Genomic DNA, 115,343 nt, shown 5'->3' on the forward strand with positions numbered 1-115,343 from the left:
AACGGGTAAATGGAGGCGCCCACCTCTCTCAAGTCACAGCCTCCAAATTTAGGCTCATCAATCGGCCATGAGTTTTATCCATGTGAGGCAAGTAGGACTGTGAGTAATCGTCCGGACCGGCATGTTCGGTTTCCCGCCAATCCCAATGGCGCACCTCTTGGAAGCCTACTTCGAGCAGAGTAGCCGTAAGACTGGGTTCATCAAATAAAACTTTGTGATAATCGTACTGATCCCGCTGCCCACCGACAAGCAGCCCCATGATATCAATAAGGCCGCGAGGTAGCTTTCCCTGGACATATAATTCGGCACATGCTCGGAAATCTGGCACTGCCAACCTTAGTATGCCACCGGGCTTCCGAAGTACACGATACCACTCCACCAGTACATCTCGATATTCATTTCGACCGAAATGCTCGAGAACGTGACATCCGTAAATCACTTCAATGCTCGAGTTCTCAGCAAAATCCAGCCTCTCCACAGGACCGACGTGATCCACATGTGGATAGGCAAGAGCATCGACGTGCGTCCAACCTGGAAAATATTTTACGCCACAGCCTAGGTGAAGCTTCACCGGCGCCTGTACGTCTGAGTCTACTTTCATGCAGGCGCACCTGTCAAATCAGCATGATTGCGGACAAAATCGGAATAGGCGTCGGCAAGTCCTACCTTGAGGGGAATACGGGCAGTCCAGCCGAGCCCCGCGAGTCGGGACACATCGAGTAATTTACGTGGCGCACCGTCAGGCCGCGAGGAGTCAAACTCGAGGTCTCCAGTAAACCCTACGACGGCGGCAACCGCTCGTGCAAACTCCGCTATGGTAATGTCATGGCCTGTACCAATATTAAGCGGCATTTCGTCTGAGTGGTGATCTAAAACGAATATGGTGCCGTCAGCGAGGTCATCCACGTGGAGGAACTCGCGCATGGGACGGCCCGTGCCCCACACCGTCGACCTCGAATCTTGACGGACTTTAGCTTCATGAAACCGCCGGATCAATGCGGCAGGAACATGGCTATTTTGTGGGTGATAGTTATCGCCTGGGCCATATAAATTAGTCGGCATCACCGAAACGTAATTACGACCGTGGCTGCGGCGGTAGGCTTGAGCTAATTTGATTCCCGCAATTTTGGCAATCGCATACCATTCGTTAGTGGGTTCCAGCGGTCCCGTAAGAAGGTGTTCTTCTCGAATTGGCTGTGGAGCGTCTCGAGGATATATGCATGACGATCCTAGAAAAACCAATCGGTTTACGTCCGCTCTGTGCGCGCCCTCAATCAAATTTGCGGCAATTACCAAGTTATCGTAAATGAATGGCGCCGGCTGAGAGGAGTTGGCGTAAATCCCGCCGACTTTGGCAGCGGCCACGATAACACTGTCTGGCTTCAGCTGTTTCACCTTTGCAAAGGTTGCAGCCTGGCTCGTTAGATCCACGTCGTCCCGGCCCAGGGTCACTACCTCGGTACCGTCACGCTCGAGGCGGCGAACCAGTGCCGCGCCGACCATTCCTTTGTGACCGGCGACAAGCACGCGACCGCGGCTATGTTCGATAGAAAGGTCGCTCATTTCTCGTCCATCGGTAAGCGGCTTTCCTCGGCAATATTTACAAGGTCAGCTGCGACCATTTCCTTCACCAAGGCTTCAAACCCAATTGTGGGTGCCCAACCGAGCAAGTTCCGAGCTTTTGTGCTATCGCCAAGCAGCAAATCGACTTCGGTAGGGCGGAAATAGCGTGCATCAACGCCGACGTGAGCCACACCGGTTCTAGTGCATTGCCCAACCTCGTCCACACCAGATCCGGACCACTCAATCGTCACGCCAATTTCCGCGAAAGATTTCTCGACGAATTGACGCACGCTGTACAGTTCTCCTGTCGCGAGCACAAAATCGTCGGGTTGGTCGTGTTGTAGGATTCGCCACATCCCTTCGACATAGTCACGCGCGTGACCCCAATCTCGCTTTGCATCAAGGTTTCCGAGCCAAAATTTCTTGCGTTTGTCCAGCGCGATTTCTGCGACCGCGCGAGTAATTTTACGTGTTACAAATGTTTCACCCCTAATTGGGCTCTCGTGGTTAAAAAGGATGCCGTTGGACGCATAGATCCCATAAGCTTCACGGTAGTTGACGCAAATCCAGTAACCGTAGAGCTTCGCTACGCCATAGGGCGATCGCGGATAAAACGGGGTCGTCTCGCTTTGCGGGGTCTCTACCACTTTTCCGTAAAGCTCAGAGGTAGATGCTTGATAAAATCGTACGCGGTCCTCCATTCCGAGTATTCGTATAGCCTCCAGCATGCGCAGGGGCCCGATCGCGTCAGCATTCGCTGTGTACTCTGGGGTCTCAAAGCTGACCTGCACGTGGCTTTGGGCTGCCAGGTTGTAAATCTCAGAAGGCTGCGTTTCTTGGAGAATTCGGATGAGGTTCGTACTGTCTGTCATGTCGCCATAGTGCAAGTAAATTGGCGCTCCGTGGTCGCGAGCGTCCATTATCATGCGATCTATACGTGCAGTATTAAATGACGAGGAGCGCCGTTTCACGCCGTGAACCTCATACCCCTTGTCAAGTAATAATTGAGCCAAATAAGCGCCATCCTGCCCCGTTATTCCAGTAATCAAGGCTGTCTTGGTTGCACGACTTCCCGTCATTCAAACCCCCCGCGGCGTCCGTATCATCGTCGATATCATCATGACCGCGACGGACGGACTGAATCAAGCCTTTAGCCTTAAGAGCACTGGACTGGTAGTGGCGAAAGTTAGGAACTATCAATTCCGCCGCTCAGCAGGTTGCCGCCCCAGGCGTTATGAAACTATCCTCTTAGCGCCAATCCTGGGCGGCGAGGCGTCAGGGGGTGCGTCACCCCAGCGCACGCCACCGAGGAGCGCGAAGGTGCTGCCGCAGATGCTGACGTTATCAACCGGCACCGCGGTGCGACGGCGGGAAATGGAGCCAGATCCGGCGCATCTGCGCGTCTGACAACCAGATCAGACCACTCATGGCGACGACCCCTCGCGCCTGCCATCGAATCAACAAGCTCGCGAACCGCAAAGTACTCGACAGGTCCGAAAACGTTGGCGACGTTCCGAGCGCTTTCCAACTGGCCGCGCTTCTCAATCTGGGGAATCGCGGCAATCTTCAGCGACGTGGCCATTGGAAGTGGGTTTTTCCGTCCGCAACGTCCGCGCGGCCACCCATTGCGGCACGTGCCAACTCCCGGGAAGGGAGCGGGCGACTATCGCTGGCAGGAAAGACCAAAGCAGAATGCCGGCGAGGAAGGCGCCGACCACCGCCCACAGTTCTCGCTTGCGCTGGTGATCGGTCAACCGCGCCCGCACGGCAATCCCGTCGATGCGCCCGATCGCCTGGTGCAGGTCGGCACGGGCCTCGTCCCTCTGTCGCTTGTCGTCGGCGCTCCCATCCGCTGAAGCGTCCCGGGTTTTTCGGAGGCTCCTATCTGTAAGAAGGAGCATCTGGTATGAGCAAGATGGGAAACAAATTTTCGCCTGAGGTCCGTGATCGAGCGGTGCGGATGGTTGGCGAGCACCGCGCGGATTACGGCTCGGAATGGGAGGCGATGAGTTCGATTGCCTCGAAGATTGGCTGCGCGGCCGCAGGGCGTTGATGATAAGGTCAGGCTCAAGCTGCTAGAGCGCGAGGTCAAGGAACTACGTCGAGCCAACGAGATCCTGCGCAAGGCGTCGGCATATTTTGCGATGGCGGAGCTCGGCCGCCGCGAGAGATGATGATGGCGTTCATCGAGGTCCGTCGCGCGGCCCTGGGTATCGAGCCGATCTGCCGCGAACTGGCAATGGCCCCGTCCTCCTATCACGAACATCCCACCCGCTGAGGCCGAAGCTAACTACTATGCGGCCATTGAGACCCGCGATATGGTTGCCTGAACCAAACTTCATAGCCTCCAGAAAACCCGGGACGCCTCAATCCGCAGCTTATCGCCAAGTATCAGCGCCGTTTCCCGGGTTTCGATGACAAGGTCCTATCGATGTACGCGCGCGGTATGAGCACCCGCGAGATCACCGGGCACCTGCACGGATCTGTACGGGATCGACGTTTCTCGACCTGAGCAGCACGGTGACCGACGCGGTGCTCGATGCAGTCGCCACCTGGCAGCAGCGGCCGCTGGACCCGGTTTACCCGTTGGTCTTTCTCGACGCGATCCGCGACGAGGACATGGTCCGCAACAAAGCCATCCACATCGCGCCGGGCGCCCGGTCGATGGCGGCAAGTAAGCGCTCGGCTTGTGGATCGAGCAGAACGAGGGCGCCAAATTCTGGCAAGGGTCATGAACGAGCCGCGCAACCGCGGCACCGAGGATATCCTGCTCGCCCCCCGGATCAAGTCCGGGGCAGGCTTGTCGATGGCCTCAAGGGCTTCCCGAGGCGGTCACCGCCAGCTTCCCGGATGCGATCGTGCAGACGTGCATCGTTCATCTGCTCAGGAACAGCATGGATTTCGTGTTCTGGAAGGACCGCAAGAACCTCGCCAGCGCGCTCAGGACGATCTACCGGGCGACTGACGCCGATGCTACCGAGGCGGCGCTGACGGCGTTCGAGGCAGGATATTGGGGCCAGCGCTATCCCGCCATCGGCCAGAGGTGGAGACGCGCCTGGAGCGAGGTTACTCCGCTTTTGGCGTTCCCCGATGCGGTGCGCCGGATCGTCTATACGACGAACGCGATCGAGGCGCTGAACTCGAGGCTCAGGCGCGCTGTTCGGGCCAGAGGCCATTTCCCCCGCGACGAGGCAGCCACCAAGCTGCTCTATCTGATCGTGAACCGATCGGAGAAAGGGTGGAAAATGCCGCCTTGTGCGTGGTCCATGGCCATCGTCGGACGCAATCAGCGGCTTTCCCCAGAGGGGAGGACTAAGTATCTGACACATAAGTCGGAAAATGGTGCTGCCGGTGAGGATTGAACTCACGACCTCAGCCTTACCAAGGATGCGCTCTACCACTGAGCTACGGCAGCACTCGCCGGCTGGTGCCGGGCGGGAGGGGCCTATGTGCTTGGGCGCGGTCGATTGTCAACCCGAACCCGACAGGTCTATCGCATCCTCCCATGAATGATGTCGAAAAACACGCCCGGCGGGCGGCGGCGCTGCGCGAGAATCTGCGGCGGCGCAAAGCGCAGGCGCGGGGCGCCGTGCCCGAGCAGCCAGCCCCCGAGGACCCCACCCGCGAGGCGCCGCCCAAGGCCTAGCCGATCGGCGCGCATTTGGCCTCCAGCCAGGCGCGCTCGGCGGGGTCGAGCTGTGGGCCGACCACTGCCAGCACCTGGGCGTGATAGGCGTCGAGCCATGCGCGTTCGGGCGGGGTCAGCAGTTCCGGCACGATCAGCGTGCGTTCGATCGGCGCGAAGGTGAGCGTTTCGAACGCCAGCATCGGCTGTTCGCCGCCTGGAATCGCGACGGGCACGACCAGCACCAGATTCTCGATCCGGATGCCGAATTCGCCTGCCTTGTAATAGCCGGGCTCGTTCGACAGGAACATGCCCGCGCGCAGCACTTCGAGCGCCTGCCCGCCCGGATAGAAGGGCTGGGCGATCCGCTGCGGCCCTTCATGCACCGCCATATAGGCGCCGACGCCGTGGCCGGTGCCGTGCCCGTAATCGAGCCCGACTTCCCATAAGGGGCGCCGCGCGAAGCCGTCGAGCTGGGCGCCGGTGGTGCCTTCGGGGAAGATCGCGGTGGCGAGCCCGATATGCCCTTTCAGCACGCGGGTGAAGCGGTCGCGCATCTCGTGCGTAGGCGTGCCCACCGGCATCACCCGCGTCACGTCGGTGGTGCCATTGGTATATTGGCCGCCCGAATCGACCAGATAGAGCTGGCCCGGCTCGATGGGCAGGCTCGATTCGGGCGTAACCTTGTAATGCGGGATCGCGCCATTGGGGCCGGTGGCGGAGATGGTGTCGAAGCTGAGATCGCGCAGCGCGCCGGTCGCCTCGCGGAACGCCTGGAGCCGGTCGGCGGCGGACAGCTCGGTCAGGGCGCCCGCGGGGGCGGTCTCCTCGAACCATTTCAGGAAGCGGACCAGCGCCGCGCCGTCGATCGCCTGCGCCTGTTTCTGACCGGCGATTTCGGCGGGGTTCTTGACTGCCTTGGCCAGCACCACCGGATCGCGGACCTGGAGGATCTTCGCGCCGCCTAAATCGAGCGCGTCGAAGATCGCGGCGACCGCGCGCTCGGGATCGGCGGCGACGCGCTTGCCCGACAGCGCGGCGAGCGCGGGGGCGAAGGCGGCGCGATCCTGGACGCGGACGGCGTTGCCGAGATGCTGGCGGACGGCGTCGGTGATCTTTTCGGGTGCGACGAACAGGTCGGCGGTGCCGTCGGCATGGACCATGGCATAAGCGAGCGCGACGGGCGTGTGCGATACGTCGTCGCCGCGGATGTTGAACGCCCAGGCGATCGAATCGAGTGCGGAGAGCACCACGGCATCGGCCTTTCGCTCGGCCAGCCAATCGGCGATGTCGGCGCGCTTGGCGGCGGAGGACTTGCCCGCCAGCGTGTCGTCATGCGGCACCAGCACGGCATCGGAGGGTGCGGGGCGATCGCCCCAGACCGCGTCGATCGGATTGGCCGCCACCGCGACCAGATCGGCGCCGCGCTCGGCCAGCGCCTTGCGCGCTTCGTCGACCCAGGCGCGGGTGTGCAGCCACGGATCATAGCCGATCCGCCCGCCTTCGGGCGCATGCGCGGACAGCCAGTCGGCGACGCTGGTCGCGGGGACGCCGACATACTCCCAGTCGCTGTCCGAAACCTGTTGCCGCACCTGGAGTGTGTAGCGCCCGTCGGTGAAGATCGCGGCCTCCTGCGGCAGCACCACCGCAGTCCCCGCCGATCCCTGGAACCCGGTCAGCCAGCCGAGCCGCTGGGCATAGCCGCCGACATATTCGGACATATGCTCGTCGGTGAGCGGCACGACGAAGCCGTCGAGGCGCTCACGTGCGAGCTGTTCGCGCAGGGCGCGGAGGCGATCGGTGTGGCTGGACATGATCAGGGATTCCCATGGGTCGCGGGGCATCGGCGCGACGCTAAGTTTACGAAGTTTAGGGTATGCACCCGTAAGCGTGCGCGCTCCGGGCAGCGTATGAAGTTCAGACCCCAGGTGCGGGCGGGCGACACGAAGTTTATGAAGTTTAGGGTCCACACGCACGCGCGTGCGCGCTTCGGGGCGCCGCCGCGAGAGCGGGCAGGGAGGCGGGCGAGGCGGCGGGGACTCGGCATGGCTTAGCTGATTGCAGACGAAATCCTACATTGGAAGGGGCGAACGCAGTTATTGAAGGGTGATCGCATAGGGGCGTTGCGAGTGCCGGGCATTGGGTGGGTTTGGCTGCGGTCGGGCTCGATACCCGGCGGGCACGGTCCGCCTCCTTGAGAAAGCTCGGGCGGGAATGACTGCCCCAAAAATCCTCCCCGGAACGGCAGGGCAATCGCATTTGGATGCGTATGCACCCCTATTACCGCCGTCATGCTGAACTTGGTTCAGCATCCATGTATCCACAAGCAACGGCGTAGCGGGTTGAGGGTTGGATGCTGAACCAAGTTCAGCATGACGGGAAGTGGGAAAAGCGTCCCCCGCTCCCTATGCGGTCCCCCTCCCCGAGCTTCGCCCGGGGAGGAATGATCATCGCGCGAAATGCCTCCGGTATCGCGAAACGCCGCGCGCTTCGAAGTCAGGACGATGGCGCGGGGGGCGGACTTGGGGCTATCGTGGCGCAATGCCCTATCCCTTTCCCCGCGATGCGCTGCCCACCCCGGCGCTTGTGATCGATCTGGCGGCGCTCGAGCGCAACATCGCCGCGATGGCGGCGTTTGCGGCGGCGCGCGGCATCAAGCTGCGCCCGCATGCCAAGACGCACAAGAGCGCCGAGATCGCGCTGCGCCAGATCGCGGGCGGCGCCGTGGGGATATGCTGTGCCAAGCTGGGCGAGGCCGAGGCGCTGGTGGATGCGGGGGCGGCGGACATTCATTTGACCTCGCCGGTGGTGCGGCCCGATGCGATCGCCCGGCTGGCCGCGCTCAACCGCCGCATCGCGCTGTCGGTGGTCGTGGACCATCCGGACACTGTCGTGGCGCTCGATGCGGGGGTCGATGCGCCGCTGACCGTGCTGATCGATGTCGATCCGGGGATGCTGCGCACCGGGGTCGCGTCGGCGGAGGCGGCGGTGGCTTTGGCGCGGGCGATTACGGCGTCGGCGCGGCTGAAGCTGGGCGGGGTGCAATTTTACTGCGGGTCGCTCCAGCATGTGCCGGCGCTGGCCGAACGGCGCGCGGCGCTGGCCGAGCGGGCCGAGTATCTGCGCAGTGTGCTGGCGGCGCTGGCGGAGGCGGGATTTGCCGTGTCGCATGTCACCGGCGGCGGCACCGGCAGCTTTGCGATCGATGCCGAATTGGGGGTGCTGACCGAGCTTCAGGTCGGCTCCTATGTCTTCATGGACCGCGAATATCGCGATTGCGAGGCGGCGGGGCCGGGGTTCGAGACGGCGTTGTTCGTCGATGCCACCGTGGTCAGCGTCAATGCGCCGGGCCGCGTGACGATCGACGCGGGGCTGAAGGCATTTGCCGCCGATGCCGGGGTGCCGGTGGTGCTGGCGGGCGCCGAGGGACGGTATGTCTTTACCGGGGACGAGCATGGCGCGGTGATCGGCGCGGTGCCGCCGGGACTGGGCGCGCGCGTCGTGCTGATGCCGCCGCATTGCGACCCTACGGTCAACCTGTACGACCGCTATCATCTGGTGGCGGGGGACGAGGTGATCGGCGCCTGGCCGGTCACAGCGCGGGGCTGCTCGACGTAAGTGATTGTTTGGAAATTCGCGAAAGAGCGAATTTCAGTGCGGCACCGCCCTCCGCACTCTTTCCAACGACGCTTCGCATCGCTGGAACCTTGGAGCGCTCCGCCCGCTCCCCCGCCCGGCCACCCATAGAATACTGCCGTTGGGTGGCCGGGCGGGGGAGCGGGCCGGTGCCGCGAAATGCGCCACGGCGCATTTCCAAACAGCTCTGAGCCCGAAGGGCGACGGAACGGTGCGCAACTGCGGCGAGCGGCGGGCGCATCGACCCTTTTGGAATCAACTAATTGCGGCAATGCGCCGAGAAGGGCCGCGCCTGCATGTTGCGGGCGTGGAGCGTACCCTCGATGCAGTTTTACCTTGCTACGTCCTTCCTGTTTCCAACGAGTTTCCGTGCGCGGCTGTTCGCGCTGTGCTTCGTCGCGACGCATGTGCCGCTGCTTTCCTATATCGTCTGGGGTGCGGCGACCGGGCGGATCGCGGCGGGCGAAGTGATCCTGCTGCTGCTCGCGACCGTCATCGGCGCAGGTATCGCGCTGGCGGGGATGGGGGCGCTGCTCCGCCCGGTCGACGCCGCCGCAGAGGCGCTGCGCACGCTGGAGAGCGGCGGGAAAGTCGCTCCGCTGCCCGTGGCGCGGGGCGACGTCGTCGGCACGCTGCTCAGCGGCGTCAACCGCGCGGCGGGGGCGTCCGAGGCGCGGGCCAGCGCGCTCGACCTGGCGGCGCATGAGGATGTGCTGACCGGGGTGCGCAATCGGCGCGGCTTCCTGGCCGATATCGCCGCGGCGGATGCGGGCGGGCGGGGCGCGATCGTGCTGATCGACCTCGACCATTTCAAGCTGGTCAACGACCGGCTGGGCCATGATGCGGGCGACCGCGTGCTGCGCGGCTTTGCCGAGCGGCTTTCGGGGGAGCTGCGGCGGCGCGACCTGCTGGCGCGCTGGGGCGGCGAGGAGTTTGCGATGCTGTTCTGGGACGTGACCGAGGAAGAGGCGGTGCGCGTGCTGGAGCGCGTCGCGCGGACGCTGATCGGCGACCCGATCGAGCGCATCGAGGGCCGGGCGGTCACGTTTTCGGCGGGGGTCGCGCGCTATCGGCAGGGCGCGCTCGATGCGGCGCTGGGCGAGGCGGACGAGGCGCTGTACCTCGCCAAGCATGGCGGGCGGAACCGCGTGGTCGCGGCGGCGCAGGCGCGGCAGTCGCAATACGCGGGATGACCGGCGCGCGCGGCTCTCGACACGCGGGCGGGCTGGGCTAAGGACATAGCGATGACCGATTTGCCCAATCCCCCCGTCGCCGCGACGCGCCCGCATGCCTTCACCTTCCACGGAGTGACGGTAGAGGACCCCTGGGCGTGGCTGCGCGATCCGGGCTATCCCGATGTGACGGACACGGACGTGCTGGCGTATCTGGCGGAGGAAAACGCCTATTTCGACGCGGTGATGGCGCCGCTGAAGCCGCTGTCGCAGCGGCTGTTCGAAGAGATGCGCGCGCGGATCAAGGAGGATGAGTCGACCGTTCCGCAGCGCGACGGCGACTGGGTGTACTGGACCGATTACGAGACCGGCGGCGAATATCCGCGCTGGTGGCGGCGGCACGTCGATGGCGGCGCGGACCAGCTGATCCTCGACGAGCCGGCGCTGGCCGAGGGCAAGGAATATTTCCGGCTCGGCGCGATTTCGGGGAGCCCCGACGGGCGCTGGCTGGCCTATGCGTTCGACGACAATGGCTCGGAGCGGTTCGAGGTTCGGGTGAAGGACCTGACGAGCGGCGAATTGCTGCCCGATACGATCCCCGGCATGCTCTCCGAAATCGTGTGGACCGCGGATTCGAAGGGGTTCCTGTACGGGCTGGCCAACGACAACTGGCGGACCGACAATGCCCGCTGGCACAGACTGGGCGAGGCCGTAGAGCGCGACGTCGAGATTTTCCGCGAGGCCGATGAGGGCTATCGCGTATCGGTGGGCGAGACTCAGTCGCGCAAGTGGCTGCTGGTATCGACCGGCGACCATAACAGCACCGAAATCTATCTGCTCCCCGCCGACAATCCCGCCGCGCCCTTGGTCTGTGTCGCGCCGCGCAAGGAGGGGCGCGAATATGATGTCGACGAGCATGACGGCGTGCTGTTCCTCCACACCAACGACACCGATCCGCAATTCCGGCTGGTGACTGCGCCGGTCGAAGCGCCGGGCGAATGGACCGAGCGGATCGCGGCGTCCCCGCATTTCTACATGACCGGGGTGACCTGTTTCGCCGATTTCTTCATCGTCGAGGGGCGCGAGGACGGGCTCGATCAGATCGAGCTGCACCGCTACGACCCCGCAGTGCCGCCGGTGCGGCTGACCTTCCCCGAGGCGAGCTATGTCACGGGGCTGGGCGACAATCCCGAATATGCGGTGGCGAAGCTGCGGCTGGGCTATGAGTCGATGGTCACGCCGGGGACGGTGCAGGATTATGACGTCGCGACGGGCGCGCTGGAGACGCTCAAGGTCCAGGAGATACCGAGCGGCTATGACGGCAGCAAATACCGCACCGAGCGGCTGAAGATCGCGGCGCGCGACGGGACGAAGGTGCCGGTGTCGATCGTCTACCCGAAGGATTTCCCGCGCGACGGCAGCGGCAAGCTGTATCTCTATGCGTACGGCGCCTATGGCCATGCGATCCCGCCGGGTTTCTCGACCAGCCGGATGTCGTTCCTCGACCGCGGCATGGCGTTCGCGATCGCGCATATCCGGGGCGGCGACGACCTCGGCCAGCAATGGTATCATGACGGCAAGCTGGAGAAGCGGACCAACAGCTTCACCGATTTCGTCGACGTGGCGAAGGGGCTGATCGCGCAGGGCTATACCCACGCAGGCGGCATCGCGATCGCCGGGCGCTCGGCGGGGGGCGAGCTGATGGGGGCGGTGGTCAACAGCGACCCCGAACTCTGGGGCGCGGTGATCGCCGACGTGCCGTTTGTCGACGTGCTCAACACGATGCTCGACGAGAGCCTGCCGCTCACCCCCGGCGAATGGCCCGAATGGGGCAATCCGATCGAGGATGCGAACGCGTTCGCGCTGATCCGGTCGTACAGCCCCTATGACAATGTGACGGCGCAGGACTATCCGCCCTTGTTCATCAGCGGCGGGCTCAACGATCCGCGCGTGACCTATTGGGAGCCGGCCAAATGGGCGGCGAAGCTGCGCGCGACCAAGACGGATCGCAACGTCCTGCTGCTCAAGACCAATATGGGCGCCGGGCATGGCGGCAAGTCGGGGCGGTGGGAGAGCCTGAAGGAAGCGGCGGAGGAGATGGCGTTCGTGCTGTGGCAGCTGGGGGTGGAGGGGTAGGGGCGACCCCGCGCACCCTCACCCTTCCGGCGCGGCCTCAGTCCCGCGGTTTCGGCAGCCAGGCCAGGTTCAGCCCCTCATAGCGGTTCACATAGTTCGCGGTGTGGACGAGCGCGCGTTCGTCCACGATCGTCACGCGGCCCGCTTCGCGCGCGATCATGCCGTCGTCTTCGAGCTGGCGGAGCATGCGGTTGACATGGACCGCGGTGAGCCCGGTGGCGTCGCCGATCTCTTCCTGCGTCAGCCCCAGCGCAAAGGCATTGGCGATGGTCTTGTCGGTGCCGCGCAGCCGGTTGCGCAGCTCGAGCAGCAAGGCGGCGACGCGTGCCTTGGCGCTGGTGCGTCCGAGCGCCGCAAGCCGATCGGTCAGCGCGACGCGCTCGATCTGGCCATAGACCAGCACCATCGCCGACAGCCGGGGGTGATCGATCATGATCTGCGCCAGCGCGGCGCGATCGAAGGGCGAGACGACGCAGTCGGACAGCGCCGCGAGCGTTTCCGGCGCCTCGCGATAGACTGCGCTCGACACGCCGAGCATGTCGCCGGGGAACAGGAAGCGCAGAATCTGGCGGCTGCCGTCGTCGAGCAGGACATAGCTCATCATCAACCCGCGGCGCAGGATGAACAGCTCGCCGCATTCTTCATTCTCACGCTGCAGCACCGCCCCGCGGCGCACATGCCGCTGGCGTTCCTCCAGTTTTTCGAGCGCCGTCTTCTCCCCCGGAGTCAACGCGATAAGCTCGCTCAATATGTCTGCGAAACAGCTACCCGACACGCAATCGCTTCTCCCCCTATTGCAGTGCAAAGCAGCGCCGACGGACCCGCGCATTAAAGTCGATCAATACTTCGCTCCGACTGGCGCGCTTGCGAACGCCCGCCGAGCGGCTAGAAGCGCGGGCATGGACCGTATAATCATCCGCGGCGGCAAGCGCCTGCTAGGTAGAATCCCGGTATCGGGGGCGAAGAACGCGGCGCTGACGCTGATGCCCTGCGCGCTGCTGACCGACGAGCCGGTGACGCTGCGCAATCTGCCGCGGCTCGCCGATGTCGACAGTTTCGGGCATCTGCTCAACGAGCTGGGCGCGTCGACTGCGATCGAGGGGACGCGGCCGACCGATTTCGGGCGGGTGATGACGATGCGCGCGGGGCATCTGACCTCGACGGTCGCGCCCTATGACATTGTGCGGAAAATGCGCGCGTCGATCCTCGTACTGGGGCCGTTGCTGGGGCGTGCGGGCGAGGCGACGGTGTCGCTGCCCGGCGGCTGCGCGATCGGCAACCGCCCGATCGACCTGCACCTGAAGGCGCTGGAGGCGATCGGCGCCGAGATCGAACTGGCGGCGGGCTATGTCAAGGCGACCGCGCCCGGCGGGCGGCTGGCGGGCGGGCGCTACAGCTTCCCCGTCGTGTCGGTGGGCGCGACCGAGAATGTGCTGATGGCGGCAGTCACCGCGCGCGGAACGACCGTGCTCGACAATGCCGCGCGCGAGCCCGAGATCGTCGACCTGTGCAATCTGCTGGTCGCGATGGGCGCGTCGATCCACGGCATCGGCACCGAGCGGCTGGAGATTGAGGGCCGCGACCGGCTGCACGGCGCGACGTACAGCGTGATGCCCGACCGGATCGAGGCGGGCAGCTATGCCTGTGCCGCGGCGATCACCGGCGGCGATGTCGAGCTGGTCGGCGCTGATGCCGACGACATGCGCGCGACGCTGGACGCGCTGGTCGAGGCGGGGATCACCGTCGAGGAAGGCCGCGATTCGGTTCGTATCATCGCGACCAACGGCATCCAGCCGCTGACGCTGTCGACCGCGCCGTTCCCGGGCTTCGCCACCGACATGCAGGCGCAGTTCATGGCGATGCTGTGCAAGGCCGACGGCGCCAGCGTGCTGACCGAGACGATCTTCGAGAACCGCTATATGCACGTCCCCGAACTGATCCGGATGGGCGCCAATATCGAAGTCCATGGCCGCACCGCCGTGGTGCGCGGCGTCGACAAGATGGTCGGCGCCCCGGTGATGGCGACCGACCTGCGCGCGTCGATGAGCCTGATCCTCGCCGGGCTGGCGGCGGAGGGCGAGACGCAGGTCAACCGGGTGTACCATCTCGACCGCGGCTATGAGCGGCTGGAAGAGAAGTTGCAGGCGGTGGGCGCGGATATCGAGCGGGTTGGCGACGGTTGAGGGCTGTACCGACCGCGGTTTCGCCCCACCCCGTCACCCCGGCCCTGTGCCGGGGCCCAGCTGTGGCTTGGGGAATGCGATGCGGTGATGGGGTGCCGGAGTGGCGCGGTGGGCCCCGGCACAGGGCCGGGGTGACGGTTAAGAGGGATGCCGGGTGCGGGCGCCGCTTGCTATCCTGGGCCCTCCGCTTCGGGGCCCCGGACTACTCCCCACTTCGTCACCCCGGCCTTGTGCCGGGGCCCAGCTGTGGCTCGGGAAATGCGATGCGGCGGCGGGGTGCCGGTGCCGCCCGGTGGGCCCCGGCACAGGGCCGGGGTGACGAAGTGGGGGAACTCTCCCGACCGTCCCTTACCGCACCCCCGCGGCGCTCGCCGAATAGGGCCGTGCCGCGCGTGCCGTGGCCCAGCTTCTGTTCGGGCGCGGCTGCATCGTGAAGCGCAGTTCGCCGCCGGCCACGAGTTCCTCGTGCCGGAGATAGCCGCGGGGCAGCGGGCGGCCGTTGAGCGTGACCTTGCCGACATAGCGATTGGCGTCCGACAGCCCGCTCGCGACGACCGTGAAGCGCTTGCCGTTCGGCAGCGTGAGCACCGCGCGATCGACGAAGGGGCGGCCGATGACATATTGGTTCGATCCCGGCGCGACCGGATAGAAGCCGAGCGCCGTGAAGACGAGCCACGCCGACATCTGGCCGAGATCGTCATTGCCCGACAGGCCGTCGGGGGTCGGCTTGTACTGGCTGCCCACGATCTGCGTCAGCCGTTCCTGCGTCCGCCACGGCTGGCCGGCAAAGCCGTACAGATAGGCGACATGGTGGCTGGGTTCGTTGCCATGGATATATTGGCCGATCAGCCCGGCAATGTCCTCGGCATGGCTATAGTCGAGCTTCGAGTTGTCGAAATCGAACATCGCATCGAGCTTGCGCACCGCCGCCGCGTCGCCGCCGAGCAGGCGGAACATCGCGGCCTGATCGTGCGGCACGAACCACGAATATTGCCAGGCATTGCCCTCGGTATAGTCGCTGCCATAGTTGATCGCGGTCGGATCGAACGGTTCGCGGAAGCTGCCGTCGCTCAGACGCGCGCGGAGGAAGCCGGTCTTCGCATCGAAGCTGTTGCGCCAGTTGCCGGCACGCTTCTCGAAGGTCGCGGCGACGTCCGCCTTGCCCAGTGCGCGCGCCATGCGGGCGATGGTCCAGTCGTCATAGGCATATTCGACGGTCTTGGACGCCGCCTCGGGCTCCTTGTCGATCGGGACATAGCCGAGCCGCATATACCAATCGAGCCCGCCATAGGGGCCATAGCTCGCGCTCTGCACCATCGCCGCCAGCGCGGCGTCTGCATCGAAGCCGCGCACGCCCTTCAGATACGCGTCGGCGATCACCGGGACCGCGTGATAGCCGATCATCGTCCAGGTCTCGCGCCCATGGAACTGCCAGACCGGGAGGATGCCGAACGGGCTCGCCTGCTGGCTGGCGAGCAGCGAGCGGATGAAGTCGGCGTTGCGGCGCTCGGGCTGGACGAGGAGCAGCAGCGGATGTTCGGCGCGGAACGTGTCCCATAGCGAAAAGGTCGAGTGGAAGGTGAAGCCCTCTGCCCGGTGGACCTGATCGTCGGGCCCGCGATAGCGGCCATCGGTGTCGGAGAAGACGCTGGGCGCCATCAGGCTGTGGTAGAGCGCGGTATAGACGCTGGTCCGCATCGGCGCGGGGGCGTCGATCTGGAGCACGCCGAGTGCCGCCTCCCATGCCGCGCGGGTGCGGGCGCGGATCGCGTCGAAATCGCCGGGCTCGCTGTCGAGATTGGCGATCGCGCCGTCCTCATCGACGCTGGAGAGTGCGACCTTCACTTCAAGCGGCCTGTCGAGCAGCCCGAAATCGAGCCGGGCGACGAGCGCGCGCCCGGCAAGCTGGGCGGCATCGTCGCGGCCGCGCGAGGGGCCCTGGAAACCCTTGTACGGGACTTTCTCCTCGGCGTTGAAAAAGCCATGGCCGGTGAGCGGCGCCGAGGGCCGCATCGCGAAGTACAATTTGCGCGCGGGCGCCCAGCCGCGGGTCTCGCGCATGCCGGTGATCGTGCCGTCGGGGCGGATGCGGACCGAGGACCAGAGCGTCTTGCCCGGATAAGTGTACAGCGCGCTGCGCAGGTCGAGCACCAGATGCGCGGGCGCGCCGGGGGTGAAGCGATAGCGCTGGACCCCGATTCGCGTGCCGGCGGTCATTTCGGCGCGGGTCTGGGCGTCGTCGAGCTGGACGGCGTAATAGCCGGGCGAGGCGGTCTCGCTCTGCTTGGCGTAGCGCGAGCGATAGCCCGAGCGCGGCGTCGCGGGGTCGCCGGGCTCCAGCGGGACGACATCGCCGCGCACCGGCATCACCAGGAAATCGCCGAGGTCCGAATGCCCCGCGCCCGAGAAATGGGTCATCGAGAAGCCCTGGATCGTCGGGTCCTCATAGCGATAGCCCGCCGCGTGCGGGTAGCAGGCGCGGATCTCGCAGCGGGTGTCGGTATCGGGGCTGAGCTGGACCATCCCGAACGGCGCGACCGCGCCCGGAAAGCTATGGCCCTCGCCGCCGGTGCCGATGAAGGGATCGACGCTGGCATAGCCGCTGGGCGGCGCGGTTTGCGCGACGAGCGGCCCCGTGGCGAGCGAGAATGCGGCGAGCGCGGATAATGTCCGGCGAAAAGAGGCGATCATCGCCCACAGCTTAGCGCAGTTTCGCAGCAGTAGAAGCGCCCGCTTCACGATGCCGGATTCGTCCTGATCCAGGTTAGGGGCGGGGCGCGCGTCGGAACAATCGCTTATTTCGGAGGGTTTTGGGGGCCAGCAGGAGTGATACCGACATGGCTAGCCGCCCACACGATTTCGCGCAGGTCGCGGAATCGCAATTTCTGACAGACAGTTTCCAGCGCGGATTGGCGCATTGGAATCGCGAGCGGCTGGAACCCGGATTCCCCAGCAACGACTGGCAGCGCCGGTTCGAGCGCGACGTCAAGATGCAGCGGCTGGAAGGCGGGTTCCTCGAGGAACTGCGCGCCGAGGTGATCGACGAGGCCGCATCGGTGCCGACCGATGTCGAGGGCTTTATCGAGTGGTTCGAGGCACTTAAGGCTGTAGGGCCGGGGCAGGGCGATCCGCTGTTCCCCTGGCTCGCCGAGGATGCCGATCGGGACGAGCTTCGATGGTTCTTCGAACAGGAGGCCGCGGGCGAGGCGGGGTTCGACGACCTGGTCGCGATGACGCAGGTCAAGCTGCCGGTGCGGCCCAAGCTGGAACTGGCGCGCAATTACTGGGACGAAATGGGGCATGGCACCGAAAAGGGCATGCACGGCCCGATGCTCGACGGGCTGGTCGAGACGCTGGCGGTCGAGCCGGTGATCGAGAACACGGTGTGGGAAAGCCTGTGCCTCGCCAATGCGATGACCGCGATGGCGACCAGCCGGCGCTATGCGTGGCATTCGGTGGGGGCGCTGGGCGCGATCGAACTGACTGCGCCGGGGCGCTCGGCGCTGGTCGCCGAGGGGCTGAAGCGCGTCGGGCTGACGCCGAAGGAGGCGCGCTACTTCACGCTGCACGCGGTGCTCGACGTCAAGCATAGCGAGGACTGGAACCGCGAGGCGATCCGCCCCGCCGTCGAGGAAGACCCGGCACGCGCGACGGCGATGGCCGAGGGCGCGCTGATCCGGCTGCGCTGCGGGGCGCGGTGCTTCGAGGCGTATCGCGCGCGGTTGTGGGGATAGCCGACAGGGCGGCGGCGGGCTAGGCTTGGCACATGCTGATCTTCGCGCTGCTCGCCCTTGTTCCTCCCATTCCCGACGACATGCCGATCCCGGTATATGTCGGCGGGCGTGTGACCGCCGACCTGGAGTTCGGCTGGCCCGGCGTTTACTTCGAGGGGCGGTTCCGCGGCAGCGACGTGACCGTCGAGGTCGAAAGCGAGAATGACAGTTTCCGGCTTCTGATCGACGGGACCGAACGCGCGACGCTGCGCGGCGGCGCGGTGCGGTTCACGGTGCGGGATTTGCCCGCCGCCGAGCATGTCGTCCGGCTGGAGAAGCTGACCGAGAGCCAGTCGGGCAAGGCGCGGTTTCGGGGCTTTTTCACGCGGACCGGCCAGCCTGTCCGGGTACGGCCCCGCGCGCGGCAGATCGAAGTCATCGGCGACAGCCACAGCGTTGGCTATGGCGACCTGTCTCCCACGCGCGCCTGCAATGGCGCGCAGGTGCATGACACCACCGATACGCAGGCCGCGTTCGGCCCGTTGCTCGCGAAGCGGCTGGACGCCGATTACCGGGTGATTGCCTATTCGGGCTATGGTGTCGTGCGCAACTATGCCGGGCGCAAGCCGGGCGAGAACCTGCCCTTTCTCTATCCGCGCGCGATCCCCGCCGACGCGGCGCCTGCCGCCGTCGATCCGGCATGGCGTCCGCAGTTGATCGTCATCAACCTGGGGACCAATGATTTCTCGACTTCGCTGCACGCCGGCGAGGCCTGGGCCGACGATGCGGCGCTGCGCGCGGACTGGCGCGCACGCTATGTCGATTTCGTCCGCGCGCTGAAGGTGCGCCAGCCGGGCGCGCGGTTCGTGCTGATGGGCGCGGCCAATTTCATCGCGGACACCCGCGCCGTGGGTGCCGCGACCGGTGCGACCGTGGTGGAAGTGCCCACGCTCGAACTGACCGGGTGCAACTACCACCCCTCGCTCAAGGACCAGCAGGTCATGGCCGGGGTTGTCGAGGCGGCGGCGGGAACGCTGGACTGAACCGCGGGTACGCGCTTAGACCGCCTTCAGCGCCTCCTCGAAATCGGCGATCAGGTCGTCGGCATCCTCGACGCCGATCGAGATGCGGACCAGGTTATCGGTGATGCCCAGCGCCTGCTTGCGCGCCTCCGGCACCGACAGATGGGTCATCCCCGCAGGGTGCGACGCCAGCGTCTCGGTGCCGCCCAGCGAGACGGCGAGCTTGGCGATCCTGAGCGCGTCGAGGAAGGCGAACGCCTCTGTCTCGCCGCCCTTGAGATAGAGCGAGAAAGTCGATCCCGCGCCGGTGCAGTGGCGGCGATAGATATCGGCCTGGCGCGCATCCTCGCCGCGTTCGAGGAAGCCGAGATAGCCGACATGCTGCACCTTTGGGTGCGCAGCAAGGAATTCGCAGACCTTCGCCGCATTCTCGCCGGCGCGGCTCATCCGCAGTTCCAGCGTCTCGAGGCTGCGGAGCAGCATCCAGGCGGTGTTGGGGTCGCAGATCGTGCCGATCGTGTTGCGCATCAGCCGGATGGTGTTGATATGCGCCTTGGTGCCGAGCACGCCGCCCGCGACGAGATCGGAATGGCCGCCGGCATATTTGGTGAGGCTGTACACCACGATATCGGCGCCCTGCTTGAGCGGCTGTGCCCAGAGCGGGCCCAGGAACGTGTTGTCGATCGCGATCGGCGGCTTGTTCTCCCCGGTGAAGATCGCGTCGCGGCTGGCGGCGACCGCCTCGACATCGACCAGCGCGTTGGTCGGGTTGGCGGGGCTTTCGAGATAGATCAGCGCGACATGGCCGGTGGCGGCCTTGGTCAGCACCGCGTCGATTTCCGCGCGCGTCGCGCCCGCCGGGAAATCGAGCCAGTTGACCCCGAACCGGCCGAGGATGCGCGCGACCAGCGTCTCGGTCGCGGCATAGAGGGGGCCCGAATGGACGATCGTGTCGCCGGGCTTGACCATCGACAGGAACAGCGTCGCGATCGCCGACATGCCGCTGGAAAAGGCGAGCGCGTCCTCGGCCTCTTCCCACACCGCCAGCCGATCCTCCAATATCTCCTGGTTCGGGCCGTTGAAGCGCGAATAGACGAGGCCCTCGGCGCCGCCGGGGCGCTTGCCGGTGACGCCTTCGAAATGGCGCTTGCCCGCCGCGGCATTGGGGAAGACGAAGGTCGAGGTGAGGAAGATCGGCGGTTTCAGCGATCCTTCGGACAGCACCGGATCATAGCCGTGGCCCATCATCATCGTGCTGGGCCGCAGCTTGCGCCCGCCGATGCTCTCGACATTGGCCCGGGGGCGGCGGCGCGGGGTGGCGCCGGTCAGGTCGGCTTCGGTTTCGTCGGTCATGCGGGCTCTCCGGGATTTTGTGGTTGGTTATTTTTGTAACGATCCAAAAGCCGATTGGCACCCCGCCCGCGCAGGCCCCAGGGTTACCGCCGCGTTACTCATAGTGGCGGATGATTCCTCCCCCGGAAAATTTTTGCAGTTCGGTGTTCGTTCTCTTGCGTTTACGGAAGGTGCCGGAAGTCCGTGCGTCGCGGCAGTTGGCGGTTTGGCGCGTGCCGCGAACCGAGTCATTTTAGCGACGAACCGTTGACCGGCAGGGCCATTTAGCGGGTTGAACCCGGACTCGGTTTGGCACAATCTGTAGTGGTTGCATTGAGGGGCAAGCTCAAGCACTGGTAGGATCATCGCCGCGATACCATATGCGGACGACAGGTTCCCGTGCGTGGCGCCGGCGCGATGGTCACTTTTTGTTCTCGCGCAATGCGGTGCTGATGGTACGATCACAAACCGCCCCCGAGTCGGAATTAAGCGCCCCTTGCATGGGGCTTGTATGAGTCAGAGGGCGAGAGAGTCATGGAATTCAGGGACAGCGAGACCAGCGTGAACGATACCGTCGCCGAAGCCGCCGCAACCGCGCTGAAAAGCGCCACGGAAACCGTCGCCCAGGCTGCAAAGCCGGGCAAGAAGGACCAGGATTCGCGCACCATCAATCCGCGCCCCTATCCGGTCGAGGTCGACCATAGCCGCGACGCGCTGCTCACCGATTTCGGCAAGGAGACGCTGAAGGACCGCTATCTGCTGCCCGGCGAGAATTACCAGGACCTGTTCGTCCGCGTCGCCTCTGCCTATGCCGACGATGCGGGCCATGCGCAGCGGCTGTACGACTATATCTCGCGGCTGTGGTTCATGCCGGCGACGCCCGTGCTGTCGAATGGCGGCACCGGGCGCGGGCTGCCGATTTCGTGCTTCCTCAATTCGGTGCCCGACAGCCTGAACGGCATCGTCGATACCTGGAACGAGAATGTCTGGCTGGCGTCGCGCGGCGGCGGCATCGGCACCTATTGGGGCAATGTCCGCGGCATTGGCGAGCCGGTCGGCCTGAACGGCAAGACCAGCGGGATCATCCCGTTCGTGCGGGTGATGGACAGCCTGACGCTGGCGATCTCGCAGGGGTCGCTGCGCCGGGGCTCGGCGGCCTGCTATCTCGACGTGAGCCATCCGGAGATCGAGGAGTTCCTCGAAATCCGCAAACCCTCGGGCGATTTCAACCGCAAGGCGCTGAACCTGCACCACGGCGTGCTGATCCCCGATGCGTTCATGGAAGCGGTGCGCGACGGTGCCGAATGGGAGCTGAAGAGCCCCAAGGACCAGTCGGTGCGCGGCAAGGTGGACGCGCGCGCGCTGTTCCAGAAGCTGGTCGAGACCCGGCTGGCGACCGGCGAGCCGTACATCGTCTTCGCCGATCATGTGAACAAGGCGATGCCCAAGCATCACCGCGATTTGGGCCTCAAGGTCTCGACGTCGAACCTGTGCGCCGAAATCACACTGCCCACCGGCAAGGACCATCTGGGCAATGAGCGGACCGCGGTGTGCTGCCTCTCGTCGCTCAACCTCGAAACCTGGGACCAGTGGAAGGACGAGAAGGGCTTTGTCGAGGACGTGATGCGTTTCCTCGACAATGTGCTGGACGATTTCATCGCGCGCGCCGAGCCGGGGATGGAACACGCCGCCTATTCCGCTGCGCGCGAGCGTTCGGTGGGCCTGGGGGTGATGGGCTTCCACAGCTTCCTCCAGGCGCGCGGGCTGCCGTTCGAAGGCGCGATGGCGAAGAGCTGGAACCTGCGCATCTTCAAGCATGTGAAGGCGCAGGTCGACCAGGCATCGATGGCGCTTGCGGTCGAGCGGGGCCCGTGCCCCGATGCCGCCGACATGGGCGTGATGGAGCGTTTCAGCTGCAAGATGGCGATCGCGCCGACTGCGTCGATCAGCATCATCTGCGGCGGCACCAGCGCGTGCATCGAGCCGATCCCGGCCAATGTCTACACGCACAAGACGCTGTCGGGCAGCTTCTCGATCCGCAATCCGTATCTGGAAAAGCTGCTGATCGACAAGAGCAAGAATTCGGAAGCGGTGTGGAACACGATCCTTGAACAGGGCGGATCGGTGCAGCATCTCGATTTCCTCACGCCTGAGGAAAAGGATTGCTTCAAGACCAGCTTCGAGATCGACCAGCGCTGGATCCTTGAACTGGCGGGTGACCGCGCGCCGTTCATCGACCAGGCACAGTCGCTCAACCTGTTCATCCCGGCGGACGTCGAGAAATGGGACCTGCTGATGCTCCATTTCCGGGCGTGGGAATTGGGGATCAAGTCGCTCTATTATCTGCGCTCGAAGAGCATCCAGCGCGCGGGCTTTGCCGGCGGGGTGGAAGCCGACAACACGATCGACCTGCGCCAGATCGAAGTGGAGTCGAAGGATTATGACGAATGCCTGGCGTGCCAGTGAGGCGCGCGCGGCATCGTATAGCCTGAGCCATGAAGCCGCCTTCTATGTCGGTTTGGCTAAAGGACCGGCGGGCGAACCCGCCACTGGGCGGGGAAGGTCGAAGCATGAATCAGAATATCGGATGCACGCTCGCCGCGGCGGTTGTCGGCGTCATCGCACTCGTCCTCGCTATGTTCGTCTATCCGCAATATCGGGTCTATTCGCAGCGCCTTTCGGGCGAGGCCGCGCTGGCAGAAGCGCAATCGTCGCGCCAGGTGGCGATCCTCGAAGCACGGGCGAAAAAGGAAAGTGCGATTCAGCTAGCCGAGGCCGAAGTCATTCGCGCACGCGGCGCGGCCCAGGCAAACGCGATTTTGCAGAATAGTCTGGGCGGGCCCGAGGGCTATCTGCGCTATCTGCAAATTCAGGCTCTGGAATCGAGCAAGGCATCGTTGATCTATGTTCCGACCGAGGCAGGGCTCCCGGTGACGGAGTCGCGCCGCCTGAGCGCCGCGCCTGCACAGGAGCCATGATGGCGGAGCTATGCGATCGAGCCCAGCAATCTGTTCCCGCAGAGCGCGTGGGAAGGGTGAGGGGAAATGGGTGCGGCCTGACCAAGCGCCAGTTGCTGCCCGCCGCCACCGTCCAGCGATCGCGTATCCTGCGTCGCGACGCTAGCGTACCGGAGCAGGCACTATGGGCGGCGCTGCGGCGGGCGTTGCCGGCGGCACGGTTCAGGCGCCAGGTGCCATTTGGTTGCTATCATGCCGATTTTTGCTCGCATGGAGCAAAGCTCATCGTCGAAGTGGATGGGGCGACCCACGTGGCACGCCCTGCGCAGGACGAAGCGCGCACGCGCTTCTTGAACGCAGAAGGCTATCGTGTGCTTCGGTTTTGGAACAATGCGGTGATGGAAAATCTGGACGGGGTGGTTGCTGAGATAGCCCGGCATCTGCCCCCTGCATTGCGTGGGAACGTTGCGTGATACGTTCCTCTCACCCTTCCCACTGCCTACGGCGGCGGGCCCCTTCCCTCTCCCACAAGGGGAGAGGGTGCTTGGGTACCTGCGTCCCTCTCCCCTTGTGGGAGAGGGAGGGAGCGCCGAAGGCGCGGAAGGGTGAGGGGGCCGTGCAGCCCTCCTCGCCCTCCGCGTCCGGTTCAGCCCTCGGACTCTTCCTCTTCGAACGTCACCGCCACGTCGGCATTGGCGCTCAGCCGGACCTTGTCGCCTTCGACTTCGGCGACCAGGCCGAGGGGGATATAATGGTGGTGCCCCGCATGGCTGCCCTCGGCGCCTTCGATCTGCGCGCCGCTGTCCTTCTTGGTCAGCTTGATGCGGTGATGCTCGACCTTGTCGACGGTACCGACATGGACGCCGTCGGCGCCGATGATTTCCATATGCTCGCGGACGTTGCTTTCATGGCCCATGGGGTGTCTCCTTTGGTGGGTTCGGATGGCGTAACGCATAGAAGGGCGGAACGGTGCCCGGCATCGGGCATTCCCCGAATGTGCGCCTTACCTATGGCGGCGCGCGTTTTGCCCGCAATCATACCCATGGATGGGAGACCGTCATGAAGCCGTTCCGTACCGCCCTCGCCTTGTCGGCGCTCGCGCTGCTCGCCGCCTGCGCGACGCAGGTGTCGACCAGCGTCCAGCCCGCCGCGCCGGGGTTCCTGTTCGGGCTGTGGCACGGCTTCATCTTTCCGGTGGCGTGGGTGTTCTCGCTCTTCGTGCCGGACATCGCGGTCTATGCGGTGCCCAACAATGGCGGCTGGTATGATTTCGGCTATTTCCTCGGCATCTGCGTGTTCGGCGTCGGCGCCAATCGCGGGGGCCGGGTGACGCGCATCGTCTATCGCGACCGGATCGTGCGCGAGCGGCCGGGCCGGGTGATCGACCACGAATGACGCGCAGCATCGCCTTGATGGCCGGAGTGGCGGGAGTCGCGGGCGCGGCGGGGCTGGTGACGCTGGTGCGTCCGGCGCTGGCGCGGCGCGCGCTCGGGCTGCCCGAGGCGGAGGCGACGCTGTATGCGCTGCGCATCGCGGGGATGATGCTCTTCGCGCTGGGGCTGTTCCTGGGCGGGTTTGCGACGGTGTTCACGCTGGCGACGGGAGGGGCGTGGTGAGCACGCCTGTCTTCCTACTTCTGGCGTTTGTCAGCGGTACAGTCGCCATTGGCCTGCTCTTCCTGCTTTTCAAGCTGCTCGACCCGCTGCTCGATCCTTTTCTCGGAACTGAATCGAGTTTGCAGCGCCTCCAGCGTCGTCGTGATCGGCGGCTGGCGCGCGGGCAGGACCGCTATTTCGAGGAACTGCGCAGCATTGATTCGGCTATCGCCAGCCATCTGGAGATTCAGCAGGCGAGCGGAGAACGCAAATGGCGGCCACGCCCCGCCACTTGGCTCTTGTTGCCCTGGTCTCTCTTCCTCGGTGGGTGGGTGCTTGGCGTTTTCGCACCGATGGCTGGACTGGGGCCGATTCCGTCCTCGGCCACAAATTTCGGCATGAGCTGGCTGATATTGGTCGGAGCTTCGTATCTACTGGAACCGGAACCCACCATCTTTCGGATTGACTGGCAACGCTATCTGACGGGAGCCGCGATGATCGCCGTTGGCGTGGCGGCCATTGCCTCTGACTTCTCTCGTTCGTAATTCTGTCTCGGAGTAACCCCCATGTCCCTTCTCGAAGCCCGCAAGACTTACAAGCCCTTTGAATATCCCTGGGCCTATGAGTTCTGGAAGCGGCAGCAGCAGATCCACTGGATGCCCGAGGAAGTGCCGTTGGGCGAGGATTGCCGCGACTGGGCGCAGAAGCTGTCGGATCATGAGCGTAACCTGCTGACCCAGATCTTCCGCTTCTTCACCCAGGCCGATGTCGAGGTGCAGAATTGCTATCACGAGCAATATGGCCGGGTGTTCAAGCCGACCGAGATCAAGATGATGCTCGCCGCCTTCTCCAACATGGAGACGGTGCATATCGCCGCGTACAGCCATCTGCTCGACACGATCGGGATGCCCGAGAGCGAGTATGGCATGTTCCTCGAATATGCCGAAATGAAGGACAAGCACGACTATCTCGGCACGTTCGGCGTCGACAATGACGAGGACATTGCCAAGACGCTGGCGATGTTCGGCGGCTTTACCGAGGGGCTCCAGCTCTTCGCCAGCTTCGCGATGCTGATGAACTTCCCGCGCTTCAACAAGATGAAGGGAATGGGCCAGATCGTCACCTGGTCGATCCGCGACGAAAGCCTGCACTGCGAGGGCATCATCAAGCTGTTCCACACCTTTGTGAAGGAGCGCGACTGCCTGACCAAGTCGGTGCGCAGCGATATCATGGACATGTGCCAGACGACGGTGCGGCTGGAGGATGCGTTCATCGACCTGGCGTTCGAACAGGGGCCGGTGAACGGCATGACGCCCAAGGAGATCAAGAAATATGTCCGCTACATCGCCGACTGGCGGCTGGGGCAATTGGGGATGAAGCCGATCTACCTGATCGAGGAACACCCGCTGCCCTGGCTGGCGCCGTTGCTCAACGGCGTGGAGCACGCCAATTTCTTCGAACAGCGCGCGACCGAATATTCGAAGGGCGCGACGCGGGGCAATTGGAACGAAGTGTGGGATTCGTTCGACAAGCGGCAAAAGGCGAAGGTCGTGGCCGTGGCGAACGAGGATGCGGGCGATAGCGGGGACATGTTCTCGCGCGCGGGGGTTGCGGCGGAATAGGCCGAGGGGGCCAACCGTCACCCCGGCCTTGTGCCGGGGCCCACGGTGCCGCGGGGGAATTACTCCGCGGCTCCGCCCGAACCGCTTGCCGCAAGCATCCGTGACGATGACCGACGGGCGCCGCCCCTTGGCCGTTCCCTCGGCTGCCCGGTGGGCCCCGGCACAAGGCCGGGGTGACAATTGTGGGTGGCGGCGGCCTCACCACCGTCACCCCGGCCTTGTGCCGGGGCCCACGGTGCCACATCGGAATCCCCCTCGCTGCTTTGCGCGACCGCCCGCCGCAGGCGTCCGTGGCGGTGACCGACGGGCGCCGCCGCTTGGCCGTTTGCTGGCTGCCCGGTGGGCCCCGGCACGAGGCCGGGGTGACAGTTGTGGGTGGCGGCGGCCTCACCACCGTCACCCCGGCCTTGTGCCGGGGCCCACGGTGCCACATCGGAATCCCCCTCGCTGCTTCGCGCGACCGCCCGCCGCAAGCATCCGTGACGATGACCGACGGGCGCCGCCGCTTGGTCGTCCCCCGGCTGCCCGGTGGGCCCCGGCACGAGGCCGGGGTGACAATTGTGGGTGGCGGCGGCCTCACCATCGTCACCCCGGCCTTGTGCCGGGGCCCACGGTGCCACATCGGAATCCCCCCCGCTCTTTGCGCGACCGCCTGCCGCAAGCATGCGTGGCGGTGACCGACGGGCGCCGCCGCTTGGTCGTTCCTTCGGCTGCCCGGTGGGCCCCGGCACGAGGCCGGGGTGACAGTTGTGGGTGGCGGTGGTGGGGGGAAAAGCCGACCTCACCCCAATGGCGGTAACCCAAACCCCACTGCCAGGTCATTCCATTCCGGGTTCTGGCGCTCGATCAGGTTGCGCTTCCAGTCACGGCGATAGCGTTTGAGCTGCTTTTCGCGGTGGATCGCCGCGTCCATCGTCTCGGCGACTTCGAAATAGACCAGCCGGCGGATGCCATATCGGCGCGTATGCCCCGCAAAGGCGCCGTCGCGGTGCTGCATCACCCGCCCGACCAGGTTGGACGTCACCCCGACATAGAGCGTGCCGTTATAGCCGCTCGCAAGGATATAGACACAGGGGGTTCGCTCGATCACGCACCGCAGACTGGCTGCGAGTCCGTCGCGCAGCAACCCGCCGTTCATCCCCCCGCAAGAAACCGTGTCCCCAGCGCAACAGTCCCCGATTTCCGCGCTTTTCTGCACGACCGCAGTGCAACAAACGGACTCCTCGCGCTTTGAACCCCCGCCGACGCCGACTGCCCAGCGTATCCGGGCCTTTGCGGCGTCGGCCAGTTTCAACAGTGCAAAGGTCTTTCCCCAACATGCGTATCCTTCTCGCCGCGGCGCTTGCCGCGAGCCTTCCTGCCGTCGCGCACGCGCAGGACGCCTATCCGGCTGCCGATACCGGCGCCGAAACCACCGCCGCCACCACCAGTGTCGCAACCTCGCCCGACGGCTCGCGCGCCTTTGGCATCGAGCCCTATTTCGGCGTCATGGGCGGCTATGAGCAGTTCGATAACACCCGTCCCGCAGCCGGAATGCCCAGCATCCCCGGCGGTCGCGATTTCGATGGCGGGATCGTCCAGGGCGTGATCGGCGTCAACGTGCCGCTCGGGCCGCTCTTCGTCGGTGCCGAGGGCAATGCGACCAAGGGCTTCAAGGGCGATATCGACTGGGAATATGGCGTCGCCGGCCGTGCGGGCTTCCGCATCGGCGAGAGCGGGCTGATCTACGGCAAGGCCGGCTATCAGTGGGTCAATTTCGACACGCTGGGCAAGGACAGCCGCGATTATCACGACATCACGGCGGGCCTCGGCATCGAAGTCGGCCCCAAGTCGATCGGGCTGGGCGGCATCACGGGCCATTCGGGCGTTCGCCTGCGCCTGGAAGTGAACAGCTTCGGCAAGGACTTCAACAGCTTCCAGCCGATGGCGGGCATCATCGCGCACTTCTGATCCGGTAACGGAACAGCGCGCAACCGGCGGCCCCGACGCAGCGATGCGCCGGGGCCGTCTGGCATTTGCCACGGGGCTGGTGCCCGGAACGGCGTTCGCCTAGCCTATCTTCGGGTTTGATGGAGGGCGGAAATGCGGTTCTGGTTGGCGGCGGCGATACTGGCGAGCGCGGCGGTTCCGGCGGCGGCGCAGGACATTGTGACGCGCGAATTGCCCGGCAGGGGCTTTGCCGTCGAGGAAAAGTCGATCGACGCGCTGCAGGCGATGCTGGCCGCCGGGACGGCCACCAGCGCGGGGCTGGTCGACGCCTATATCGAGCGTATCCGCACGATCGACCGCGCGGGCCCGACGCTCCGCAGCGTCATCGCGGTCACCCCCGACGCGCTGGCGCAGGCGGCGGCGAGCGACAAACGGCGCAAGGCGGGCACGCTGCTGGGGCCGCTCGACGGGGTGCCGGTGCTGATCAAGGACAATATCGAGACGCGCGAATTGCCCACCACGGCGGGCAGCCTGGCGCTCGCCGCCAACGACACCAAGCGCGACGCGCCGGTGGTGGCTTTGCTGCGGGCGCAGGGTGCGGTGATCCTGGGCAAGACCAACCTCAGCGAATGGGCCAATATCCGCTCCAACAATTCGATGAGCGGATGGAGCGCGGTCGGCGGGCTGGTGAAGAACCCCTATGCGCTGGATCGCTCCGCCTGCGGATCGTCGAGCGGGTCGGGCGCGGCGGTCGCGGCGAGCCTGGCGGCGGTGGCGGTGGGGACCGAGACCGATGGATCGGTGGTGTGCCCGGCGTCGATGAACGGGCTGGTCGGGCTGAAACCCACGCTCGGACTGGTCAGCCGCACGCATGTCGTGCCGATCAGCCATAGCCAGGATACGCCGGGGCCGATGGGCCGGAGCGTCAAGGACGTGGCGCTGCTGTTCGCCGCGATGATCGGGAGCGACCCCGCCGACGCCGCAACCAAGGGCGCAGACGGCTATCGCCGCGACTATGCGGCGGGGCTGCGCGGCGATGCGCTGAAGGGCATGCGGGTCGGCTATTGGCGGCCCGAGATGGAGGCGCCGCTGGGCGCCGCGTTCGACAAGGCGCTGGACGTGCTGCGCGGGGCGGGCGCGATTTTGGTCGAAGTGAAGATGCCCGAGCTGAAGGGGCTGGGCGAGGCCGAGAGCGTGGTGCTGTATACCGAGCTGAAGGCCGATCTCGCCGCCTATCTGGCGACCACGCCGGCGGCGGTGACGGTGCGGACGCTGGCCGATGTCATCGCGTTCAACGACGCGCATGCCGATGCCGAAATGCCGTTTTTCGGGCAGGAGACGTTCTTGAAGTCGGAGAAGCTGAAGGGCCTCGATGACCCCGAATATCTGGGCGCGCGGGCCAAATCGCTGCGGCTGGCGGGGGTCGAGGGGATCGATGCGATGCTGAAGACGGGGGATGTCCGGCTGCTCGTCACCCCGACTTATGGCACGCCGTGGCTGAGCGATCCGGCGCATGGCGACCAGTTCACCGGCCCTTCGGCGAGCGAATTGCCCGCGGTATCGGGCTATCCGCATCTGACCGTGCCGATGGGGCTGGTCGAGGGGTTGCCCGCCGGGCTGTCGTTCATCGGGACCGCGTATAGCGACGGGCTGTTGCTGGGGGCGGGCTATGCCTATGAGCAGGCGAGCCATGCCCGCGTCGTGCCGCGCTATCTGCCCAGCGCGCCCGCCGATCTGGGGCCGCGCGCGATCAGGTGAGGCGGCGCGCCACCCGCGCCTGCCACAGCAGCAGCAGCGGCAGTTCGACCAGTTCGATGCCAAGCCCGATGCGGTGGCCGAGCGAGGGCGCGCCGACCAGCGCCAGCGAGAGCAGCCGCGCGAGCCCGCCGACGAACACCATCGCGCCGAGCATCCGCAGCCGCGCGCCGTTGCGCTCGACATTGGGGATGCACGCCGCGAACAGCAGCAGCATGCCCAGGAACAGGCCGGAGACATAGCGGAAATGGCTGTCGAGGTCGGTCGGCACGCTCGGCGGACGGCCCAGGAAATGGGGGCCGCCGACAATACCCTCGATCGCGGCGCTGAGTGGCAGCAGCAGGGTGAGGATCATCGCCGCCTGAAGCAGTCGCTTCTCGGCGACGGGGGTCATTTGCGGCGGTCGAGTTCGAGCAGTTCCTCGCGGACATGGATCGCGCCCAGCGACATCCGCACCTCGACCAGGAAATAGACCAGCCCGGTCATCAGCAACAGCATCGAAACCACGAAGGCGATGGCGACCACCGCCCCGACATGCAGCGCGAACAGGCGCGAGACGAACATCAGCGCAACGACGAAGCAGGTCGACAGCGCGCTGGACACGCACAGGAAGATCGCGGTGTTGATGACCGAGATGCGGCGATCGATCAGGCGCAGTTCCCAGACATGGCGGTCATGCTCCGGTCCGGTCGAGCTGGGGTGAAGCTGTTCGAGCCCGCGTGCCCGATCGACGATTCGCGCCAGCCGCCCGACCATCACGTTCAGGATGGCGCCGATTCCGGCGAGCAGGAACACCGGGGCGATTGCCGTCTGGATCGTGTCCGCGACTGTGGAGAGATAGGGTCCCATTGCCCGCCTTATGAAGGCGATAGGGGTGGGGCGTCAAACGGGTTGGTAACGCCTGTGCGCTAATGGGGACGTCATGACGAAGCCGATGCCGCTCGACGAGTTCACCCGCCTGCCCCCGGCATTGGGCGTCGAGCGCGTCGATGGGCTGGCGGGGGCGATCGACAGCGTCGCCGCACGCGCCGCGCCGTCGCACCGCTTCCTGCGCTATGGCTGGTACGCAGCCGCGCTGCGGGCCTATGGCGGGGCGGCGCGGACGGTGAGCGTGGTGCGCGAGGGGATTGCCGTCGCCGCGATGCCGGTGGTGGCGACCGGGCCGGCGGCGCTGGGGCTGGTGTCGGTGCCCGGCTGCTATTGGCCGTTCCGCAGCTTTCCCGTCGCCGAGGATGCTGGAGTCGAAGTCGCCGACGCGCTGCTCGGGGCGCTGGCGCGGGGCGCACGCGCGCTGCGGATCGGGCCGGTCTATGATGGCGATCCCGGGCTGGAATTGCTCAAGGCGGCGGCGCGGGCGCGGGGATGGGCGGTGCTCGACCGGTTCGTAGCCGATTCGTACCTGCTCGACATGGCGGCGCTGCGGGTGGAGGGGATCTGGCCGCGCAACTCGACGCTGCGCAAGAACCGCTTCCACGAAAAGCATCTGGCGGCGCATGGCGCGCTCGACTGGGGGTTCGTGGAAGGCGCGGGGTGGGACGATGCCGCGTTCGATGCGCTGGCGGCGGTGGAGGAGAGGAGCTGGATCGCGGCGCGGACCGACGGATCGGATGCCAAGTTCACCGCCACCGGTCACGGCGCCTTTTGGCGCGCGGCGGCAGAAGACCCGGTGATCGCCGGGATGCTGTGGGCGGCGGTGCTGCGCGTCGATGGCGTGCCGACCGCCTTCTCGTTCGACCTGAACACGGGCGCGCTCAAATATGCGATCGCCAACAGCTATGACCCGGCGGTGGGCAAGCATTCGCCGGGCAAGCTGCTCTATTACCGCAACCTGATCCGGGCGATCGAGGACGGGATCAGCACCGTTGACTGGGGGGCGGGGGATGGCGGGTATAAGCAGGTGATCGGTGCGGCGCGCGGGCCGGCGATCCGCGACTGGCTGTTCGTGCGGCCCGGTCCCTCTGCCTTCGCCGCAAAAATGCTGCGCAGCATCTGGATGCGCAGCGGGCATCGTCAGGCGGCGCCCGGAACCGAACCGGTACCCCAGGCGATGTCGCCAAGTGAAGATCGCGACCTATAACGTCAATGGAATCAACGGCCGGCTGCCGGTGCTGCTGCGCTGGCTGGAGGAGGCTGCGCCCGATGTCGTGTGCCTCCAGGAACTGAAGGCGCCCGACGAGAAATTCCCCGAAGCCGCGATCCGCGACGCAGGCTATGGCGCGATCTGGCAGGGGCAAAAGAGCTGGAACGGCGTCGCGATCCTGGCGCGCGGGTGCGATCCGGTCGAGACGCGGCGCGGCTTGCCCGGCGACCCGGAGGATGCGCAGAGCCGCTATATCGAGGCGGCGGTCGAAGGGGTGCTGGTCGCGGGGCTGTATCTGCCCAATGGCAATCCGCGGCCGGGCCCGAAATTCGACTATAAGCTGCGCTGGTTCGAGCGGCTGATCGAACATGCGACGGGGTTGTTCGGCACCGATGCGCCGGTGGTGATCGCAGGCGATTACAATGTGATGCCGACCGAACGCGACGTGTACAAGCCCGAACGCTGGACCGACGACGCGCTGTTCGCGCCCGAAGTGCGCGCCGCCTATGCCCGGCTGCTGGCACAGGGATGGACCGACGCGCTGCGCCATCTCCATCCCGACGAGACGATCTATACCTTCTGGGACTATTTCCGGAACGCCTATGCCCGCGACGCCGGGCTGCGGATCGACCATCTGCTGGTCAATCGCCCCGCGGCGAAGCGGCTGCGCGCGGCGGAGGTCGATCGGTCGGTGCGCGGGTGGGAGAAGAGCAGCGACCATGCGCCGGTGTGGATCACGCTCGACTGATTGTCCGCAGGGCGTCTGCCAGCGTATCGACCTCGTCCAACCGAGTCATCAGCGCGGGCGTCACCCGCACGCAGCTCCCCGAGGCGAGCCCGTCGCGGTGGACGGTGAAGATGCGATGCTGGTCGAGCAGCGTGCGGGCCAGCGCCATATTCTCCGCACGCGTGGTGCGCCCGGTCAGCCGGAACGACGTGATCGCACAGTGTAGCCGTGGGTCGGGCGGTGTCAGCACCTGAATCCCCGGCAGGTCGCGCACCCGATCCACCCAGCGATCGCGCAGCAGCCGCAACCGCGCCTCGCGCGCGGCGCCGCCGATCGCCTGCTGGAAGTCGAGCGCGGCGGGGACGGTGAGCTGCGCGGCGAAGTCGACCGTGCCGGTATGGACGCGGGTGTGGATGGCGAGGGGCGCGTCGGCGGGCTCGGCGGGGTCGGGATCGATGTCGGCGACGCGCCCGCGCTTTATGTAGAGCGCGCCGACGCCGAGCGGTGCGCCGAGCCATTTGTGGACGTTGATGCCGATGAAGTCGGCCTCCAGCGCGGGGAGGGTGACGTCGATCTGGCCGACGCCGTGCGCGGCGTCGACGATCGCGTCGATCCCGCGGGCGCGCGCCATCCGCGCAATCTCGGCGACGGGAAGCACCAGCCCGGTGCGGTGGCTGACATGGGTGAGGAGCACCATGCGCAGCCGCGGATTGGCATCGAACGCGGCGGCATAGGCGTCGATCAGCCCCTGATAGGTTGCGGGTTCGGGCAGCGCGATCTTCGCCACGGTGACGCCGCGGCGGCTGGCGAGCGCGGCGACGCAGGCCTGCATGCTGTCATAATCGAGATCGGCCATCAGCACGCCGTCGCCCGGACGCAGCCGGTTATAGCCGAGGATCAACGTCTTCAGCGCTTCGGTGGCGTTGCGGGTAAAGGCGATCTCGTCGACGCCGACGCCCATCGCCGCCGCCAGCCGCGCCCGCGCCGCGGCGATATCGCCGGGCATCGTGCGGCGTGCATAGAAGCTGGTCTCGCGGTTCACGCGATCGAGCTGGGCGCGATACTCGGCGAGCACCGGGCGCGGCATCAGCCCCCAGTTTCCGTGTTCGAGCTGGATGACGTCGCGGGTGACATCATAGTGCGCGGCGACCGCGTCCCAATCGTCCGCGGCGCGCGCGGGGAGCGCGGCCGCGAGCGGGAGCGCGGCGGCGCCGAGCAAGGTCCTGCGGTTCATTTCCATGTGGTTCCCTGGAGTTTGCGCCATCGCAGCGTTGTATGGCGTTAGCAGTGGCGGCGGCGCATGACGCCTGCGTTTCAGTCCCGGCGGTGATTTCTAATTTGCGAACGTGTCGCAATCTCATTAGATCGATGCGCGGCGCGGCTTTCGTCTGCCGTCGCGCAGCGCAAGGGGGTAAGGTTGAAACGCTACGCATCGTCGCTCGCAGGCGACCTCGGGACCCGATGATGGCGGACGCATTTCTTGTCGCCGCGGGCATAAGCGCAATCGGTGGCTGCGTGGCGCTGCGCCGCGCCTGGTCGCTGCCGCGCCGCTCCCCGCAGTGGAACGCTACGGGCTGGGGCCTGTTCGCAGTCGCCGCGGTGCTCGGATGGCTTGGCGCGGGTGCATGGGGGGTGTCGGTCGCCGGACTGTGCGGGATGGGCGCGGCGTTGGTGCTGCTCGCTTATGCCGCCGCGACGGCACCGGCGGTCGACAAGGCCAGGGCGTCGAACCGACGCGTGGGCGCGCTGCCTGCCGCGGGCGAGCCGTGGCGGGTCGGGCGGCGCATCGCGACCTTCGCAATGGTGGTGCTGGTCGCGGCGATCGTCTCGATCGGGCTTGGGCTGGCCGCGCGCGCGATCCTGGGCTGGGCGGGCGCGGGCGAGGCGAACGCGATCACGATGGGCTTTTTCACGATGCCGCTGGCATGGGCGCTGCTCGTCTTCGCGGTGATGCTGGAGGAGCGCCGCGCGCGGCAATGGCGGCTGCTGGCGCTGGCGAGCGTGCCGGGCGTGCTGGCCGTGGCGGGAGGGCTGGCGACGTGACCGCAATTCCCGAAGGCGCGACGGTCAAGCGATCGCTGTCGGCGCATGCCGCAGTCGGGCTGCTGGCCGGGGCGCTGCTCTATATCGTCAGCCTCACCGGAACGATCGCGGTGTTCTTCGAGGAATGGCAGCGCATCGAACAGCGCGGCGCACCCGAAATGACCGCGATCGAGCCCCAGGCGCTCCAGCGCGGGATCGCGGCGGTGCTGGCGAGCGAGGCGGGCAAGCCGCGGACGACGCATCTCTTTGCCCATCTCCCGGTCGAATCGCTGCCGCGCACGACGATTACCACCGATACGCAGGCCGTGCATCTGGATGCGCAGGGCGCGACCGCCGCGCGCGAGGAAGTCGCCTGGTCCGATTTTCTGGTCGAGCTCCATTATCTGCTCAACATTCCCGGCATTGTCGGGCTGGCGCTGGTCGGGATGCTCGGCGTGATGATGCTGATGCTCGCGCTGTCGGGCGTGATCGCGCATCCGCGGATCTTTCGCGACGCCTTCCGGCTGCGCGCGCGCAATCCGAACGGGATCGGGCTGGCCGACTGGCACAACCGGCTGAGCGTATGGACGCTGCCCTTTACCGTGGCGATCGCGCTGACCGGCGCAGTGATCGGGCTGGGGAGTCTTACCGGCTATGCCGTGGCGCAGCTCGATTATGGCGGCGATGTCGAGGCCGTCTATGCTCCCATCTTCGGCGGCGAAGGCAAGCCCGATCCGCGCGCGGCGCCGGTGCCCAATGTCGAAGCGGCGCTGACCTATATGCGGGCGCATCATCCCGGGCTGCGGCTCAGCTATGTGACGCTGCACGACCCGTTGACTGTGGGGCAGCATATCCAGGTCATCGGGACGCCCGAGCGGCGGCTGGTGTTCGGCGAATATTATAATTTCGACGCGCAGGGCCGCTTTGTCGGGACCGCCGGGCTGTCCGACGGCGCGCTGGGCCAGCAGGCGTCGGCATCGACCTATAACCTGCATTTCGGCAATTTCGGCGGGTTGCCGGTCAAGATCGGCTATTTCGTGCTGGGGGCTGCGCTGACCGCGATCTGCGCGACGGGCAGCTATATCTGGCTCGGCAAGCGGCGGCGGCGCGGGATCGACGAGCCGCGGCTGCGCGCGGTGTGGGATGCGGTAGTATGGGGATCGCCCGCGATCCTGGCGGCGACCTTCGTGCTGCGCAAGCTGCTGGGCAATGGCGTGCCGCTGGTCGCGATCTATTGGCTGGGCAGCGTGGCGCTGATCATCGCCGGGGTGGTGGTGTGGACGCCGGGCCGGCTGGCGCGGGCGCTGCAGGCTGCGCTGGCGGTGCTGGTGGTGGCGGGGGCCGGGCTCACGCTGGCGGGGTGAGCCCCGGCCGCGGCGGGGCGGCGTCGCGGCTGGTCTCGCCAATGCCGGGGTTGAATATGTTGCACGGATCGAGCGCAGCATAATGCGCGCGCAGCGCGGGCTTGGCCGGATAGAGGTGCCCGACATTATGCTCGGCGGGATATTCGGCGCCGCGCGCGTCGAGCAGCGCCCACATCGCGTGTTCGAGCGCGACCGGATCGGTGCCCTTGCGGACGATATAGTCCTGGTGGAACACGTGGCACAGGAAATGCCCGTAATAGAGCGCGTGGAGGATCGGCGCCGACAGCGGATCGGGCAGGCGTTCGAACCAGTCGGTGGCGTTGCGGGGCAGCGCGATGTCGAGCGCGACGATGTCCCCGACGGTGTCGCGATGGATCTGGCGATAGCGCACCGCGGCGCCGGCGGCGGCGAAGCGGTGGAGGAATGCCGCGTCGCCCTCTTCGCTTGTGCATTCGAACCAGTCGCCATGGGCCGAGGGAAAGCGCGCCGCCAGCGCCGCGCGCGCCTCGTCCGCGCCTTCCTCCGAAACCCGCAGCATCAGATAATGGGCGAAACGATCGCGATAGTCGCGCAGCCGCGCGGGCAGCGGGTCGGGCAGGCGATCGGCGCCCCATTGCAAGAGGCGGTCGGCAAGATGTTCGCCCAGAAAGGGCAGGCGGGCAGCGAGCGAATCGACCTTCGCCTTGGCGGCATAGAGAAGCGGCAGGCGATCGGTGCCGAGGCGCCGGATCGCGAGATAGGTGTCCTTGCCATAGCGCGCCGCGATGTCGAACGCGTCGCGATGCATATATTCCGCCGCGATCGGAAGCTGGGTGAAGCTGCCCAGGATCGTGCGGCGAAGCTCGGCGAGTTCGGTCGGATCGTTGGTGCCGATATAGAAGACGCGGGTCGCCGCTTCCTTCGGGAAAGTGTCGAGGCGGACGGCGAACACCATCAGCTTGCCCGCGCTGCCCGATGCTTCGAACAGCCGGGCAGGGTCGGCGTTGAAACGGGCGGGCGTTTCGGCGTCGATGGCGCGGACATGCGCGCCATAATGCGGGTCCGACGCGACGCGATCGGGCAGTGCGGCAACGTCGGCGGCGTCGAACGCGCCGCGCTCGAGCCGGTCGAGCATCGCCACCGGATCGTCGCCCAGCGCGATGCCGAGATGATTGACCAGCGACAGCACCCCCTGCGCATCGACGCGGGCATAGAGCGCCAACTCGGTATAGGCCGGGCCGCGGCGGACCAGCGCGCCGCCCGAATTGTTGCAGACCCCGCCCATCACCGACGCGCCGATGCACGACGAGCCGATCACCGAATGCGGCTCGCGCCCCAGCGGCTTGAGCCGTGCCTCCAGCGCATAGAGCGTCGTGCCCGGCAACGCGACGACCTGCGTGCCGTCGCGGACCAGATGGAGCCCCTTGATCCGCAGCGTATTGATCACGACCACGGGCCGGTCATAGGCGCCGTGCGGCGTCGATCCGCCGGTAAGCCCGGTATTCGCTGCCTGTGGGATCACGATCACCCCCGCGGCGACGCATGCCTGGAGCACGCGCCATTGCTCGACCAGCGTCCCCGGCCGCACCACCGCGAGCACGGGGCCGCCGCCGAAGCGATAGCCGGTGCGGTGGCGCAGCGTCGCGCGGTCGCCCGCCAGCACATGGCGGCGCCCGACGATCGCGCGCAGCTCGTCGAGCAGCGCCGCAGTGCTGCGCGTGTCGTGGCGGGGAGCGTGAGGAAGCGTTGGCTGCATCGCGCGGTTCCTGTCCCAATCGGAGCATTTGGGCAAGCGCCGGCGCGCATGGACTTTCGAATTTCTTCGATATATTGCTGTCCGCAAATCCGCAGCCGATCGGCAAGCGGGATCGGGGGAGAGAGACATCGTGACAGCGACGCGCGCCACGCAGCCAGCCGAACGGGGCGGCAGCAAGCCCGAGGATTGGAAGAACACGATCCTCGCCGGGCTGGCCAATTATATCGATTCGGGATCGATCGTCGCCGGGTCGGCGGCGCTGGCGCTGTGGGTCGAGGCCTATCATCTCGACAATACTTTGGTGGGGCTGCTCGGCGCATTCGGGCCGAATGCGATTTCGGCGGGGATCGGCGCGCTGATCGGCGGCCGGCTGTGCGACCTGATCGGGCGCAAGAAGATCTACCAATACGACATGCTGTTCTACGCGTTCGGCATGCTGTGGCTGGTGTTCGCGATGAACGCCTGGATGATCGTGATCGGCTTTTTCCTCGTCGGCCTCGCGGTGGGCGCGGACATTCCCGCCTCCTGGTCGCTGATCCTGGAGATGGCGCCCGACCGCGAGCGGGGCAAGCATAGCGGGGTCGCGCAGGTGCTATGGTATCTGGGGCCGGTCGTCGTGCTGCTGATGTTCCTCGTGCTCACCCCGCTGGGGCTGCTCGGTGCGCGGCTGGTGTTCGCGCATCTGGCGATCCTGGCGGTCGCGCTGACCTTCCTGCGCTCGCGGATGCATGAGTCGGTGCGCTGGCTGGAGGCGCAGGCGAGCGTCGAGCCGGGCGGGCCGGCGCCCGAACGCTCGCGGCTGCGCGATCTGTTCACGCGCCAGCATATCGGGTCGATGGCGTTCCTTGCCGGCATGTACGTGTTCTGGAACCTGTGGGCGGGGACCAACGGCTTCTTCTTTCCCTATATCCTGCGCACTGTGGGGGCGCAGAGCCAGGCGACGGCGGTGGCGATCCAGGCGCTGAGCTTCCTGATCGGGATGCTGTCGATCTGGCTGATCTTCATGCGGCTGGCGGATCGGGTGGACCAGCGGCTGTTGTTCCTCGCCTCGGCAGTGATCCAGGTGGTGGGGATGGCACTGCTGGCACTGTTCCCGCTGACGCTGACGGTCGCGCTGATCCATGTGTTCCTGATGGCGTTCGGCCAGGGTTTCGGCGCGCAATGCTTCTTCCAGCTGTGGAGCGGCGAGATGTTCCCGACGCTGCTGCGCAGCACCGCGCAGGGCGTGATGTTCGCAGTGGTGCGCGTGACGCTGGGCGTCTTCAGCTTCTTCGTGCCCATGCTCACCGCGACCGGGTTCACGACGCTGGCGTGGATCCTCACCGGCTTCCTGGTGATCAGCGGGCTGATCGGGGTGCTCGGCGCGCCGCGCAACGAAGGCAAGTCGCTCGAGGAGATCGACCGCGAGCGCATCGCCAAGGCGTGAGGTGTTGGGGGGAGGGGGCGACGCCCCTCCCTTTTCAGCGCAAGCGGCGCGGGTCGATCACGACGTGGCGGATGCGGGTGCGATCATAGGTGTAGGTGATGTGGACCAGCCCGTCGCGCGTCTGGATCACCGCGGGATAGGCATAGCCGCTGGGTAGCGGCGCCGATTCGAGCGTCAGCACCGGGCGCCACGCCACGCCATCGTCCGACAGCGCGATGTTGAGCGGCCAGCGCGGGCCTTTGCCCGGCTGGTCGGCGCGGTGTGCGCTGTGGTTGTAGACGATCAGCTGGCGCCCGTCGCGGAGGGTAACGGCATCGGTGCCCGAATTGGGATTGGGCAAGTCGATCGCCGCCAGCGGCGACCAGGTGGCGCCATTGTCGCGCGACCAGGTCATCGCCAGCGCACCCTGGCGCGTGCGGGCGATCGCTTCGAGTTGGCCGTCCTTGTGGAACAGGATGCTCGGCTGGATCGCGTCGAGATGGAGCGGCGACGCCACCGGCGCGGTCGCGGTCCAGGTCGCGCCCTTGTCGGTGCTGCGCTCGAAATGGAGCTTCCACACATTGCCGGGATGCTCGGTGCTCGACGGCGAGAGCCAGTCGCCATTGGCGAGGCGCACCGGCTTGTTCTTGATCGGGCCGAATATGCCGTCGGGCAGGCGGCGCGGTGCGCTCCAGCTCCTGCCCTCGTCGGTGGAGCGGATCGTCATGCCCCACCAGGCCGATGGGCTGGGGCCGACCTTGTAGAAAAGCTGGAGCGCGCCGGTGCCGTCCTGGAAGAGGACGGGGTTCCAGCTGGGCAGGCGCGCGCGGCCCGGCTGCGCGCCGCTGGCGACCGATACCGGGCGCTCCCAGCCGTTCGGGCCGCGCCGGGCGAACCAGATTTCGACATCGGGATCGCGCTCGCGCGTGCCGCCGAACCAGGCGGCGGCGAGCGTGCCCGATGCAAGCTCGATGATCGTCGAGGCATGCGCCTGCGGATAGGGCGCGTCGGAATAGATAAACTCGCGGAGCACCTCCGCGTCGGCCTGCGCGAGCGCGGGCGGGGCGGGGACCACCATGCAGGTCGCGCCGAGCAGGGCGAGGATGCGGGTCATGCTTTGCTCTCCTATCGGCGAGTTGCCGCTCGAAAAAAAAAAGGGCGGCGCCGAGACGCCGCCCCAGGGTCTGGCCAAGCGGGCCGGGAACTTAGAATTTCAGGCGAACCCCCGAATAATAGCGGCGCCCGATCGGGTCATAGGTGCCCGCCGCGGTCTCGGTGCCGGTCACGCTGCCGGTCAGGCCGGTGATGACGGGGGGCGGCTGGGTATTCAGGAGGTTGTTGACGCCGGCGAAGAATTCGAAGGCCTTGGCGACGTTGAAGCGGAGCTGCATGTCGGCATAGAACGCGGAATCGACGCGGAAATATTTCCGATCGGGGAGCGACCCGTCCGCGAGCAGGAAGCGCGCGCGATATTGGTCGTCGAGATAGGATGCGCCGATATACTGCCCGTTGAACGTGATTCCGAAGCGTTCGGTGTCGTATCCGATCGATGCGCTGGCGCGATCCTTGGGCGTGTTGATCTCGCCGTCGGAGCGATCGAATGCCGCGCCCTGCAGCGGGGTGCTGCCCTGGCGGAGCAGATGGCTCCAGCTTGCCGCGAAGCTGGCCGTGCCGCCGGCGACCGGCAGGCGATAGGACAGCGTGGTGTCGATCCCCTCCGCCGATGCGCCGCCGCTGTTGATCAGCTGCGAATTGACCAGCTGGATCGAACCCGCGCTGTACGGCCCCGACCCCACCGTGCGCCGCGACACCAGCGCGCAGAAGTCCGGATCATTGTTGAGATAGCATTGCTGGAGAATGAAATCGCGGCTGGTGCGGGCGATCGCGTCGTCGAGCTTGATGTTGTAATAGTCGACCGTAAGCGTGAGGTTGCGCAGCGCATAGATCGACACCGGGTTGATCACCGCGCCCAGCGTCCAGGTCCGCGCCGATTCCTGCTGGATATCCGGATTGCTGACATTGAGCCCGCCGACGCCCTGCAAATCGGACTGGCTGAGCGTGAACACGCCGTTCGCGGCGATGTTCGCAGCGACGCCCGGATCGGCGCGGCAGGTGGTGCTCGTCGTCCCCGTGCTCGTCGCGGTCACTCCGGCGCAGGGATCGTTGACCGACGAGATGCTGATCGCCGGGGCCGCGAACAACTCGCCGATATTGGGCGCGCGGACGGCATGGGCATAGACGCCGCGGAAGCGGATGTCGGGGACCGGCGACCATTCGATGCCCGCATTATAGGCATAGAAGGTGCCCACGGTCGAATAGTCCGACATGCGCGCCGCACCGCGCAGCGTGAGATTGTCGAAGAAGGGCGTGTTGTGGATCAGCGGCACGACGAGTTCGCCGTACAGCTCCTTGACGGTGAAACTCCCCGAGGTGTTGGTCTGCTGGACATAGGCGTTGCGCGCGGCGATCGACAGCGGATCGAACACCTCGCTGCTGGCCTCGCGGCGATGCTCGGCACCCAGCGCGACCTGGACCGCACCCGCGGGCAGATCGAACAGCGAGCCCGACAGATTGGCCGAGGCGACTTCGAGCGTCTGCACCGCGTTGCGCGTCGATGCGACCTGGAGCCAGGCGATCGAGGCGGCGGACGCCTTGCCCGCGCCATAGACGTTCCACGGCACACAGCCCTGCGCGCGCGCCTCGGCGCTGGCGCAGACTGCCTCGGCGGTGTTGCCGTTGGCGTTGACGTCGTAGACGTCCTGGATCACGTCGAGCGCCTGGACCGCGCGATCCTGGTTGATCAGCCCGGTGAGCTGGCTGTCGGCAGTGGTCTTGCCCCAATTATAGGCGACGTCCCAGTTCCAGCTGCTGCCGAGCTTGCCCTCGGCGCCGACGACCATCCGCAGCGTGGTGCGGTCGAAGATCGCGAAGCGCTGGCCGAACTCGCTCAGCCGGCGCGACACCGCGACGTCGCGGAAGCCGTCGCCATTGGTGTCGGTCGCGACATTGTAGAGCGCGGTCGGGACCAGCGGGTTGCGCACGATCTGAGACTGCGCGGCATTGGCCGGATTGGTGACGCGCTGTTCGATATTGAAGCGGCCATTGCCCTGGCGGAAGAGCCCGAGCGAGCCGGTGGGCACCAGCGGCGAGGGTTCGAGCAGCCCCTTCGACGTGGTGTTGGCGTAGCTGCCCTCGGCGAAGATGCCGAAGGCCTCGCTGACCGCGTAATTGGCGCGGGCGGCGAAGTTGCGGCGCTCGATCGGCACCGAGATATTGTCGAACGGCGTCCGATCGAACCCGTCGGTCGCGCCGACAAAGGGGCGGACGGTGCCGGTGCTGTCGACGATGTAATTGCCGGTGCCCGCGTTGAACGTGCTGGCCGGGACGACCGACGACAGATTGCGCTGCGCCTTGAACAGGTTCTGTGCGGCGGTGAGGTTCGCATCGGTGCGGTTGTTGCTGCGCTGGAGCGCGCCGACACTGGTCTGGTCGCTGACGCTGCGCGAACGATCGACCGAGGCGACTGCGCCCTGTTTCGACCAGCCGGCATAGGCGATCACATTGCCGCGGCCATCGGCGAAATTGGTGCCGGTGGTGAGGTTGAGCGAATATTGCTCGTCATCGCCATATTCGGAAATGCCGCTCTGGGCGTTGACCTGGACGCCTTCGAAATTCTTGCGGTAGATGAAATTGACCACCCCGGCGACCGCGTCCGAGCCATAGACTGCGGAGGCGCCGCCGGTGAGGACGTCGACGCGTTCGATGAACGAGGCGGGGATCATCGACAGATCGACCTGTGCCGATCCCGGCACGCCCGCGACGACGCGGCGCCCGTCGATCAGCACCAGCGTGCGATTGGCGCCGAGATTGCGCAGGTTCACCGTCGACAGCCCGGCGCTGACCGCGCCATAGTTCGACGTGTTGCGCGACTGGCCGGGGAGGCCGAAGGCGGGGTTGGTCTGGAGCACTTCCTGGATGTCGACGCGACCGGTGCGCTCGATATCCTGCGCGGTCACGGCCTGGAGCGGCGACGGCGAGGTGAGCGTCGGGCTCTTGATGCGGCTGCCGGTGACGACGATCGAATCGGTGGTCTCGTCGGCCTGGGTCTCCGCTGTGGTGGCGTCGGTTGCAGCTTCGCTGTCCTGCGCCTGCGCGGCGGAGGCGGCGAACATTGCGGCCATGCTCGCGCCGGTGAGCAGCGCGCCGCGCACCAGCCGGGCGACCCGGGCGTGGTGCGACATTTCGAATGCCTTCATTTCTCTCTCCCTTATTCTGTTATGTTATTCGCAACGCCGTGCGCAGGCGGTGGGCGAGGTCTGCCGCTCGCCGCGCCGCGCGCGTACTGCATCGGAGGAGAGAAACGGCACCGGGAGTTTGTCGAGGAAGCGCGATACCTTGCTGCTCCCCCTGGGGCGCATCCGCGCGAGCCCGCGCGGCGCTGCCCGCCTCCATCCATCGCTCTCCTGAGGTGAAGCTGTAAGGCGAATTTTATCGAAACACAAATATTCTCTTTCGAATTGCTTCGATTTTCGCGCAGAGTGGCTTTGCAATTGACAGCTGTCGAAGCGGGTCGTTACCGAGTGAAGCACGCAACGGCGGCAGTCCGGGCGGCGGGAGAGACGATGTGACGAGTGCCGGCGCGTATCGCCCATGCCACGAGGCCCGCGCATGACGCTGCTGCTCGGAATGCTGGCCGCGCTGACTGCTCAGGCGGGCGACGGTCGCGCAATCGACTCGAGCCGCACCCCGCCGCTGACGGTATCGGCGAACGGCCATTATCTGGAGGCGGGCGGCAAGCCCTTCTTCTGGATGGGCGATACCGGCTGGCTGTTGCTCAGCCGATTGGATCGCGACGAGACCGAACGCTATCTCGCGACGCGCGCGCGGCAGGGGTTCAACGTGGTGCAGGTGATGATCCTGCACACCCCGCAAATGGCGAGCCGTACCGGCGCCGCCGCGCTGATCGACGGCGACCCGGCGCGCCCGCGCGTCACCCCCGGCGCCGATCCGCAGCGACCCGGCGAATATGATTATTGGGACCATCTCGACTGGGTGATCGAGCGGGCGCAGGCGCATGGCCTCTATCTCGCGCTGGTCCCCGCCTGGGGATCGCTGGTCGAAGGCAAGCAGCTCAACGAGCGTAGCGCGCCCGCTTATGGCCGTTTCCTGGCCGAGCGGTATCGCGGGCGGCCAAACCTTGTCTGGCTCAACGGCGGCGATACGCGCGCCGACACCAGCACGATCGTCTGGGAAAGCCTGGGGTCGACGATCAAGGCAATCGACCCGCGCCATTTGATGACCTTCCACCCGATCGGGCGCACCGATTCGGCGTGGCAGTTTCACGAGGCGCCCTGGCTCGACTTCAACATGGTGCAATCGGGCCACCGTTCCTATGCGCAGGAAGGGCCGAGCGTGCGCAGCGAGGATAATTGGCGCTATATCGCCGAGGATTGGGCACGGCTGCCGACCAAGCCGGTGATCGACGGCGAGCCTTCGTACGAGAATATCCCCCATGGCCTGCACGAAGCCGACGCACCGCGCTGGCGCGCCGCCGATGCGCGCCGCTATGCCTGGTGGGCGGTGATGGCGGGCGCGTTCGGGCACAGCTATGGCGAGAACAGCGTGATGCAGATGCTCGTGCCGGGGACGTACAAGCCGCGGTTCGAGGCCGACCAGCGCTGGGATGCTGCACTGGAGGCGCCGGGCGCGAACCAGATGCGCCATTTGCGCGCGCTGATCGAAGCGCGACCGATGCTCGAGCGGGTGCCCGATCCGACGCTGATCCTCGACAATGGCGTCCGCTACGATCGCGTGCTGGCAAGCCGCGGGCGCGGCTATGCGTTTGCCTATAGCTATAGCGGGCGCGCGTTCACGATGCGGCTGGGCGCGATTGCGGGACGGCGGGTGGTGGCGCGCTGGTATTCACCGCGCGACGGCAGCGTGGTGGTGATCGGCAGCTTCGCCAATCGCGGCGAAAGGCGCTTCGATCCGCCGGGCGCGGCGGGGCCTGGCCAGGACTGGGTGCTGGTGCTCGACGATGCCGCGGCGCGGTTCGCGGCGATCGGGGCGGGCGGGGAGCGCGCACAATGACGCTGCGTATCGTCGACCTGCGCGCGGAGCATGTCGCGGCGCTGTTCGGCACCGAAGTGCCGCAGCCGCGGCTGTCGTGGCGGATCGAGAGCGAGGATCGCGGATGCGCGCAGGCGGCGTACCGCATCCGCGCCGCACTCGATCCCGACGCGCTGGACGGTGGCACGCTGCTTTGGGACAGCGGCATGGTCGAGAGCGCGGCGAGCCTCGACATACGGTACGGCGGACCCCCGCTGGCGGCGACGGAGCGGCTCTGGTGGTCGGTCGAGATACGCACTGCTGACGGCGCGACGGCGCGGTCGGCGCCCGCATGGATCGAGGCGGGGTTGCTCTCCCCCGAAGACTGGCATGCGGAATGGATCGAGGCGGAGGATTCCGCTGCCGCCGCAGATCGCGCGGCCGGGGTGGCATGGGTGTGGAGCGCGACGGCACTCGACGCGCGACCGCACGGCTTCCGGCTCGATTTCGACGCGCCGGAGGATTTCGACCGCGCCGAGATATTGCTCGCGGGCAAGGACCATTTGCGCGGGGTTTGGGTGAACGGCGAGGCATCGCCGCTCGACTGGCATTTCGGCTGGGACAGCGACTTGCCGTTCTGGGGCACGCTGGCGCCCTATGCAGGGACGGTGCGGGCCGGGCGCAACAGCGTGTGCGCGCTGGTCGAAGCGGATGTCGCGGGCTTCTTCCCGGTCGATGGCGGCGCGTTCGCGGCGCTGATCCGGCTTCACCGGGTCGACGGATCGGTGGAGCGGATCGTCAGCGGGCCGGCGTGGCGAGTCATGCCCGATCCGCCGGAAGCGTGGACCGCGCCGGGGTTCGACGCCGGGGCGTGGCAGAGGCCGGTCGCGAGCGGTGCCAATGTCGATAACGACCCGCGCCCGCCCGAACCGGCGATGCTGCTGCGCACGCGCTTCACGCCGCGCGGCACGGTGACGGCGGCGCGGCTCTATGCCACTGCGCTGGGCGGCTATGACGCGCGGATCAACGGCGCGGCGGTATCGGCGGCGCTGCTTGCGCCCGAGGTGACCGTCGCGCGCGACCATATATTGTACCAGGTCCAGGACGTGACGGCGCTGATCGCGCCGGGCGAGAATGTGCTGGGGGCGATCGTCGCCGATGGCTGGTATGCGAGCGCGTTCGGGTGGCGGATCGAGCGCTATGGCTTCGGCCCGGCGCCGCGCCGGTTCCTGGCGCAGCTGCGGCTCGATTATGCCGAGGGCGGCAGCGAGTGGATCGTGACGGGGCCCGAGTGGCGGATCGCGCCGTCCGAAATCCTGGGCGCCGAGATCTATGACGGCGAAACCATCGATGCCCGCCGCGCGCAGCCGGGATGGGACGCGCCGGGGTTCGACGATTCGGGCTGGGCGGCGGTGACGATGGGGGCGGCGCCCGACACGCGGCTGGTGGCGCAGACTTCGCCGGCGATCGAGCGCATGGGCACGCGGCGTGCGGTGTCGGTCAGCGCGCCGGCGCCGGGGCGGTACGTTTTCGACTTTGGGCAGAATTTCTCCGGATGGGTGCGCATGCGGGTGCGCGGCGCCGCGGGGACCGCGATCACGTTGCGCCATGCCGAGTTGCTGAACCCCGACGGCACCGCCGACCTGGCGAATTTGCGGCTGGCGCGCGCGACCGACCGTTTCGTGCTGGCGGGCACGGGCGAAGAAGTGTTCGAGCCGCGCTTCACCTATCACGGCTTCCGCTATGTCGAAGTCGCGGGCTATCCGGGCGTGCCGACCGCGGACGATATAGAGGGCGTGATCGTCCATAGCGCGTGCCGTGAGACCGGCAGCATGGCCTTTCCCGACGCGCCGCTGCTCCAGCGCATCTGGGAAAATGCGCTGTGGAGCCAGCGATCGAACTTCTTTGCAGTGCCGACCGATTGCCCGCAGCGCGACGAGCGCATGGGATGGTCCGGGGATATCCAGGTGTTCCTCGACGCGGCGGCGTTCAACATGGACGTCGACTCGTTCCTGCGCCGGTTCCTGCTGGAGATGCGCGCGGCGCAGCGGCCCGATGGCGGCTATCCGATCGTCGTGCCGCAGCCGCTGTCGTTCCCCGATGTCGTGACTGCCGGGTGGAGCGAGGCGGGGATCATCCTGCCGTGGCAGCTATGGCAGCGCTATGGCGATACCGCGGTGATCGACGAGAATTGGGCGGCGATGGAGCGATGGATGGCGCATGTCGCGGCGGGCAATCCCGACCATGTCTGGCGCAACGATCGCGGGCTCGACCTGGGCGACTGGCTGTCGGTCGACGCGATCAAGCCCGATGACGAGACGACGCCGCGCATGCTGTGCGCCACCGCCTATTGGGCCTGGACTGCCGCGCTGATGGCGGAGATGGCCGAGGCGACGGGGCGCGACGACGCAGCCCGGCGCTACCGCGCGCTGCGCGGGGCGATCGGCGCGGCGTTCGCCGCCACGTTCGTCGCGCCCGACGGCGTGTGCGGCAATGGCAGCCAGACCAGCCAGGTGCTGTCGCTGTTCATGGGGCTGGTCCCCGACGAGCAGCGCGCCGCCGCCGCGCAGGTGCTGGCCGACGAGATACGCGGGCGCGGGATGCGGCTGTCGACCGGGTTTCTGGGGACGCCCTATCTGCTCGACGTGCTCGCCGATGCGGGGCAGTGGGAGACGGTGAGCGGGCTGCTCCTCCAGACCGGCTATCCGAGCTGGGGCTATATGCCCGAACAGGGCGCGACGACGATGTGGGAGCGCTGGAACGGCGATACCGGCGACCTGTCGATGAACAGCTATAACCATTATGCGTTCGGCGCGGTCGTGGGGTTCTTCTATCGGCGGCTCGCGGGGATCGCTCCGGCGGCGCCGGGCTTTCGCCGAATCGCGGTGCGCCCGGTCTGGCTGCCGGAAGTGGGGCGCGTCTCGGCGCGGTTCGAATCGCCGATGGGGACGATTGTCACTGCGACCGAGGGCGATGCGCAGGGGCTGACGCGGCTGATGCTCACCGTCCCCGCCAACACGCTCGCGATCGTCGAGCTGCCCGCGCGCGACTGGCGCGAGGGCGGCACCCCAATCGCGCTGCACCCCGAAATTCGCGACCTTGTTTCCGCCGATGGCTGCCTCCGGTTCGAAGTCGGGTCGGGCAGCTATGCATTTTCGATCTGAGAGGAAGACGCCGTGGCCACGCTGGGACTGATCCACAATTCGCCGGTGCTCGCGCCGATCTTCACCGAAATCGCCGCGCGGATCATGCCCGATGTTCGCATCCTGCATTTCGTCGACGAGAGCACGATCAAGAACACGATCGCCGCCGGGCGGTTGGAAAAGGCGACGATGCGCCAGGTGATCCGGCTGGTCGGGTCGACCTTCGACGCCGGGTGCGACGTGGCGCTGGTCACCTGCTCGTCGATCGGCGCGGCGGTCGACATGGCGGCGCAGCTCTATGACCAGCCGGTGCTGCGGGTGGATCGCGCCATGGCCGAGAAGGCGGTGGCGACCGGGCGCCGGATCGGGGTGGTCGCGACGCTGTCGACTACGCTTACCCCCACCGCCGAGCTGGTCCGCCGCGTCGCCGCCGAGCAGGGCAAGGACATCGAGATCGTCGAGCATCTGTGCGAAGGCGCGTTCGCCGCAGTGATGGCGGGCGACGGCGCGACGCATGACCGGATCGTCGGCGCGGGGCTTACCGAGGGGATGCGCGGCGTCGACGCGATCGTGCTGGCCCAGGCATCGATGGCGCGGGTGGTGGCATCGCTTCCCCCCGGCGCGGTGACGGCGCCGGTCTTCGCCAGCCCCGAACTCGGCATGCAGCACGCCGCCGACGTGCTGGCCGGCCTCGCCAAGTGAAGAAGCGCCACGGCGTCCTCGCGTTGCTGGGCGTGCTGTCGGTCATTACCTTTGTCGATCGCATGGCGATCGCGGTGACCGGGCCGACGATCCAGAAGGACCTGGGCATCACACCCGACCAATGGGGATGGGTGCTGAGCGCCTATGTGATCGCCTATGCGGTGTTCGAAGTGCCGTCCGGCGCGCTGGGCGATCGCTTCGGCTATCGCAAGGAGCTGACGCGGATCACGGTGTGGTGGTCGGTGTTCACCGCGCTGACTGCGGTGTGCCGCAATTTCTGGCAGCTGACCGCGGCGCGCTTTCTGTTCGGGCTGGGCGCGGCGGGCGCCTATCCCAACATGTCGGGGGTGCTGTATCGCTGGCTGCCGGCGCGGGAGCGCGCGCGGGGGCAGGGCGTGATCTGGGCGGCGAGCCGGTTCGGCGGGGCGCTGGCACCGTTGGTGCTGGTGCCGATGAACCGGCAGCTGGGCTGGCAGGCGGTGTTCGTGATCCTGGGTGTGGTCGGGATGCTCTGGGCGCTGGTCTGGTGGCGCTGCTACCATGACCGCCCGGCGGACCATCCCGGCATCACCGCGGCGGAAGTCGCCGAGATCGGCAGCGACGCGGGCGGCGGCCATGCCGGCACGCCGTGGAAGAAGCTGCTCAGCCTGCCCCAGCTCTGGCTGATCGCGCTCGCTTATTGCTTCTACGCATTCGGGAGCTGGTTCTTCTTCGGCTGGTTCCCGACCTGGCTGGTCAAGGGCGCGGGGTTCAGCGAGGGCGAGATGGGGCTGTACGGATCGATCCCGTTCCTGCTCGGCATCGTCAGCAACCTGGCCGGGGGCGTGCTGTGCGACCGGCTGGCGCAGCGGATCGGCATCCGCAACGCCTATCGCCTGATCACCAGCGTCTGCCTGGTCGGGACGGCGGCGTTGCTGTTCGCGATGAGCCTGGCGACGGGGAAGGTGGCGATCATCGTGCTGGCGGGTGCCGCCTTCGCAGTGATGGACCTGATGCTGCCCGCCGCCTGGGCGATGTGCATGTCGATCGGGGGCCGCTACGGCGGGACGGCGAGCGGGGTGATGAACACCGCGGGCAATCTGGGCGGGTTCGTGTGCACCGTGGTGATCGGTTATGTCATCGCGGGCACGGGCAACTACAATGTGCCGGTGCAGGGCGTCGCGGTGATGGTGCTGATCGCAGCGGGGCTGTTCGCGCTGATCGACTGCACCAAGGGCTTCGACCACAAGGCGGCGCCGGAGGTGGCGGGCTGACATTTTTCCTCTCCCTGTGGGAGAGGTAGCGAAGCTTGGCAGCTTGCTGCCTAGCGTAGCTAGGTGAGGGTGTCCTGCTGTCGAGAAGGTGATCCCCTCACCCAGCTTCGACTAAGGCTCTTCGAGCCTAAGTCTGCGCAACCCTCTCCCGACGGGAGAGGGAGGGATGCCGTTCAGCCGCCGCGGCGCACGGTTTCGAAGAAATCCTCGCCGCCGATCTGTCCGCCCTTGAGTACCAGTTCGAGCCCGTCGACCGCCGGGTCGGCGGCGTGGGCGCGGACCAGCGGGGCGCCGGGTTCGATCGGCGCGGCCCAGCTGAGCGCGTCGATGCCCAGTTCGGCGATGCCGTGGCTCGACGTGTCGCCGCCCGCGAACAACAGCCGGCGAAGCCCGGCGCGGCGGATCGCCGCCGCGGCGATCCGGCCCAATGCCTTGCCGAGCCGGTCGCCCGCCGCGCTGGCGCCGTCGCCGAGCGGGCCCTGCGCCGAATGGAGCACGCAGCGTCCGCCCTGCGCGAGCGCGGCGCAGGCGGCGTCGACCAGCCGCGCCTCCTCGTCGCTTTCACCCCGCAGCAGCGCGGGGACGTCGGCGGCAACTCCGGCATAGCCGCTGGCGGTCGCCCGGGCGATCTGGCGCGCAGTGACCGGGGAGCAGCTCCCGCTCACGACCAGCAGCCGGTCGACTGTGGTGGCGCGGGCGGGCGGGGCGGCGGCGTCGATGATGCTGAGCGTGCGCCAGGCGAGCACCAGCGCGCGGGTGACGCCCGAACTGCCGGCGGCGAAGGCGATACGGTGCGCGAGCAGCACCGCGCCGGTCGCGGCAAGGTCCGCCATCGCCACCCCGTCGAACAGCACCGCGTCGGCGCTGCCCGCAACCTCGCGATAGGCGGCATCGGCTTCGCCCGCCTGGATGCGGTTCAGCGGCACGAGCGCAATATTGGCGTTGGTCTGGTCGGCGAGGTGGCGGATCAGCTCAGCCTCGCGCATCGGCGTGACCGGGTGGTGCGCCATGGTCGGGTGGCGATCGATGCGATAGGTCTGGTCGCCTGCTGCGGCGAAGAGCGTGCCGAACGCGACATAGCGGCGCAAATGCGGTGCGCCGACGACGATCGCAGCGGGGCCGCCGAACGCGGCGCAGCCGATGTCGATGGCGCGGCCGATCGATCCGGTGTGCGGGCTGGAATCGAAGGTCGAGCAGGTCTTGTAATGGACGATCGGCGCTTCGCCGAGCGCCGCGAAGGCGTCCGGCAGATGGCCGTCCATCCATTCGGGCGGGCGGCTGCGGCTGTCGCCGGCGATTCCGATTGCGCGGACCTGTGCAAAGCGCGCGCGCAGGGCGGCGTCGGGCCGGCGGAGGAACAGCACCGCGGGGACGCCGCCTTCGGCCAGTTGTTCGAGGACGTCGGTCGATCCGGTGAAGTCGTCGCCGTAGAAGCTGTAGAGGAGGGGGCGGCGGGTCATGCGGGCTCGCTCCAAGCCGTCCTCCCGGCGGAAGCCGGGATCTCGGGCCGTGTCGCGCCGTCGCCTGAGGTCCCGGCTTTCGCCGGGAGGACGAGGTGGCGTCTCACCCGCCGAACGCCTGCATCGCCGCGCGCAGTTCGGGTGCGTCCTTCGCCGCGTCGGCAAGCGGGACCCCCGCGACGGCGGCATCCCAGGCGAGCCGCAGCGCGCGCACGCCCGCCGCGGGGCCACCCGGATGCGCCATGATCCCGCCGCCCGCCGCGTACATCAGGTCGGTGGTGCCGAGCGCCTGATAGGTCGCTGCGGCCTGCATCACCGATTGCCCCGACGAGAACACCGGCAGGATCTCGCATCCGGGATGCGGGGGCGCGAACATCGGGGTCAGGCATTCGCGCGCCGACGCGATCACGCTGTCGTTGGTTTCGCAGAATTTATTGTCGATGCCGTTGACATGGCTGTGGTCGATCCCGGCGAGCCGCCACAATTTCTGGAATGCGATATAGTGCATGCCGATCGCCGGCGAGCGACCGAGCATGCCCCAGCCATTGCGGTGGCCGTGGATCGGGAGCTGGGCATGCGCGCGCAGCATCCGCATCGCGGGGAGGCCGATCGAGTTCATGCTCGCCATGATGCAGGTGCCGCCCTGTGCCAGCACCTGGTCATGGCGCCACAGCATCTCGTCGATGTCGCCGGTCAGGTTGGCGGCGTACATCACCTTCTTGCCGGTACGGTCGGCATGGTCGCGGATCACCCGCATCACCGCCGCGATGCGCGCGTCGAACGGGCAATGCGGGCCATCGGCCTGAAGCTCGTCGTCCTTGATGAAATCGACCCCCGCCTCGACCAGGACGCGGACCTGTTCGGCGGTCGCCTCGGGAGACAGGCCGACGCTGGGCTTGATGATTGTGCCGAGGATCGGGCGGTCATACACACCCGCCAGCCGGCGGGTGCCCGCCACGCCGAATTGCGGCCCCTGATAGCGATCGAGAAACGCCGGGGGCAGCGTGATGTCGACGAGCTTGAGCCCCGAAAAGGCCTTCAGCTCGGACAAATTGCCCGCGATCGTCGCCAGCACATTGGGCAGCGACGGCCCGAAATTGGCGAGCGGCCAGGACAAAGTGACGCGCGCGGTGCGCCGCCGCCCGTCGCCACCCCCCTTTGGCAGCCCCGATCCGGGCAGCGAGGGGGCGGCGACATCGCCGAGTTCGACCAGTTCCTCGACCCGCGCGGCATGCGCCTCGCGCAATGCGTCGGTCTCACCGGGCACGCGGACGAAGGTGCCGGTCGACTGTTCGCCGGCCATCGTCGCCGCCGCCTGTTCGAGCGGAAAGGCGGTTTCGATATGGTAGGTCGCGGTGACCCGATCGCTGCCCGGCATCATGCGGTCTTGAAATAGGTGGCGGTGCGTTCGGTATCGACCGCGAAATAGGGCACGAAGACGAGGTCGCGCCCTCCCACATCGGTGCGATACGCTTCGGGCTGGCCGGGCATTGGCTGGAGCCCGGCGGGCAGGTTCACCTTCTGGGTCTCGATACCGTCCCACGGATTGATCCCGACATACATCACCGCGCCGCGCATCAGCGCCTGGAGATTCGGGTTCTGGTCGTCGATCGCCAGCCCGCGCAGCGGTTGCGGCAGAGTCAGCTCGACGGTGTCGCCGGCCTTCCAGACGCGCTCGACGGTCGCGAGCTGCCCCGGCGTCGCGGCCCGCGCCTTGCCGTTGATGGCGATGCGCGCGCCCATGCTCCAGGCGGGAATGCGCAGCTTCATTGCGAAGCGGCCATTGCCCGGCTTGCGCACCGTGAGGCGCACCGTGTCGGTGGCGGGATAGTCGGTCTGCTGGACGACCTCGACGGCGCCGCCGGGGCGGTCCCAGGTCACTTCGGACGAGGCGTAGAGATTGACGAGCAGCGCGTTGTCGTCGTGGAAATAGAGGTTGAGGACGTAATCGGCGACGCCCTGGACCAACGTGCCCGAGCAGCACGGCCATTTCTGGTGGTAATAGCGCTTCTCGCCCTTCGACCCGTAATCCGAATAATAGGGATAGCCGCCGTCGCTGTCGGGCGTGCGCGCGGCGAGCATCGTGTTGTACAATGTGCGCTCCAGCCCGTCGCCATAGACCGGGTCGCCGGTGAAGCGGAGCAGGTAGCGCGCGAGCTTCAAGTCGGCAAAGGCGCCGCACGGGGTTTCGAAATGCGCCTTGGAGCTTTGCAGGCTGGCGGCGAGCAGGCCCTTGTGCAGCTCGACGAACTGCTCCTCGGGGCCCCAGCCGCCGCTGGCGAAGCGCTGGGGCTCCATGAACTTCCACGCATTTTCCAGCGCGCGGCGATATTTGGCGTCGCCAAGATGGAGATAGGCCTGCGCGCCCGAACTCAGCGCGATCGTGTGGCTATAGGCGTGCTTGGTCGGCAGCACGTCCTGCCCCGCCGCCAGCGGATCGAACCATTCCTTGTTCAGCAGATAATGGACCGCCATCTGGCGATATTTCTCGTCGCCGGTGATATCGGCGACGTGGAACAGGTTTTCGGGAAGGACATAGGTCTCGTCATAGGGCGGGTCCTTCTTGCCGACGCGATCGCGCGACACCGGCGAGATGAACGGGCGGCATTTCTCGATCACGATCGGCAGCAGCGTCTTGGCCTGCTCGACGCCGCTCAGCCGATAGGCGTCGATCAGCCCGACGACATATTTGTCCATGACATAGGCGGCCCACTGCTCCTGCGCCTTGGGCCCGGCATAGGGATTGGGCGCCTTGACGAACGCCTTGCCGAAGCCGTCGACCAAAGCGGCGACCTTGGCATGCGCGGCCTTGTCGCCGGTCGCGGCGCCGAGCCGGGCGAGACCCGAGATATATTGGCCGATCGTCAGCCCGGGGACGAAGCCGTCGCGGTCGTACCAGCCGCCCATGTCGGGGCCGGGCGCGGGCAGTCCGGCATTCTGGCGAAAAACCTTGAGCACGCGGTCATTGTCGAGCGCCATGTAATGCGCGTGGACCTGGTCGTACTGGCGCTTGATCCGCCCGCTGGTGAGCCGCACCGCGCCATAGGGGAATTCATGGACCGCTTCCGCGCCCGGCAGTGCGGGTGCAGGGGCGGCAGCGGCCTGTGCCGCGAAGGCCATGGGGAGCGCGCTCGCGGTGCCCGCGCATGCTGCGCAATGGAGTAGTCCGCGGCGCGAGAAACCCGCATCGTTCGATCCGTTCATATCCATCCTCACCCTGCCTCGTTCGTCGGGACTGATCCTGCGAACCCTGTTCGACGTCTCTCTATCATGCTGTCGTTTATTTTCGCAACGTGTCAAAAGCGAAGCTGTTCGAAAGTTCGTTAAGTGCGGCTATCAGCGGGCTTGCGGGCGCGCGTGTCGCGATCGCAGCGTCGAGCAGCGCGGAGGCCTGTTGTTGGAACGCCATATAGCCGTCATGCCGCGGGCGCAGCCACGCCGCCTCCAGCGTCGCGCGGGTCGCGGCGTAAAAGTCATGGGTGGCGGCGTTGACCGTGGCGTCGCGCCACGCCGCGTCATGGCCCGGCTGGCCGCCCGCGCTGGCATAGAGCCCGCGCTGGACCTCCGCCGAGGCGACCCATGCGGCAAAGCGCCGCGCCGCGTCGATATGCGCGCCCAGCGCCGAGACGGCGATTCCGGTGCCGCCCAGCGCCGATCCGGCGACTCCCGCCGGCCCGAGCGGGACGAGATCGGCAAAGGCGATCCTGTGTGCGCGGAAGCCGTCGCGCGCGTAATTGGCATAGCCGTAGAGGAAGGGCGCGGTGGCGATCGGCGAATCGCTCGCGGCCATCGCCTCGAACACCGCGATCGGGTCCTGCGTCCGCGCATCGTCGCCGACCAGCGCGGCGAGGGTGAGCAGGCGGGCATAGGCCTCGGCTGCAATTTCGGGATCGAACAGCCGCGCGCCCGTCACGTCGGGGGAGCCGCCGAACTGGCCGCACAGCGTGAACAGCGTCATCAGCGCATGCGGGGGCCGCAACGGACAGGCAAGCTGCCCCGCGCGGCCCAGCGCGAGCACATCGTCCCAGGTCGCGGGCGGCGCAGCGATGCGATCGGGGACATAGGCCAGCACCTGTGCCGCAGCGTCGATCGGCAGCGCCCATTGCCGCCCCGCGAACCGATAGCTTTCAAACGAGCGCCCGACCGACCCCGCTTCGATCCCGGCGAGTGCCGCTGCGTCTTCGAAGGGCGCGAGGCAATTCTGCTGGACGATCTGGCCGACATGGGGGTGATCGATCACGATCAGGTCGAACCGGCGGGCGAGATCGTCGAGCGGATACTGCTCGAAATCCTGGAGCGATCGCGCTTCCCAGGTGATCGCCGCGCCCCCCTGTTCCGCCCATCGCGCGGACGCCGCGACCAACGGGTCGAGCCCGCGCGCATGGTTCCACGTCATCCCCTTCAGCACCGGCACGCCCATCTCTCCCGTTGACATGGTTTGTTAGCGAACATACCGTGCATCCACGAATAAACAAACGCAAATGGGAGCGGATCCTGGGAATGGAATTCAACGAAGGCGCGCCCGCGTCTGTCGCGGCGTCGTTGCCGCTCGACGGGATCGTCGTGCTCGACCTGAGCCAGTTCCTCGCCGGGCCTTCCGCCGCGCTTCGGCTTGCCGATCTGGGCGCCAAGGTGATCAAGGTCGAGCGCCGCGCGGGCGGCGATGCCGGGCGGTCGCTCGAACTGGCGGGGCAGCGCTTCGGCGATGCCAGCACGCTGTTCCACACGATCAACCGCAACAAGGAAAGCTATGCCGCCGACCTCAAGGACCCCGCCGAGCGCGCGCAGGTCGAGGCGCTGGTGCGGGGTGCCGATGTGGTCATCCACAATTTCCGCCCCGGCGTGATGGACCGGCTGGGGCTGGGCTATGCGCGGATCGCCGAGCTGAACCCGCGCATCGTCTATGCCGGCGTCTCGGGCTATGGCGATACGGGCCCATGGCGCGACCGGCCGGGGCAGGACCTGCTCGTCCAGGCGCTGTCGGGGATCACGACGCTGTCGGGGGATCGCGACCAGGCGCCGACCCCTACCGCGCTGGCGATCGTCGACATGAGCGCGGGCGCGCAGCTGGCGATCGGCATCCTGTCGCTGCTCGTCCGGCGCGGGGTGACCGGGCGCGGCGGCAGGGTCGATGTCAGCCTGATCGACACCGCGATCGACCTCCAGTTCGAGCCGCTCACCGTGTTCCTCAACGGTGGTGGCGCGCCCGAGCGCGGCGAAGTGCGCAACGCCAATGTCTATCTGCCCGCGCCCTATGGCATTTACGACACCGCTGATGGGCATATCGCGCTGGCGATGATGCCGATCGATACGCTGGGCACCGTGATCGGCAATGACAGGCTCGCGGCATGGCCGGCGGCGCAATGGCTGGGCGAGCGCGACGCGATCAAGGCCGAGATCGCGGCGCATCTCGCCACCGGGACGAGCGCACACTGGCTGGCGCTGCTCGACGCGGCGGGGCTGTGGGTCGCGCCGGTACTCGACTGGCCCGCGCTGATCGCGGAGCCGGGCTTCCAGGCGCTGGATGCGATTCAGACGATCACGAGCGGAACCGAGACGATGCGGACGACGCGATCGCCGATCCGGATCGACGGGCACCGGCTGGAGGCGCCGCGCGCCGCGCCGATGCTGGGCGAGGCCAATGTGCGGATCGACTCTGAACTGCGCCATGCGGAGGGGCAGCGATGATCGTCGAGCATTATTTCGAAGACTATGTCATCGGGTCGAGCCGCGAGACGTTCGGGCGGACGATCACCGAGACCGACTTCGTCGTCCATGCCGGCCATAGCGGCGATTTCTTCCCGCACCATATGGACGCCGCATGGTGCGCCACCCAGCCGATCGGCCAGCGCATCGCGCACGGGACGCTGGTCTTCACGGTCGGGATCGGGCTGACCGCCTCGACGATCAACCCGCATGCGATGTCGACCGGCTATGACCGGCTGCGCTTCGTCCGCCCGGTGCATATCGGCGACACCATCCGCACGATCACGCGCATCGCCGAGAAGCGCGACCACCCCAAGCGCGCGACGCATGGCGTGGTGGTGGAGACCGTCGACATCCGCAACCAGCGCGACGAGACCGTGCTGGCGTGCGAGCATCTGTATCTCGTCGCGCGGCGCACGCCGCTTTCGGCGGACTGAGCGGTGCGCCGCCGCCCCCTGTTCCGTATCGCGGGCGCCGGGGCGATCCTTGCCATCGGCGCGGCGTCGGTGGCGACGCTGGCGGTGCAGGTGCGCCGCGACGCTGCGGCGCCGGTGGTGGCGGTGCGCGCCGATGCGCCGCGCTATGGGCTGGCGAGCGCCGGGCTGGGCTATCCCTTTGCCGCGGCGGTCGCCAAGGGGTTCGTCGACGCCGCCAATCGCGCGGGTGCGCAGGCGGTGGTGCTCGACGCGCGCGGCGATGTGCAGAAGCAGGCGAACGACGTTCAGGACCTCATCGTCCAGCGGGTCAAGGGACTTGCGGTCATGCCGCTGGATGCCGTCGTGGCGCAGGGCTGGGTGAAACGCGCGGGCGCGGCGGGCGTGCCGATCGCCGCCGTCGCGGCGCAGGTCGGCGATCCGCGCGCGCGGGCGATCGACGACGTCTATCCGGGCCTGGTCGCACTCGCGACGCAGGACGAAGTGACCGCGGGCGAAGCCGCCGGGCGGCTTGCCGCGACGCTGTTGCCGCGGGGGCGGCAGGCGCGGATCGCGATCATCGAGGGCGCGGCGGGCTTCCCCGAAGTCGAGCAGCGCGCGCGCGGCTTTCGCCGGGCGCTCGACGCCGCCGGCGCAGATTATCGCATCGTCGCGTCGCAGCCGGGCAACTGGACCTCGGACAAGGGCGAGGCGGCGTGCCAGAACATCCTGAGCGCGCGCCCCGACATCGACCTGTTCTTCAACGAGGCCGACGACATGCTGATCGGTTGCGCGCGCGCCGTGCGGGCTGCGGGGTCGGACGCGCGGCTGGTCGGGCTGGGCGGGTCGAAGCTCGCCGTGGCCTCGATCAAGGCGGGTGCTGTGGACGGCACGGTGTGTTTCAAGCCCGAGGCACTGGGCGCGCTGGCGTTCGAGGCGCTGCGGGCGCGGGCGGAGGGCGGCGACCCGCGCGAGCGGCGCTTTCTGACCTATCCGTTGCCCGCGGTCACCGCCGCGAGCGTCGGCCAGTGCGAGGGCCAATGGTGATGGCGCTGCTCGAGGCACAGGGCGTCGCGAAACGCTTTCCCAACGGCACCGTTGCGCTGGCGGGCGTCGATATCACGCTGGAGGCGGGGCGTGTCCATGGGCTGATCGGCGCGAACGGCGCGGGCAAATCGACCTTCATCAAGATATTGGCAGGGGTCATGCCGCCCAGCGACGGCGTGATGCTGTGGCGAGGCGAGCCCGCGCGATGGCGCAAGCCGATCGAGGCGCGCCGCGCCGGGATCGCGACGATCCAGCAGCATATCCCGCTGGTCCCGACGCTGTCGGTGCGCGAGAATATCCTGCTCGATCGCGGCGGCATGCTGCGCGAGCGTGCGGGCGATCACGACGCGGTGCGCGCGGTGCTGGCGCGGATCGAGTGCGCGATCGATCCCGAGGCGATGGTCGGCGAGCTGCGCATCGGCGACCGCCAGATGGTGGCGATCGCGCAGGCGCTGGCGAGCGGCGCCGACCTCGTCATCATGGACGAGCCGACGGCATCGCTGGCGGGGCAGGAGCGCGAGGCGGTGTACCGCATCGTCCGCCGGCTGGCGCGCGAGGAGGGGCGGGCCGTGCTGTTCATCTCGCACTTTCTCGACGAGATCGCGGCGCTTACCGACACGCTCACCGTGCTGCGTGACGGGCGCGCGGTGCTGCACGCAGAGACTGCAACGCTGAGCGAGGCCGACATCGCCGCGGCGATTGCGGGCGAACGGCTGAACGCGCTGGAGCGCAGCCCGCGTGCCGTCCCGACGGGGCCGGTGGCGCTGGAAGTGACGCGGCTCGTGACGCCGAGGCTGGCCGAGCCGATCGACCTGACGCTCCGCCGCGGCGAGATCGTCGGGGTCGCGGGGCTGCTTGGGTCGGGGCGGAGCGAATTGCTCCACGCGATCTTCGGATCGGATTCGCATGCGCGGGGCACCGTCGTGCTGGACGGCGCGCCGGTCGGGCGAAGCGCCGGGGAAGCGGTGGCGGCGGGGATGGCGCTGGTCGCCGAGGACCGCGTGGCGCAGGGGCTGGTTCCCGGCTTCGACCTGTGGCGCAATCTCAGCCTGCCGCATGCGGGGGCATCGGGCTGGCTGCTCGACGAGGATGCCGAGCGCGACGCCGCCGAGCACGCGGTCCGGCAGCTTTCGATCAAGACGGCGAGCATTGATGCGCCGGTTACCGAATTGTCCGGGGGCAATGCGCAGAAGGTGACGATCGGGCGCTGGCTCCGACCCGAGACGCGGCTGCTGCTGCTCGACGAGCCCAGCGCGGGGATCGACATCGGCGCACGGACCGAGATCATGCGGCTGATCCGCAGACTCGCCGATGACGGGTTGCCGATCCTGCTCGTCTCGTCGGACTTCGCCGAGCTTCTTGCGCTGGCCGATCGCGTGCTGGTGCTGCGCGATCGCCGCATCGTCGCGGATCGCGCGGCCGGCGACCTCGACGAGGACGCACTCATCCTGCTGGCCGGCGGTTCGCTTGCCAGCGACAACGGGGAAATCGCCGCATGACCGCACGCCCGCTTTGGCGGAACTCGCTGAGCCTGCGCGAGGCCGGCGTCTATTACGCGCTCGCGCTGCTGATGGCGGGGCTGGCGGGGTTCGCCGCCGCGCGCGGGTTGCCGCCCTATCTGTCCGCGGGGAACATGACGAACATCGCCTACCAGGCGTCGCTGGTCGGGATCATGGGCGTGGCGATGACGATCGTGCTGATCACCGGCGCGTTCGACCTTTCGGTGGCGTCGGTGGCGGCGCTGGCGGCGGCGGTGCTGATCGGGCTGGCGCCGTCGATCGGGTTTCCGCTGGCCGCGATTGCGGCGCTGGTGACCGGCGCGGCGATCGGGCTGATCAATGGCGCGATCGTCAACCTGTTGGGAATAAACGCATTTATTGTAACGCTCGGGTCGCTGACGGCGGTGCGCGGGCTCGTCCTCGCGCTCACCGACGGGCGGTCGCTGATGGTCGAGGACCCGCAGGTGCTTGCCCAGCTGCTAGCCTTCGAGAGCGGGCGGGTGGCGGCGTTCTGGCCGATGCTGGGGCTGGCTGTGGCGCTGGTGGCGCTCGGCGCGTGGCAGATCCGGCGCGCCCGCGCCGGGGGGCGCCCGGTGCGCCCGGGCGTGGCGATCGGCGGCGTGGCGATCGCGGCGCTGGCGCTGGCCGCCGGGCCGGGGCTGCTGCTGCCCAATCCGGTGCTGTACCTTGCCGCGATCACGGCGGCGGCTGCGTTCGTGCTGCGCTTCACCGTCACCGGAAGGCGGCTCTACGCCGTCGGCGGCAATGCCGAGGCGGCGCGGCTGTCGGGCATCGACGTGACTGCGTACAAGATCGGCGCGTTCGTCGTGTCGGGCGTGGCAGCGGGGTTTGCCGGCGTGTTGTTCGCCAGCCGGCTGGGCGCGATCAACCCGACTGCGCTCCAGGGCAGCGAGCTGACCGTGATCGCCGCGGCGATCCTGGGCGGCACCTCGCTGTTCGGCGGCGCGGGCAGCGTGGTGAAGACCGTGGTCGGCGCGCTGATCCTGTTCACGCTGACCAACGGGTTCAACATCCTCAATCTCGGCGCCAATTATCAGGGGCTGATCGAGGGGCTGGTGGTGATCGTCGCCGCGGCGATCTACACCGTCGGCGGGCGGAGCGCGGGGCGATGAGCGGGCCGCGACCGCTGGAGGGGCTGTTGGTCCTCGACATGGCGCAGTTCCTGGCGGGGCCGTCCGCGGCGCTCAAGCTGGGCGACCTTGGCGCGCGGGTGATCAAGATCGAGCGCCCCGGATCGGGCGATATCGGGCGCACGCTGTACCTGAGCGACACCCGCGTCGGCGGCGATTCGACGCTGTTCCACGCGATCAACCGCAACAAGCAGAGCTTTGCCGCCGATCTGAAGGACCCCGCCGACCTGGCTGCGGTCCACCGCCTGGCCGCGCAGGCCGATGTCGTGATCCAGAATTTCCGCCCCGGTGTCGCCGATCGACTGGGGATCGGCGCGGCGGCGATGCGCGCGGCGCACCCGCGGCTGATCCACGCAACCATTTCGGGCTATGGCGCCGATGGGCCCTGGGCGCATCTGCCCGGACAGGACCTGCTGGCGCAGGCGGTGTCCGGCGTGATGTGGCTCAACGGGTCGGCAGGCGACGGGCCGGTGCCGTTCGGGCTGTCGATCGCGGACATGCTGGCGGGACATGTGCTGACGCAGGGGATATTGGCGGCGCTGGTGCGGCGGGGGATCACCGGCGGGGGCGCGACGGTCGAGACGAGCCTGTTGGAGGCAATCGTCGATTTCCAGTTCGAAGTGCTCACCACGCATTTGAACGACGCGCTGCGCCCGCCGCAGCGCGCGGCGTTCAACAATGCCCATGCCTATCTCGCCGCGCCCTATGGCGTGTACGCGACCGCGGACGGCCATATCGCGATCGCGATGACGCCGCTCGCGACGCTGGCGCGGCTGCTGGAGCTGCCCGCGCTGGGCCAGTTCGCCGAGGGCTTCACCGAGCGCGACGCGATCAAGCGGATGATCGCAGCGCGGCTCGTCGAGCGTCCGACCGCGCAGTGGCTGGAGATGTTGCGCGTCGAGGACGTGTGGTGCGCGCCGGTGCTCGATTGGGAGGGGCTGCTGGCCGCCGAGGCGTTCCAGCGGCTCGACATGCTCCAGCGCGTCGAGCGCGACGGCGTCGGGCTGACCACGACGCGCAGCCCGCTGCGCATCGACGGCGCGCGGAGCAGCACCGTCGCCGCAGCGCCTGCACCGGGCGCGGACACCGCGGCGATCCGGCGCGAATTCGGGCTGTAGACGGGGCGTAGCGGGGGCCGAACTTTCCATCTTGCCAAGCGCGGCAAAACGCATATGAGTCGTTCGCATATAAAGTAATACTACACATATTAACGGGAGAGAGAGGCATGAAGGCGGAAACGCTATTGCGCGCTAGCGCATGGACTCTGGCGCTGGCGCTTGCGGCGCCGGGCCTGGCACAGGCCCAGGACGCCGCCGCAGTCGACCCAGTCACGGACGGATCGCAGGCCGCCGAGCAGGAAATCGTCGTCACCGGCATCCGCGCCAGCCTCTCCTCCGCCCAGTCGCTCAAGCGTAACGCCGACACGGTGGTCGATTCGATCGTCGCCGAGGACATCGGCAAGCTCCCCGACGTCAATGTTTCCGAAGCGCTCCAGCGCATCACCGGCATCCAGGTGCAGCGCGACGTCGGCGAAGGCGCCGGGCGCGTCCAGATCCGCGGGCTTTCGGGAGTCGAGACCACGATCAACGGGCGCGATGCGTTCACCGGGGTCGACCGCAATTTCAACCTCCAGAACCTGCCCGCCGAGCTGCTGTCGCGGCTCGACGTGTACAAGGCGCCGACCGCGAACCTGGTCGAGGGCGGGATCGGCGGCACGATCGACATCCGCACGCGGCGCCCGTTCGATTTCGACGATTCGATCGTCACCGGAAGCGCCCGCGCGCGCTATGCCGACCTTGCCAAGAAATGGGACCCGATGGTCTCGATGCTGATGAGCGATCGCTGGGACACGCCGATCGGCGAAATCGGCCTGATGGTCGCGGGTGCCTATCAACAGCGTTCGTATCGCCAGGATTACAACATCACCGGCGCGCCGGCGCCGCGCACCGACCTGATCGCCGGGCAGACGGTCAACTCGCCCAATGGCAGCTATCAGGTGCAGGTGCTGGGCCAGCGCCGCCGCGTCGGGCTGAACGGCGCGCTGCAATGGCAGCCTTCGGCCAATCTGATGCTGTACCTTGAAGGGCAATATTCGCGGTTCCGCACCGAGCAGGACCAGAATGGCCTGTTGATCCAGTCGAACCGCAACGCCGCGCAGCCGACGCAGCGCGTGCCCGTCGCGGGGAGCTTCACGACCTTTGCCGGCACCAACGACCTAGCCACCGGATCGTATCTCAACCAGCCCTTCACGCTGCTCGGCGTCTCGCGCGACCTGCTCGACGAGAACCAGACCTATGCGTTCGGCGGCGAATGGCACAATGACGGCGGGCTCAAGGCGTCGTTCGACCTGAGCTATGACAAATCCTATTCGGAGCTCGATTATCGCGAGCTCGACCTCCTCGGCGTCGCGCCGCGCTATAACCAGAACCTGACCACCGAAGTCCCGTCGTACAGCCTGGAGGGGATCGACCTGACCAACCTGGCGAATTTCACCGCCGGGTCGCTCACCCAGAATGTGAACCAGTCCTATGGCAAGCAATATGCCGGGCGGCTGGACCTGACCTACGACCTTCCCGAGGGCTTTTTGTCGCAGATCGCGGGCGGCGTGCGCTATGCCGATCGCTCGGCGATCTTCTATCCGACGCGCTTCTTCCAGTCGCCGGTGCGCAACAGCTCGGCCAATGTCGCCGACTTCATCGTGCGGAATCCTGTAAACGACTTCTTCCAGTCGGGCGCCGACGGCGTGTCGTTCCCGCAGAATTTCCTGGTCGCCAATCCGGATGCGCTGCGCACCAATTTCGATACGATCCGCACCTCGCTCGGCATCACTGCGCTGCCTGCGATCACGCCGCTGGGCATTTTCGACATCACCGAAAAGACGCTCGCGGCCTATGCGATGGCCAAATACCGGTTCGAGATCGGCGGCGTGCCGATCGACGGCAATGTCGGGCTGCGCATGGTCAATTTCCGGGGCACGCTGACCGGCAATACCCCGACCTTCGAAACGGTGACCGATCCCGTTACCGGCGCGGTCAGCCGTCGCCAGACCGGGTTCTCGCCGATCAACGAGACGCCGAAGCGCACCGACTGGCTGCCCAGCTTCAACCTGCGCGCGCGTTTCACCGACGAACTCCAGCTTCGGCTGGGTGCGTCGCGTGTGCTGACGCGGCCGGGCTTCTCGTCGCTGACCCCGTCGCTGACCCTGGTGCCGGCACAGGGCGCCGGATCGGGCGGCAATCCGTTCCTGACGCCGTTCACCGCCGACCAGGTCGACGCCTCGCTCGAATATTATTTCTCGCGCACGGGATCGGTGTCGATCGCCGGATTCTACAAATGGGTGAACGCCTTCACCTCGACCAGCGTCGAGACCAATGTCGATATCGGCGGAATCCTGTACAACATCACCCGCCCGGTAAATAGCGGCAAGGGCTTTGTCCGCGGCTTCGAAGTGGGCGGGCAGACGTTCTTCGACTTCCTGCCCGGTGCGTTGAGCGGGTTCGGCGCGCAGGCGAACTACACCTTCGTCGATTCGGAGACGCCGACGCTGCTGAACGGCGACCCGACGCCGCTGACCAGCCTGTCCAAGCACAGCTACAATGTGTCGGCACTGTACGAGAAATACGGGTTGTCGGCGCGCGTGGCGTATAATTGGCGGTCGAAGTTCCTCGAGGGCATCTTCGCCGGGGCGACCGTCGCCGGCGCCACGGCGATCCCGCCGGGCCCGATCTATCGCAAGGGCTATGGCTGGCTCGACGCGTCGATCAATTACGACGTTTCGCCCGCCTTCACGCTCACGCTGGAGGGCAGCAACCTGCTACGCACGCGGCGCGCGAGCTATTACACCTTCGAGACCCGGTTCAACGACCAGACGATCGACGATCGCCAGTTCATGGCCGGCTTCCGCTTCAAATTCTGAGCTTTCCCTCGCGCGGGGCTCCCCGCGCGGCGCGCGCCCTCCCAAGGCACCCTCTCCGGCCCGGACCCCAGCGTCCGGGCCATTTTTTTCAGGTCGACGGGGGCGAGCGCCGCGCGAAAATAGGTTTGACAGCGTTCATTTGCAAACTTAGCGTGTGTCCATAAACAATATGAACGAAGTGAGGAGAGAATGGCGGCGGCGCTCGGCCCGAGTCACGCGGATGCGATCGGCAGGCCCCTGCGCGGCGTGTCGGCGCAGCGCGGCGCCCGGCGCACCCCCACTCGGCTGGACTTGGCTCCGATGGCTCCTAGTGTCTGCGCCATTGCGCGCCGGGCACGTCGTCCGCGCGCCCCGGAGACTCATTGGATGAACCCCGAAACTGCCCCCGCAGCCGAGGAAAAGCGGCTCAAATATTCGGTTCCCGCGCTCGAAAAGGGGCTCGATATCCTAGAATATCTGTCCGAGCAGGCCGTGCCGATGACGCAGGCGCAGCTCGCGCGCGCATTGCGCCGCCAGCCGGGCGAGCTGTTCCGGATGCTCGCCTGCCTCGAAGGGCGCGGCTATCTCCACCGCGATCCCGCGGCGGGGGGCTATTCGCTTACGCTGCGGCTGTTCGAATTGTCGCGGACGCACAGCCCGCACGAGGCGCTGCTGCGCGCGGCGCGGCCATTGATGCGCGCGCTGGCCGACGATATCCGCGAATCCTGCCACCTGAGCGTCCTGCATCGCGGCGAGCTGGTGGTGCTGGCGCAGGAGGAGAGCCCCGAGCCGTTCCGCCTGTCGATCGAAGTGGGATCGCGCCATTCGCCGATGCGCACGACGTCGGGACGCGTGCTGCTCGCCGCGCTGGATCGCGAGCAGCGCGCCGAGATACTGGGCCGCCAGCGCGAGTGGAAGGCGATGGCGGCGGCCGACAAGAGCGCGTTCGACGCGCGGCTGGAGGCGATCCGCGCGGCGGGGCTGGACCAGTCGCTGGGCGAGCGGTTTGCGGGCAGCGCCGATATCGGCGTGCTGGTGGGCCGACCGAGCACGTCGATCACCGCGGCGCTGACCGTGGCGCGGCTGGTCGAGGCGGGGGGCGAGGACGGGCTGGACCGCGTGCGCGGGGCGCTGCTCCACTGCGCGGCGACGATCTCGCACGATGCCGGCATCGGGGCAGTCGCGGTCGGATGACGGAGAAGCGGCTTCGCATCGCGGTCCGCCGCTTCGATCCGTTCGAGCGGGCGATCGCGCGCCAGTTCGCGGACTTTGCCGCGGTGGCGGGCGTGGATGCCGCGATCGACATCGTGCCGATGGAGCTGAACGCGCTGCATGCCACGCTGTTCACCGAGCGAGGGCTTGGCGATGGCAGCTTCGACATCGCGTTCCTCAACACCGACTGGCTGGCCGAGGCGCAGGCGGGCGGGCTGATCGAGGATCTGGCGCCGTGGCTGGAAAAGGCGCCGATCGCTGATTTTCCGGAGGCGTGGAGCCCGTCGCTTACGGGGTTGCAGCGCTTCTCCGGCGGGTTTTGGGGGATGCCGTACCATGACGGGCCCGAATGCCTGATCTACCGCCGGGACCTGCTCGAACAGGCGGGGCTCGACGTGCCGCAGAGCTGGGAGGCGTTCCATGACGCCGCGCGGGCGCTGGACGATCCGGCGAACGGCGTCAGCGGCACCGTGCTTGCGCTGTTTCCCGACGGGCATAACGGTTTCTACGATTTCTGCATCCACATCTGGTCGCGCGGCGGGGCGCCGTTCGATGCGGCTGGGCGTCCGTGCTTTGTCGGGGCCGAGGCGGAGGCGGCGCTGGATTTTCTCCGCACGCTGGCGCGCGATCGCGGCGCGGTGCCCGTCGATTGCGCCGATCTGGACAGCGTCGCGGCGGGGCTGCGCTTCTGCGAGGGGCGCGTGGCGATGATGGCGAACTGGTTCGGATTCGCGGCGCTGGGCGAGGCGGCGGACAGCCCGGTGCGCGGGCGGATCGATGTCGCGCCGCTGCCCAAGGGAGCGGGCGGCGAGAGCGTCTCGCTCAACGTGTTCTGGGTGCTGGCGATCGGCGCGGGGAGCGCGAACAAGCCGATGGCGTGGGATTTCCTGCGCCACTGCGCGACCGCGGCGATGGACCGGATCACCACCGACGAAGGCGCGATCGGCGTGCGGCGTTCGACCTGGGCCGATCCGGACGTGAACGCGCGCGTGCCCTATGCGCACCGGCTCGACTGGCTGCACGCGCATGCCCGGCATATCCCGGTGCGCCCGGACATTGTCGCGATCAGCGCGATCGTCGACGACATGATCGGCGCGGCGATCGGCAGCGACCGCCCGACACGCGATCTGCTCGCCGAGGCGCAGGCGCGGGCCGAGGCGCTGGCAGGGTGAGCGAGACGCCGCTCCGCCAGCGCTGGGCGATGCCCGCGGCGCCGCGCCCGATCGTGATATTGGGCACCGGCGGGATCGTTCGCGACGCGCATCTTCCCGCCTATCGCAGCGCAGGGTTCGAGGTCGCCGGGCTGTACGACCGCGACGTCGCCCGCGCCGAGGCGCTGGCGGCGGAATGGGGCATTGCGCGGGTGTTCGGATCGGTCGAGGAGGCCGTGGCGTGTGACGCGGTGTTCGACATCGCCGCGCCGCCGACAGCGCATGCCGAGCTGCTGGGCGCATTGCCGCGCGGCGCAGTGGCGCTGATCCAGAAGCCGTTCGGGCGCGACCTGGCGATGGCGACGGCGCTGCGCGACCTGGCGCATGCGCGCGGGCTGACCGTTGCGGTGAATTTCCAGTTGCGGTTCGCGCCGATGATGCTCGCGCTGCGCGACGCGCTGGCGCGTGGGCATTTCGGGACGCTGACCGAGATCGAAGTGCATCTGAACCTCGTCACGCCATGGCATTTGTTCCCGCATCTACGCGCCGATGCGCGGGTCGAGATCCTCAGCCACTCGATCCATTATCTCGACGCGATCCGGGCGCTCGCCGGAAGCCCGGCGGCGGTGTTCGCGCGCTCCTATGGCCATCCGTCGAGCGCGCTTGCGCCGACCCGGACCAGCGCGATCCTCGATTATGGCGACATGCTGCGCGTCACGCTGTCGATCAACCACCATCATGATTTCGGGCGCCGCTTTCAGGACGCCAGCTTTCGCGTCGAGGGGAGCGACGGCGCGGCGATGGTCAAGCTGGGCGTGTTGCTCGACTATCCGACCGGCGAGCCCGACGAATTGTGGCTGGCGCGGCGCGGCGGCGACTGGGCGCAGCTGCCGCTGGCGGGCGGATGGTTTCCCGACGCCTTTGTCGGCCCGATGGCCAATCTCCAGCGCTTCGCCGCGGGCGAGGATGCCGTGCTGGAAACGCATGTCGACGATGCCTGGCGCACGATGGCGCTGGTCGAGGCCTGTTACCAATCGATGGACCTGGCCGGAATGCCGGTCGCTGGGAGCGAATAGATGACGCAATTGAACGGTCGCACGGTGCTGGTCACCGCCGCGGCCCAGGGTATCGGCCGCGCCTCCGCGCTGGCGTTCGCAGCGGCGGGCGCCGACGTCGTTGCAACCGACATCGACGAGGCCCGGCTGGAGGACCTCGCGGGGCTCCCCCGTATCCGGACCGAGCGGCTCAACGTGCTCGACGATGTCGCGGTCGACCGGCTGTTCGACGCGATCGAGGGCGTCGACATCCTCTTCAACTGCGCCGGGGTGGTCCATGACGGCGCGGTTGCCGAGATGACCGACAACGACCTCGATTTCGCGTTCGACCTCAACGTCAAGGCGATGGTCCGCACGATTCGCGCGGCATTGCCGTACATGATCCGTAAGCGCGACGGCGCGATCGTCAACATGGCGTCGGTGGCGTCGAGCGTGAAGGGCGTGCCCAATCGCTGCGCCTATTCGGTGACCAAGGCGGCGGTGGTCGGGCTGACCAAGTCCGTTGCTGCGGATTATGTTGCGCACAATATCCGCTGCAACGCGATCTGCCCCGGCACCGTCGACACCCCCTCGCTCAACCAGCGCATCGCCAAGGCGGGGACGCTGGAGGAAACGCGGGCAGCATTCGTCGCGCGCCAGCCGATCGGGCGGTTCGGATCGCCCGAGGAGATTGCCGACCTGGCCGTCTATCTGGCGGGCGCCGGATATACGACGGGGCAGATCCATGTGATCGACGGCGGATGGACCGCATGAGGCGCGGTCTCTTCGCGATCGCGATCGCACTGGCCGCCGCCGTGACTCCCGCGACCGCGGCGCCGCACCAGGCGCGTTCTGCGCCCACGGTCCAGTCCGAGCGGCTATGGCTGGGTTCGGCCTGGTATCCCGAGCAATGGCCCGAGGAGGCGTGGGAACAGGACCTGATCCTGATGAAGCGCCACGGCGCCAATGTCGTGCGGATCGGCGAATTCGCCTGGGCACGGATGGAGCCCGAGGAGGGGCGCATCGACCTCGACTGGCTGGCGCGGGCCGTGGCGCTGGCGCGCAAGCACGGGTTGAAGGTGGTGTTGTGTACGCCGACCAACACGCCCCCCGCCTGGCTGACCACGCGCTATCCCGACACGCTGCGGATCGACGGTGCGGGGGTGCAGCTGGGCCATGGCGGGCGGCGCCAATTCTCGATCGCCAGCCCGCGCTACCGCGAATTCTCGCGCAAGATCGTTGCGGCGATGGCGGAGCGCTTTGGGCGCGATCCCGATGTGATCGGGTGGCAGATCGACAATGAATATACCGACGAATCCTATGATCCGGCAGCGCGCGCGGCATGGGGCGCGTGGCTGAAGGCGCGGTTCGGGACGCTGGACGCGCTCAACGCCGCATGGACGACGCAATATTGGTCGCAGACCTATAGCGACTGGACGCAGGTGCCGTTCAACGACCGGCCGGGCAATCCCGGCTGGATGCTCGAGCTGAAGCGCTTCATCACTGCGACCTGGGTCGATTTCCAGAAGAACCAGCTCGACGCGATCCGCGCGCGGGCGCGAAACGGGCAGTTCGTCACCACCAATCTGGGCGGGCTGGGCTGGGCGAACCGGTTCGATCGCTACGCCATCAACCGCGACCTCGATATGGCGTCGTGGGACAATTATGTCGGCACCGGCCATCTCGAGCCCTATCGCAACGGTGCCACCCATGACCTGGCCCGCGGATGGAAGCGGCGCAATTTCTGGGTGATGGAGGCGCAGCCGGGGTTCGTGAACTGGGCGGGCGTGTCGAACATCCTCGATCGCGGCGAGACCCGCGCGATGGCGTGGCACATGGTCGGGCACGGCGCCGACGCCGTGCTGTGGTGGCAATGGCGACCGGCGCTCAACGGGCAGGAGCAATATCACGGATCTCTGCTCGGTCCCGACGGCGCGCCCTTGCCCTTTTACGCCGAGGCCGCCGAACTGGGGCGCGATTTCGCCAAGGCATCGCCGGATGTCGCGGGCACCCAGCCGGTGTCGCAGGTCGCGATCCTCCAGGATTATGACAGCCGCTGGGCGATCGATTTCCAGCTGCACCATCGCGATTACGACCAGATTAAGCTGCTGCTCGATTATTATCGCCCGCTCAAGGACCGGCTGGGCGCGGTCGACATCGTCGAGGCGGCGGGGCCGCTGGATGGGTATCGCATCGCCTTTGCGCCGAGCCTGAACCTCATCACCGAGGCGATGGCGACGCGGCTCAGCGCCTGGGTGCGCGGCGGCGGGCACCTGGTCCTCGGTCCGCGATCGGGGATGAAGGACGCGTATAACCGGCTGACCGTGCAGCGCCAGCCGGGGCCGCTGGCCGAGCTGCTGGGCGGGCGCGTCGAGCAATTCTATGCGCTGGACGAACAGGTGCCGGTGACCGACGCGGCGGGCGGCGCGACTGCGCGGATCTGGGCCGAGCAGTTGTCGGTCAAGGCGCCCGATACGCAGGTGCTGATGCGCTATGGCGCCGCCAATGGCTGGCTCGACGGCGAGCCCGCCGCGATCACCCGCGCGGTGGGCGAGGGGCGGATCACTTATCTCGGCACGATGCTCGACGAGGTGGCGATGCGCCGCTTCGTCGAGGGACAGATGCAGGCGGCGGGCGTCGCGATGCTCGATCGGCTGCCCGAAGGCGTCGAGCGGATGACCCGCACCGGCAAGGATCGCGAGATCACGATCCTGGTCAACCACGGCAAGACCCCGCGCACCATCGCGCTGCCGACGCCGCTGCGCGACGTGCTGAAGGGCGGGACCGTAAGCGAGGTCGCGCTGGGCGCCTATGGCGTCGCGGTGCTCGGCACGCGGCGCCGCTGAACCCTGTAATTGGAGAAGGATATGCCGATGCGCCCCTGGATGCGCCTGTCGCTCGTCACCGCAGCGTCGCTGCTCGCCGTTCAAGCGGCATCGGCGCAGACCTACAAGACCGAAGCCGTCGACCGGCAGGTCGCCGCAGTCGAGGCCAAGCTGAAGCGTGGTACGTTGAAGCCCGACTGGGAGTCGCTGGGCGGGTTCCGCGCGCCTGAATGGTTTCGCGACGCCAAGTTCGGCATCTTCATCCATTGGGGCCCCTATGCGGTGCCGGGGTTCGCGAACGAATGGTATTCGCGCAACATGTATGTGCCGGGGAACACGGCCTTCACCTATCACCAGAATGTGTACGGGCCGCAGTCGCGCTTTGGCTACAAGGATTTCATTCCGCAGTTCAAGGCGGAGCGGTTCGATCCCGCGGGGTGGATCGCGCTCTTCAAACAGGCAGGCGCGCGCTATGTGATCCCGGTCGCCGAGCACTGCGACGGCTTTGCGATGTACGCCAGCGGCATGACCGACTGGAACGCGGTCGCGATGGGGCCGAAGCGTGACGTGACCGGCGAGCTGGCCCAGGCGACGCGCGCGGCGGGGCTGCATTTCGGGCTGTCGTCGCACCGCGCCGAACATTATTGGTGGTATAATGCCGGTCGCGGCTATGACAGCGACGTCAACGATCCGCGCTATGCCGGGCTCTATGGCCCCGCCGCGCCGCGCACGCTGCCCGCCGACAGCCCCGACAGCGAACCGCATCCGAGCCATCTGGAGAATTGGCAGCCGCCCGACGACGCCTTTCTGCGCGACTGGCTGGCGCGATCGACCGAGCTGGTCGACAAATATCATCCCGAGCTGATCTATCTCGACTGGTGGACGATGGCGCCGCGCTTCGACCCCTATCTGCGCAAGCTCACCGCCTATTATTACAACGAGGCCAAGGCACGCGGGCAGGGGCCGGCGATCACGTACAAGGGCGAGCATTTCCCCGCCAACGCCGCGTTGCTCGACATCGAGCGCGGCAAGCTCGATTCGATGCGGCTGCTGCCGTGGCAGACCGATACCTCGGTCAGCATCGGCAGCTGGGGCTATGCCCAGAACGACCGCTATCGCACCGCCAAGTCGCTGGTCGGCGACCTGATCGACATCGTGTCGAAGAACGGCAATCTGCTGCTCAATGTCGGCCCGCGCGCCGATGGCACGATTCCGGAAGAGGCGGCGAGCGTGCTGCGCGGAATCGGCGCGTGGCTGGCGGTGAACGGCGAGGCGATTTACGATACGCGGCCATGGAAATATTATGGCGAAGGCACGACCTTTGCCGCCACCGGCGAGAAGTCGGAAAGCGCGAACAAGACGTTCACGTCGTCCGACATCCGCTTCACGACGCGCGGCGAGACGCTGTACGCGATGGGGCTCGATCGCCCGGCGGATGGGCGCGTGCTGATCAAGACGCTGTACGCCGGCACCCCCTATCTGGAGCGCCCGATCGCCTCGATCGAAGTGCTGGGCGGAAGCGCCGTCGCGTGGCAGCAGACCGCCAAGGGGCTGGCGATAACGCTTCCGGCCGCAAACGACGCGGAGCGCATGCCCTATGCGCTCCGCATCCGCTTCGCCCCCGGCGGACGGGCGGTCAGCGCCCGCTGACGCGGGTCACGGTGCGGGTGAGGACCCGCACCGGGCCGAGCAGCCCAGCGGGATCGAGCGTCGCGCCCTCGCCGCCGGGCAGCCAGGGCTGGCCCTTGCGCAGCATCGGGACGACATGGCTGACGCGCGCGTCCTCGGGCTTGCCATGGTCGCCGATCAGCCGGTTGCGCCAGGTGTTGGCGACATCGATCTCGATCGTCACGCGTCCGCCCAGCCCGGCGGGCAGCACGAGTTGGAAGGGCGGGCGCCACGCATAGCCGATCTGGCGCCCGTCGATCCGCACCGTTGCCAGATTGGCCACCGCGCCCAGATCGAGCACCAGCTCGCGGTCGGCGCGGGCGGGGGGCAGGTGGAGCGTGGTCGCATAGGTCGCGACGCCCGAATAGAAGCGCAGTTCGGGCGGCTCCAGCTCGGTCCAGGACCGCAGGCGATCGAGCCGCACCGTGCGGGGTTGCGGCAGCCGCTCGGCGAAGCGCAGCGTCCAGGGGCCGGGCACGGCGATCGGGCTGCCGGTGTCGGCGATCCGATCGATCCCGCGCCCGGTGCGGCGGAAGCGCGCGGCGGGCGTGGCGAGATCGGCGACCGGGCGCCCTGGATAGGTCCCCGCGAACAGCAGGAACGCCGATCCGCCAGGATCGAGCGCGACGGGCACTTGCGTCGCGCCGCCCTCTTCGCGCCATGCGCCCGCCGCCTCAATCGTACCGCGATCGGCGTCCCAGAGCTCGGGCGCCGCGCCGGTGCTGCGGAATTGGCCTACGAAGCGCACCGCATGGTCGGAGGGGTTGAACAGGAAGAACATCGCCCAGCCGGGGCCGCGACGATGGGTCCATTCGATGCGATCGACGCCCTCCGCGACGAATGCGGGCGTGCCGAGCAATGCGGCGAGGTCGGCGGTTTCCGCGATCCGTCCGCTGCCCCACAGATCGGCGACGATCGCCGCCAGCCGCGCGGCGCCCGCGCTGCCGCTCTCGAGCCCGGGAAGCCGGGTGGGGCGCGGGCCGATCACGGTGGCGCCGTCGGCGACGAGCTGCGCAATCCGTTCGGCGAGCGGCAGCGTCATCCGGCCGCCGGGGGGCAGCACCAGCACGCGGTACGATGCGCCGCCCGGAAGCGTGATGCGCCCGTCGCGCACCGTGGCGAGGCGGAGCAGCGCGTCGCGGTTGATCGAATCATAGGCGAAGCCCGCGGGCAGCGCGGGCACCAGCGCCCGCGGCATCAGCGCGCGCGTCGGAATGTCCTCGCCGATGAAATAGGCGATGTCGGCGACGGCGCTCCCGGCCTGGAGCAGCGCCTGGGCGCGGACGACATAATCGCGCCAGCCCTGGGCCGGTTTCCACCAGCTTTGCTGCGCAGCAAAATGCGAGCCGATGCCGTTGAGCGTCATTCCCGGCGCGCGATCGGGCCAGGGTTGCTGCGCCCAGACATGGAGGTGGAGGTGGTTGATCCCCTCGCAGAAAACATGGTCGCCGATCCGCTTGAACAGATAGGGATGCTCGCGCCAGGTCATCAGCCCCTGGGTGAAGGATTCGGCGCCGACGATCTTGTTGCCATAGATGCGCGCGCCGGAGACCGCGTCCTTAATGTCGTTCGGCTTGTCGTTGCGCGGGGTATCGACCCAGAATTCACCCATCGGCTCGTCGACATGGCGCGCATAATCGAGCCCGTCGGCGAGGAAGGTGGGGCTTTGCGGCTCGCCGCTGAACCGGCAGCCGCGGGCATGCGCCATCTCGGCGACGGGGGCGTAGAAATTGTCGCGCGCCAGCTCCGCGATCGTGCGGCGCAGATCGAACAGGAAGCCTTCGCTCGCCTCCATCGACTCGACCGGGACCCCGGCCATCGTCGCCAGCCAGGGCAGCAGGGCATAGCCGCGCATCCGCGCGAAATCGGCAGGGAAGGCAGGCGACCAATTCTGGGTATGCGCTTCCCAGCTGTCGACATGCACGGTCTTCAGCACGCGCCGGCCCACGGGGCCCAGCCGGTCGAGCGCGCGGCCGAACCAGCTTTCGAACTGGAGCCGGGCGGCCTCGGGATTGAAGCGATCGCATTCGAGCCCCTCGCCCAGCCCGGCGGCGGCGTTCTTCTTGCCGGTGGTGGTGCAGCCGAACCGCAGGATGCGCCAGCGCCCCGGCGGCGCGCGCCAGCGCAGGCGACCATCGGCATCCATGGCGTGCGTCAGGTCGACCAAGGCAGCGCGCGGGACGCAGGACGCGGGGGGCAGCACCGCATCGTCGATCCGGCGGCTGCGGCCCCAGGCGGCGCCCGACTTGATCGGGAGATGGTGGATCATGGGCATCGACGACAAATGTAGCCCGGTCAGCCGCAGCGCGGTTTCCTGGCCGAAATCCTGGTTCTCGTCATAGTCGAACGGCCCCTCGGGCCGGTGAACGAAGCGGAAGGCGCGGGCAGTGGTCTCCGGTACGGCGTGGGTCAGTGTGGTCAGGTCGGTCTGCCAGCCATGCCCCGGATAATCGAGCCGTCCGACCGGGCGCCATGTGCTGTCATCGTCGCTCGCCTCGATCCACAGGCTGTTCGCGGCGCGCAGCACGCCGGTTGCAAAGCCGGTCTTTGCCGCAGGGGTGCGGACCGTGACCGAGCGCAGCGTGAACGGGCGGGCGAAGCGATAGTCGATCGACCCGCCCTGTCCGGTGTCGATCAGCACCGCTTCATTGGCGGGATCGGCGAGTGCGGCGGGATTGGCCAGCGGCAGGTCGCTGACGATCGTCGCCGCGCCGCCCGCGCTGCTCGCTTCCCATTCGGGGGCGATGGGCACTGCGACCACCGCGACGTCGCGATGATAGCCAAGCCGGACCTCGCCGGTGGGAAGCGCCACGTCGATGCTGCGTCCGCCATCGACGCGGACCTCGCCCCAGACGAGATGCTGCATCGACAATTCGGGGGTGATCCACGGCCCGCTGGCGGTCGCCCAGCCGTCGCACATGTTCATCGCCAGCTCGACGCCGAGCCGATCCGCCTCGGTCGCGGCGTGTTCGACCATGTCCCACCAGATTGGCGTGAGCGCGTCGGCGGGGGGCGACACCTGCGGAGTCTTGCCGCTCTTGCCGATGCTGAACATCGTCGCGCGCCCGATGCCGCCGTCGCGCATCGCGGTCAGGTCGGCGGTGATCCCCACCTTGGTCACCGCACCGCCCATCCAATACCAATAGGCCGCGAGCTTTGCCGCGTGCGGCGGGTTGCGCCAGCGCTCGGCAAGCTCGGGGACCGCGCTGTCGAGCGTGGGGGACGCGGCGCCGCCTGCGCGCACCTCGACCGGGAGCGCCGCGGACAGCGCCAGGGCGCCGCCGCCCGCCATCAACTCGCGTCGCCCGATACCGGAGTGCCTGATGCCGCTCAAATCCGCTCGCTCCTTGCTTCCGGCTTGCCATGAGCGAGGCCGGTCTTTACCCATATCATATTACTAATCACGGAGAGGTGCGGTGGTCCAGCGAAGCTTTGGTCTCTTTGCGACGATCGCGCTGGCGGCCCTGGCGCTCGCCCCGCCTGCAGCGGCGCAGCGCGAGGCGGCGGAGGCTGCGCTGGCCGCGCCCAAGGTCCCGCTCGCGATCGGCGTGGCCTGGTATCCCGAGCAATGGCCCGAGGCGCGCTGGGCGACCGACCTGGCGTTGATGCAGAAGGCGGGGTTCAACACTGTGCGGCTCGCCGAGTTCGCATGGAGCCGGATGGAGCCCAGCGAAGGCGCGTTCGACTTCGTATGGCTCGACCGCGCAATCGCCGCTGCGCACGCCGCGGGGATGCAGGTGGTGCTGGGCACCCCCACCGCCGCGCCGCCGGCCTGGATGAGCCAGCTTTACCCCGACATCCTGCGCGTCGACGAGAACGGCACGCGCGCCGAACATGGCGGCCGGCGCCATTTCTCGTTCGCGAGCGCGCGCTATCGCGGCTTCGCCACGCGGATCGCGCGCGAGATGGCACGCCGCTATGGCCGCGACGCGCGCGTGATCGGCTGGCAGATCGACAATGAAGTCGGCCCACCTTCGTTCGACGCGGAGGCACAGGTGCTGTGGCACGCATTCCTCAAGCAACGCTACGGCACGATCGACACGCTCAACCGCCGCTGGACCACGCAGTATTGGAGCCAGCATTACGACAATTTCGAACAGGTGCCGCTGCGCGCCGGGGGGCAGCATAATCCGGGGCTGCTGCTCGATTTCAAGCATTTCACGACGGCGACCTGGACCGATTATGTCCAGGCGCAGGCGCGCGCGATCCGCGCCGTGGCGGACCCACGGCAATGGGTGACGACGAACACGATGTTCTGGAACGCCGGGTTCGATCATTATGCGATGCACCGCGACCTCGATCTCGCCTCCTGGGACAATTACATCCCCGATGGCCGCCCCGACTGGCTGGCCAACGGCGCCAACCACGATTTGGTGCGCGGGTATAAGCAGCGTAATTTCTGGCTGATGGAGACGCAGCCGGGGCGCGTCGACTGGGTCCCGGTCAACCGCGCGCTGGACCGCGGCCAGACGCGCGAAATGGCGTGGCAGGCGATCGGGCACGGCGCCGATGCCGTGCTCTACTGGCAATGGCGCTCGGCGCTGAACGGGCAGGAGCAATATCACGGCGCGATGCTGGGCCCCGACGGCACGCCCTTCCCGATCTATGACGAGATCGCGCAGGTTGCCCGCGATGCTGCCGCCGCGGCGCCGGCGCTCGCCGGGACCGCGCCCGTGGGTAGAATCGCGATGCTCTTCTCCTATGACAGCCGCTGGGCGATCGATTTGCAGCGGCACCATCGCGATTTCGATCCGGTGAAGCAGTTCACGGCCTGGTATCGCCCGCTGCGCAGCATCGCGCAGGGCGTGGCGGTCCTCCCGGTCGATGCCGATCTCGCGCGCTATCCGCTGGTCGTCGCGCCGAGCCTGCATGTCGTAACGCAGGCGCAGGCCGATCGGCTTGCCGCCTATGTCCGCGGTGGCGGGCATCTCGTGCTCGGGCCGCGTTCGGGAATGAAGGATGACGCCAATGCGTTGTGGCCGCAGCGCCAGCCGGGGCCGCTCGCCGAGTTGCTCGGCGCGCGGGTCGAGCAATATTATGCGCTCGATGCCGCGGCGCCGCTGACCGGGTCGCTGGGCGCGGGAGAGACTGCGATCTGGGCCGAGACGCTCGTGCCGGAGGCGAAGGATGTCGAGATTCTCGAACGCTATGGCCCCTCGAACGGCTGGCTCGACGGCAAGCCCGCGGCGGTGACGCGGCGGGTGGGCAAGGGGCGGATCACCTATGTCGGCGTCTGGCCGGACGAGGCGATGCTGCGCGGCTTCGCACAGCGGCTGCTCGACGCGGCGGGTGTCGCGCCGGTGGTTCCCGACGCCCCCCCCGCGCTGGAGGTGATGGAGCGCGCGGGGAATGGCCGGCGCGCGCTGGTGCTGATCAACCACGGCGCGACCCCGCTTCGGCCCGCGTTGCCCGCGGGGGCAGTGCCGGTGACGGGCGACCTGCGCGACGGCGTGCTGCCCGCGCATGGCGTCGCGGTGGTCGCGCTGACGCCGGCGCAGGCCGGTATTTCGAACCGGTAGCGCCTGAATTCCTCATTGCTGTCCGTTGGGAGGCGAATGTCATGTCCGCACGCCGAATTGCCGCCCTGCTCCTGCTCGGCCTGCCGGCCTCGCTGGCGATTGCGGGAGCGGCGGCGCCCGATCGCTGGCAGGCGGCATGGGTTGCGCCGCCGATCGGATGGGAGCCCAAGTCGAAGGGCGCCTATCCCGACCCGATCCGCGACCAGACCGTGCGCCAGACGATCCGGGTGGCGGCGCCGGGGACGCGCATCCGCATCCGGCTGACCAACGAACTGGGTTCGGAGCCGCTGCGGATCGGCGCGGCCAGCGTCGCAGTGGAGGGTGGCGGCGCGCCGCTAATGCTGCGGTTTTCTGGCGCGGCGTCGGTCACCCTTCCGGCGGGGGCGCCGGTCTATAGCGATCCGGTGGCGCTGCCGGTGACGCCGGGCACCAGGCTGGTACTCGCGCTCCATTATCCCGACTCGGTTACGCCCGCCGCGCATGCGCAGAAGGTGCGGCTGAGCGAGGGCGACACCACGGCGCGCGATCCGGGGCAGGGGCTGGAAGTGCGCAGCGCCGGGCTCGCCTCGGCGATCGAGGTTGCCGGGGGGCCCGCACGGCGCGTGCTGGTCGCGTTCGGCGATTCGATCACCGAGGGGGCGGGCGCTTCGGATGCGGCGCGGACAAGCTGGCCCGCACAGGCGGGGGCGCTGCTCGCCGCGCGGCGCGATGCGCGCTGCTGGACGGTGGTCAATGCCGGGATCAGCGGCAATCGGCTGTTGTACAATGGGCGCGGCCCCAATGCGCTGGCGCGGTTCGACCGCGACGTGCTGGCGGTGCCCGGCGTCACGCATGTCGTGCTGCTCGAGGGGATCAACGATATCGGGACGAGCAAGACCATCCCCGCCCAGGCCGTGACCGCCGAGCAGGTGATCGCCGCCTATCGCCAGCTGATCGAGCGTGCCCATGCGCGCGGAATCAAGGTGCTCGGCGGTACGCTGCTGCCCTTTGTCGGCGCGGCCTATCAGGATGCGGCGGGCGAGGCGAAGCGCGTCGCGGTCAATCGCTGGATCCGCAGCGCGGGCGCGTTCGACGGGGTGATCGATTTCGAGGCGGTGACGCGCGACCCGGCGCAGCGCGACCGGATGATCGCGGGGTTCGAGATCGGCGACCATCTCCACCCGAACGACGCGGGCTATACCGCGATGGCCGGGGCGGCGGCGCCGGTGATCGCGCGGATCGGCTGCCCCGGCTGATCTACCAGGCGCGCGAGCGGGCGACCGCCAGCCCGCGCACGTCGTTGGGCCATTTCCCGCTGACCGCGCAGTAGAAATGGTAGAGATCGCCTTGGTGGAAAAGCACAGAGGGCTTGTGCGCATAGGTGTCGTCGACCGATCCGGGCGCGCCGGCATCGACCAGAATCTCGGGTGCCTTGGCGAATTCGGTCGGCGAGGTGCCGAGCGCCAGCAAGTCGCGGGCGCGCTTGTCGGTCGACAGCCCGAAATAGAACATTCCCCAGCGACCGCGATGCTCGACGACGACGGGGTCGCTGGCGAAGCGATCGTCCCAGCTGCCGGCGGGGCCGTTGCGCAGCAGCGGGCTGGCGGGGTGGCGAGTCCAGCGGCGCAGGTCGGTCGAGGTCGCGAGCCCGGTCTGCTCCTGCCACGGCGTGCCGCTGGTCTTGGCGTTGTAATAGAGATGATAGGTGTCGCCGACGCGGATCAGATAGGGCTTGTACAGCCCGCCGCGCTCCCATTCGGCGCCGTCCTGCGGCAACAGGATCGGGTCGCCGCGCTCCCAATGGAGCAGGTCGTCGCTCCAGGCGAGCCCGATCACTGCCGGTCCCTCTTCATAGCCCGCGCTGGGATAGGCATGCCACGCGCCGAGATAGCGCCCGCCGACCTTGATCAGCCGCGCCGGACTCTGGAGCGCATTCTCGCGCAGGATCGATGCCATAGCGATATTGTACCGCGTCACCGGCGAGGCCGGATCGCGCTGCAGGATCAGGCGCCGGTTGGTCCAGGTCGTCAGGTCGCGCGATTCGGCGATCCCGGTCTGGTAGCCGATGCCGTCGAACCCGACATAAGTGAGGTAGAAGCGCCCGTTCGCCGAGAATACGAAGGGGCAGTCGACCGACTTCTCGTCAAAGCTGCCTGCGACGCCCGAGGCAGCGAGCACCAGCTTTCCGAATTTATGGGGGGTGCGAAAGGGCGCGACCGGATCATCGGCGGTGGCCAGTGCCATCGGGCCGCTGCTCGCAAGCAGCCCGGTAGCCGCTGCTGCGCCGAGCACCGTGCGGCGATCGATCCCGCTCATGCCACGGCCTCTGCGCGCGCCGCCGAGCCTTCGGTACGCGGCGCGGCGCTGTCGATCACGCCCCACATCGCGGTGGACGCGCCCGCGGCATCCCCCGCGACGATCGCGTCGAGAATCGCGGCGTGCTTCGCCACCGTCCGAGCGTGCAACTCGGCATGCTCGCGCGGCGCGATCGGTGCGAACGAGGCGGCGAGCGCGGTCTCGATCACCGACGCGATCGACCGCATCAGCGCATTGCCCGACGCCGCGCCCACCGCGAGGTGGAAATCGAGGTCGGCCCGCGCGAACTGGATCGCATCCTGGTCGACGATCCGCATCCGATCCAGCGCGGCGCGGATCGCCGCGATCGCGGCCTCGTCGCGCCGTTCGGCGGCGAGCGCCGCGGCGCGCGGCTCGATCAGCCGCCGAATCTCGGCCATGTCGCAGCGAAAGGCGTCGTCGAGCCCGATCGCGACTTTCCAGCTCAGCACTTCGGCGTCGAAGAAATTCCAATGGACCGTTGGCGTCACGCGGGTGCCCACCCGCGCCTTCGCCGCGAGCAAGCCCTTCGCCGCCAGCGTCTTGAGCACTTCGCGCAGCACGGTGCGCGAAATCTGGAACCGGGCGAGCAGGTCCGCCTCGTTCGGCAGGTTGGCGCCCGCGGGGTGCTTCCCCGCCAGTATCTCGATGCCCAGCGCGCGTGCGACCTGATCGTGGCTCGACAGGGCGCGTTCCGACAGCGATCGGAAACTCATCATGCTGGGATCGATCATCGGCGTGCGGCTCCCTCCAGGCGCTCGATCGATCGGTGCCCCAAAAGCCCGCCCGCCTGCAAGGAATATAGTATTATTAATTTGCGCGCGCGGCGCTCAACTCAGGGAAAGACGCCCAGCGCCTCGGCAGCGCGCATCCGCCGCTCGACCAGCCGTGCGGTCAGTCGCGCGAGCGCGCCCTGTGCCTGGTGCCAGGCACCGGCGCCGGGTGCCTCCAGCGCATCCCAGCCGGCGTCGAGAAAGCCGCTGCCCCAGCCCTCGGCCAGCGCGGCCAGCCGCGGATGGTCCGCTTCGGGGATCTGCGCACGCCCGACAATCGCCGAGGGGAAGGGCAGTGCCGTGCGCGGCGAGGCGAATTTGTCGGTGACTCCCGGCACCTCGCGCGGCAGCGGCGCGAACAGCAGTGCGCCTGCGACGCGCGCGACATAGGAGGCGGGCGACAGCCGCGCCCACCACACCGCGGCGAGGCAGCTTTCGCCATTCGCCACGAGCAGCACCGGCTTTTCCGCGCGCCGCACTGCCTCGTCGAGCTTTGCGGCCCACAAATTGCGCTGCGCCGGGGTGTCCGCAGCATAATCGATATGCGCATCGCCGAGCCGGGGCCAGTTGAGCAGCGATTTCCACACGGGCGACTGTGCGTTGCGATCGGAGGTCACCACGATCGAAAACGGATCGCCGGTCGGCAGTGCCAGGGAAGCCATTGCGAGTCTCCAACACAAGTGGCCAGATCCTATTCCCAGTTCGCGACTATGCAATGGCCTTGCGCCGAACCCCGATGCGTTCGCGACGAACGTCGCTTTAGCGGCACGGCGCGCGCCCGGCGGCTTCGCGAACGCGCCGCCGGGCGTGGCGGAAAACGCCTCGACCAGCCCGTCGTCGCTCGCCACCACCCTTACGCGGAGCCCGCTGCCCAGCCGATCGACTCCCGTCGCCCCGGCGAGCAGCCCGCCCTCCAGCAGCGACACCAAATCAGCGGGAATTGAAGCGAAGAAAAGATTGGGCGCGCCAAAGCGCGTCTGGCGGGGGAGCCGAACTGCAGTTCCGCACGGCGGCGCATCCATGCTAGCCCCTGTCCGGTGATCCACCTTCCGACCGCGCCCTGGCTTCACTATGTCGGCGATCTGGCCGCGTGGTGTGCGGCATTCGTGAGCGCGCGCTGGGTGTATCGCCGCCGCCGGACCAGCGTGGAGGCACTCGCCCGCCAGACGGCGCCGAGTTATTTCGTCAGCCTCGCGCTAGGTGCGGCGACGGGTGCATGGCTGCTCGGCTCGCTCAACACGCTGCGCGATGCGCGGCCCGCGCTTTCGCATTCGATCGCCGGCGCGCTGGCGGGTGCGATCGTCGCGGTCGAGCTGTGGAAGTGGATGCGCGGCGTGCGCGGGTCGACCGGCGGGCCGTTCGTCCTTCCGCTGGCGGTGGGGATCGTCGTCGGTCGCTGGGGCTGCCTGTTCGCGGGCCTTGCCGACCAGACCTATGGCGTGCCGACCAGCCTCCCCTGGGGCGTGGATTTCGGCGACGGCATCGCGCGCCACCCGGTCGCGCTCTATGAATCGATCGCGATGGCCGTCTTCCTCGGCCTCTATTGGCGCGCGCTGAACAAGCACCGCGCATGGGCGACGCAGCACGGCTTCCACGCGCTTGTCCTCGTCTACGCCGTACAGCGATTTGCGTGGGAGTTTCTCAAGCCCTATCCCGTGTTGATCGGCCCGTTCAACCTGTTCCACTTCGTCATGATCGGACTTGGCGTCTATGCACTCCTCTGGATCGCTCGCGGACGCACCGGTGCAGTCGCCCCCTGATCGAAAGGCGGCGCCCTATATCTTCCACGGCCAGACCACGAGCCTGTGCGAGGTCTGTCTGGAGCCCGTTCCCGCGAAGGTCATACTCGAGCAGGACTGCGTCTATTATCTGAAGCGTTGCCGCGCGCATGGGGTGCAAAAGACGCTGATCAGCGACGACCTGCCCTATTGGCGTTCGCAAAAGGATTGGCTCAAGCCCGGCGACCGGCCGCTGCGCGCCCAGACGCGGACCGAGGCAGGGTGCCCGTTCGATTGCGGGCTGTGCCCCGACCATGAACAGCATAGCTGCCTCGCGATCGTCGAGATCAACTCGGCGTGCAACCTCGCCTGCCCGGTCTGCTTCGCCGATGCCGAGGACATGCATGGCGCGCATCTGCCGCTCGACGTAATCGAGGGAATGCTCGACGCGCTCGTCGAAAGCGAGGGCGAGCCCGATCTCCTCCAGCTCTCCGGCGGCGAACCGACGCTCCACCCGCGCTTTTTCGAGATACTCGATGCGGTCAAGCGGCGCCCGATCCGCCATGTGATGATCAACACCAACGGCGTCCGCATCGCGCAGGACCCGGCGTTCGTCGCGCGGCTCGCCGAATATGCGCCGGGGCTCGAAGTTTATCTGCAATTCGACAGCCTCGACGACGATGCGCTCGTGAACCTGCGCGGTGCCCGGCTGTCGCGCATCCGTCGCGCGGCGCTGGAGGCTCTGGAGCGGGTGGGGCTGTCGACGACGCTGGTCGCGGTGGTGAAGCGCGGCGTCAACGACGGCGAGATCGCCGCGATCGTCAACCATGCGCTGGAATGGTCGTGCGTGCGCGGCGTGACGTTCCAGCCGGTTCAGGATGCGGGGCGCAACGACGGGTTCGATGCGAAGGCCAACCGGATGCTCCTGACCCAGATTCGCCGCGAAGTGGCGCGGTCGGGGGTGTTCGGGGCGGACGACATGATCCCGCTGCCGTGCAATCCCGACCAGATCTGCATCGGCTATGGCCTGCGCGACGGGGCCAGCGTGACGCCGATCACCTCGCTGCTCCCGCGCGAGCTGATCCTGAGCGGACCGAATACGGTCAGCTATGAGGCCTATCCGGCGCTGCGCGAGGCGATCCTTGGCCTGCTCAGCCTCGCCACGACGCAGTGCAATACCGAGGACAAGCTGGCGGGCGTGCTCTGCTGCCTGCCGCGGGCGCTGGTCCCTGAAACGCTGAGCTATGCCAACAGCTTCCGCGTGGTGATCCAGCAATTCCTCGATCGCTATAATTTCGACCTGGCGACGGTGAAGCGGAGCTGCGTCCACTTCGTGACGCCCGAGGGGCAGATCATTCCGTTCGACACCTATAACAGCTTCTACCGCCCCGGCGCCGAGGGCGCGTCGGTGCTGGCGCGCGCAAGGGGGGATCGATGATACGGCTGTTTGGCGGGCTGTTGCTCGGGGTAGGACTCTCGATCATGACGTGCAGCGGGCTTTGCTCGCTGGTTGTAGTCACCACAGCATTTACCGGGTTGCAGAACCAACCGTATATATTGCTCTATCCGCTGTTCATCGGCGGCATTCCGTTCGCGATCGCCTTCGGAATGTTCAAGCTGGGCCAGGAAATGCTGCGCGCGTCTGACGAAGACGGGTGACCCTGCGGCCTTTTCACGCGGAGGTTCGGCGCCGCTCGTGCCGCAACTCCGCCGGAAGCGTGAATTCGATATTCTCCTCGATACCGTTGAGCTGGGAGATCACGATCGGACGCAGGTGCTCCAGCGCCTCGATGACGCTATCGACGAGTTCATCGGGTGCGGAGGCGCCGGCGGTGATGCCGATCGTGGTGACGCCCCGCACCCATTCCGGGTCGATGCCGTCGCCATCGTCGACCAGATGGCTTGGGATGCCCATTTCCGCGCCGATTTCGCGCAGCCGGTTCGAATTGGAGCTGTTGGCGGCGCCGACGACGATCAGCAGGTCGCTGATCCGGGCAAGATCGCGCACCGCGCCCTGGCGGTTCTGCGTCGCGTAGCAGATCTCGGAGATGTCGGGGCCGGTCACGTCGCTGAACCGGGCGTTGAGCGCCGCGATGATTCCGCGTGTATCGTCGACGCTGAGCGTCGTCTGGGTGACATAGGCGATCGGCGTGTCGCGCGCGATTGGCAGCGCATCGACGGCGGCGGCGGTGGAGACGAGGTGCACGGGCGCATCGATCTGGCCGATCGTCCCTTCGACTTCGGCATGGCCGGCATGGCCGATCAGGACCAGCGTGCGACCCGATCTGGCGTAGCGCCGCCCCTGGATATGGACCTTTGTGACCAACGGGCAGGTGGCATCGATGACGGGCAGTCCGCGCCGGGCAGCTTCCTGCTCGACCGCGCGGGCGACGCCATGCGCGCTGAAAATGGTCAGCGCACCCGCCGGCACTTCGGACAGCTCGTCGACGAACACCGCGCCCTTGCGCCGCAGTTTCTCGACGACGTGGCGATTATGGACGATCTCATGCCGGACATAGACGGGGCCTTGCTCGCGATCGAGCGCGCGCTCCACGATGTCGATCGCGCGGACCACGCCCGCGCAAAAGCCCCGTGGCTTGGCGAGCACGATGTGCAGTCGCGCCGCGCTGTCGCCCGCCTTAGTCGCGATATCCATCGTCGGCATGGCACTCCCTCCGATGGCAATAGTCTGAACGCTAGCCTGCTAAAGTGTCAACGGCATCAGACACTATTTGACGTCAGACCGGGGGAGCGTCATGCAAAGGGCCGGTTCAGGCGGACGATCGCGGTGTTGAGCCAGGACGCAAAGCTGACCCACAGCAGATAGGGCAGGATCAACAGGCTGGCGAATTGCGAGATCGGCCACAGCCCGACGACCAACGCGACCAGCGACGCCCATAGGAATACGACTTCGATCAACGCCCAGTCGGGCCGCCGCGCGCGGAAGAAGAGCGGGCTCCACAGCGCGTGGAACACCGCATTGGTTGCGAACAGGATCACGACGCTGGTGCGCTCGGAATCAGTGCTTGCCGCGTTCCACGCCGTCACCGCCGACCATGCGGCGAGACCGAGGATCAGCGTCCAGGCCGGGCCGAACAGCCAGTTGGGCGGCTGGAGCGAGGGCTTGCGTAGATCGTGATACCAGGGGCCGATCGGCGTCATCAGCCCGCCAAACGCCCCCAGAAAGATCGCCACCCCTGCGGCGACGAGGATCGGTGTCCACATTGCAGTGCATGTCCATCTTGTAGAGTGTCCAGTGCGTGGTACAGCGTGCAGGTGCGCGTGTCGTTCCCCTTTTCCGCGATCGTCGGCCAGGACGATATGAAACTGGCCCTGCTGATCGCCGCCGTCGATTCGCGAATCGGCGGGGTGATGGTGTTCGGCGATCGCGGCACCGGCAAGTCCACCGCAGTGCGCGCGCTCGCCGCGTTGCTGCCCCCGATCCCGGCGGCGCAGGCCGGGTATCAGGACGGATCGCCGCGCAAGGGCAACGTCCCCGTGCCCTTCGTCGACCTGCCGCTCGGCGCGACCGAGGATCGGGTGGTCGGCGCGCTCGATCTTGAACGCGCGCTGGGCGCCGGGATCAAGGCGTTCGAGCCGGGGCTGCTGGCGCGCGCCAATGGCGGGTTCCTCTATATCGACGAAGTCAATCTGCTCGAGGATCATATCGTCGACCTGCTGCTGGACGTCGCGGCGTCGGGGGAGAATGTCGTCGAGCGCGAGGGGCTGAGCGTGCGGCACCCTGCGCGCTTCGTGCTGGTCGGCAGCGGCAACCCCGAGGAAGGCGAATTGCGCCCGCAATTGCTCGACCGGTTCGGGCTGTCGGTCGAGGTGCGGACGCCACAGGAGCTGGGCCAGCGCGTCGAGATATTGAAGCGCTGCGACGCCTTCGAGCGCGCGCCCGAGGCATTTGCCGAGACGTGGCGTCGCGCCGAGCGCAAGACATTGAAGCGGATCGCCGCCGGGCGCGCGGCATTGGCCGGTGTCGGCATATCCGATGCGGTGCTCGGCTTCGCGTCGCGGCTGTGCATGGCGGTCGGCGCGGACGGGCTGCGCGGCGAGCTTACCCTGATGCGCTCGGCGCGCGCGCTGGCGGCGCTGGACGGGGCGGAGGCCGCGACGGTCGATCATATCCGCCGCGTGGCGCCAATGGCGTTGCGGCACCGGCTTCGCCGCAACGTGCTGGACGAGACCGGATCGACGGCACGGATCGAGCGCGCGCTGGAGGAACTGGCGGCGTGACCGGCGCGGGCGAGGATGCGCCCGACGGTTTTCCGGACGCCTTGCTTGCTGCGCGGCTGTGCGCGATCGATCCGGGCCTTGGCGGCATGATCCTGCGCGGCGGCGGCGAGCTGCGCGACGCGGTGATAGCCGAACTGCGCGCGGGCTTGCCCGAGGGGGCGCCGGTGCGGCGAATTCCGGCGCATATCGACGATGAGCGGCTGCTGGGCGGGCTGGACCTCACGCTGACGCTCGCGCGGGGCGCGCCGGTGTCGCGGGTCGGGGTGCTTGCCGAAGCGGATGGCGGGGTTGTCATCGTACCGATGGCCGAGCGGCTGTCCGACGCCAATGCCGGGCGGATTGCGGGGGTGATCGATGCCGGCGAAGTCGTTGCCGAGCGCGATGGCATGGCAATGCGGAGCGAGGCGCGGTTTGTGGTGGTGGCGCTGGACGAGGGCGTGGAGCCGGATGAACGGGCACCGGTGGCGTTGATGGAGCGGGTGGCGTTTTGGATCGAGCTGACGCGATCCTCTCACCCTCACCCTTCCGGCGCTTCGCGCCTCCCTCCCTCTCCCAACGGGAGAGGGAAGGGGCCCGCCGCCGCAGGCGGTGGGAAGGGTGAGGGTGACGCGCTCGGCGGGACCGTACCGAGGGCGCCGCCAGCCGCTCATCCCTCTCCTTATGCCGGGGAGGATATTCTGTCCGCGCTCGTCGCTACGGCTGCGACGCTCGGCATCGACTCCGCGCGGGCGCCGCTGTTTGCGCTGCGGGCGGCGCGCGCCTCGGCGCGGCTCGCCAGGCGCGAGACGATCACCGAGGAAGACGCAGTGCTCGCCGCTCGACTGGTCCTTGCGCCGCGCGCCACCCGGTTGCCGATGCCGGAAGAGGCGCCCCAACCCGAAGCGCCCCCTCCGCCCCCGCCTGAGGGCAACCAGGGCGAAGAGGAACATGCGCCGGGGCCGATCGAGGACGTGGTGCTGGCCGCCGCGCTGGCGGCATTGCCCAAGGACGTGCTCGCGCGGATCGCCGCTGGCGGAAATCGCCGTGCCGCGCCCATACGCGCGCAGGGCGCGGGCGAGCGCCGCAAGTCGCCGGCGCGCGGGCGGCCGATGGGCACGCGGGCGGGGGTGCCGGGCGGCGGGCGGCGGTTGAGCCTGATCGACACGTTGCGGGCGGCCGCGCCCTGGCAGAGCGTGCGCGGACGCGAGGGCCGCATCCTGGTGCGCCGCGACGACCTGCGCATTCGCCGCTTCGAATCGCGCGCCGAGGCGCTGACGATCTTCGCCGTCGATGCCTCGGGATCGTCGGCGCTGGCGCGGCTGGCCGAGGCGAAGGGCGCGGTCGAATTGTTGCTCGCCGAGGCCTATGTGAAGCGCGCGCAGGTTGCGCTGGTGGCGTTTCGCGGGGTCTCGCACGAACTGCTGTTGCCGCCGACGCGCTCGCTGGCGCGCGCTCGCCGGTCGCTCGCCGAACTGCCCGGCGGGGGCGGCACGCCGCTGGCGGCGGGGCTCAATGCCGCACGCGAACTGGCGGAGGCAGCGCGGGCGCGGGGGCGGACGCCGTTCATCGTGGTGCTGACCGATGGCCGCGCCAATATCGCCGCCGATGGCAGCGCCGTGCGCGCCACCGCCGAGGCCGATGCCGAGGCCGCGGCGCGGGCGATCGGCGCCGCGGGGATTGCCGCCGCGTTCGTCGACATTTCGGCGCGGCCCCGGCCCGAGGGAGCAGCACTCGCGGCGGCGATGCGCGCGCGCTATTTGCCGCTGCCGCGCGCCGACGCAGCGGCGATGCACGCCGCCGTGCGTGCGGCCCAGCGCCCGTGAGCGCCGCGCCGCGCTGGGACGTCGAGGGGCGCGACTGGCCCAACCGGTCGCATAGCCGCTTCGTCGCCGTCGGTCGGGTGCGCTGGCATGTGCAGGTGATGGGGGCGGGGCCGGTGCTGCTGCTGCTCCACGGCACGGGTGCGGCAACGCATAGCTGGCGGGCGCTCGCGCCGTTGCTTGCCGAGCATTTCACGATCGTGGCGCCCGATCTGCCCGGCCACGGCTTTACCATCGGGCGCCCCGCCGGGGGGCTGTCGATGCCGGCGATGGCGCGTGCGGTGGGCGACTTGCTGCGCGTGCTCGACGTGACCCCGCGTATCCTGGTCGGCCATTCGGCGGGCGCTGCGATTGCGATCCGGATGGCATTGGACGGTCTGGCCGAGCCGGACGCGATCATCGGCCTGGATGCGGCGCTGCTGCCCTTTCCGGGACTGCGGGCGAAGCTGTTTCCCTCGCTGGCCCGGCTGCTGTTCGTCAATCCGCTCGCGCCGCATTTCTTCGCGCGGCTGGCGCGGACGCAGGGCGAGACGGACCGCTTCCTGCTGCGCAGCACAGGATCGCGGATCGATGCCGAGGGTGTCGGTTTTTACGAGCGGCTGTTCGCCACGCCGGGGCATTGCGCGGGGGCGATCACGATGATGGCCGATTGGGACCTCGATGTGCTCAAGCGCGATCTGCCGCGGCTGCAGACGCGGTTGCTGGCCGTGCATGGCGAGGCGGATGCCGCGATCCCGCTGGCGAGCGCGCGCGAGGCGGTGGCCCTGGTCGCGAACGGGCGCCTGCACGCGCTCGCCGGGCTCGGCCATCTGGCGCATGAGGAGCAACCGGGCGCAGTCGCGGCGATCCTCCGCCAGTTCGTGGAGGCGGGGTGATGGGCGCCTATCTGAGCCTGCTCGACCTGGCGATCGCGGGCGTGCCGGTGGTGCTCTTCTGCATCTGGCAGCTCATCTCGATCAACCGCGAGATCGCGAAGGGCAAGAAGCCGCCTGAAGAGCCCTGAGACCCTACCAGAACGCGCGCGGCATTCGGTAGGGCAGCATCGACTGGACGATCGGCGAGCGGAAACGCCCCAGCGACAGGCTTTCGTGCACCGCCTGCGCATCCTCGCCGAACAAATGCGTCGAGAGTGCCGAGCGGGCATAGAAGGGCGCGTCGATCCAGGTCTTGGTGACGCGCGGGCGATGGCCGGCATCGACTCGCGTCGCGCGGTCGACCAGCCATCCGGTGCGCGGGAGCCGGGCAGCGGTGGGCTGCACGACGTCGTGCCAGCGCCCCTGCCGATCGAACTTCAGCGCAAGGTCGAACGGCGTGCCGTCGCGCCGGCGGCCTTCGTACAGGACTGCGACGTCGTTTTTGAGGTGGGCGCGCGACCAGTGCCAGTCGTTGAACCCGGCCTCCAGCGGCTCGTCGCCGAAGTTCGAATCGAAATAGCCGGCACCACTCCAACGCATCCCGGGATGCGTCATCGCGACCTCGACATGCGCGCGCGGCGCCACCGGGTGCCAGCGATGCCTGCCCTCGGGATCGAGCGTGAAGGCAGTGGTGCCGATCATTTCCGGCGTGACGCGCACCGTGCCGCGGACCTTATAGGGCAAGGGTGCCGAGATTTCGGCGATGTCGATCACCAGCGAGTCGCCGTCCCAGTGCATCCCGCTGGGGCCGACGGCGAAATGGTCGGCGCTGCGGCGCATCCGCTTCGATGGCCGTTCGGTCATCGCCCAGGCCGATCCGCGCGGGCCGTTGAGCGAGACGTTGATCGCGCAGTGATTCTCCGGGTCGCCGCGCCCCGACAGCTTGTAATAGGGCGAGAAGACACTGCCGATAAAGGCGATGATCGTCAGCCCGTGGGCGCCGTCCGCGCTGGTCGCGTCGATATACCACCAGGCATAGCCATTGGCCGCGACATGAACGTCGAAGCGCGGTCCCTGAGCAAGCAATCGACGGCTAATCGGCCGGAAAGCGCCGCCATCGGGACGCCCGCGCCGGGGTGCGTGCTCCCGCCCGCGCAATAGAGCCCAGGGATCCGCGTCCGGCTGCCCTGCCGGCGGAAGGAGGCCGCCCACCCGTGCGAGGCCGGTCCATAAAGGGCTCCACCCGTCGAGGGAAACAGGCGCTCGAAGTCGGTCGGCGTCGTCAGCACCGCTGAACGCCCCAGATCGAGCGAAAGCCCCGCCCGCGAAACGCCGTCCAGCATCCGCATTGTACATGTGTCGATCTCCGCCGGAGTGAAGGGAGTGCAGTCGCCGGTGGCCGGCGCGTTGACGATGATCTGGATGCGCTCGCGGTCGCCGGTGCCGGCGGCGCTGTCGTCGCGGTCCTGCGCGCAGACATAGACGCTGGGCCGGTCGGCCAGATGTCCGCTGGCGAGCGCGTTGAATTCGGCGGGGTAGTCGTCCGAAAAGAAGACGTTGTGGCGCGCCAGCGGGAAGCCGCTGGCGGTCGCGCGCGCGGTCCACACCATCGCGCTGAGCGAGCGCCGCTGCGGCGCGACGGGCGACGTCGCGCGCCGTGCCGCTTCGCCGAACCGCCCTGCGCCGATCGCGGCGGGGTCGGCGTTGCACACCACCGATCCGGCGGCGATCCGCTCGCCATCGTCGAGGATCACCCCCGCCGCGCGGCCGCGCTCGACCAGGATCCTGCGCACCGGCGTACCGTAAAGATAGCGCACGCCCTTGCTGCGCCCGATCGCTTCAAGGGCCTGTGCCAGCCGGTGCATGCCGCCGTCGACCAGCCACACGCCGCTGGCCTCGACATGGGCGATCAGCATCAGCGTGGCGGGGCACAGGAAGGGCGAGGAGCCGCAATAGGTCGCGTAGCGCCCGAATAGTTGCCGGAGCCGGGGGTCGCGGAAATAGCCGCCGAGCGCGCGCCACATCGACCCATAGGCGCGCAGGTTGCAGTAGTCGCCGAAGCCGCGCGCACCCATGCGCCACCCCAGGGTGATCGGATCGGTCTTGGTGTCGCGCAGGAACGGCCCGTCGAGCGCGTCGAACAGTCGCTTCGCCTCCGCCCGGAACGCGCGATAGCCGCGCGCCTCGCGGGCCCCGGCGAAGTCGCCGATCGCGGCCTCGCTCGCCGCCGGGTCGGCGTACAGATCGAGCCGCGCCGCGCCCCAGGCATGGCGCGCGACCGTCGATGCCGGGCGCATCGTCAGGTGGTTTTCGAGCGACTCGCCGCACGCCGCGAAGATCTCCTCGAACAAGGCGCGCATCGTGAAGACCGTCGGCCCGGCGTCGATTGCAACCCCGTCGGCGAGGATCGCCCGCAATTTGCCGCCGGGGCCCGCTGCTGCTTCGACCAGGATCACGTCGCATCCGCGCGCGGCGAGCAGCGCGGCGCTGACCAGCCCGCCTATGCCTGCCCCGATAACGATGACGCGTTCGTTCGGCATCGCGCTCCCTTTCGATTGACGATGCTATCATCTGTCAACACAAGTGGACACATGCTTTTGTCCAACACCAAAAATTTCGGCTGGCGGGGACGCTGGATCGCGTGGCGGAACCGGGTTTTCGCGTCGGAGCGGTTCCAGCGCTTCGCGATGCGCTTCCCCCTGACGCGACCGATTGCGAGGGCGCGGGCGCGGGGGCTGTTCGATCTGGTTGCCGGATTTACCTATTCGCAGATCCTGGCGGCCTGTGTGCAGACTGGGCTGCTCGATCTGCTGGCGCAGGGGCCGCTCGACGCGGCGACGATCTCGGCGCGAATCGACCTGCCTGCCGCCGGGACCGAGCGGCTGTTGCGCGGCGCGGCGGCGCTGGGGCTGGTCGAGCCGCTGGGCAGTGGCTGGGCATTGGGAAGCGATGGCGCCGCGCTGCGGGGCAATCGCGGGATTGCCGAAATGGTGGCGCACCATCATCTGCTTTATGCCGATCTCGCCGATCCGGTGGCGCTGCTCCGGCGCGGCGGGGGTGGCGGGCAGCTGTCGCGGCATTGGCACTATGCCGAGTCGGCGGGGCGCGGCGACGCCGATGCCGTCGCGGCCTATTCGACGCTGATGGCGACGTCGCAGCCGCTGGTCGCGGCGCAGGCGGTCGATTCGTACCGCTTCGATCGCCACCGCCGCCTGCTCGACGTAGGCGGCGGGGAGGGGGCGTTTCTCCAGGCGGTGGCCGAGCGTGTGCCGGGGATCGAGCTGGGGCTGTTCGACCTTCCCGCGGTGGGCGAGCGCGCGCGGGTGCGATTCGACTCGGCGGGTCTGGCGTCGCGCACCCAGGTGTTCGGTGGCGATTTTCTCTGCGACTCGCTGCCGGAGGGATATGACCTGGTCTCGCTGATCCGCGTGCTGCATGATCATGACGACGGCCCCGCGCTCGCGCTGCTGCGCGCTATCCACGCGGCGCTGCCCGCGGGGGGCAGGCTGTTCATCGCAGAGCCGATGGCGCGGACGCCCGGCGCGGAGCCGGTCGGCGATGCCTATTTCGGCTTTTATCTGTTGGCGATGGGGTCGGGGAGACCCCGTAGTTCGGTCGAAATCCGGGCCATGCTTCGCGAGGCCGGGTTCGCCAAATCGCGCGTGCTGGCGACGGCGATGCCGCTGACGACGAGCGCAATCCTCGCGAACCGATAACAAGAGTGTCCAATGTTATTGACAGCTCTAAGTGTCTAGTGAATATTACGTAGGTCAACGGGCTCCGATGCAGAGCCCGCCGCCGCAGGGGGGAGCGTAATGGAGACAGTAGCGGTCATATTGGAGGCGCCGGAACGGCTGACCCTCCGACCGCTCGCGCTCAATCCGATGGCGGCAGGCGACGTCCTGGTCGAGATCGACTGGAGCGGGATTTCCTCAGGGACCGAGAAACTGCTGTGGACCGGCCGGATGCCGAGCTTTCCCGGCATGGGCTATCCGCTGGTGCCGGGATATGAATCGGTCGGGCGCATCGTCGATGCCGGTGCCGAGGCACGCGGGCGGATCGGTGAATGGGTCTTCGTCCCCGGCGCCAATTGCTACGCGCAAGCGCGCGGACTGTTCGGCGGCACCGCGCGCCAGGTCGTGCTGCCGGCGGCGCGGGCGATCCGCATCCGCGAGTCGCTGGGCCGCGACGGCATATTGCTGGCGCTGGCCGCGACGGCGCATCACGCAATCGCGGTCGGCGGCGCGCCCGATCTGGTGATTGGCCATGGCATCCTCGGGCGGCTGATCGCGCGGATCAGCGTGGCGAGTGGCGGCGGCACCCCGACGGTGTGGGAAACCAATCCGGATCGGCGCGATGGTTTCGGCTATCCCGTGATCGATCCCGCAACCGACGAGCGCCGCGACTATCGCGCGATCTGCGACGCGAGCGGCGCTTCGGACATTCTCGACATCGCCTTCTCCCGGATCGGCAAGGGCGGCGAGGTGGTGCTGGCCGGGTTTTACGATCGGCTGTCCTTCGCCTTCCCGCCTGCGTTCATGCGCGAGGCGCGGTTGCGCATCGCCGCCGAATTCACCCCCGCCGACATCGCCGCCACGCTCGCGCTGATCGACGCCGGGGTGCTCGAACTCGACGGGCTGATCAGCCATGCCCGCCCCGCTGCGGAGGCCCCCGAGGCCTATCCGCAAGCCTTTACCGACCCTGGGTGTCTCAAGATGGTCCTCGACTGGAGAACGCTGTGAGCATGTTCGATCCCGAGCCGCTGCGCGAGGAAGCGTCGTTTGAGCCCGATCCGGTCCACACCGGGCCGGTCACCAAGGAAACGCAGATCATCGCGATCTATGGCAAGGGCGGCAGCGGCAAGTCGTTCGCCCTCGCCAATCTCAGCTACATGATGGCGCAACAGGGCAAGCGCGTGCTGCTGATCGGCTGCGATCCCAAGAGCGACACGACCAGCCTGTTGTTCGGCGGCAAATCCACCCCGACGATCATCGAGACCAGCTCAAAGAAGAAGCTCGCGGGCGAAGAGATCGGCATCGAGGACGTCTGCTTCCAGCGCGACGGCGTGTTCGCGATGGAATTGGGCGGGCCGGAGGTTGGCCGCGGCTGCGGTGGGCGCGGGATCATCCATGGCTTTGAGACGCTGGAGAAGCTCGGCTTCCACGAATGGGGCTTCGATTACGTCCTGCTCGACTTCCTGGGCGATGTGGTCTGCGGCGGCTTCGGCCTGCCGATCGCGCGCGACATGTGCCAGAAGGTCATCGTCGTCGCATCGAACGATCTCCAGTCGCTCTATGTCGCCAACAATGTCTGCAAGGCAGTCGAATATTTCCGCAAGATGGGCGGCAATGTCGGCGTCGCGGGGATGATCCTCAACAAGGACGACGGCACCGGCGAGGCTAATGCGTTCGCTGCGGCGGTGGGCATCCCGGTGCTGACGGCGATTCCGGCGAACGAGGACATCCGAAAGAAGTCCGCGAACTACCAGATCATCGGCAAGCCCGGTGGGCAATGGGCGTCGCTGTTCGAGCAACTCGCGGTCAACGTCGCCGAGGCACCGCCGCTCCGGCCCGCCCCGCTCGACCAGGACGGATTGCTCGGGCTGTTCAGCGCCGACGTGACGGGTGCGGATTATTCGCTCAAGCCCGCGACCCAGGCCGATATGCGCGGCGCGGCCTATGTCGCGAAGCCAAGCCTCGAAGTCGTGTACGATGCGGTCTGAGTCCGGCCTTCTTTCTGCTCCCCTCCCTGAAAGGGAGGGGCTGGGGGTGGGTGCGAGCGCAGCGAGCTCCTCCGACCGACCCACCCCCAGCCCCTCCCTTGTCCAGGGAGGGGAGCCAAGAAGTCGCGACCGGATAGACCTCAGCGCGGCAGATGCGGGCGGCTGTGGATCGAAAGACACCCTGCGCGACGCCGCGATCATCGCCGGCAAGTCCGAAATCCTCGATCGCTACGCCGCCGACTATCCCATAGGGCCGCACGATCAGCCGCAATCGATGTGCCCGGCGTTCGGGTCCCTTCGAGTAGGCCTGCGGATGCGGCGCACCGCGAGCGTTCTCTCGGGATCGGCCTGCTGCGTCTATGGCCTCACCTTCACCTCGCATTTCTACGGCGCCAAGCGGAGCGTCGGCTATGTCCCGTTCAGTTCTGAGACGCTCGTCACCGGCAAGCTGTTCGAGGACATCAAGGAAGCGGTCGAGGTGCTCGCCGATCCGGCGCTCTACGACACGATCATCGTCACCAATTTGTGCGTGCCCACCGCGTCGGGCGTGCCGCTGCAATTGCTGCCCGATCAGATCAACGGGGTCCGCGTGATCGGGATCGACGTTCCCGGCTTCGGGGTGCCGACGCATGCCGAGGCGAAGGATGTGCTCGCCGGGGCGATGCTGCACTATGCGCGCAAGGAAGCCGAGCAGGGCCCGGTCGCCGCGCCCAAGACGCGCCCGGACCGCCCGACAGTGACGCTGCTCGGCGAGATGTTTCCGGCCGACCCGCCGGGCATCGGGCTGATGCTCGAGCCGCTGGGGCTGGCGGCGGGGCCGGTCGTCCCGACGCGCGAATGGCGGGAGCTCTATTCGGCGCTCGATTGCGCGGTCGTCGGCGCGATCCATCCCTTCTACACCGCGAGCATCCGCGAGTTCGAGGCGGCGGGGCGCAATGTGGTCGGTTCGGCACCGGTCGGCGCGGACGGCACGGCGGCGTGGCTCGATGCGATCGGCAAGGCGTGTGGCGTCGCGCAGGACAGGATCGATGCGTCGAAGAACCGCTTCATTCCCGCCATCCGGGGGGCGCTCGCGGCAAAGCCGGTGCGCGGGCGGATCACGGTCTCGGGCTATGAAGGCTCGGAGCTTCTGGTCGCGCGGCTGCTGATCGAGAGCGGCGCAGAGGTGCCCTATGTCGGCACCGCCTGCCCGCGCACGATCTGGTCCGATCCCGACCGCGAATGGCTGGAGGCGCATGGCTGCCGCGTGCAGTATCGCGCGAGCCTGGAACAGGACATCGCCGCAGTCGAGGAATTCGGCCCCGACCTTGCGATCGGGACCACGCCGGTCGTCCAGCACGCCAAGCAGAAATCGATTCCCGCGCTCTACTTCACCAACCTCATCTCGGCGCGTCCGCTGATGGGGCCGGCGGGGGCGGGCAGCCTGGCGATGGTGGTCAACGCCGCGCTCGCCAACCAGCACCGCTTCGACAAGATGACCGCGTTCTTCGAAGGCGTCGGTACCGGCGCGACTGCGGGGGTGTGGGAGAACACGCCCGTCGATCGCCCCGAGTTCAAGGCCAAGTACGCCGCCAAGCGGATCGCTGCGGCCAAGGCAGAGGAGCATATCGGCACATGACGCTGATCCTCGATCATGACCGCGCGGGCGGCTATTGGGGCGCCGTCTATGCGTTCACTGCGATCAAGGGATTGCAGGTGATCATCGACGGCCCGGTGGGCTGCGAGAACCTGCCGGTCACCTCGGTGCTCCACTATACCGACGGCCTTCCGCCGCACGAATTGCCGATCGTCGTCACCGGGCTCGGCGAGCAGGAGCTGGGGCGCGACGGCACCGAAGGGGCGATGCGGCGCGCGTGGAAGACGCTCGATCCCGATCTCCCCGCCGTCGTGGTCACCGGATCGATTGCCGAGATGATCGGCGGCGGGGTGACGCCCGAGGGCACCAATATCCAGCGCTTCCTGCCGCGCACGATCGACGAGGATCAATGGCAATCGGGCGACCGCGCGCTGACCTGGCTATGGACTCAGTTCGGGCTCAAAAAGGTTCCGGCGCTGAAGGCCCCGCGCGAGGGCCAGAAGCCCAAGGTCAACATCATCGGGCCGATGTACGGCACTTTCAACATGCCCTCCGACCTCGCCGAAATCCGGCGGCTGATCGAGGGCATCGGCGCCGAAGTCGGGATGGTGTTTCCGCTCGGCAGCCATCTTGCCGACGTCCGCAAGCTCGCCGATGCGCAGGTCAATGTCTGCATGTACCGCGAGTTCGGGCGCGGGCTGTGCGAGGTGCTCGAACGCCCCTACCTCCAGGCTCCGATCGGGCTCGAATCGACTACCCTGTTCCTGCGCAAGCTTGGCGAGCTGACCGGGCTCGATCCCGAGCCGTTCATCGAGCGCGAGAAGCACACCACGATCAAGCCGCTCTGGGATCTGTGGCGTTCGGTGACGCAGGATTTCTTCGGCACCGCCAGCTTCGGCATCGTCGCGACCGACACCTATGCCCGCGGCATCCGCAAGTTCCTTGAGGACGATATGGGGCTGCCCTGCAATTTCGCAGTGTCGCGCTGCGCGGGGGCGAAGTCGGACAACCAGGCCACCAAGGACCTGATCGCGACCAATCCGCCGCTGGTGCTGTTCGGCAGCTTCAACGAGCGGATGTACATGGCGGAGGCCGCCGGTGGTGCAGGCGGGATGCGCGGGGTCTATATCCCGGCGAGCTTCCCGGGCGCGGTCATCCGCCGCCACACTGGCACGCCGTTCATGGGCTATGCTGGCGCGACCTATCTGATCCAGGAAGTGTGCAACGCGCTGTTCGACGCGCTCTTCCACATCCTTCCGCTCGCCGGCCAGCTCGACAAGGCTGAGCCGACCCTGGCGCGGATCGAGCGCGAATTGATGTGGGACGACGCCGCCAAGTCCGAGCTGGACGCCGTTGTCGAGCGCGCACCCGTGCTGGTGCGGATCTCGATGGCCAAGCGCATCCGCGACGCCGCCGAGCGCGCCGCGCGCCGTGCGGGCGAGGCCTCCGTCACCCCGGAGCGCCTGGCGCTCGCGATCACCGAAAGCCGCGAACCATGAGCGCGGCCCACCCTTTCCGCCCGATCGAGCGCGGCATCGCCGCCGGCCCGATCGACGCGGGCACACCGATCCTCGCTGGCGAGAAGCTGCGTGGATGCCGCCTGGGAGCGCTTTCCACGCTCCTGCCCCTGTCGGGAAAAACGGAGACGTAGAAAATGAGCGATCCAAATGAAAGGATGGGACCAGGAACCTACCTGACCCCGGACGAAGCCAAAGAATTCCACAAGCTGTTCATCACAAGCTTCCTGGTCTTCACCGTCATCGCGATCATCGCGCACGTGCTGGTGTGGAACTGGCGCCCCTGGATCGGATGAGCACGACGCGAATTTCGACCAAGTGAGGAGGACCACATCATGTGGAGAATATGGCTGATCTTCGACCCGCGCCGCGCGCTGGTCGCTTTGTTTATCTTCCTGTTCGTGCTGGCACTGCTGATTCACTTCATCCTGCTGAGCACCGATCGGTTCAACTGGCTCGACGGTCCGCACAAGGCGGCTCCGGCAGCGATGGCACCCGCAACGGGGACCTGAGCGATCGACGCCACCGCGCCGGTTCGTGCCGGCGCGGGCGGACGAAGCCGGGCGCAACCCCGGCCTCGTCTGCCGACGACCCCAAAGCAACGATCCCCGACTTGCGTGCGGGGAGCGGAGAGATGTCATGGCGCTGCTGAGCTTCGAGCGAAAATACCGGGTGCGAGGGGGCACGCTGATCGGCGGCGACCTGTTCGATTTCTGGGTGGGTCCCTTTTACGTCGGCTTCTTCGGCGTGACGACCGCGATTACCGCGGCGCTGGGGACCGCGTTGATCTTTTACGCGGCCTCGCTCGGGCCGACCTGGAATCCCTGGCTGATCAGCATCGCGCCGCCCGACATCAGCTATGGCCTGGGCCTCGCGCCGCTGCGCGAAGGCGGGTTCTGGCAGATCATCACGCTCTGCGCGATCGGCGCGTTCGTGTCATGGGCGCTGCGCGAAGTCGAGATCTGCCGAAAGCTCGGGATCGGCTATCACATTCCCTTCGCCTATGGTTTCGCGATATTCGCCTATGTCAGCCTGGTCGTGATCCGGCCCTGGCTGCTGGGGGCCTGGGGCTTTGGCTTCCCCTACGGCATTTTCAGCCATCTCGATTGGGTGTCGAACACCGGCTACCAATATCTCCATTTCCACTACAACCCCGCGCACATGATCGCGGTGAGCTTCTTCTTCGTCACCGGCGGGGCGCTGGCCTTCCATGGCGCGCTCGTGCTGTCGGCGGTCAACCCGCCCAAGGGCGAGGCCGTCAAGTCGCCCGAATATGAGGATGCCTTTTTCCGCGACACCATCGGCTATTCGATCGGCACGCTCGGCATTCACCGCCTCGGGCTGTTCCTCGCGCTGTCGGCCGGGTTCTGGAGCGCGATCTGCATCATCATCTCGGGGCCGCTGTGGACGCGCGGATGGCCCGAATGGTGGACCTGGTGGCTCAACCTGCCGATCTGGTCTTGAGGGGGAGAGTTGCGATGATCCGCTATCAGAACATGTTCACCCAAATTCAGTTGCGCGGGCCGCTGGAGGCTGGACCGCCGCTGCCGGCGGGCAGCTTCGCCCGCGGTGAGCTGAGCACCTATAATTACTGGGCCGGCAAGCTCGGCGCGGCGCAGATCGGCCCGATCTATCTCGGCAAGCTTGGCATCGCCTCGCTGGTCTGCGCCTTTCTCAGCTTTGAGATCATCGGGCTGAACATGTTCGCCTCGGTCAATTGGGATCCGATCCAGTTCGTCCGGCAGCTTCCCTGGCTCGCGCTGGAGCCGCCTGGTCCGCAATATGGGTTCAGCCTGTTCGTGCCGCTGGCCGAGGGCGGATGGTGGAAGATCGCAGGCTTCTTCATGGTCGCCGCGCTGTTGCTGTGGTTCGTGCGCACGCATCGCCGCGCCACGCAGCTCGGGATGGGCACGCATGTCGCCTGGGCGTTCCTGTCGGCGGTGTTCCTGATCGTCACTTTGGGCTTCATCCGGCCGATGCTGATGGGAAGCTGGGCGGAAGCCGTGCCGTTCGGCATCTTCCCCCACCTGGATTGGACCGCGGCCTTTTCGATCCGCTACGGCAACCTCTTTTATAACCCCTTCCACTGCCTCTCGATCGTCTTCCTCTATGGGTCGACCTTGCTGTTCGCGATGCACGGCGCGACGATCCTTGCGGTCGGGCGCTATGGCGGCGAGCGCGAGATCGAGCAGATCACCGACCGCGGCACCGCTGCAGAGCGCGCGGCACTGTTCTGGCGCTGGACGATGGGGTTCAACGCTACGATGGAATCGATCCATCGCTGGGCGTGGTGGTTCGCGGTGCTGACGCCGCTGACCGGCGCGATCGGCATCCTGCTGACCGGCACGGTAGTCGATAACTGGTATCTGTGGGCGGTGCTGCACGGCTATGCGCCAAGCTATCCCAGCACCGGCGTCCTCGATCCTGCCAGCCTGCCGGGAGCGCCGCAATGAGCCGTTCGTTCTTCCCCATCGCAGCCGGATCGATTGCCATGCTTGGCGTGGCGCTGCTCGGCGGCTGCGAGCTAGGCCCCAAACAATCGACGCAAACCGGCTATCGCGGCACCGGGCTGGAGCAGATCGTCGATGTCAGATCGATCGCCAAGGAAAATGCCATACCGGCGCCGCCCTATCCCTTGCCGCCCGACGGCGGGCCGACGGCGGGCGAGAGCTATCAGAATATCAAGGTGCTGGGCGCCGTTGGCAAAGAGCGTTTCGACCATCTGATGGCGGAGATGAACCAGTGGGTGGCGCCCCCCGAACAGGGTTGCAGCTATTGCCACAATCCCGAGAATCTGGCGTCCGACGAGAAATACACCAAGGTCGTCGCGCGGCGCATGTTGCAGATGACGCAGAACATCAATTCGAAATGGGCGAGCCACGTCAAGACGACCGGCGTCACCTGCTTCACCTGCCATCGCGGCAATGCGGTGCCCGAGAACAAATGGGCGCTGGCCGAAGGCACGCCGCATCCGGGATCGGTGCTGGGTTACCGGCATGGCCAGAATACCCCCAATATCAATGTGGGCTTTTCGTCGCTGCCCTATGATCCGTTTGCCGACTATCTGGCCGGCAAGGCCCAGGTCCGCGTCGCGAGCAGCAGCGCCTATCCCTCGCCGCAGCATGTCGTGTCGATCAAGGATGCCGAGAAATCCTACGGCCTGATGATGCATGTCAGTTCGGCGCTGGGCGTCAATTGCACCTATTGCCACAACAGCCAGTCCTTCCGGGCGTGGAACCTCAGCCGGGCACAGCGCGGCACCGCCTATTACGGGATCCGCATGGTCCGCGATGCCAATGAGAATTACATCGAGTCGCTGACGTCGGTGTTCCCGGCCAATCGCAAGGGACCGCAAGGCGATCCGTACAAGGTCAATTGCACGACCTGTCACCAGGGCCTTTCCAAGCCGCTGGGCGGGGTGAGTATGCTGGCCGAGGCTCCGGCGCTCAGCGGCGCGGCGCCCCCTGCGGTCCCCGCGGGCGGTCCGGGAGCCGGGACGGCGGTGCCCGAGGCGTTCGCAAACCCAGCCGCGATGACTGGCAAGAAGTGACTCGCCGCCGCGCCGCCCATGTCGGGGGGCGCGGTCCGGCTTGCGCGGGGATCGCCTGAGTATGACGATCCGCAGCCATTCGTTGCGCGCAGCACTGTCGGAGGAAATGCACGTCCGGCGTCTGCCGCGCTTCGCGACACCGTGCCGACTGTTGCAGTTCGTGACCCTGCTAGGCGAGGGTTCGGCGGAGTTCGCAGGCGAGCATATCGCGATGCTGCTTGCCGCCGGGCGCGCACTGGTGCCGGCATCGGCCCGTTATGCGGTGCTGGAGCTGGAGGGCGTTACCCTGGTCTGGGAGCGGCACACCGAATTCGCGACCTATACCCTGCTCCGGCCCGGGGCGTTCGACACGCCATTCGATCCCGAGTGGTTCGAACCGGTCCAGTCCCATATCTGCGCCGACATGCCGGGCGAGATCGTCCGCGCGACGCAGATCGCGTTCGTCGCCGCCGACGCGCCCGAGCCGACCCCCGCCGATCTCGAGCGCTGGTTCGAGCCCGAGGCGTTGATCGTCTGCGACGTCGCCGGCGGGCTGGCGACGGTGACGTCCGATTTCCGGTTGCAGGACGATGGCTATGGCCGGCTGCTGGTGCGCGATGGGGGGCTGGAGCGCGACGAGCCGGCACAGCTGTTGCTGCGGCTCCAGGAGCTCGGCAATTACCGCAACATGGCCCTGCTCGGCCTGCCGCTCGCGCAGCGGCTGACGCCGGCGGTGACCAGCCTCGAGGCGCGGCTGGCCAGCCTGACGCATGCCGTGTCGGAGCGGACGTCGGAAGACGATCAGCTGCTCGACGAGCTTTCGTTCCTCTCGGCCGAGCTTGCCCGGCTGCTCGCGGAGACCCGCTATCGGATGAGCGCGACGCGCGCCTATGGACAACTCAGCATTGACCGTCTTGCCGGGCTGAAGATCGACGCGGTGCGCGGATACCAGACACTCGCCGATTTTACGGAGCGGCGGCTGACGCCCGCGCTGCGCACCTGCGAATCCTTCTCCGCACGGCTCAACGACCTGTCGCAGCGTGCATCCTGGACCAGCGAGCTGCTGCGCACGCGGATCGATACCGCGCTTGCCAAGCAGAACCGCGATCTGCTGACCTCGATGGACCGCCGAACCCACCTCCAGTTGCGGCTGCAAGAGACAGTCGAGGGGCTCTCGATCGTCGCGATCAGTTACTATCTGGTCGCGCTGGTCAGCTACATCGTCGCCGCATTGCCGGGGACGGACCACCATGTTGCGATGGCGGCGGCGGTGCCGCTGGTGATCGCGGCGGTCGCGCTGATGGTGGGGCGGTTGCGGAAGCGGCTGGCGGAATAGGGCGGGCTCTTCCGCCGGAACGTGCGGCGCCGGGACCGGCGCTCACCAAGCAATCCACTGATCCAATGGCCCCGGCCCTCATCAGGACGATGAGATGCCGGGGAACGGTATCGAACCTAAGCGGCGATCGCCTGGCGGGCGAGTGCGCATTGCGACCAGATTTCGCTGAGCGCAGTCACCAGCCGATCGATGTCGCCATCGGTGTGGACCGGCGACGGGGTGATCCGCAGCCGCTCGGTGCCCATCGGTACCGTGGGATAGTTGATCGGCTGCACGTAGATGCCGTGATTGGCCATCAGCCAGTCGCTGATCATCTTGGCATGGTGCGCGTCGCCGACCATCACCGGGATGATGTGGCTGGGGTTGGGCAAATGGGGGATGCCCAGCGCATCGAGGCGCTGGCGGACGATCGCGACACGGTTCTGGTGGCGGACGCGCTCGATCTGGCTTTGCTTCAGGTGCCGGATCGACGCCGCGGCGCCGGCCGCCACGGCGGGGGGCAGCGCAGTCGAGAAGATGAATCCGCTCGCGAAGCTGCGGACGAAATCGCACAGATTCTTGGACGCGGTGATATAGCCGCCCATCACGCCGAACGCTTTCCCCAGCGTGCCTTCGATCACGTCGATCCGGTCCATCAGCCCTTCACGCTCGGCGACGCCGCCACCGCGCGGGCCGTAGAGGCCGACGGCATGGACTTCGTCGATATAAGTCAATGCTCCGTGCTTCTCGCACACGTCGAGGATCTCGGCGATCGGGGCGATGTCGCCGTCCATCGAATAGACGCTCTCGAACGCGACCAGCTTGGCGCGACCGGGCGCGACCTGCGACAGAAGTTCGTCAAGATGCGCGACATCGTTATGCCGCCAGCGCTTGCACTCGGCGCGGCTGTGGCGAATGCCCTCGATCATCGACGCGTGATTGAGCGCGTCGGACAGCACCACGCAATCGGGCAGCCGTGAGGCCAGCGTCGAAAGCGCTGCCCAGTTCGAGACATAGCCCGAAGTGAAGATCAGCGCCGCTTCCTTGCCGTGCAGATCGGCGAGTTCGGCCTCGAGCAGCACATGCTGATGGTTGGTGCCCGATATGTTGCGCGTGCCGCCCGCGCCCGCGCCGCAGCGATCGAGCGTCTCGTGCATCGCCGCGAGCACCTTGGGATGCTGGCCCATGCCGAGATAGTCGTTCGAGCACCAGACGGTGACATCCTCGACCTGGCCTTCTTCGGTCCAGCGCTTTGCGCGGGGGAATTGGCCCGCCCGGCGCTCGATCTCGGCGAAGACGCGGTAATTGCCCGCCTCGCGCAACCCGTCGAGCTGACCGGCGAACACTGCCTCGTAATCCATTACCCTCTCCCCACACGCTCGATGACGGCCTGTGCCGCCTTGTTGTTGGATGCCCATTGCCACATTTTCGCATCGCGAAGCGGCAAAACCAGAAACAGATGCTCGACCACCCCGAGCACCGCGAGCCCGGCGATCAGCGTCGCGCTCGCAGAGGCGCCGCTGTCCACCGGCGCGCGCTCCGCCACGGTCCAGGCCCAGGCGGCGATGCCGCTGCCGAGCAGGATCGAGAAGGGAAACAGCGGATTGCACCACGCCTTGCGGAAATAGCTTTTCAGATAGGCGAGATGCTCGGGGAACACCTCGTCGCTGAGATTGGGTACGCCCAGATACAGGTTGAACTTGGCCGAGACGCGCAGCACGAACAGCAGCAGGAAGGTCAGCGGTGCGGCCTGGTTGGGCTGGCCCCAGGTGATCGCGAACAGCAGGATCGCGGTCGCCGCGATTGCCAGCTCGTGGTGGATGACGGTGGCGGTCGCCGCCTTGAAGCGCGCCCAGCCGACCGCATTTGGTGGGCATTCGGCGCGGTTTGGCCCGGCGACATGCCCCATCAGGAAGCTCATCTCGTGCCAGCCCCAGATCAGGATCGCCGCGGCAAAGCCGGCATAGGCGCCGCCCGCGCTGGTATCGCCGGCCTTGGCCCAGACCAGCCCGATCGCCGCGATCGCCACCAGCCCGGCCAGGATCAGGCTGGTGCGGAAGGTCTCGCGCGGGCGGCTGTCGAGCCAGACCACCGCGCCGGTGCCGATGAACCACATCAGCAGTGCGAAAAGGAGCGGCGGGATCGTCACCAGGCCGGGACCAGGCGCACCGAGGCGGGGGCGCTGTTACGCTTGACCGGGGTGCAATAGAGCCGTGCGAAATTGGCGACCGCAGCGGCGCTCAGCCCGACGCGCTTGATCCCGCCGACCAGCCCGCCCTGCGCCTTTGCCGCGTCGATAGCGACGGCGATCTTGCGCATCCGCTCCAGCCCGCGCGCGAAACGGGGGCTGTCGGTGTCGAGCACGACCGGGAACACCTGGCGGGTGATCTCCGAGCAGATTGTGAAGACGCGCGAATCATAGTCGGTCGGGTCGATTCCCAGCGCCTTGTGGAAGGCGGGGCGATTGTGATCGCGGACATACATCGTGGTGTAGACCGCGACGAGGAAGAAGCGGATCCACAGCGTGTTGACCCCGGTCAGCAGCTTGGGATCGTTGCGCATCAAAATGGCGAAGGCGTCGCCATGGCGGAACTCATCGTTGCACCACAGTTCGAACCAGTTGAAGATCGGATGGAAGCGCAGCTCGGGATGCCGCGCCAGATGGCGGAAGATCGTGATGTAGCGCGCATAGCCGATCTTCTCGCTGAGATAGGTGGCGTAGAAGATGAATTTGGGGCGGAAATAGGTGTATTTCTTGGTCTTGGTCAGAAAGCCGAGATCGATGCCGATCCCGGCATCCTTGAGCGTATCGTTGATGAAGCCGGCGTGGCGGCTTTCGTCGCGGCTCATCAGCCTGAACAATTGCTTGATGTCGGGGTTCTTCGCGCGCTTGGCGATCTCGGCATAGAGGATGCAGCCCGAGAACTCGGCGGTCAGCGAGCTGACGAGGAAGTCGGTGAATTCCTCGCGCAGGCCATCGGGCAGGCTCTCGATCACGCCGTCGAACGCGGCGGTGCGTTTGAAGTGAAGCCGGTTGGGATCGGCGACCATCTCGGCGATCAGCGCGTCCCACTCGCCGCGCACCGCCGACACGTCGATGCGGTCCATCGCTGCGAAATCGGTGGTGTAGAAGCGGGGGCTGAGCACCGTGTTCTGGCGCGCCAGTGCCATGGCGTCGTCGGACGTGGCGGCTTTGAGGGGCGTGATCGCGTTCATAGGTGGGTCCGATCGCTGAAGCTGACTTCGTAGAGTTCGGTCATCTCGAAATGTCCTGCGAACTTGGTCCATAGCCGCTCGACGGTGCTCGCGCGCTCGACGGTGGCGATGCGATCCTCGACGCGGCGTTCGCCAAAGCCGACGCAGATCGGCGCGCCATGGACGCGGACGCGATCGCCCGGGCCGACTTCATAGTCATTGCCCAGCACCACATTCGCGCGGCAATATTCGTCGCTGAGTTCGACTTCGACGCGGCAGGGCGTTTCGAAGCGGGTTCGGCGCAGCGCGATCATGCCGTGGGGTCCACGGACTTGGCGTTATGGGCGTCGAGCAGCGCCGCGAAGGTCGCGCGGTTGGTCGTGCCGAAGGCGGTGAGTTCGAGCGCGCGGCCGGTGGCACTGTCGACCAGCGAGAGTTCGCCGTCCGCCCACAGCGTCAGCTTGAACGAAGGGCCGTTGCCGATGCCATGCGCACGCCGCTCGCGCGCCAGCCCGCGCATCACGCCGCGAATGAAGCCGGTCTGCTGCCCCGGGACGACGACCGCCGCGATACCGCCGCGCACATCCTCGATCACCACCGCGCCGTCGGCCCGGTCGACGAAGCGAAGGTCGCGCGACTTGACCGGGCGGATCCCGGCCTGCTCGCGCATCAGCACGGGCGATGCTGCGGGCGGAATGTCGGCGATGCGGACGAAGCTTGCCGCCGAAAGCGCGAACGCCACCAGCGCGCCGGCGAGGACCAGCGTCCCGCGCGGCAGCATCTCGCCATGGCTATGGGTGCCGCTCATGCCGCCACCGCCTCGCCAAAGGTCGCGACCGCGGGCCTGGCCATGGCGACCTGGCCGGTGGGGCTGGCCGCCATGCAGGTCCGTGCGATCAGCGCCGCGACTTCAGCCGCGTTCGGGACGGCGCGCAGCATCGGTTGCGGGGCGGCGAGCTTCCAGGGGCGGGCATGGGGCCACAGGGCAAGGTAGCCGAGCTTCTGCTGGCCGATGATGGTGAGCGGCATATCGCCCGATCCGTCGGCGCGCGCAGCGAGATCGACCGCACCGACCAGCCCGAGCGGCAGATTGATGCATTTGGGCAGCGCCATGCCGATGCGCAGCACGATCCGCCGATTGGTGAGCGTGTAGATCGTCGTGCGCGCGGCGCCCCAGGCGAGCAGATGGAGCAGGGCGACGCAGATCGCGCCGAGCAACGCGGTCATCCCTACGCCCGTGAGGTCGCCTGGGGAGCGGATGCCCCGCGCAAACGTGGCGATCATCGCCCACATAGTGAGCAGCGCGAAATAGCCCGCGATCAGCCGCGTGTGGAACGCGGTGCGCGCCAGCGCGCGCCAGTCGGGCGAGCCCTGCCAGAGGATCGTCTCGCCGGCAGGCGGGATTCCGGGCAGGCCGGGGATCGGCTCATTCTCATATTCGGTCACAGCAGCGGCTCCTGCCGGTCGGCGCTGGCGTAGAGATAGCCGCCGCCGAAATAGGCCTGGACCCGCTCTTCCTCATACAGCGTGATCTGATCGGGCGCGGAAAGGCGTGGCACGTCGGCGAACTGTGCGGCAGTGATCGCGTCGATCACCACGCGGTGACCACGCCGGTCGACGCGCGCCATCATCATCGGCGCGAGCAAGGGGCCGGTGGCGACCAGCGGCTCGGTGCCTGCCGCTGGGGCCATGATCGGAACCACGGTCGAGTCGGCTGGCTGTGCAGTCGCCCCGCTCAGCGCGACATCGAGATAGCGGACGAGGCGGTCGGCCTTGTCGATCCACAAAGTCCGCACCGTCCCCGCGATCCGGCCATCGGCGGCGATGATCGGCCAGCCGGTCAGGTCCGAATCCTGCTGCGCGACGTGGAATCCCGGCGCGGTGTCCAGCGGGACGATGCGCGGATGGCCCTCCATGTCGAGGTCGGGCCGCTTGGCGCGCTCCGCCCAGGCTGCCGGACCGATGCCGTCGACCAGCGGGTTGCCGGTCGGGGCATAGGGCGCGCCTACCGAGCGTTCGGTGCGGCGGGCGGCGATATCAACCGGCTCGCGGCCCTGAGTCGGCGCGGTGACGGTGCCATGTCCGAAGGGCAGCAGGAAAGACTTGGTCGATGCCATCGACAGCGGGCCGCCCGGTGCCTGGAGCCGTCCCGAAATCGCATCCTCGAGCGGATAGCCTTCGCGGCGATCCTCGCGTCGCAGGTAGAAGACGAGGCCGATGAAGAACAGGACGAACGCCCAGAAGACGAGGAGCGCGACATCGATGCCTTGAGTGAGCTGGGGGTGCATGGCCGTCCCTTTCAGATCGGAAATTCGCTGAGGCCGAAGCGGCGAGGTGGTAGAATCGGATTGCGGGTGCCGCCGACGAGCGGCCCGAGCGCGACGAGCGTGGCGAGCAACAGCATGATCTCGACGCAATAGACGAAGGTGTAGCCGGTGGCGGGGCCGGCGAGCGTGGGCCCGAGATCCTGCGCAACGGCAGCGGCCGAGACCATGTCGCGCACGAACGCGCCGATCGCGATCGCCAGCCCGGCGCAGGTTGCCTGCACGGCGCCCCAGGCGCCGAGCGCGAGCCCGGTTCGCCCGCCAAGCGCGGTATCGTCTGAAATCGCCATCGCCGCCGTCAGCGTGCCGACCGAGAAGAGCCCGCAGCCAAAGCCGATGAAGATCGCGCCGATCCCGAGCAGGGCGACCGACTGGAGCGGCCCGGCGAACACCACGAACAGGAAGGCGAAGATCCCGGCGACGCCGCCGAATCCGGCCAGCCGGAGCGGGTCGCTATCCTCGCCCAGCCGCCTGGCGGCATGGGCGAATCCGGCGAGCATGCCGAGTGCCCAAAGCGCAGTGAGCGACGTGGTTGCGCCGACGCTCAGCCCGAGGATCTGCCCGGCATAGGGTTCGAGCAACACGTCCTGCATACTGAACGCCGCCGCGCCGAGCCCGACTGCGACGAGCAGCCGCATTGTCCGGGGTCGCGCGGAAAATACCGCCCAAGCCTCTGAGAAACTTGGCTGATATGCGCGGGCGGCGGTGGCCGCGCGGTTGCGGGCTTCCTGTTTCCATAGGGCGACGAGGTTGAGGACCATCGTAAGCAGCGCCGCGCCCTGGACGATCTGGACCAGCTTGGTCGGGGTGAAATCGGCGAGCAGGCGACCGATCACGATCGCGCTGAGCATCATGCCCGCAAGCAGCATCACGTACAGCAACGCGACGACGCGCGGGCGGGCATGATCGGGCGCGAGATCGGTTGCGAGCGCCAGCCCGGCGGTCTGCGTGGTGTGCATCCCCGCGCCGACGAGGAGGAAGCCGAGCGCTGCGCAGACCTGCCCGATCGCCGGCGACCCGATGCCGTCGCCCGACATGACCAGCAGCGCGAAGGGCAGGATGGCGAGCCCGCCAAACTGCATCAGCGTGCCGAACCAGATATAGGGAACCCGCTTCCAGCCGAGCACCGAAATGTGATGATCCGATTTGAACCCGATCAGCGCGCGCAGCGGCGCGAACAGCAGCGGCAAGGCGACCATCGCGGCGACGAGGCTCGACGACATGCCGAGTTCGACGATCATCACTCGGTTGAGCGTGCCGGTGAGCAACACCGCGGCCATTCCGACCGAGACCTGGAACAGCGACAGGCGCAGGATGCGGCTGAGCGGCAGATCCTCGGTCGCGGCATCGGCGAAGGGCAGGAAGCGCGCGCCAAGGCGATTCCAGAACGCGCCGGTCTTGAGGCTCTCGACCGGGCTCGGCGCAGTCCCGCGAACGGGCGCGGGGCGCGGGGCCAGCGAGGCCTTCAAGGCGGCGAGGTAGGTCAGAGCACCACCTCCAGCGCGTGGCTGGTATAGAAGCTCGCCGAGATGCGGCGATCGCGACCGAGGCGCGCCTTGGGGAGCGCGTGGCGGATCAGCGTGCGCAGCAGTGCTTCGCGTACCGGGAGGACCGCGGGGGAACGGTCGCCGCGCGGGAACAGCCGCCCGACGCCGAGCATCGCGCTGAGCATCGGGGTCTGCGGCGTGAAGGTGAAGGCGATCGATCCGGTGGTGGTGTCGGCCAGCGTGCGGAGGACGTCGACGATGTCGAACGCCGGATAATGGATCAGCGAGTCCATCGCCACGACATGATCGAACCGACCGAGCGCGCCGTCGAGCATGTCGCCGACCCGCCAGTCGATGTTCAATCCCGCCGGCGCGCGGGCGCGCGCGATCGCGATCAGGCTGGCGGCGACGTCGATCGCGACGACCTCCGCACCGCGCTGCGCGGCCTCGATCGCCAGCGCGCCGGTGCCGCACCCCGCGTCGAGCAGCCGGAGCCCGGTCATGTCGGCGGGGAGCCAGGACAGCAACGTGTCGCGCATGTCGGTGCGACCCGCGCGGACCTTGGCGCGGATGCCGCTGACCGGCGCGTCCGACGTCAATTGCTCCCACGCCCGCGACGCGGTGCGGTCGAAATAGGTTTCGAGGTCGGTGCGGAAGCGATCGTAGCTCAGCGTCGCCATCATTCGAACCCCAGGAATTCGAAGATGTCGCGGTCCTTCATCGGCTCGGCATCGAGTGCGTCGCAGCCTGCCCACATCGTTGCCGCCAGGCGCTTATACTCGTCGCATGCCGCCGCGACCTCGGGGGTCTGTTCCATCTCGAACAAGGTGCATTTCTTGAGCCGCGAGCGGCGGATGGCGTCGAGATCGGGGAAGTGCGCAAGTGTCTTGAGGCCGGTCGCGGCGTTGAAGCGGTCGATCTCGTCGGTCGCCGCCGAACGGTTGGCGATCACCCCCGCCATCCGCACATCATAGTTCCTGGCCTTGGCCTTGATCGCGGCGACGATGCGATTCATCGCGAAGATGCTGTCGAAGTCGTTGGAGGCGACCACCACCGCGCGTTCGGCATGTTGCAGCGGCGCGGCGAACCCGCCGCACACCACGTCGCCGAGCACGTCGAACAGCACGACATCGGTCTCTTCGAGCAAATGATGCTGCTTGAGGAGCTTGACCGTCTGGCCGACGACATAGCCGCCGCAGCCGGTGCCCGCCGGGGGGCCGCCCGCCTCGACGCACATCACGCCGTTATAGCCCTCGAACATATAATCCTCGGGGCGCAGTTCCTCGGCGTGGAACTGGACGGTTTCGAGGACGTCGATCACCGTCGGCATCAGCTTTTTGGTGAGCGTGAAGGTGCTGTCATGCTTGGGGTCGCAGCCGATCTGGAGCACGCGCTTGCCGAGCAGCGAGAAGGCGGCGGAGAGGTTCGATGAGGTGGTCGATTTGCCGATCCCGCCCTTGCCATAGACGGCGAACACCTTTGCATTGCCGATCCGGTCGTTGGGATCGAGCGCGACCTGGAGGCTGCCTTCGCCATCGAGGCCGATCCGGTCGCGCGCGCGGGTGGGGGGATCCATCAGGGCCATCATCAATTCCTTATGCCGCCACCGCAGTGACGCCTTCGAGGCGGTCTTCGAGTTCGTCGCTGGCGGCATGGAGTGCCGCGAGGGTCGCCGCGTCGGGCGCCCAATAGTGGCGGTCGCTCGCTTCGATCAGGCGATTGGCGACCCGGGCCGAGGCCTTGGGATTGAGCGTCGCGAGCCGTTCGCGCATCTCGGCATCGAGGACATAGGTCTCGCTGATCCGCTGATAGATCCACGGGCTGACTTCGCCGGTGGTCGCCGACCATCCCATCGTGTTGGTGACATGCGCTTCGATATTGCGGACACCTTCGAAGCCGTGCTTGAGCATCCCCTCATACCAGAGCGGATTGAGCATCCGGGTGCGGGTTTCGAGATCGACCTGCTCGGTAAGCGTGCGGACCTTGGTCGCGCCTTGCGTCGAATCGACGATGTAGATCGGCGCGGCGCTGCCCCGGGCGCGGGTTATCGAGCGGCTGATCCCGCCGAGCGCGTCGACATAATGGTCGATATCGGTGACGCCGAGCTCGACCGAATCGAGATTCTGATAGGCGAGGTCGACTCCGGCGAGCGCGGTCTTGAACAATTCGGCCTGGCGCTCGGGGGTGCCGGTGCGGCCATAGGCATAGCCCTTCTGGCGCTCGAACACTTCGGCGATCTCGTCGGGATCGCTCCACGCGCCGTCGTCGATCAGCATGTTGACGTTGGCGCCGTAGGCCCCCTCGGCATTGGAGAAGACGCGCAGCGCCGCGGTTTCCAGGTCGCAGTCATGCTTGGCGGCGTGCGCCAGGCTGTGCTTGCGGACGAAATTCCGCTCCAGCGGCTCATCGGTGCTCGCGGCGAGCCAGGCGGCTTCGGCCAGCATCCGGGTCTGGAGCGGCAGCAGGTCGCGGAAGATTCCCGAGAGCGTGACGACCACGTCGATGCGCGGACGGCCCAGCTCTGCGAGCGGCACCAGCTCGGCACCGGCGAGGCGTCCGAAGTCGTCGAAGCGGGGCCGCGCGCCGATCAGCGCCAGCGCCTGCGCGATCTGCGTGCCTTCCGACTTGAGATTGTCGGTGCCCCACAGCACCATCGCCAGCGTCTCGGGGAACGCGGCGCCCGTGCCGGTATGGCGCGCGATCACGTCCTCGGCCTGGCGCGTGCCTTCGGCGATTGCGAAGGCGCCGGGGATGCGGAACGGGTCGAAACCGTGGAGGTTGCGCCCGGTCGGCAGCACCTTGGGATTGCGCAGCACGTCGCCGCCCGGCGCGGGGCGGACGAAGCCCGGGTCGAGCGCATGGACCAGCGCATCGAGTTCGGTGTTGGCGGTGGGGAGATCGGCATCGGCGCCCGCCGCGATCATCTGCGCGCGGGTTTCTTCGGACAGTGGCGCGCCGAGGACATGGAGGCCATGCGGGATCAGTTCGCGCTCGACTTCGTAGAGATGCGCGGCGAGCGCGCCGATTTCCCATGTTGCGGCCTGCCCGGCAGGACCGCTCTGGGGCGGGTTGAGGTCGAGCCCCTCTGCCGCGTCGCGGATCATCGGCTCCAGGGCAGCCCGCTCGTCTTCGGAGGGGGAGGCGCGCCAGCGTTCCAGCAGCGCCTTGAGGTCGCTCAGCCCCTTGTACAAACCGGCCTCGGCCAGCGGGGGCGTCAGATAGCTGACCAAAGTCGCGCCCGAGCGGCGCTTGGCGATCAGTCCTTCGGACGGATTATTGGCCGCATAGAGATAGATGTTGGGAAGGTCGCCGATCAGCCGCTCGGGCCAGCAATCGCCGCTGAGCCCGGCCTGTTTGCCGGGCATGAACTCCAGCGCGCCATGCGTGCCGAAATGCAGCACCGCGTCGGCCGCGAAATCCTCGCGCAGCCAGCGGTAAAAGGCGCTGAAGGCGTGGGTGGGGGTGAAGCGGCCCTCGAACAGGAGCCGCATCGGATCGCCTTCATAGCCGAAGGCGGGCTGGATGCCGATAAACACGCTGCCGAACTGCGCGCCGAGGACGTGGATGCTGCCGCCGTCGCTCTGCTGCTTGCCGGGGGCGGGACCCCATTGCGCCTCGATCTGCGCGAGGTGCTGCTCGCGGCGGACATGATCGTCGGCGGGAATGCGGGCATGGACATT

At 67.5% G+C, this 115,343-nt stretch carries 98 protein-coding genes, 1 tRNA gene, 2 pseudogenes and 1 other annotated feature (1 of these 102 only partly in view); of the genes and pseudogenes, 62 read left to right on the top strand and 39 right to left on the bottom strand.

Going from position 1 to position 115,343, the window contains the following annotated elements:
• Positions 1 to 28: 28 nt before the first annotated feature.
• From TS85_RS24935 to gmd, 3 genes are read right to left on the bottom strand one after another with little or no spacing between them, the layout of a single operon-like run.
• Positions 29 to 601 carry a class I SAM-dependent methyltransferase gene (locus tag TS85_RS24935; RefSeq protein ID WP_077228756.1) on the bottom strand — a complete coding sequence of 191 codons (573 nt, stop codon included), beginning with the start codon at positions 599 to 601 and terminating at the stop codon, positions 29 to 31.
• Positions 598 to 1,563, bottom strand: coding sequence for a GDP-L-fucose synthase family protein (locus TS85_RS24940; RefSeq protein ID WP_077228757.1), 966 nt, complete (start codon positions 1,561 to 1,563; stop codon positions 598 to 600). The genes TS85_RS24935 and TS85_RS24940 overlap by 4 nt, the downstream gene beginning before the upstream one ends.
• Positions 1,560 to 2,642: a GDP-mannose 4,6-dehydratase gene (gene gmd / locus TS85_RS22540; protein WP_044335261.1), complete on the bottom strand. Its 1,083-nt coding sequence runs from the start codon at positions 2,640 to 2,642 to the stop codon at positions 1,560 to 1,562. Before gmd ends, TS85_RS24940 begins: the two co-directional genes overlap by 4 nt.
• 423 nt (positions 2,643 to 3,065) lie before the next feature.
• Here gmd and TS85_RS25685 point away from each other — a divergent pair, with 423 nt between their 5' ends.
• The 3 genes and pseudogenes from TS85_RS25685 to TS85_RS24345 form a co-directional block, all read left to right on the top strand.
• A complete protein-coding gene (locus tag TS85_RS25685) occupies positions 3,066 to 3,419 on the top strand; it encodes a hypothetical protein (protein ID WP_155006532.1) in 354 nt (117 codons plus the stop codon).
• A gap of 50 nt (positions 3,420 to 3,469) precedes the next feature.
• A pseudogene (locus TS85_RS25060) lies at positions 3,470 to 3,838 on the top strand (IS3 family transposase); the annotation flags it as partial.
• Positions 3,695 to 3,809, top strand: a sequence feature (AL1L pseudoknot). It overlaps the preceding pseudogene by 115 nt.
• Positions 3,839 to 3,928: 90 nt before the next feature.
• Positions 3,929 to 4,925: pseudogene (locus TS85_RS24345) on the top strand (IS256 family transposase); the annotation flags it as partial.
• On the opposite strand, the gene TS85_RS22555 reads toward TS85_RS24345, so the two are convergent.
• Positions 4,904 to 4,978: transfer RNA gene (locus tag TS85_RS22555), tRNA-Thr, on the bottom strand. The pseudogene TS85_RS24345 and the gene TS85_RS22555 overlap by 22 nt on opposite strands.
• A gap of 90 nt (positions 4,979 to 5,068) precedes the next feature.
• On the opposite strand from TS85_RS22555, the gene TS85_RS25900 reads away from it, so the two are divergent.
• On the top strand, positions 5,069 to 5,209 hold the full coding sequence (locus TS85_RS25900) for a hypothetical protein (protein WP_173426254.1): 141 nt from the start codon (positions 5,069 to 5,071) through the stop codon (positions 5,207 to 5,209).
• Here the strand turns inward: TS85_RS25900 and TS85_RS22560 are convergent.
• A complete protein-coding gene (locus tag TS85_RS22560; protein WP_044336839.1) occupies positions 5,206 to 7,002 on the bottom strand; it encodes an aminopeptidase P family protein in 1,797 nt (598 codons plus the stop codon). The two genes, TS85_RS25900 and TS85_RS22560, sit on opposite strands and share 4 nt — an antisense overlap.
• Positions 7,003 to 7,729: 727 nt before the next feature.
• Between TS85_RS22560 and TS85_RS22565 the strand changes: the two genes are divergently transcribed.
• The 3 genes from TS85_RS22565 to TS85_RS22575 all read left to right on the top strand — a co-directional run bounded on the left by TS85_RS22565 (position 7,730) and on the right by TS85_RS22575 (position 12,132).
• Positions 7,730 to 8,806, top strand: a complete 1,077-nt coding sequence (locus TS85_RS22565; RefSeq protein ID WP_044335264.1) for a DSD1 family PLP-dependent enzyme — start codon at positions 7,730 to 7,732, stop codon at positions 8,804 to 8,806.
• 341 nt (positions 8,807 to 9,147) lie between these two features.
• Positions 9,148 to 10,017, top strand: coding sequence for a GGDEF domain-containing protein (locus TS85_RS22570; protein WP_044335266.1), 870 nt, complete (start codon positions 9,148 to 9,150; stop codon positions 10,015 to 10,017).
• 51 nt (positions 10,018 to 10,068) lie between these two features.
• The gene (locus TS85_RS22575) at positions 10,069 to 12,132 is read left to right on the top strand and encodes a S9 family peptidase (RefSeq protein WP_044335267.1); all 2,064 of its coding nucleotides are present in this window, start codon (positions 10,069 to 10,071) and stop codon (positions 12,130 to 12,132) included.
• Between the two features lie 37 nt (positions 12,133 to 12,169).
• Here TS85_RS22575 and TS85_RS22580 read toward each other — a convergent pair whose 3' ends face one another.
• Entirely contained in the window at positions 12,170 to 12,880 is a 711-nt protein-coding gene (locus TS85_RS22580; protein ID WP_044335269.1) for a Crp/Fnr family transcriptional regulator, read from the bottom strand.
• A gap of 151 nt (positions 12,881 to 13,031) precedes the next feature.
• On the opposite strand from TS85_RS22580, the gene murA reads away from it, so the two are divergent.
• The gene (gene murA / locus TS85_RS22585; protein ID WP_044335271.1) at positions 13,032 to 14,315 is read left to right on the top strand and encodes a UDP-N-acetylglucosamine 1-carboxyvinyltransferase; all 1,284 of its coding nucleotides are present in this window, start codon (positions 13,032 to 13,034) and stop codon (positions 14,313 to 14,315) included.
• 348 nt (positions 14,316 to 14,663) lie between these two features.
• Here murA and TS85_RS22590 read toward each other — a convergent pair whose 3' ends face one another.
• The gene (locus TS85_RS22590) at positions 14,664 to 17,006 is read right to left on the bottom strand and encodes a GH92 family glycosyl hydrolase (protein ID WP_044335274.1); all 2,343 of its coding nucleotides are present in this window, start codon (positions 17,004 to 17,006) and stop codon (positions 14,664 to 14,666) included.
• Positions 17,007 to 17,152: 146 nt separating this feature from the next.
• Between TS85_RS22590 and TS85_RS22595 the strand changes: the two genes are divergently transcribed.
• Positions 17,153 to 18,049: an iron-containing redox enzyme family protein gene (locus TS85_RS22595; protein WP_044335276.1), complete on the top strand. Its 897-nt coding sequence runs from the start codon at positions 17,153 to 17,155 to the stop codon at positions 18,047 to 18,049.
• A 32-nt stretch (positions 18,050 to 18,081) separates the two neighbouring features.
• Positions 18,082 to 19,071 carry an SGNH/GDSL hydrolase family protein gene (locus TS85_RS22600; RefSeq protein WP_044335278.1) on the top strand — a complete coding sequence of 330 codons (990 nt, stop codon included), beginning with the start codon at positions 18,082 to 18,084 and terminating at the stop codon, positions 19,069 to 19,071.
• 15 nt (positions 19,072 to 19,086) lie between these two features.
• Here the strand turns inward: TS85_RS22600 and TS85_RS22605 are convergent, their stop codons facing one another.
• The gene (locus TS85_RS22605; protein WP_044335280.1) at positions 19,087 to 20,403 is read right to left on the bottom strand and encodes a cystathionine gamma-synthase family protein; all 1,317 of its coding nucleotides are present in this window, start codon (positions 20,401 to 20,403) and stop codon (positions 19,087 to 19,089) included.
• 513 nt (positions 20,404 to 20,916) lie between these two features.
• Here TS85_RS22605 and TS85_RS22610 point away from each other — a divergent pair.
• From TS85_RS22610 to TS85_RS24945, 3 genes are read left to right on the top strand one after another with little or no spacing between them, the layout of a single operon-like run.
• A complete protein-coding gene (locus tag TS85_RS22610; protein ID WP_044335282.1) occupies positions 20,917 to 22,848 on the top strand; it encodes a ribonucleoside-diphosphate reductase subunit alpha in 1,932 nt (643 codons plus the stop codon).
• 29 nt (positions 22,849 to 22,877) lie between these two features.
• Positions 22,878 to 23,360 (top strand): SPFH domain-containing protein, encoded by a 483-nt coding sequence (locus TS85_RS22615; RefSeq protein ID WP_227698581.1) that lies wholly within the window; start codon positions 22,878 to 22,880, stop codon positions 23,358 to 23,360.
• On the top strand, positions 23,357 to 23,812 hold the full coding sequence (locus tag TS85_RS24945) for an endonuclease domain-containing protein (protein ID WP_320407134.1): 456 nt from the start codon (positions 23,357 to 23,359) through the stop codon (positions 23,810 to 23,812). The genes TS85_RS22615 and TS85_RS24945 overlap by 4 nt, the downstream gene beginning before the upstream one ends.
• A 173-nt stretch (positions 23,813 to 23,985) precedes the next feature.
• On the opposite strand, the gene TS85_RS22620 is transcribed toward TS85_RS24945, so the two are convergent.
• Entirely contained in the window at positions 23,986 to 24,255 is a 270-nt protein-coding gene (locus tag TS85_RS22620) for a DUF2171 domain-containing protein (RefSeq protein WP_044335286.1), read from the bottom strand.
• Positions 24,256 to 24,398: 143 nt separating this feature from the next.
• Here TS85_RS22620 and TS85_RS22625 point away from each other — a divergent pair, with 143 nt between their 5' ends.
• The 4 genes from TS85_RS22625 to TS85_RS22640 are packed head-to-tail and all read left to right on the top strand — an operon-like array spanning position 24,399 to position 26,556.
• The gene (locus TS85_RS22625) at positions 24,399 to 24,734 is read left to right on the top strand and encodes a hypothetical protein (protein ID WP_044335288.1); all 336 of its coding nucleotides are present in this window, start codon (positions 24,399 to 24,401) and stop codon (positions 24,732 to 24,734) included.
• Complete coding sequence (locus tag TS85_RS22630) at positions 24,731 to 24,955, top strand: hypothetical protein (RefSeq protein ID WP_044335290.1); 225 nt, start codon at positions 24,731 to 24,733, stop codon at positions 24,953 to 24,955. The genes TS85_RS22625 and TS85_RS22630 overlap by 4 nt, the downstream gene beginning before the upstream one ends.
• Positions 24,952 to 25,479, top strand: coding sequence for a hypothetical protein (locus TS85_RS22635; RefSeq protein WP_155006533.1), 528 nt, complete (start codon positions 24,952 to 24,954; stop codon positions 25,477 to 25,479). Before TS85_RS22630 ends, TS85_RS22635 begins: the two co-directional genes overlap by 4 nt.
• A gap of 21 nt (positions 25,480 to 25,500) precedes the next feature.
• Positions 25,501 to 26,556, top strand: coding sequence for a ribonucleotide-diphosphate reductase subunit beta (locus TS85_RS22640; RefSeq protein WP_044335294.1), 1,056 nt, complete (start codon positions 25,501 to 25,503; stop codon positions 26,554 to 26,556).
• A 781-nt stretch (positions 26,557 to 27,337) separates the two neighbouring features.
• Here TS85_RS22640 and TS85_RS22645 read toward each other — a convergent pair.
• Positions 27,338 to 27,694, bottom strand: coding sequence for a GIY-YIG nuclease family protein (locus TS85_RS22645; protein ID WP_044335296.1), 357 nt, complete (start codon positions 27,692 to 27,694; stop codon positions 27,338 to 27,340).
• A gap of 179 nt (positions 27,695 to 27,873) precedes the next feature.
• Between TS85_RS22645 and TS85_RS22650 the strand changes: the two genes are divergently transcribed.
• On the top strand, positions 27,874 to 28,506 hold the full coding sequence (locus TS85_RS22650) for an outer membrane protein (RefSeq protein ID WP_044335297.1): 633 nt from the start codon (positions 27,874 to 27,876) through the stop codon (positions 28,504 to 28,506).
• Between the two features lie 132 nt (positions 28,507 to 28,638).
• Positions 28,639 to 30,243, top strand: a complete 1,605-nt coding sequence (locus TS85_RS22655) for an amidase (protein ID WP_052508066.1) — start codon at positions 28,639 to 28,641, stop codon at positions 30,241 to 30,243.
• On the opposite strand, the gene TS85_RS22660 is transcribed toward TS85_RS22655, so the two are convergent.
• Together TS85_RS22660 and TS85_RS22665 are read right to left on the bottom strand one after the other, a co-directional pair.
• Positions 30,236 to 30,634: a DUF4345 domain-containing protein gene (locus tag TS85_RS22660; protein ID WP_044335298.1), complete on the bottom strand. Its 399-nt coding sequence runs from the start codon at positions 30,632 to 30,634 to the stop codon at positions 30,236 to 30,238. The two genes, TS85_RS22655 and TS85_RS22660, sit on opposite strands and share 8 nt — an antisense overlap.
• On the bottom strand, positions 30,631 to 31,089 hold the full coding sequence (locus TS85_RS22665; protein ID WP_044335300.1) for a DUF2721 domain-containing protein: 459 nt from the start codon (positions 31,087 to 31,089) through the stop codon (positions 30,631 to 30,633). The genes TS85_RS22660 and TS85_RS22665 overlap by 4 nt, the downstream gene beginning before the upstream one ends.
• Before the next feature lie 73 nt (positions 31,090 to 31,162).
• Here TS85_RS22665 and TS85_RS22670 point away from each other — a divergent pair, with 73 nt between their 5' ends.
• Positions 31,163 to 32,317, top strand: a complete 1,155-nt coding sequence (locus tag TS85_RS22670; RefSeq protein WP_077228759.1) for a GNAT family N-acetyltransferase — start codon at positions 31,163 to 31,165, stop codon at positions 32,315 to 32,317.
• On the top strand, positions 32,298 to 33,068 hold the full coding sequence (gene xth / locus TS85_RS22675) for an exodeoxyribonuclease III (protein ID WP_044335302.1): 771 nt from the start codon (positions 32,298 to 32,300) through the stop codon (positions 33,066 to 33,068). The genes TS85_RS22670 and xth overlap by 20 nt, the downstream gene beginning before the upstream one ends.
• Here the strand turns inward: xth and TS85_RS22680 are convergent.
• Positions 33,055 to 34,281 (bottom strand): aminotransferase class V-fold PLP-dependent enzyme, encoded by a 1,227-nt coding sequence (locus tag TS85_RS22680; RefSeq protein ID WP_320407135.1) that lies wholly within the window; start codon positions 34,279 to 34,281, stop codon positions 33,055 to 33,057. The two genes, xth and TS85_RS22680, sit on opposite strands and share 14 nt — an antisense overlap.
• Before the next feature lie 281 nt (positions 34,282 to 34,562).
• Here TS85_RS22680 and TS85_RS22685 point away from each other — a divergent pair, with 281 nt between their 5' ends.
• A complete protein-coding gene (locus TS85_RS22685) occupies positions 34,563 to 35,090 on the top strand; it encodes a hypothetical protein (RefSeq protein WP_227698582.1) in 528 nt (175 codons plus the stop codon).
• Positions 35,087 to 36,433: a PepSY-associated TM helix domain-containing protein gene (locus TS85_RS22690; protein WP_044335305.1), complete on the top strand. Its 1,347-nt coding sequence runs from the start codon at positions 35,087 to 35,089 to the stop codon at positions 36,431 to 36,433. The genes TS85_RS22685 and TS85_RS22690 overlap by 4 nt, the downstream gene beginning before the upstream one ends.
• On the opposite strand, the gene dld is transcribed toward TS85_RS22690, so the two are convergent.
• Positions 36,417 to 38,168, bottom strand: a complete 1,752-nt coding sequence (gene dld / locus TS85_RS22695; RefSeq protein ID WP_044335307.1) for a D-lactate dehydrogenase — start codon at positions 38,166 to 38,168, stop codon at positions 36,417 to 36,419. The two genes, TS85_RS22690 and dld, sit on opposite strands and share 17 nt — an antisense overlap.
• 130 nt (positions 38,169 to 38,298) lie before the next feature.
• Between dld and TS85_RS22700 the strand changes: the two genes are divergently transcribed.
• Positions 38,299 to 39,594: an MFS transporter gene (locus TS85_RS22700; RefSeq protein ID WP_044336848.1), complete on the top strand. Its 1,296-nt coding sequence runs from the start codon at positions 38,299 to 38,301 to the stop codon at positions 39,592 to 39,594.
• 34 nt (positions 39,595 to 39,628) lie between these two features.
• Here the strand turns inward: TS85_RS22700 and TS85_RS22705 are convergent, their stop codons facing one another.
• Together TS85_RS22705 and TS85_RS22710 are read right to left on the bottom strand one after the other, a co-directional pair.
• Positions 39,629 to 40,687: a sialidase family protein gene (locus TS85_RS22705; RefSeq protein ID WP_044335308.1), complete on the bottom strand. Its 1,059-nt coding sequence runs from the start codon at positions 40,685 to 40,687 to the stop codon at positions 39,629 to 39,631.
• Between the two features lie 91 nt (positions 40,688 to 40,778).
• Positions 40,779 to 43,829, bottom strand: a complete 3,051-nt coding sequence (locus tag TS85_RS22710) for a TonB-dependent receptor domain-containing protein (RefSeq protein WP_044335309.1) — start codon at positions 43,827 to 43,829, stop codon at positions 40,779 to 40,781.
• 412 nt (positions 43,830 to 44,241) lie between these two features.
• Here TS85_RS22710 and TS85_RS22715 point away from each other — a divergent pair, with 412 nt between their 5' ends.
• The 4 genes from TS85_RS22715 to TS85_RS22730 are packed head-to-tail and all read left to right on the top strand — an operon-like array spanning position 44,242 to position 50,719.
• Entirely contained in the window at positions 44,242 to 45,663 is a 1,422-nt protein-coding gene (locus TS85_RS22715; protein WP_052508067.1) for a glycoside hydrolase family 140 protein, read from the top strand.
• Entirely contained in the window at positions 45,660 to 48,785 is a 3,126-nt protein-coding gene (locus tag TS85_RS22720) for an alpha-L-rhamnosidase (RefSeq protein WP_052508068.1), read from the top strand. The genes TS85_RS22715 and TS85_RS22720 overlap by 4 nt, the downstream gene beginning before the upstream one ends.
• 12 nt (positions 48,786 to 48,797) lie before the next feature.
• On the top strand, positions 48,798 to 49,466 hold the full coding sequence (locus TS85_RS22725; protein WP_044335312.1) for an aspartate/glutamate racemase family protein: 669 nt from the start codon (positions 48,798 to 48,800) through the stop codon (positions 49,464 to 49,466).
• Positions 49,463 to 50,719: an MFS transporter gene (locus tag TS85_RS22730; protein ID WP_044335314.1), complete on the top strand. Its 1,257-nt coding sequence runs from the start codon at positions 49,463 to 49,465 to the stop codon at positions 50,717 to 50,719. The genes TS85_RS22725 and TS85_RS22730 overlap by 4 nt, the downstream gene beginning before the upstream one ends.
• A gap of 173 nt (positions 50,720 to 50,892) precedes the next feature.
• Here the strand turns inward: TS85_RS22730 and TS85_RS22735 are convergent, their stop codons facing one another.
• The 4 genes from TS85_RS22735 to TS85_RS22750 form a co-directional block, all read right to left on the bottom strand.
• Positions 50,893 to 52,179 (bottom strand): four-carbon acid sugar kinase family protein, encoded by a 1,287-nt coding sequence (locus tag TS85_RS22735; RefSeq protein WP_044335315.1) that lies wholly within the window; start codon positions 52,177 to 52,179, stop codon positions 50,893 to 50,895.
• 103 nt (positions 52,180 to 52,282) lie between these two features.
• A complete protein-coding gene (locus TS85_RS22740) occupies positions 52,283 to 53,560 on the bottom strand; it encodes a ribulose-bisphosphate carboxylase large subunit family protein (RefSeq protein ID WP_227698583.1) in 1,278 nt (425 codons plus the stop codon).
• Positions 53,557 to 55,299 carry a beta-L-arabinofuranosidase domain-containing protein gene (locus tag TS85_RS22745; RefSeq protein WP_162184758.1) on the bottom strand — a complete coding sequence of 581 codons (1,743 nt, stop codon included), beginning with the start codon at positions 55,297 to 55,299 and terminating at the stop codon, positions 53,557 to 53,559. Before TS85_RS22745 ends, TS85_RS22740 begins: the two co-directional genes overlap by 4 nt.
• A 160-nt stretch (positions 55,300 to 55,459) precedes the next feature.
• Positions 55,460 to 56,614 carry an extracellular solute-binding protein gene (locus tag TS85_RS22750; protein WP_227698584.1) on the bottom strand — a complete coding sequence of 385 codons (1,155 nt, stop codon included), beginning with the start codon at positions 56,612 to 56,614 and terminating at the stop codon, positions 55,460 to 55,462.
• 65 nt (positions 56,615 to 56,679) lie between these two features.
• On the opposite strand from TS85_RS22750, the gene TS85_RS22755 reads away from it, so the two are divergent.
• The 13 genes from TS85_RS22755 to TS85_RS22815 all read left to right on the top strand — a co-directional run bounded on the left by TS85_RS22755 (position 56,680) and on the right by TS85_RS22815 (position 73,762).
• A complete protein-coding gene (locus TS85_RS22755) occupies positions 56,680 to 57,867 on the top strand; it encodes a CaiB/BaiF CoA transferase family protein (RefSeq protein ID WP_044335319.1) in 1,188 nt (395 codons plus the stop codon).
• Positions 57,864 to 58,322, top strand: a complete 459-nt coding sequence (locus tag TS85_RS22760; RefSeq protein WP_044335320.1) for a MaoC family dehydratase — start codon at positions 57,864 to 57,866, stop codon at positions 58,320 to 58,322. Before TS85_RS22755 ends, TS85_RS22760 begins: the two co-directional genes overlap by 4 nt.
• 3 nt (positions 58,323 to 58,325) lie before the next feature.
• Positions 58,326 to 59,345, top strand: coding sequence for a sugar ABC transporter substrate-binding protein (locus TS85_RS22765; RefSeq protein ID WP_052508070.1), 1,020 nt, complete (start codon positions 58,326 to 58,328; stop codon positions 59,343 to 59,345).
• Positions 59,327 to 60,844, top strand: coding sequence for a sugar ABC transporter ATP-binding protein (locus TS85_RS22770; protein ID WP_227698585.1), 1,518 nt, complete (start codon positions 59,327 to 59,329; stop codon positions 60,842 to 60,844). Before TS85_RS22765 ends, TS85_RS22770 begins: the two co-directional genes overlap by 19 nt.
• On the top strand, positions 60,841 to 61,977 hold the full coding sequence (locus tag TS85_RS22775) for an ABC transporter permease (RefSeq protein WP_044335324.1): 1,137 nt from the start codon (positions 60,841 to 60,843) through the stop codon (positions 61,975 to 61,977). Before TS85_RS22770 ends, TS85_RS22775 begins: the two co-directional genes overlap by 4 nt.
• Positions 61,974 to 63,113: a CaiB/BaiF CoA transferase family protein gene (locus TS85_RS22780; RefSeq protein ID WP_044335326.1), complete on the top strand. Its 1,140-nt coding sequence runs from the start codon at positions 61,974 to 61,976 to the stop codon at positions 63,111 to 63,113. The genes TS85_RS22775 and TS85_RS22780 overlap by 4 nt, the downstream gene beginning before the upstream one ends.
• Before the next feature lie 107 nt (positions 63,114 to 63,220).
• Entirely contained in the window at positions 63,221 to 65,911 is a 2,691-nt protein-coding gene (locus TS85_RS22785) for a TonB-dependent receptor (protein WP_155006534.1), read from the top strand.
• Between the two features lie 366 nt (positions 65,912 to 66,277).
• A complete protein-coding gene (locus TS85_RS22790; RefSeq protein WP_044335327.1) occupies positions 66,278 to 67,084 on the top strand; it encodes an IclR family transcriptional regulator in 807 nt (268 codons plus the stop codon).
• Complete coding sequence (locus TS85_RS22795; RefSeq protein WP_044335328.1) at positions 67,081 to 68,274, top strand: extracellular solute-binding protein; 1,194 nt, start codon at positions 67,081 to 67,083, stop codon at positions 68,272 to 68,274. The genes TS85_RS22790 and TS85_RS22795 overlap by 4 nt, the downstream gene beginning before the upstream one ends.
• Positions 68,271 to 69,329 carry a Gfo/Idh/MocA family protein gene (locus TS85_RS22800; protein WP_227698586.1) on the top strand — a complete coding sequence of 353 codons (1,059 nt, stop codon included), beginning with the start codon at positions 68,271 to 68,273 and terminating at the stop codon, positions 69,327 to 69,329. Before TS85_RS22795 ends, TS85_RS22800 begins: the two co-directional genes overlap by 4 nt.
• A complete protein-coding gene (locus TS85_RS22805; protein ID WP_044335330.1) occupies positions 69,330 to 70,061 on the top strand; it encodes an SDR family oxidoreductase in 732 nt (243 codons plus the stop codon).
• A complete protein-coding gene (locus tag TS85_RS22810; RefSeq protein WP_077228895.1) occupies positions 70,058 to 72,133 on the top strand; it encodes a beta-galactosidase in 2,076 nt (691 codons plus the stop codon). The genes TS85_RS22805 and TS85_RS22810 overlap by 4 nt, the downstream gene beginning before the upstream one ends.
• Positions 72,134 to 72,160: 27 nt before the next feature.
• Positions 72,161 to 73,762 (top strand): alpha-L-fucosidase, encoded by a 1,602-nt coding sequence (locus TS85_RS22815; RefSeq protein WP_227698587.1) that lies wholly within the window; start codon positions 72,161 to 72,163, stop codon positions 73,760 to 73,762.
• Here TS85_RS22815 and TS85_RS22820 read toward each other — a convergent pair.
• On the bottom strand, positions 73,749 to 77,114 hold the full coding sequence (locus tag TS85_RS22820; RefSeq protein WP_162184759.1) for a glycosyl hydrolase: 3,366 nt from the start codon (positions 77,112 to 77,114) through the stop codon (positions 73,749 to 73,751). The genes TS85_RS22815 and TS85_RS22820 overlap by 14 nt on opposite strands.
• 82 nt (positions 77,115 to 77,196) lie before the next feature.
• Between TS85_RS22820 and TS85_RS22825 the strand changes: the two genes are divergently transcribed.
• Positions 77,197 to 79,299 carry a beta-galactosidase gene (locus tag TS85_RS22825; protein ID WP_044335337.1) on the top strand — a complete coding sequence of 701 codons (2,103 nt, stop codon included), beginning with the start codon at positions 77,197 to 77,199 and terminating at the stop codon, positions 79,297 to 79,299.
• 41 nt (positions 79,300 to 79,340) lie between these two features.
• Positions 79,341 to 80,534, top strand: a complete 1,194-nt coding sequence (locus tag TS85_RS22830) for an SGNH/GDSL hydrolase family protein (RefSeq protein WP_044335338.1) — start codon at positions 79,341 to 79,343, stop codon at positions 80,532 to 80,534.
• A 1-nt stretch (position 80,535) separates the two neighbouring features.
• On the opposite strand, the gene TS85_RS22835 is transcribed toward TS85_RS22830, so the two are convergent.
• The 3 genes from TS85_RS22835 to TS85_RS22845 form a co-directional block, all read right to left on the bottom strand.
• Positions 80,536 to 81,594 (bottom strand): glycoside hydrolase family protein, encoded by a 1,059-nt coding sequence (locus TS85_RS22835; RefSeq protein WP_052508071.1) that lies wholly within the window; start codon positions 81,592 to 81,594, stop codon positions 80,536 to 80,538.
• Positions 81,591 to 82,346: a FadR/GntR family transcriptional regulator gene (locus tag TS85_RS22840; protein ID WP_044335340.1), complete on the bottom strand. Its 756-nt coding sequence runs from the start codon at positions 82,344 to 82,346 to the stop codon at positions 81,591 to 81,593. Before TS85_RS22840 ends, TS85_RS22835 begins: the two co-directional genes overlap by 4 nt.
• Before the next feature lie 101 nt (positions 82,347 to 82,447).
• Positions 82,448 to 83,311 carry an alpha/beta hydrolase gene (locus TS85_RS22845; RefSeq protein ID WP_227698812.1) on the bottom strand — a complete coding sequence of 288 codons (864 nt, stop codon included), beginning with the start codon at positions 83,309 to 83,311 and terminating at the stop codon, positions 82,448 to 82,450.
• A 111-nt stretch (positions 83,312 to 83,422) separates the two neighbouring features.
• On the opposite strand from TS85_RS22845, the gene TS85_RS22850 reads away from it, so the two are divergent.
• The 3 genes from TS85_RS22850 to TS85_RS25690 are packed head-to-tail and all read left to right on the top strand — an operon-like array spanning position 83,423 to position 85,762.
• Positions 83,423 to 84,145 (top strand): prolipoprotein diacylglyceryl transferase family protein, encoded by a 723-nt coding sequence (locus TS85_RS22850; RefSeq protein WP_044335342.1) that lies wholly within the window; start codon positions 83,423 to 83,425, stop codon positions 84,143 to 84,145.
• Positions 84,129 to 85,541, top strand: coding sequence for a radical SAM protein (locus TS85_RS22855; protein WP_227698588.1), 1,413 nt, complete (start codon positions 84,129 to 84,131; stop codon positions 85,539 to 85,541). Before TS85_RS22850 ends, TS85_RS22855 begins: the two co-directional genes overlap by 17 nt.
• Entirely contained in the window at positions 85,538 to 85,762 is a 225-nt protein-coding gene (locus TS85_RS25690; RefSeq protein ID WP_155006535.1) for a hypothetical protein, read from the top strand. The genes TS85_RS22855 and TS85_RS25690 overlap by 4 nt, the downstream gene beginning before the upstream one ends.
• Before the next feature lie 13 nt (positions 85,763 to 85,775).
• On the opposite strand, the gene ispH is transcribed toward TS85_RS25690, so the two are convergent.
• On the bottom strand, positions 85,776 to 86,759 hold the full coding sequence (gene ispH / locus TS85_RS22860) for a 4-hydroxy-3-methylbut-2-enyl diphosphate reductase (protein ID WP_044336866.1): 984 nt from the start codon (positions 86,757 to 86,759) through the stop codon (positions 85,776 to 85,778).
• Between the two features lie 98 nt (positions 86,760 to 86,857).
• Positions 86,858 to 87,328, bottom strand: coding sequence for a TspO/MBR family protein (locus TS85_RS22865; RefSeq protein WP_044335347.1), 471 nt, complete (start codon positions 87,326 to 87,328; stop codon positions 86,858 to 86,860).
• 51 nt (positions 87,329 to 87,379) lie between these two features.
• Here TS85_RS22865 and TS85_RS22870 point away from each other — a divergent pair, with 51 nt between their 5' ends.
• From TS85_RS22870 to TS85_RS26295, 4 genes are read left to right on the top strand one after another with little or no spacing between them, the layout of a single operon-like run.
• Positions 87,380 to 88,345 carry an ATP-binding protein gene (locus TS85_RS22870; RefSeq protein ID WP_044336868.1) on the top strand — a complete coding sequence of 322 codons (966 nt, stop codon included), beginning with the start codon at positions 87,380 to 87,382 and terminating at the stop codon, positions 88,343 to 88,345.
• Positions 88,342 to 90,147, top strand: coding sequence for a magnesium chelatase subunit D (locus TS85_RS22875; RefSeq protein ID WP_044335349.1), 1,806 nt, complete (start codon positions 88,342 to 88,344; stop codon positions 90,145 to 90,147). The genes TS85_RS22870 and TS85_RS22875 overlap by 4 nt, the downstream gene beginning before the upstream one ends.
• The gene (bchO, locus tag TS85_RS22880) at positions 90,144 to 91,019 is read left to right on the top strand and encodes an alpha/beta fold hydrolase BchO (protein ID WP_044335351.1); all 876 of its coding nucleotides are present in this window, start codon (positions 90,144 to 90,146) and stop codon (positions 91,017 to 91,019) included. Before TS85_RS22875 ends, bchO begins: the two co-directional genes overlap by 4 nt.
• On the top strand, positions 91,019 to 91,147 hold the full coding sequence (locus TS85_RS26295) for a hypothetical protein (protein WP_265102104.1): 129 nt from the start codon (positions 91,019 to 91,021) through the stop codon (positions 91,145 to 91,147). The genes bchO and TS85_RS26295 overlap by 1 nt, the downstream gene beginning before the upstream one ends.
• A 4-nt stretch (positions 91,148 to 91,151) precedes the next feature.
• Here the strand turns inward: TS85_RS26295 and TS85_RS22890 are convergent, their stop codons facing one another.
• Positions 91,152 to 92,084, bottom strand: coding sequence for a hydratase (locus tag TS85_RS22890; RefSeq protein WP_227698589.1), 933 nt, complete (start codon positions 92,082 to 92,084; stop codon positions 91,152 to 91,154).
• Positions 91,985 to 93,538 (bottom strand): 1-hydroxycarotenoid 3,4-desaturase CrtD, encoded by a 1,554-nt coding sequence (gene crtD, locus TS85_RS22895; RefSeq protein ID WP_044335353.1) that lies wholly within the window; start codon positions 93,536 to 93,538, stop codon positions 91,985 to 91,987. Before crtD ends, TS85_RS22890 begins: the two co-directional genes overlap by 100 nt.
• Before the next feature lie 51 nt (positions 93,539 to 93,589).
• Here crtD and TS85_RS22900 point away from each other — a divergent pair, with 51 nt between their 5' ends.
• From TS85_RS22900 to TS85_RS22945, 12 genes are all read left to right on the top strand, one after another.
• Positions 93,590 to 94,714, top strand: a complete 1,125-nt coding sequence (locus TS85_RS22900) for a methyltransferase (protein WP_044335355.1) — start codon at positions 93,590 to 93,592, stop codon at positions 94,712 to 94,714.
• Between the two features lie 99 nt (positions 94,715 to 94,813).
• The gene (gene bchC / locus TS85_RS22905) at positions 94,814 to 95,740 is read left to right on the top strand and encodes a chlorophyll synthesis pathway protein BchC (RefSeq protein WP_044335357.1); all 927 of its coding nucleotides are present in this window, start codon (positions 94,814 to 94,816) and stop codon (positions 95,738 to 95,740) included.
• 2 nt (positions 95,741 to 95,742) lie between these two features.
• Positions 95,743 to 96,720, top strand: a complete 978-nt coding sequence (locus TS85_RS22910; RefSeq protein WP_173426292.1) for a chlorophyllide a reductase iron protein subunit X — start codon at positions 95,743 to 95,745, stop codon at positions 96,718 to 96,720.
• A gap of 133 nt (positions 96,721 to 96,853) precedes the next feature.
• On the top strand, positions 96,854 to 98,338 hold the full coding sequence (gene bchY / locus TS85_RS22915) for a chlorophyllide a reductase subunit Y (protein ID WP_044336872.1): 1,485 nt from the start codon (positions 96,854 to 96,856) through the stop codon (positions 98,336 to 98,338).
• Positions 98,335 to 99,795 carry a chlorophyllide a reductase subunit Z gene (gene bchZ / locus TS85_RS22920; RefSeq protein WP_044335360.1) on the top strand — a complete coding sequence of 487 codons (1,461 nt, stop codon included), beginning with the start codon at positions 98,335 to 98,337 and terminating at the stop codon, positions 99,793 to 99,795. The genes bchY and bchZ overlap by 4 nt, the downstream gene beginning before the upstream one ends.
• Positions 99,792 to 99,947: a hypothetical protein gene (locus TS85_RS25695; protein ID WP_155006536.1), complete on the top strand. Its 156-nt coding sequence runs from the start codon at positions 99,792 to 99,794 to the stop codon at positions 99,945 to 99,947. Before bchZ ends, TS85_RS25695 begins: the two co-directional genes overlap by 4 nt.
• Before the next feature lie 3 nt (positions 99,948 to 99,950).
• Positions 99,951 to 100,109, top strand: a complete 159-nt coding sequence (gene pufB / locus TS85_RS24950) for a light-harvesting antenna LH1, beta subunit (RefSeq protein WP_077228762.1) — start codon at positions 99,951 to 99,953, stop codon at positions 100,107 to 100,109.
• Between the two features lie 39 nt (positions 100,110 to 100,148).
• Positions 100,149 to 100,325 (top strand): light-harvesting antenna LH1, alpha subunit, encoded by a 177-nt coding sequence (gene pufA / locus TS85_RS22925; RefSeq protein ID WP_044335362.1) that lies wholly within the window; start codon positions 100,149 to 100,151, stop codon positions 100,323 to 100,325.
• A 127-nt stretch (positions 100,326 to 100,452) separates the two neighbouring features.
• The gene (pufL, locus tag TS85_RS22930; protein WP_044335364.1) at positions 100,453 to 101,277 is read left to right on the top strand and encodes a photosynthetic reaction center subunit L; all 825 of its coding nucleotides are present in this window, start codon (positions 100,453 to 100,455) and stop codon (positions 101,275 to 101,277) included.
• Between the two features lie 14 nt (positions 101,278 to 101,291).
• The gene (gene pufM, locus TS85_RS22935; RefSeq protein WP_044335366.1) at positions 101,292 to 102,266 is read left to right on the top strand and encodes a photosynthetic reaction center subunit M; all 975 of its coding nucleotides are present in this window, start codon (positions 101,292 to 101,294) and stop codon (positions 102,264 to 102,266) included.
• Positions 102,263 to 103,363, top strand: coding sequence for a photosynthetic reaction center cytochrome PufC (pufC, locus tag TS85_RS22940; protein ID WP_044335367.1), 1,101 nt, complete (start codon positions 102,263 to 102,265; stop codon positions 103,361 to 103,363). The genes pufM and pufC overlap by 4 nt, the downstream gene beginning before the upstream one ends.
• A 61-nt stretch (positions 103,364 to 103,424) precedes the next feature.
• Positions 103,425 to 104,678 (top strand): DUF3422 family protein, encoded by a 1,254-nt coding sequence (locus tag TS85_RS22945; RefSeq protein WP_044335369.1) that lies wholly within the window; start codon positions 103,425 to 103,427, stop codon positions 104,676 to 104,678.
• A gap of 116 nt (positions 104,679 to 104,794) precedes the next feature.
• Here the strand turns inward: TS85_RS22945 and hemA are convergent, their stop codons facing one another.
• The 11 genes in view from hemA to TS85_RS23000 are tightly spaced (at most 14 nt apart) and all read right to left on the bottom strand, a layout consistent with a single transcriptional unit that may run on beyond the window.
• Positions 104,795 to 106,018, bottom strand: a complete 1,224-nt coding sequence (hemA, locus tag TS85_RS22950) for a 5-aminolevulinate synthase (protein WP_044335371.1) — start codon at positions 106,016 to 106,018, stop codon at positions 104,795 to 104,797.
• On the bottom strand, positions 106,018 to 106,806 hold the full coding sequence (gene puhE / locus TS85_RS22955; protein ID WP_044335373.1) for a putative photosynthetic complex assembly protein PuhE: 789 nt from the start codon (positions 106,804 to 106,806) through the stop codon (positions 106,018 to 106,020). The genes hemA and puhE overlap by 1 nt, the downstream gene beginning before the upstream one ends.
• Complete coding sequence (acsF, locus tag TS85_RS22960; protein ID WP_044335375.1) at positions 106,803 to 107,873, bottom strand: magnesium-protoporphyrin IX monomethyl ester (oxidative) cyclase; 1,071 nt, start codon at positions 107,871 to 107,873, stop codon at positions 106,803 to 106,805. The genes puhE and acsF overlap by 4 nt, the downstream gene beginning before the upstream one ends.
• On the bottom strand, positions 107,870 to 108,166 hold the full coding sequence (locus TS85_RS22965) for a hypothetical protein (RefSeq protein WP_044335376.1): 297 nt from the start codon (positions 108,164 to 108,166) through the stop codon (positions 107,870 to 107,872). Before TS85_RS22965 ends, acsF begins: the two co-directional genes overlap by 4 nt.
• On the bottom strand, positions 108,163 to 108,660 hold the full coding sequence (gene puhC / locus TS85_RS22970; RefSeq protein ID WP_044335377.1) for a photosynthetic complex assembly protein PuhC: 498 nt from the start codon (positions 108,658 to 108,660) through the stop codon (positions 108,163 to 108,165). Before puhC ends, TS85_RS22965 begins: the two co-directional genes overlap by 4 nt.
• Complete coding sequence (gene puhB, locus TS85_RS22975) at positions 108,657 to 109,298, bottom strand: photosynthetic complex putative assembly protein PuhB (protein ID WP_044335378.1); 642 nt, start codon at positions 109,296 to 109,298, stop codon at positions 108,657 to 108,659. Before puhB ends, puhC begins: the two co-directional genes overlap by 4 nt.
• Entirely contained in the window at positions 109,295 to 110,140 is an 846-nt protein-coding gene (gene puhA, locus TS85_RS22980) for a photosynthetic reaction center subunit H (protein ID WP_044335379.1), read from the bottom strand. Before puhA ends, puhB begins: the two co-directional genes overlap by 4 nt.
• A gap of 11 nt (positions 110,141 to 110,151) precedes the next feature.
• Positions 110,152 to 111,645: a BCD family MFS transporter gene (locus TS85_RS22985; protein ID WP_227698591.1), complete on the bottom strand. Its 1,494-nt coding sequence runs from the start codon at positions 111,643 to 111,645 to the stop codon at positions 110,152 to 110,154.
• A 14-nt stretch (positions 111,646 to 111,659) separates the two neighbouring features.
• Positions 111,660 to 112,343, bottom strand: a complete 684-nt coding sequence (gene bchM / locus TS85_RS22990) for a magnesium protoporphyrin IX methyltransferase (RefSeq protein WP_044335381.1) — start codon at positions 112,341 to 112,343, stop codon at positions 111,660 to 111,662.
• Complete coding sequence (bchL, locus tag TS85_RS22995; protein ID WP_044336875.1) at positions 112,343 to 113,248, bottom strand: ferredoxin:protochlorophyllide reductase (ATP-dependent) iron-sulfur ATP-binding protein; 906 nt, start codon at positions 113,246 to 113,248, stop codon at positions 112,343 to 112,345. Before bchL ends, bchM begins: the two co-directional genes overlap by 1 nt.
• A 10-nt stretch (positions 113,249 to 113,258) precedes the next feature.
• Positions 113,259 to 115,343: the 3' portion of a magnesium chelatase subunit H gene (locus tag TS85_RS23000; RefSeq protein ID WP_044335383.1), read on the bottom strand. 1,485 nt of this gene lie beyond the right edge of the window; 2,085 of the gene's 3,570 nt are visible here — the last part of the coding sequence; the start codon falls outside the window, past its right edge — the gene reads right to left on this strand; the stop codon is at positions 113,259 to 113,261.

The organism is Sphingomonas hengshuiensis, from assembly GCF_000935025.1.
GTDB classification, from domain to species: Bacteria; Pseudomonadota; Alphaproteobacteria; order Sphingomonadales; family Sphingomonadaceae; genus Sphingomonas; species Sphingomonas hengshuiensis.

Excerpts from the sequence above, each read along its gene's own strand:
- TS85_RS24935 (WP_077228756.1), bottom strand. The coding sequence starts at position 601 with ATGAAAGTAGACTCAGACGTACAGGCGCCGGTGAAGCTTCACCTAGGC.
- TS85_RS24940 (WP_077228757.1), bottom strand. The coding sequence starts at position 1,563 with ATGAGCGACCTTTCTATCGAACATAGCCGCGGTCGCGTGCTTGTCGCC.
- gmd (WP_044335261.1), bottom strand. The coding sequence starts at position 2,642 with ATGACGGGAAGTCGTGCAACCAAGACAGCCTTGATTACTGGAATAACG.
- TS85_RS25900 (WP_173426254.1), top strand. The coding sequence starts at position 5,069 with ATGAATGATGTCGAAAAACACGCCCGGCGGGCGGCGGCGCTGCGCGAG.
- TS85_RS22560 (WP_044336839.1), bottom strand. The coding sequence starts at position 7,002 with ATGTCCAGCCACACCGATCGCCTCCGCGCCCTGCGCGAACAGCTCGCA.
- TS85_RS22565 (WP_044335264.1), top strand. The coding sequence starts at position 7,730 with ATGCCCTATCCCTTTCCCCGCGATGCGCTGCCCACCCCGGCGCTTGTG.
- TS85_RS22570 (WP_044335266.1), top strand. The coding sequence starts at position 9,148 with ATGCAGTTTTACCTTGCTACGTCCTTCCTGTTTCCAACGAGTTTCCGT.
- TS85_RS22575 (WP_044335267.1), top strand. The coding sequence starts at position 10,069 with ATGACCGATTTGCCCAATCCCCCCGTCGCCGCGACGCGCCCGCATGCC.
- murA (WP_044335271.1), top strand. The coding sequence starts at position 13,032 with ATGGACCGTATAATCATCCGCGGCGGCAAGCGCCTGCTAGGTAGAATC.
- TS85_RS22590 (WP_044335274.1), bottom strand. The coding sequence starts at position 17,006 with ATGATCGCCTCTTTTCGCCGGACATTATCCGCGCTCGCCGCATTCTCG.
- TS85_RS22595 (WP_044335276.1), top strand. The coding sequence starts at position 17,153 with ATGGCTAGCCGCCCACACGATTTCGCGCAGGTCGCGGAATCGCAATTT.
- TS85_RS22600 (WP_044335278.1), top strand. The coding sequence starts at position 18,082 with ATGCTGATCTTCGCGCTGCTCGCCCTTGTTCCTCCCATTCCCGACGAC.
- TS85_RS22605 (WP_044335280.1), bottom strand. The coding sequence starts at position 20,403 with ATGACCGACGAAACCGAAGCCGACCTGACCGGCGCCACCCCGCGCCGC.
- TS85_RS22610 (WP_044335282.1), top strand. The coding sequence starts at position 20,917 with ATGGAATTCAGGGACAGCGAGACCAGCGTGAACGATACCGTCGCCGAA.
- TS85_RS22615 (WP_227698581.1), top strand. The coding sequence starts at position 22,878 with ATGAAGCCGCCTTCTATGTCGGTTTGGCTAAAGGACCGGCGGGCGAAC.
- TS85_RS24945 (WP_320407134.1), top strand. The coding sequence starts at position 23,357 with ATGATGGCGGAGCTATGCGATCGAGCCCAGCAATCTGTTCCCGCAGAG.
- TS85_RS22620 (WP_044335286.1), bottom strand. The coding sequence starts at position 24,255 with ATGGGCCATGAAAGCAACGTCCGCGAGCATATGGAAATCATCGGCGCC.
- TS85_RS22625 (WP_044335288.1), top strand. The coding sequence starts at position 24,399 with ATGAAGCCGTTCCGTACCGCCCTCGCCTTGTCGGCGCTCGCGCTGCTC.
- TS85_RS22630 (WP_044335290.1), top strand. The coding sequence starts at position 24,731 with ATGACGCGCAGCATCGCCTTGATGGCCGGAGTGGCGGGAGTCGCGGGC.
- TS85_RS22640 (WP_044335294.1), top strand. The coding sequence starts at position 25,501 with ATGTCCCTTCTCGAAGCCCGCAAGACTTACAAGCCCTTTGAATATCCC.
- TS85_RS22645 (WP_044335296.1), bottom strand. The coding sequence starts at position 27,694 with ATGAACGGCGGGTTGCTGCGCGACGGACTCGCAGCCAGTCTGCGGTGC.
- TS85_RS22650 (WP_044335297.1), top strand. The coding sequence starts at position 27,874 with ATGCGTATCCTTCTCGCCGCGGCGCTTGCCGCGAGCCTTCCTGCCGTC.
- TS85_RS22655 (WP_052508066.1), top strand. The coding sequence starts at position 28,639 with ATGCGGTTCTGGTTGGCGGCGGCGATACTGGCGAGCGCGGCGGTTCCG.
- TS85_RS22660 (WP_044335298.1), bottom strand. The coding sequence starts at position 30,634 with ATGACCCCCGTCGCCGAGAAGCGACTGCTTCAGGCGGCGATGATCCTC.
- TS85_RS22665 (WP_044335300.1), bottom strand. The coding sequence starts at position 31,089 with ATGGGACCCTATCTCTCCACAGTCGCGGACACGATCCAGACGGCAATC.
- TS85_RS22670 (WP_077228759.1), top strand. The coding sequence starts at position 31,163 with ATGACGAAGCCGATGCCGCTCGACGAGTTCACCCGCCTGCCCCCGGCA.
- TS85_RS22680 (WP_320407135.1), bottom strand. The coding sequence starts at position 34,281 with ATGAACCGCAGGACCTTGCTCGGCGCCGCCGCGCTCCCGCTCGCGGCC.
- dld (WP_044335307.1), bottom strand. The coding sequence starts at position 38,168 with ATGCAGCCAACGCTTCCTCACGCTCCCCGCCACGACACGCGCAGCACT.
- TS85_RS22705 (WP_044335308.1), bottom strand. The coding sequence starts at position 40,687 with ATGACCCGCATCCTCGCCCTGCTCGGCGCGACCTGCATGGTGGTCCCC.
- TS85_RS22710 (WP_044335309.1), bottom strand. The coding sequence starts at position 43,829 with ATGAAGGCATTCGAAATGTCGCACCACGCCCGGGTCGCCCGGCTGGTG.
- TS85_RS22715 (WP_052508067.1), top strand. The coding sequence starts at position 44,242 with ATGACGCTGCTGCTCGGAATGCTGGCCGCGCTGACTGCTCAGGCGGGC.
- TS85_RS22720 (WP_052508068.1), top strand. The coding sequence starts at position 45,660 with ATGACGCTGCGTATCGTCGACCTGCGCGCGGAGCATGTCGCGGCGCTG.
- TS85_RS22735 (WP_044335315.1), bottom strand. The coding sequence starts at position 52,179 with ATGACCCGCCGCCCCCTCCTCTACAGCTTCTACGGCGACGACTTCACC.
- TS85_RS22740 (WP_227698583.1), bottom strand. The coding sequence starts at position 53,560 with ATGATGCCGGGCAGCGATCGGGTCACCGCGACCTACCATATCGAAACC.
- TS85_RS22745 (WP_162184758.1), bottom strand. The coding sequence starts at position 55,299 with ATGGCCTTCGCGGCACAGGCCGCTGCCGCCCCTGCACCCGCACTGCCG.
- TS85_RS22750 (WP_227698584.1), bottom strand. The coding sequence starts at position 56,614 with ATGTCAACGGGAGAGATGGGCGTGCCGGTGCTGAAGGGGATGACGTGG.
- TS85_RS22755 (WP_044335319.1), top strand. The coding sequence starts at position 56,680 with ATGGAATTCAACGAAGGCGCGCCCGCGTCTGTCGCGGCGTCGTTGCCG.
- TS85_RS22760 (WP_044335320.1), top strand. The coding sequence starts at position 57,864 with ATGATCGTCGAGCATTATTTCGAAGACTATGTCATCGGGTCGAGCCGC.
- TS85_RS22775 (WP_044335324.1), top strand. The coding sequence starts at position 60,841 with ATGACCGCACGCCCGCTTTGGCGGAACTCGCTGAGCCTGCGCGAGGCC.
- TS85_RS22780 (WP_044335326.1), top strand. The coding sequence starts at position 61,974 with ATGAGCGGGCCGCGACCGCTGGAGGGGCTGTTGGTCCTCGACATGGCG.
- TS85_RS22785 (WP_155006534.1), top strand. The coding sequence starts at position 63,221 with ATGAAGGCGGAAACGCTATTGCGCGCTAGCGCATGGACTCTGGCGCTG.
- TS85_RS22790 (WP_044335327.1), top strand. The coding sequence starts at position 66,278 with ATGAACCCCGAAACTGCCCCCGCAGCCGAGGAAAAGCGGCTCAAATAT.
- TS85_RS22795 (WP_044335328.1), top strand. The coding sequence starts at position 67,081 with ATGACGGAGAAGCGGCTTCGCATCGCGGTCCGCCGCTTCGATCCGTTC.
- TS85_RS22805 (WP_044335330.1), top strand. The coding sequence starts at position 69,330 with ATGACGCAATTGAACGGTCGCACGGTGCTGGTCACCGCCGCGGCCCAG.
- TS85_RS22810 (WP_077228895.1), top strand. The coding sequence starts at position 70,058 with ATGAGGCGCGGTCTCTTCGCGATCGCGATCGCACTGGCCGCCGCCGTG.
- TS85_RS22815 (WP_227698587.1), top strand. The coding sequence starts at position 72,161 with ATGCGCCCCTGGATGCGCCTGTCGCTCGTCACCGCAGCGTCGCTGCTC.
- TS85_RS22830 (WP_044335338.1), top strand. The coding sequence starts at position 79,341 with ATGTCCGCACGCCGAATTGCCGCCCTGCTCCTGCTCGGCCTGCCGGCC.
- TS85_RS22835 (WP_052508071.1), bottom strand. The coding sequence starts at position 81,594 with ATGAGCGGGATCGATCGCCGCACGGTGCTCGGCGCAGCAGCGGCTACC.
- TS85_RS22840 (WP_044335340.1), bottom strand. The coding sequence starts at position 82,346 with ATGATCGATCCCAGCATGATGAGTTTCCGATCGCTGTCGGAACGCGCC.
- TS85_RS25690 (WP_155006535.1), top strand. The coding sequence starts at position 85,538 with ATGATACGGCTGTTTGGCGGGCTGTTGCTCGGGGTAGGACTCTCGATC.
- ispH (WP_044336866.1), bottom strand. The coding sequence starts at position 86,759 with ATGGATATCGCGACTAAGGCGGGCGACAGCGCGGCGCGACTGCACATC.
- TS85_RS22865 (WP_044335347.1), bottom strand. The coding sequence starts at position 87,328 with ATGTGGACACCGATCCTCGTCGCCGCAGGGGTGGCGATCTTTCTGGGG.
- TS85_RS26295 (WP_265102104.1), top strand. The coding sequence starts at position 91,019 with ATGGGCGCCTATCTGAGCCTGCTCGACCTGGCGATCGCGGGCGTGCCG.
- crtD (WP_044335353.1), bottom strand. The coding sequence starts at position 93,538 with ATGCCGAACGAACGCGTCATCGTTATCGGGGCAGGCATAGGCGGGCTG.
- TS85_RS22900 (WP_044335355.1), top strand. The coding sequence starts at position 93,590 with ATGCTTTTGTCCAACACCAAAAATTTCGGCTGGCGGGGACGCTGGATC.
- bchC (WP_044335357.1), top strand. The coding sequence starts at position 94,814 with ATGGAGACAGTAGCGGTCATATTGGAGGCGCCGGAACGGCTGACCCTC.
- TS85_RS22910 (WP_173426292.1), top strand. The coding sequence starts at position 95,743 with ATGTTCGATCCCGAGCCGCTGCGCGAGGAAGCGTCGTTTGAGCCCGAT.
- bchZ (WP_044335360.1), top strand. The coding sequence starts at position 98,335 with ATGACGCTGATCCTCGATCATGACCGCGCGGGCGGCTATTGGGGCGCC.
- TS85_RS25695 (WP_155006536.1), top strand. The coding sequence starts at position 99,792 with ATGAGCGCGGCCCACCCTTTCCGCCCGATCGAGCGCGGCATCGCCGCC.
- pufB (WP_077228762.1), top strand. The coding sequence starts at position 99,951 with ATGAGCGATCCAAATGAAAGGATGGGACCAGGAACCTACCTGACCCCG.
- pufA (WP_044335362.1), top strand. The coding sequence starts at position 100,149 with ATGTGGAGAATATGGCTGATCTTCGACCCGCGCCGCGCGCTGGTCGCT.
- pufL (WP_044335364.1), top strand. The coding sequence starts at position 100,453 with ATGGCGCTGCTGAGCTTCGAGCGAAAATACCGGGTGCGAGGGGGCACG.
- pufM (WP_044335366.1), top strand. The coding sequence starts at position 101,292 with ATGATCCGCTATCAGAACATGTTCACCCAAATTCAGTTGCGCGGGCCG.
- pufC (WP_044335367.1), top strand. The coding sequence starts at position 102,263 with ATGAGCCGTTCGTTCTTCCCCATCGCAGCCGGATCGATTGCCATGCTT.
- TS85_RS22945 (WP_044335369.1), top strand. The coding sequence starts at position 103,425 with ATGACGATCCGCAGCCATTCGTTGCGCGCAGCACTGTCGGAGGAAATG.
- hemA (WP_044335371.1), bottom strand. The coding sequence starts at position 106,018 with ATGGATTACGAGGCAGTGTTCGCCGGTCAGCTCGACGGGTTGCGCGAG.
- acsF (WP_044335375.1), bottom strand. The coding sequence starts at position 107,873 with ATGAACGCGATCACGCCCCTCAAAGCCGCCACGTCCGACGACGCCATG.
- TS85_RS22965 (WP_044335376.1), bottom strand. The coding sequence starts at position 108,166 with ATGATCGCGCTGCGCCGAACCCGCTTCGAAACGCCCTGCCGCGTCGAA.
- puhC (WP_044335377.1), bottom strand. The coding sequence starts at position 108,660 with ATGAGCGGCACCCATAGCCATGGCGAGATGCTGCCGCGCGGGACGCTG.
- puhA (WP_044335379.1), bottom strand. The coding sequence starts at position 110,140 with ATGCACCCCCAGCTCACTCAAGGCATCGATGTCGCGCTCCTCGTCTTC.
- bchM (WP_044335381.1), bottom strand. The coding sequence starts at position 112,343 with ATGGCGACGCTGAGCTACGATCGCTTCCGCACCGACCTCGAAACCTAT.
- bchL (WP_044336875.1), bottom strand. The coding sequence starts at position 113,248 with ATGGCCCTGATGGATCCCCCCACCCGCGCGCGCGACCGGATCGGCCTC.